Below are 115,343 nucleotides of genomic sequence, written 5' to 3' on the forward strand. Positions count from 1 at the left end.
TATACCTTATAATATCCACAATATCTTTTGACATACTACTTACATTTGCAGAAATCTTAGGAACAAGTACATGGCCAAGCATAATAAATTTTGCTTTCTTAGCAAAAAGAAATGGTACAAAATTATTCAACATCAAAAAATTTTTACTATACGGTAATAAAGCCAAATCTTTATGAGTATCTACTTTAGTACCTCCAAGTCCAGGAAAGTGTTTAACTACAGAAAAAACACCTTCCTTTTGTATCCCATCAATAAATGCCTCTACCATAAGACCAATATTATAAAATGAAGGTCCAAAAGTCCTGCTACCTAAGGGACTATCAATATCTAATTTAGCATCTGCTACAGGCGCCATATTTAAATTAATACCAAGGCGTCTAAGTTGCTTTCCAAGAATTTCGCCAATCTTATACGCAAGATGAACATCTCCAGTTTTACCAACAGACTCCATAGAAGGAAAATTATAAACTCCTAATTTCTTATTCTCGCTAACTCTAGTAACTACACCCCCTTCTTCATCAACAGCAATAAAAATATCAGATCCAAGATATTTCCTTAATCCTTCAATCAAATCTTTGGTTTGCTGAGAATCCTTAAAATTTTCTCTAAATAAAATAATCCCCACTGGATTTATCTTTTTTATTTTATCAAGCTCATCTATACTAAGTGTTTGTACAGCAATTGGATTAGCAACATTCCTAATGCCAATAAACAAACAACGTCCCTTTAAAATCTTCTTAAAGTCAACTATTCCCAAAAATTCATCAATATCTATAAGGTCAGATTTATCATTTTCAAAATAATCGTATTCTATTTCAGGAATAGACCTTAGTAAGGTTATACTAGAAAATAAAAGTCCCAATAACATAAATCTAAACATCCCTCCCATTTATCTTTCCCAAACACAAAATTATATTAATTTTTTTTATTATAAAGAAAATTATTGAAATACCTAAAAATAGCAAAAAAATATTATGTGAAAATCTGTCATGCATAGAATTACTAGTAACAAGCATATTAACAAATAATTTTGTACTCAAAAACATATCCCTCCATTAACCTCACAAATCAATGAATTATCGACCATCTTAAAACTTCCCAGATTATAACTGAATTATACTTGATCATATCTTTATCCTGTTCAATAATTCTTATAGGCATATATTCGACATTATTCACCAAATACTCTAAATTAAAAAGATCAATAAAACAATTAAACAAAATCTTATCTTCACTAAATCAGCCTTTATTACCAACACATACAAATATTTTCCCAGAATTCAATAATAATAATAATAATATAAACAATATCTCTTAATACCTTAAAAATTTGACCATAACCATCGATCAAAGCTAAAATAGGCTCCCCCCCTTTTTTCTCTTCTTATTGATATTTAAATACTCCTTACATTGACCATTACTAGGTTCTCATAACAATAAACCAAAAACAACTTGAATAGCCGTAAAAATATCTTCCTTATGCAAACCATAATAATTTAAGATTTCAATCAAATGATTTTCAAAAAGATTATCTAAAATAGAAATCAATGCATAAACCTTAAAACTCGTCATATGAAAATCTGAAAGCTTCACACTCTTACCCATAAACCCATAAAGATCAAAATATCTCTTAGAAAGCATTAAAACTATCGGATTTAATTCTAAAAATGAAAATCCATAACTACTCATTTCTATTAACATACGCTGGAATTAAACCTTTATATAAATAACCAAAATTTTTTAGCTTCAAGTATTTTACTTGCATATAAAAGATTTAATTATTTATTAACATCACTATTTTCCAGTATATCAAATAAATTAGTTACACCCCCCCCCCTCAAGACAAAATACCAAATGAAAGATAAGGATAAAGAGCTAAATCCGTAAACTGTCCAGCTCATCATCAGCAAAACATAAAAATTATCTTCTGATAAAAATAAAAATATTAAAATTTTAAGCTTATGCATACTAAACACATTAAGCATTTTTTTAGAAAAGATTTTAGATACTACTTCATACATAAAAAAAGAACCTCATCCTACACAAAGAAAATAATAATTAATACAGTATAATTAATTATAATACTACAATAAAGGCAAACATTAAATATATTAAATTGTAAAAAAATACAATCATAAAAATTGATTTAGTTATTGATATAATCTTATTTATTCATAGAATCTTAAATCACCTTATCAATAATTATTGAGCTTACTTATTCATATATAATTCTAATACAGTAAATAATCCACCAGGCTATTTGCATGTATCCATTCAATATGATACCAATGAAATTTAAAATTACATAAAATGTCATGGAAGTTAAAGAACTTAAATAGTATTAAAATTCTTCATAAGTAATTTATTAAAATTATTTAAAATGATGCTTAATACTTCAGTTAATATTAATAAAGATACATTAGAAACACATATTTACAGAAGCTAATGAAATTTTTCATTTTAAGGTAAGTCTTCCTCCTCTAAATTGTTCCTCATCATCACAAGGGAGGTCCTTATCCTTTACTAGTGATATTCATCATTTCTCAGCCTCACCCTTTATTATAAATTTAGCAATCATTTATTGATGCAAATCTTCTCTACCTTCTCTATCTGTACACCTTAAACCTTCTTTATTGTCTTCACATACGATAAAACCAGTTGATTCACTCTTCCTTCATTCACTAATAGCCACGCATGTTGACAAGGAGGAGTTGGGGATTGGTATTTTTTTGCCCCCGTATTGTTGATACTATCAAACACATTATTTAACACCTTTGTAAGACATTTTAGGAAATTACATACTTTTTCATATGTTATCCCATTGCATCATAATTACATATATAAACTTTATTATAACATAAACTAATTGAATATTGTAATTAGTACATTTAAATACTCAAAATTTAAATTGTAATGCTTGTTATCACCAAATAATCCAAATTTAAGTTCTTAAATCTACAAGCAAATAATAAGTAATATAGTATAATTACTACTACAAAATAAAGGCAGATATTAAACATATACTAATGAAGAGGAAAATATGCTAAAACACTATACACTAAACATAACAAATCTAAGGAAAGCTATTAATGAAATGATACTTTCTCCTTCAGGATTTAGAAAAATATTTGCAAAATCAAAAGATGAAAATTCAACTGATTTTGAAATAAATGATGATGATAAAATATTAGTTGCTCTGATAACCTTTACAATATCAAATTATTTTAAAGATCAACCAAAAAAATACATCAATATAGGACTAGATTCAAGAGCAACCGGAAATATAATTTTAGAAATAATAATTAAAACTCTAATCTTTAACAAAGATAGTGTAAATTTCTTTGGAATACTTCCGATACCAGAAATCTTAGCATATACAAAAAAAAGTCAAAATTCAAAAGGATTTATATACATCTCAGCTAGTCATAACCCCAAGGGATACAACGGAATTAAAACCGGCTTAGACGATGGAGGAGTGTTAAATTCAAATAAAATAAAGACAATAATCAATCAAATTAAATCTAACATTGAAAATAAAAATTTAATAAAAAACCTAATAAAAAATTTACAAAATTTCAATTCAAATTATATGAATTTAAAAAAATATGAAACAATTATCACATCACAGACTAAAAATAAAATACAATCTTACAATGCATATAAATCACTAATGCAACATATAATATATTCAGATAAACATAATAAAAAAAATATAGACATATTAAAAGAAAATATCAAAAAAGAGCCTATAGGGATAATAGGAGAAATGAATGGTAGCTCTAGAATTAACTCAATTGATAAAGACATGATTGAATCTTTGGGAATAAAGTTAGAACTTCATAATACTGAAATTGGTATCTTTAAGCATGGAATGACTCCTGAAGGTGAATCTTTAAATATGTGCAAAGAAATATTAGAACAAAAATTTAAAAATGACAATTCATTTCAATTAGGATATGTTCCTGACTGTGACGGAGACAGGGGAAATTTAGTTGTAATTCAAAAAAATGGACTAGCAAACATTATTGAATCACAAAAAATATTTGCACTCTCAGTACTTGCAGAGCTTAGCTACCAGTACTATACTGGCATTAAACATAATTTGGCAATTGTAGTTAATGATGCAACATCACTAAACATAGAAAAAATAGCAAATCTATTTAATACAGAAGTTTATAGAGTTGAAGTAGGAGAGGCCAATTTGACAGAAATGGCTGACCTATTACGAAATAAAGGATTAATAGTAAAAATCCTTGGAGAAGGATCAAATGGAGGAAACATTACATACCCCTCAAAAGTAAGAGACCCTCTAACAACCGTTTTTAGCATAATAAAATTACTTAAAATAAAACAACTCTACAAAATATGGTGTACACTGTCCCATAATGAATACAATGAACACTATACTCTTGATGATATATTAAACACAATCAATTTTTATAGCAATGTAGAAGTATCATCAGAAAAAGCCATGCTCAAAATAAATGTAAAAAATCAAGAAATACTAAAAACTAACTACGAAAAATTATTAGAAAAAGAGCTTAAATATAACAATATATTTTTACAACAATTATCAATACATAATTATGACATTATCAACTATGACGGTATCAAACAAAACAAAATTAGAACTGGAGATTCTTCAGGAGGTCTTAAAGTCTTACTTAAAAATAAGAAAAATGATACAATCGCAAGTTTATGGATGCGGGGATCAAAAACAGAACCAATATTTAGAGTACTAAGCGAAGTCATATCTGAACACAAAGACTTACTTCCTTTACTCTTAGATTTTAATAAATACTTAATACAAACTGCTAACTCTTTAATTGAATCTTGAAACTCTATGTAGTTATTTGTAGTACAATACAAATAACCACATATTGAAATTATTTCTTAAAACCCTTCTCTACATTCCTCCTTATTCCATACCAAGTCTTCGATATGCCCATCAAATTTTTAGCTTCTTTTATAACTTCTACTGCAATTTTTCTAGTTTTATTTGTACCTTCAAATATTATCTCATCAATATATCCCTTTTTAGCTTTAAAAAACTCTCTTCTCTCTCTAATTGGTATTAAAAATTGATTTAAAACTTCAAAAAGCCTCTTTTTAACTTCAACATCTCCAATTGTACCCTTTTTATATCTGGTCTTAAGTTCACAAAGCTCATCAATATCATTATTAAAAAAATTATGATAAATAAAAACAGGATTACCATCAACTTCTCCTGGTATATCTGCTCTAACTCTTTTGGGATCTGTAAACATAGACATAACCTTTTTATACAATAATTTCTCATCATCACTTAAGAATATAGCATTACCAAGGCTTTTACTCATCTTGGTCTTACCATAAATTCCCACAAGAACTTGAGAATCTGTGAAGATAGCTTCAGGAACTGGAAAGAAATTTTCTCCATAAAGATAATTAAACTTTCTAGCAAGTTCTCTTGTAAGCTCAATATGAGCCTCATTATCACGTCCAACTGGAACTAAGTTAGCCTTTGTCATCAAAATATCTGCGCTCATAAGAATAGGATAACCTAAAAGTCCATAAGGAACCTCAGTTAATCCAGCAGTAGTACTCATATCTCTTATACTAGGAATCCTCTGCAAACGATTAACCATAACAATCATTGACAGTATTAGGTTCAATTCTAAAAGCTCAGGTATAGCTGATTGCAAATAGATATTAACCTTCTCAGGATTAATTCCACAAGCTAAATAATCTAAAACCATTTCTCTAACATTAACAGATATTTCATTAACGCTTTTTAAATCTGACTTTGTAGTAAGAGTATGCAAATCCGCTATAATAATATAGGTTTCATATTCTTCCTGATACCTTAATCTATTAACAATAGAACCAACATAATGCCCCAAATGAAGGGATCCTGTAGGCCTGTCTCCTGTAAGCATAATTTTACTCTGCAAATCAACTCTCCTTATTGCTACTTATATCATCAACGCTTAATACCTTTGACCCACTTAAAAATACAGAGAAAGGTTTTAAACATGATATATTATCTACTATCACCTTTATAATAACAGTAAAAGGATAGGCTATCAAAAGTCCTACGACACCCCATAGCCATCCCCAGAAGAAAAGAAAACAAAGCAGTAAAAAAGGAGAAAGATCAAGTCTGTGTCCTTGCATTTTTGGCTCAAGAATATTTCCAATCAACATTTGAATAGAAGTATTATATATGAAAATATAAAGTACTAAATCTAAGTTAGGATAGAACTGTATTAAAGCAGCTATCATAATAAAAAAAACAGCCAAAATTGATCCTATACTTGGAATAAAATTAAACACAAATGTAAGTACTGACCATACAAGAGGAAAATCTTGTCCAAATAAAGCCAACCCTATAAATACCAAAAAACCCGTAAGACAACTAACAAAAACCTTTATGCCCAAATATTTACTAATTTGATTATTTATCGTATCTAAAGCTTCAATAAAAATAATAGCAATAGACTGCTTAAAAGCATTCTTAACCTTTATATCAAAAATATGTATTTCTGATAGCAAAAAATATAATAACAAAAATAATACTACTAAGCTACTTGCAAAACCAATAATTTCATTAGATATCCGCGTCAAAAAAGGATAAATATACTTAGAAAAATCTATATTGCTAATAATCGCACTATCTAAATTATATTTATTAAGAATATCTACCATAATAAAAATCAATTGCTTTTGATAATAAGGTAATTGCTTAATTAAAACAGTAACACTATAATAAACAAAATTAAAAACTAAATAAGAAAAAGAAAAAAGAAAAAAGAAAATTATAAAGACTATTAAAACTCTTGGAATTCTTAATTTTTTAAGAAAGGTATAAATAGGATATACCAAAAATCCAAGAACCACTGCAATAGCTAAAGGCTTAAATATAGCTTGTGCTATTTTTAAAATAGCAATTAGCATTACAATAAAAGCCATAACATAAAAAATAGACTGAAATTTAAAAAACTGTAACCTATCCGTTGGTTTTAGCTCCAAAGCCATCTCAAATTCCCCCTTAATATATTTGAGTTATTATGAAAAATACCTAGAGAAGCAGAGGTCAATACTCATTCAAGAAAATTTGTCAAAACTTAAAATCAATTCATATACTTAAATAAATTTTTTCCATTATCCAATTATACAAATTAGTTCCCTTTCTATAATTGGCTTCAGCTAAATCACCTACTCTTTTCTCTTCAACAAGTCTTTTAGCATTTTCATCATTCCCATAATAAACCGTTAATATATTTCTATAATGATTTAAATTGTTATTCAAAATTTCAAAAGCTGGAATATCACTAAAACCATCTGCAATATAAAACATATTCTCAAAAGAAATTTCTCTTCTACTCTTCGGAATCCTTTGATTAATTTTATCATAAGAGCCTTTATTTAACTCAAAAATTACCCGAGTTTTTATTGTATGATCTACAAAACAACAACACTACTTAAAAATTATTTTCTGAAAATTTATTATCCAAACCCTGATAAAAAGACATCAAGTATGTATCTATAAATTCACAAGCCCAAACCTTAGCAATATAAGGTGCAATACTACTTCCCAAAATCATCTGCCTAAAACCACTTAAAACAATATAAATATTTATTACAATATCTGATTCCTTTAAACTCTTATTAATTTCATTTATTTCTTTAAACAATTCAATCACACCTTCAAAAAATTTTAATTTTGAACCTAACTTAAACAATAGTTTATTATTTAAGCCCTTAAAAATACCTTTTTTGACATACGTTAAAAAAGGTGACAAGTATATCATCTCATTAATAATAATATTGCAATGATTCTTGTCATAAGTAACAGATAAATTTTCAACTTCATTCCAAAACAAGCAAGCATCAACATCATACTCATAAAAAAGTACTTGTTGCATGTTACCATGAATTAAAGTATCATCAAAATCAAATATAAAAACTATAATTTTTTCTTTTTTGTCCGTAAACAAAAAATCAATTCAAATTAAGATTAACTTATATTAAAATATATATGTAACTATGAATATATTCAATGTATTGTGTATAGTAAAGGAAATGTTATATAAAACAAATTAAGTAGAAGTGCTTATGATAAGCATAGATAGTATAAATCAAATAAAAGATATTTTTTCAAGAGTATTAGATATAAGTTTAACTAGTACTTTAGTTTATTATATCTATAAAAATGTGATTAATTCTTATTCTGTAAACTTACTTAAAGGAATGATCATCATTACATCTATTGGAATTTTATCCTACTATTTCAACTTATACACAATAAACTGGCTATTAAATTACATGGCAAGTATACTACCAATTGCAATGCTTATACTATTTCATCAAGAAATAAAAAAAATAATAATGCAAATCGGAAATTTTAATTTATCTTTTAAACTTGCAAACAGCAAAGAAGAAACTACTAAAACTATTGCTGAGCTAATAAAAGCAATTAAACATTTATCAGAAAATAAATCTGGTAGCTTAATCTGTATCGAAAAAAAAATACAATTAAACCAAATAATAAATAAAGGTATAAAATTAGATTCCATCATATCTAATGAAATTATAATATCAATCTTTGATTATGAAACACCCTTACATGATGGAGCAATCATAATTAGCAATAACAAAATAGCTTATGCCGGTTCTTTTTTACCACTATCTAATGTCGAATCTATTAGCAAAACCTTTGGGACAAGACACAGGGCGGGTCTTGGGATTTCTGAAAACTCAGACGCAATAACAATAATAACATCCGAAGAAACTGGTTCTATTTCACTAACACAAAATGGAAAATTAGAATATAATTTAGACTTGAATGAAATTAGGAAAAAATTAAATCTTGCATTAATAGAATGAATAATGGTTATAACTAAAAAATTCAAAAGTATAATAAAATTTTTATTTGAAGATTGGCAAAGTAAAGCTATTTCTATTTTAATAGCCATTATTATGTTTACGATATTTTACTTTAATAGTATAGAATCAATTACAATAGAAAAAAAAATCAATATTTTATTAGAAGATGAAGTTACGCTAGGAAAAGCCCTTGAATTTAACAAAATATTACTTACAGTCAAAATTAATAAAAAAGACTCAAAATATTTAGATCTTGACCGAATAACCTTATTAGTTGAAGCTAAAAATATAAAAGAAGCTGGAGAATATGAACTACCAATAAAGATCAAAAATTTCAATCCCATACCTATTGTTGAATACAAACTTTCAATAAACAAAATTGTACTAACTCTAGATAAAAAATTTTCAAAATTAGTCAAAGTTGAACCTAAATTAAAACTACTTGAAAAAGAAGCTAAAGAAGAATATTTTGTTGCTAAATATAATATAATACCAGAAAAATTAAAAATTCATGGCCCTGAAAAAATGATAAAAACAATTAATACAATAAAAACTAAAATAAAAGAATTTGATACCAATACCGTCTTTATTTCAGAACATCTTGAAGTAATTTCTCCAGATCCACTCATAACACTTGAGAAAAGCCATGTAATAGTGAACATAACTCTAAGCAAAAAATATATACAAGCAACAATAAAAAATCCTAACTTAATTTTCAATAACCTAAAAAATGGATTAGAAATAAAAATTAAGGAAAAAATTCCAGATTCAGAAAATGAGATGTTTATTAAAATAAGAAGCGGACTATCAGAAAAGACAACAAAAATGCATATAGCGAACAACAACATTAATTTCGGTCTCGATTTAAGTCCAATTGAAGCTCCGGGAATCTATAATATTAACACAGATATAATACTTAAAAATAATACTCATGGTATAGAAGTACATGAATACGAACCCAAAACAATAAGGATAGAGGCAATCTCAACTAAGCAATAAAATGACGAAATCAATAGGATGTGATATAATAAAGGTCAAAAGATTGAATAGTTTTTTACAAAATAGAAAAAAATTAGAAAGATTTTTCACACAAAGAGAAATTGAAAACTTAGAAATGAAAGGAAAAGGGAGTTTAGAAAGTTTAGCTGGTAAGTTTTCAGCAAAAGAATCATTAATAAAGGCTATAAGTCCACTAATAAATATCAAAATAAAATACTCACTCAAAGATATTGAGGTAATAAAATCATCAAAGGGTAACTCAGCATTTCACTTACACAATGATATTAAAGCCTTTATTAACCAAATGAACCTAAAATTATATTTGACAATTTCACATGAAAGGGAGTACTCTATTGCATTTGTAATAGTTGAAGATTAATTTATGAAAAAGATATCATATTTTACAAAATACGAAATTGAATGTCCTTTATGCAAACATAAATTCAAGAAAGAAGAACTATTAACAGGAAGTAGTAGATTAATAGCTGGAGAATTAAAAGTTGATCTAAAAAGAGACTACATAAAAAACGAAAAATATGGGAATATATACCCCAGAATATACTCAATAACAGTATGTCCTAATTGTTATTTAGCTGCTTTCCCGAATGAGTTTAACACAATAATATTTGTTAATAACAAAATAAAGAAACTCTTAATCAGTAGCATTAACAAGCGCAAAGAAATAAAATCAATTTTTGAAGACTACTTAAACTTTGACGTGCCAAGAAGACTTCAAGAAGGAGCTGCTAGTTATATACTTGCTATGATGTGCTACGAACACTTAGATAAGAATCATAATCCAACTCTCAATCAAGCAAAATGCGCAATAAGATCAGCATGGATATTTGAGGATCTAGACAAGGAAAACCCAAACCAAAACTATAACTACTTGCAAAAGATATTCTACTATAAAGCAGCATATCTGTATAAGCTAACAATTGAAAAAGAACAAGATAATTCAGAACCAATTAATGCTGAAACAATATTTGGTCCTGATACAGATAAAAATTATGGATATGACAGTGTTTTATACTTATCAAGTTTACTAGAATATTTTTACGGCAATAAAGAAGATAAACAATACAGATATAATCAACTGATTGAAATAAAAACTCTACTTTCTAAAATAGCTGGAATGGGCAAATCATCAAAAGAAAAACCCTCAATACTTTTAGATAAAATAAAAGAAGTCTATTTTAAAATTTCAAATGAAATAAAAACGTTAAAATAAATGAAAAAAATACTTGCAGAAATTGCATACGATGGTTCACTATATTATGGATTCCAAATCCAACCCAAAAAACCAACAATTCAAGGAGAAATTGAAAAGACTTTAGAGAAAATAAGCAAAACAAAGATTAAAATTTATTCAGCAGGCAGAACAGATAAAGGGGTACATGCAAGAGGACAAATAATATCTTTTTATATAGGAATCAACATTAAGCCCAAAAATCTAAAGATAGCAATAAATTCTCTTTTAAAGAATGACATTAAAATAATAAAATTAAAATATGTAGCAGATGAATTTCAACCTAGATTTAATGCCAAGAGAAGAAAATACAGTTACTACATACTAAATTATGAAAATCACTATCCTTGGGAAGAATATCAAGCTTACTATATAAAGAAAAAATTAAATATAAAAAGACTAAATGAAATGGCTGAAATGCTAATTGGAATACATGATTTTACAACATTTTCATGCACAAGAGACAAAACAAATTCAAAATTAAAAGAAATTTATTTTGCTAGATTTAAGAAAAAAAATAAGTTTATAATTTTTGAAATAATAGGCTCCTCATTTTTATGGAAAATGATAAGATCAATAATAGGAACAATCATCGATATAGAAATCAAAAATGAACCTACTGATATTTTTAAGAAAATTTTAAACTCAAAAAATAGAAAATTTACAAGAACAACAGCCCCTGCAAAAGCTTTATTTTTAGATAAGATTTTTTATGAATAAAAGCAAACTATTTCAAAAATTAATACTCCTAAAAATGCTTGAAAATAATATATCTGGAAATATTTATGGCAAACAAGAAGAAAAGATTGAAACAATCAAACATAAAATAATAAAGGCTAGAAACATAAAAATTCTAAAAAATACAAAACAAAAAGATATAAAAGGAAATAAAAGACTAATAGAATCAATAGAAAATAAAACAAACAAAAAAGATCTATTAATAATATATATAGACAAAAAATATTTAAATCAGAATGTAAATATAATAGTAAAAAAATGGTGCGATAGTATTAACATATTTAATTATAAAATAATAGACAACCCTAACACGCTAAACCTAGAGATTAACAATAAACAACCTAAAGCAATTCTTGCTTGTGAAGAAGTAGAACTGTTCTTAAATCAAAAATTAAGAATTCAAATTGTGAGAGGATTTGAATTAAATTTCAAAGGAATTCCAATAGTATTTACATATCTCCCTACAAGTCAAATAAAAAATCCAAAACTCAAAGAAGAAATATGGCAAGACCTAAAAATAATAAAAGGTATAATAAAATATGGATAACGGCTTGAAATGCAACTTTTACTACTATGAAATTGCCTTTAATATTCCTTTAAATAGGCTTTTTCTTTATAAATATAACTTAAAATTAAAAATAGGAATAAGAGTAATAACAAACTTTAATGGAAAAGATAAAATTGGAATTATAATCAAAAGATACACTAAGGAAGAGCTTAACGAAGACTTTAAGTTTGAAATAAAAAATATACTAAGAGTCATTGACGAAAACGAGATAATAATAGATCACAACATTAACCTTGCACACTGGATTAGCAAAAAAACATTTTCTGGATTTGGAGAAGCTCTATTTTGTGGTCTACCTAAAGCTCTAAGTTTAAACAAAAGAATAAACAATGATAATGAAAATGAAAATTTAGATTCTAAAATACCCATTCAATTAAATGAAGAACAAAATAAAATTTATAAAGAAATTATTGTATCAAATACACAAAACACATTTTACCTATTCGGGATTCCTGGTTCTGGAAAAACAGAAATATTTATCAAACTATGCGAAAACTATTTAGAACAAAAAAAACAAATAATTTTCCTAATTCCTGAAATTTCCTTGGGCTATCAAATAGTTAAAAGGATTAAAACAACCTTAGGTACAAATAAAGTCTATGAATATAACTCAAAAGTATCAAAATCAAAGAAAGTTTTAATATGGAATAAAGTCAAGAACGGAGAGAATTTAATTATAATCGGAATTAAAAGTGCATTAATGTTGCCATTTAAGAATTTAGGATTAATAGTAATGGATGAAGAACATGAATATACATATAAATCTGAAAATACTCCAAGATTTCACTCAAGACACATAGGATTTTTTCTACAAAGCACCTTCAATGCCAAGTTTGTAATGGGAAGTGCAACACCATCACTTGAAGCATATCTTGCTATGGAAAATAATCAAATAAAAAAAATAGTTTTAAAAAACAAATTTTTTAAAAGAACATTTAAAGAACTTAAAATAATCGATATGAAAAAAGAACGTCAAATAATATCCTCAGAATTGCTCTACAGCATACAAAAAAGTCTTATTGATAAAAGACAAGCATTAATATTTATCAATAAAAGAGGATATTCAAAAACAATTGAATGCAATACCTGTGAATATGTAATTTGCTGCCCAAATTGCTCTTTTAATTTAACTTATCATAAAAGTGAAAATAAACTTATTTGTCACTACTGCAACCATAAAACAAACATAATAAATAATTGTCCTGATTGTAACTCGCAAGACATAGCATATAAAGCATATGGAATTCAATTTATTGAAAAAGAGTTAAAAAAATTTCTGCCAAATGCAAGAATAGCAAGAACAGATTCTGACATTAATAACAAAGAAATTATCAACTCAATAAATGAATTTGAAAATGGACAATTAGATATCTTAATTGGAACACAAATTATTGCAAAAGGCTTTAATTTCAAACAGATAAAAACACTAGGTATTATTAATGCAGATATTGGAATGGGGCTTCCCGATTTTAGAAGCAGCGAAAGAATTTTCGCAATAATCTCACAAGTACTAGGAAGAGCTGCAAGATTCCAAAGCGATAATACAATTATTATCCAAACAAAAAATCCAGATTATTACGCTATCAAATACGCATATGAAGGCAAATATGAAGAATTTTATCAAGAAGAGATAAAAATTCGAAAAGAATTAAATTATCCTCCATTTAAAAAAATCATTAGAATAGTAGTTAGAAGTCACAAAGAAGAAGCCGCCAAATACAAATGCCTAGAATTTTTTGAAATATCTAAAAAATTATTAAATGAAGAAATTGAATACTTTGGCCCATCAAAAGCCCCCATGTCAAAGATATCGAAATACTATAGGTATAACATAATCTATTTATCAAAATCCTTCAACATACTTGAAAAGTTAATACAAAACACAAAAGAAAAAGTAAAATCAACAAGAGACACCTATATTGAAATAGATTACTATCCAATCTCACTGATTTAAAAAAAGTTTGAACCCTCCTGACCAAGAGTCCTTAAAAAAGATGAGAGAACATAAAGAGCTTTATCATTATGCCCTCCTTCAGGAATAATAAGATCGGCATATTCCTTAGTAGGCTCAATGAATCTATAATATCCAGCCCTAGTAGTACTTAAATATTGTTCAATAACGGACTTCAATGTACGCCCTCTCTTAGATATATCTCGTTCAAGTCGTCTAATAAACCTGATATCATTAGGAGTATCAATATATATCTTCAAATCTATCAGATTGCGCACTCTCTCTTCAACAAAAATCATAATACCCTCAACAATCACAACAGGAGTTGGTATTATCTCTAAGGTTTCATCTTTTCTTCTATGATTAATAAAATCATAAAGGGGCATATTAATTGGCTTATTTTCTCTTAGTTTTTTTAGCTGTCTATAAAATAAATTATTATCAAAAGCATCTGGATGATCAAAATTAACATTTAAAAACTTTTGCTCACAATCACCAACACTCTTATAATAATTATCTTGTGATATAAGAACAAATTCAGGAATAATTTCACTAATTTTATTAACAACTGTAGTCTTCCCACTTCCAGATCCACCAGCTATTCCAATAATTTTAACCATTAACCTCTTCTTTAGATTTAGGCAATTCAGGCATATTCTTTAACGTTCCTGCAACAAAGATATTTTTAAACCCTAATCCTTTTAAAATCTTCTCAGCTTCAAATGATTTGCTAAAACTTTTACCATAAATTACTATTTGAGTTTCATTATTACCTAATTTATCCTTTTTAGCAAATAAATTCTTAAAAGGAATATTAATGGCCCCTGCATAATGAGACTTATTATATTCTTTATGAGATCGAATATCCAATATTTTCGCGCCATTTTTAATTTTTTCCAATAAAGCAACATTAATTTTTTTCATCTTTAAAATAATAAAAAACCAAATATAAAAAAAGAGGAAAAATATTAAACATATAAACTTTATATAACTAAAAATCATATCTTTTATAAAAGATAATATCAAAAAAAAAGAAATAATTGCAATAAAATTGAATTGTTTTTTAGTAAAATTAATATAAAATTCAAATGATCAATAATCATATACTAAAGAATAAATAAACTAAAACATGAAGAAAAAAAGAAATAAACTAATTAGAATAAAACAAAAGATTAAATTTATCATACTAAAAATATTGCGGAAACAGCTAAAGAATATCTTCAAAGATCCAAAACTAATACTACTTAGCACATTGCAAATAACAACTGGTTCATTACTAATGGCAATATCTACAAATATTTTATATATACCACATGAACTTTTAAGTGGAGGAATTGCTGGAATTGCACTCATACTGCACTATCTTTTAAATTTTAACTTGGGACTTACAATGTTCATGTTAAATATTCCATTATTCATTATTGGCATCAAGTTCTTAAATATAACATTTGTAATTCAAAGCTGGATCGCAATGGCTTTATATTCCTTAATGGTCAACTATTCACAATTTTTGCAATACAAAATACAAATAAACGACATGATACTTGTATCAATTTTAGCAGGTATCATATCAGGACTTGGACTTGGGCTAATATTTAGAGCAAAAGGATCTTCAGGAGGTATAGATATCATCTCAATGATAATTAAAGAAAAATATTCAATTAGCATTGGAACTACAAATTTCCTCTTTAACCTTGCAGTATTACTAATTGCAGTAGCTTTTTTCAATATTGAAATTGCTCTTTATACTTTAATTGCTTCTTTTGTAACATCTATAATGACAGATAAGACAAGTACAGGATTTGGTAATCAAAAAGCAATACTTATTGTCTCAGATAAAGGAAAGGAAATATCTTATCTAATTACCAATAAATTAAAATTAGCAGCCACATTACTTGATGGAAAAGGTGCCTGGGCTGGAAACGATAAAACTATAGTTTTCATAGTCGTTCCAACAATACGCACCTCTAGAATTAAATATATTTCCCAAAAAATTGATCCTAATTGCTTCATTGCAGTACTCAACACAAACGAAATAACTGGTGGCAAAAAAATTATTGAATCAATTACAAATAAACAAGATATTGAAACTTAAAACCTCTCTAAAAACATAATAAAATTACTAATAAGTAAATTTAATTCTTCCTTACCATAAAAGATCGATAAGAAATCAATAAATCTTTGTGGAACCCCTGAAATAAACTTTTTTAAAGAACCTTCTTTAATATTAATTTCAAGTTTGAAAGCATGAAGCATCAAAGACATTTCTTTAAATCCCTTATCCAATTTACTGTAAACACTATCCCCTAATATTGGATGATTTAAATACTTCATATGCACTCTCAATTGATGTGTACGCCCAGTTTGAGGCCTTAAAGCCACCAAAGAATAATTTTTCATATTAACAAAGACCTTGTACTCAGTTAATGCCTTTTTACCCCTATTTTTATGCACACTAAACTTTTTTCTATCAGATCTATCTCTATCTATAAAAGTCTCAATAATACCAGAACCAATTTTAAAATTGCCTTTAACAACTGCAATATAAACTTTCTTGACAACTCTTTCCTTAAACTGTCTAGACAAAAAATTTAAAGTTATCAAATTTTTAGCACAAATCATTACACCAGATGTTTCCTTATCCAAACGATGTACAATTCCAGGTCTAATTTTATCTTCATGAAAACTATCTTTCAAGTCCGATATATGATACAAAAGAAAATTTACAACAGTATTTTCTAAATTAGATATACCAGGATGACTTAAAATACCTTGAGGTTTATCTACAACAATGAGATTTATATCTTCGTAAAGAATGCTAATAGGCAAATTTAAAGGTCTTACATACTCACTTAAATTAACTTCTTCATCAAATTCTATTAATATTTTATCGTCCACAAAAACGGGTTTTGACAACTTTATTGAAACAAAAACACCATTATTACTTTTAAAAGCTTTTACTTCTCTTTTCTTAATTTGGCTTCTAGTAAAGAAGCACAGATTTTCAGACAAATAAACATCTAATCTTTGAGAGTTTTCTTTTACAATAAACTCTTTCTTAAACCTTTTCATCTAATAATAAATCAAAGTATCAATTAAGGCAATTATTAAAGATATTGCCAATCCAATTGATGTAGAAATCACAAATCTATTAAAATTTTCATTTTTTGGAACCATAAAATTATTTGAGAAAGGAGAAAAAAAATCAAAGCAAAACAAACTTATAAAAAAAACTATAGGAAAAGTACCAACATTGATTGCCGAAAATCTAAATACTTTCCTACCCCAATTGGAACCAATAGTCTTTTCTATATTTAAATCCTCATTTTCCTGAATTCTTTTATAAAGAAAATCATCATCAAACTGAAACTTTATAAAAACTTTATTACCAAAATAAGCATAATTTTCGCTGAAAGAAACTTTATCTCGCAAAGAAAATTTTTGACCTAAATTCAAATGTTTAAAATCAAATCCAGAATAATACAAATAATGTGAATAAAGAATAAAAACGTTAAAAAACAAGAGCAAAAATCTAATTACCATTAATACTTTAGCTTTCCAATTCTAATTTCAACGTCAAAGTTATCTCATCAACAAGCTCAGAAATACCAAAATACTGAATAGGTCCTGGAGAAACATATAAATTATTTAATGCCCATTCTTCACGGTTTTTCACAAACTCATTAAAAGGTGCTCCATTTAAATTAACAAGAGCCTTCTTAATAACAGGCTTGGAAACACCATATCTCTCTTCTATATTCATCATCATTGTCAAAGGCACTCCACCTGCAAGCCACTCAGTAACATTTTTATTTAAGTTCTTAATACTAGACATATAACCTGTTAAGCCATTTAAAACAAGCATTGCAGCATTATATCCCAAGCTATAACAATAATCACTATCAAAATTTGAAGGAGCAACACTTCTACCCTCATAACCAAAAAAATGATCAATAGGAACAAATTTACCTCTATACTCACCAAGTTTTCTTAACTTTTCTAATCTAACATTAACCATTTCCATAAATAGCTTCTCAGTAGGCACCCTTGACACATTAAAATTACCATGAGGATCTCTTTCTAATACAGAATTTACAAGCTCAATTTGAATAAACAAAGGCAAAGACCCATAAACTTCTCTCATATATCCATTAAGTTTAGAGATAAAAATTTTTCTTATATCCTCAACTTCTAATCCCTTAAATTTACCTTCATTATTATCAAATATAGTACACAACTCAATCATCAAAGATTTAACTTCGGGAATAAATTCAATAACACCCTCAGGAACTATAATAATACCAAAATCATATCCTTTCAAAGAACGCTTCACCACAACAGAAGTTATGTCGCTAACAAGTTCTGATAAAGTTTTATTTTTTTCTAAAACTTCCTCAGATATAATGCAAACATTAGGATGTGTTTTTAAAGCACACTCAAGAGCAACATGAGATGCACTTCTTCCCATAAGCTTAACAAAATGCCAATATTTTCTAGTTGACATAGCATCACGACATAAATTACCTATCAATTCAGAATAAGTTTTAGTAGCAGAATCAAATCCAAATGAAATCTGAATATGCTCATTTCTCAAATCAGCATCAATTGTCTTTGGAACACCAATAACTTGAATATCATAATGCTTTTTCTTAAAAAACTCTGCCAATAAAGCTGCATTAGTATTTGAATCATCTCCACCAATAACAATAATAGCATTAAGATTATTTTTAAGCGCAACTGACAAGGCTTGCTCATACTGAGCATCAGTCTCCATTTTAGTTCGACCAGAAGATACAATGTCAAAACCACCAGTATTCCTGTATAAATTTATTAAATCTTGCGTAATTTCAATTTTTTTATCCTCTAATAATCCTGAAGGCCCGCCTTTAAATCCAAAAATTTTTGAATTTGAATTAGACTTTTTTATCGCATCAAAAATACCAGCAACAACATTATGTCCTCCAGGAGCAGGTCCACCTGAGAGAATTATTCCAACATTCAAAACCTTTGTAAAATCCACATTTGAAGAACCTTGAATAAAATTCACAACTGGAATTCCATAAGTATTTTTAAAAATTTCTCTTAAAGCATCTCTGTCCTTAAGAGCTTCCGTTTTTTCACCAAAAACAACACTAATATTTTGAAAATCACATTCCAAAATTCTAGGCAATTTTGGAATATATTTATATCTCTCTTTTTGAAAAACTGAAGTCATATACCTTCTCCTTTCAAGATTTATCTAAATTATTATTACTAACTAAATATTAAAATAATTAATCACCAATATCTATATATGATTCAAAAATAAAGTAGCATCACCATAAGAAAAAAACTTATAATCCATTTTTATAGCTTCTTTGTAAGCATTAAATACAAAATCCTTGCCACCAAATGAAGAAACTAACATCAACAGAGTTGATTCTGGAGTATGAAAATTTGTAAAAAGCATATCAACAAACTTAAATTCATATCCCTTCCCTGGATAAATAAAAAGATTGGTTTTTTGATCACCTCGAACAAACCCTTTTTGCTTGTCATAAGAAGATTCTAATGCTCTAAGAGTAGTTGTTCCAACAGCTAAAATTTTCTTACCTAAAGCCTTTGCCTCCTCAAGTTTAACAGCTACAGAATCTTTTATTGAAAAAGTCTCAAAATGCATTTTATGTTCCTCTATAGTTTTTGTTCTTACAGGAAGAAAGGTACCAAGTCCAACATGAAGTGTAATAAAACAGTATTCAATATTATTTTCATACAACTTAAAAAACAACTCCTCACTAAAATGTAAGCCTGCTGTAGCTGATGCTGATGAACCAACACATTTCGAATAAATCGTCTGATAACGCTCCTCATCTTCTCTATCATAACTTCTCTTAATATAAGGTGGCAAAGGCATAAGTCCATACCGTTCAAAATAAGACTCATCCACACACCTATTAAACTTAAGTATAAATTCATTATCTGATCTTGAAATTATTTGGCCTAATAAATCTGTAGGAAACTTATACACTTTACCAATATTCTGTCTCTTAGCCTTAGCAATTAAAGATGTAAATGTATCTTTTGTTAACCTGTCTAAAATCAAAAACTCAACACTACCCCCATGATCTGTACTGGCATATATTCTTGATTTTCTAACCCTTGAATCATTAAATACCAAAAAAACATTGCTATCAATATATTTAAAAATATCGCTTATTGAAGCATTATGATAAATCTTTCGATTACCAGAATCTAACACCATTAATCTTGATAAACCCCTCTTTTCACTAGGATACTGTGCTATTAAGTTATATGGTAGATCAAAATAAAACTCTTTGGTATCCATGTTGCTCACCATTTAAACTATCATTTTTCTTCAAATTTAGATGAAAATATGCAAAATCAGTAGCTTTACGCCCTCTACTAGTCCTCTCAATTAGACCCTTTAAAATAAGATAAGGTTCATAAAAATCCTCAAGTGAATCTGCTGTTTCACCAACAGAAATTGCTAAAGTTTCAACACCAACAGGTCCACCCTTAAACTTCAGTATTAAACTCCTTAAAATATTTCTATCTTGTTCATCAAGACCTTCGTGATCAATTTTCAACATCTTAAGTCCAAAACTTACAGTGCCCTCTGTTATAAAATTGTAACCACCAACTTGAGCAAAATCCCTCATCCGTCTCAAAAGCCTATTTGCAATACGAGGAGTGCCTCTTGAACTTTTTGCAAGAAGCCTGGCAGCTTTATCTTCTAAATTAACATTTAAAATAACAGAATTTCTTTTGATTATTCCCACAAGTTCATCTTCATTATAAAGCTCAAATCTAGATACAATCCCAAATCTCGCATAAAGTGGTGTAGCAACTTTCCCAGGTTTTGTAGTAGCACCAATTAAAGTAAACTGAGGAATTGGCATTCTTACAGTCCTTGCAGCAGGACCTTGCCCAATTATCCAATCTATCTTATAATCTTCCATCGCAATATAAAGCATCTCTTCTACAACAGGTTTAAGCCTATGTATTTCATCAACAAACAGAATACTTTTATCATCAAGAGTTGTTAGAATACCAACAATATCCTTTGGTTTATCAAGAGCTGGAGCTGAAGTTACCTTAATTGTAGCATTCATTTCAAAAGCAATAATACTAGCAAGAGTAGTTTTTCCAAGCCCTGGAGGCCCACTTAAAAAAATATGATCAAGTGCTTCATTTCTTTCCCTAGATGCCCTTATAAAAACATTTAAGTTTTCCTTAATATGAGATTGTCCTACAAACTCTCCAAGAGATTTTGGTCTAAGTTCATTTTCATTACTATCATACAGGAAGTCTTTATCAGAACTTAAAAACTTAGTTCTCTCTCCAAAATCCATTTAATCTCCCTATTATTACTAAACATTAGATTAAATATCTAAAATTTAACCTGAAAGTCTTCTTAAAATTTCTCTGAATAAAAATTGTTCTTGGTCAACTTCACTCAACATCAAAAATTCATTAGCAGCTAAAATCTCTTTAATCTTAGCTATAACTAGCTTTCTATCAAAACCCATATTAACAATTGACTGCTCAAGATCTTTAAATTTCAAAACATCCTCACTCAACTCTTCAGATTTAACAAGTTTTCCTCTAAGTTTTAAAAATATTTTGCCCGCCATTTTATTTCCAATGCCTTTGACCTTAGAAATAAGCTTAACATCTTCCCTCTCAACAGCACTTATAAATTCACTGTATTTTATTTCAGACAATATCCTTAAAGCCGCCCTTGGACCTATTCCATCAACACTAATAAGTTTCTTAAAAACTTCTCTCTCTGATAAATTCAAAAAACCAAAAAGTTTAATTTCATCCTCTCGCAAATAAAGATAAGTTAACATTTCAACATTTTCTAGCAACTCTAATTTTGCCATATAAAAAGAACTAACTAAAACCTCAAATTCAAAGGAAAGTATTACAACAACAACACTAAATTCTTTTTTCGCTACAATTTTACCATAAATTTTATTGATCATAAAATTAAATTATAATACATAAAAACTTTAAGTTTATTCTATTTTTACCAATAGCATAAATTATTAAGATATTTTTAGCAGACATCACTACTTAATGAATCTGTTTAATCTTATTTTCCTACCATGATGACTTTGGAAACAAAACCTACACATACACTATTCTCGATGATTGCCATGACAAATTGCAAGCGCTAGTGCATCACTACTATGATCACTATTAAAAATAAAATTAGGGTTCATTCCAAGTAAAATACGCATAACATATTTCACTTGTACCTTTTTAAGCCTACCAAATCCAGAAATTGAATTCTTGACTTGTATTGGAGTATATTCATAAAAATCTACATTTTGCAAAGCAAGAGTTAAAATAATAGCTCCTCGAGCTTCAGCTACCCTTATTGCGGTCTTTTTATTTTTAGCAAAATAAATATCTTCAATACTTGCAACATTGGGCTTAAATTTATCAATAATAAGAACTAGATCATCAAAAATTAACTTTAACCTATCTTTCAAAGATATACAAGAATCAGTTACAATAGTTCCATCTTGAACATACATATATCGGCTACCCTTTTTGTCTAAAATTCCCCATCCAACATTTGCAAGACCAGGATCAATACCCAATATTCTCATCATGATCAAATTTCAGAAAAAATCTAATAGCAAAACTAATAGACCTAATCAATAATTTCTAAATTATGCACAATTTCTTGAATATCATCAAAATCTTCCAATTTTTCAATAAGAGCAAGAATTTTATCCATCTGTTCTTTATTTAAAGAAATCTTATTTTCAGGAATAAGAGCAATCTCTGCAATATCTTCTTCAAATTTAGTTTTTAAAACGGATAAAATAGATTCAAAACTTTCAACACTTGTTATTACCTCTACCTGAGAACCTTCACTACAAACATCCTCTGCACCCGCCTCTAATGCAAGCTCCATTATTATATCTTCGGAATATCTATCTAAACTATAAAGAATTAATCCCTTTTTGTGAAACATATAAGACACAGAACCGGGAGCTCCAAGAGAACCACCACCCTTTGCAAGAACGCTTCTTATATCGCTTGCTGTTCTATTTTTATTATCAGTTAAACAGTTAATTATTAAAGCCACCCCATGAGGAGCATAAGCCTCATAAGTAAGCTCAAAATATTCAGAGCCTGTATTATCTCCAATACCCTTTTTTATTGCTTTCTCAATATTATCTTTGGGCATATTAGAAACTCTCGCTTTGTTAACCGCAAGGCGCAATCTAGCATTAGAGTCAATATCACCCCCGCCCATCTTGGCAGCAACACTTATCTCACGAATTAACTTAGTAAAAATCTTATTTTTCCTAGCATCAAGAGCACCTTTCTTCCTCTTTATAGTTGACCATTTACTATGACCAGACATGCTAAACCTCCACCAATTTTTCTAATTTTTCTAAAACATCAAATTTATGATGCCTAATTAAATGTGCTTTAATTGTATTAAACATCAACATAAGAACTGTCACAGGACCAATGCCACCTATTACAGGGGTAATAAACTTAACATTGTCTTTAATTGATTCAAAATCAACATCTCCTACAAGAACAGTCTCACCATTAATTTCTACCCTAGAAATACCAATATCAATAACATATTGATGCCCAGATATCATATTAGCACGTATCAAGTTAGGCTTCCCAACAGCAGAAATAATAATATCTGCTTGCCTAACATAGGCACCTAAATTAACACTTTTACTATGACAAGTAATCACAGTTGCATTATAAGGCTTACAAGAAAGCAAGATAGAAATAGGTCTCCCAACAAGAGAACTTCTTCCAACCAAAACAACAGTTTTACCAGAGACTTCTATTTGCCTGTCAAATAAAACTTTCAAAACAGCAAGGGCTGTACAAGGAATAAATCCTCTCTTATCACCTAAAATCAACTTACCCAAATTAATAGCAGAAAGTCCATCTACATCTTTTGTATTTAATATGCTATTTAAAACCACATTTACATTCATTTCAGCAGCAATAGGCAACTGAACAATAATGCCATCAGTAAATTCATTCACATTTTCAGCTTCAATCAATTTTAAAATATCATCTTGTCCTAAATTTTCAGCTAACCTAATAACATTAAAATGAATACCAATTTCTTTCGATACCCTTTCCTTAACAGAAACATAAAGTTTACTTGCAGGACTATTATTAGCCAAAATCACCTTTAAAGAAATTTTACCGACTAAATCATGACAGATTAAAAAATTTTTTAACAATAAATAGTACTGATTTGCAAAAAATTTACCATCAAAAACATTACTCAACTAAAAATTCCCTCACTCCAAACTCAGCTCAAATATCATACATTATACTATACTTATACTGTAAGCATAAAGAAGATAAATTAACATAAAATTAATTGTAATAAAACTTGTTTTCAAATATAATAACTTTTAAACAAAGAGTTTTTGAAATATGGAGAATGATGAAAAAAAATCTTTTAGTCGGATTTGCTTTACTGCTATTTTTATGCATCAATGTAAAAAGAACTGAAGCATATTCAATTGATAAAAAAGGAAATTCTATTATGGGCGCAGATTTAAGTTTAGGAATTCCCCTTTTTTACAATGGTCTATCAAAAATCTTTTCTTCAAATCTATATCCTGGAGGAATTGGATCACTTAAATACCAATATCATATCTTAAGCAGTTTAGCTATAGGTCTTGAGCTCAGATACTTATTTAATTTTGATATCAATCATTCATTTAGCTTGTTAAATCCTGACTCTAGCATAGGTAAAACACTCAGTACAGTGCCTATCACATTCTTAATAAGCTATATCTTCAATATAGGCGAGCTCTTTCAGATACCCATATTTTCAAATATAGGATTTTCTTTAAGTTCTTATGGAGATAAAAGTGATAGTATCTCAAATTTAAGAACTTTTGATGCAATGCCTGTAATATCTATTGGTTCCGGAATCCTATGGAATTTTAATCATAAATGGGCTTTAGGAATGACATCTACATGGTGGACAATGTTTGAATTTGGAAATTCAGCTAAAATGGGACATTTTTTAATAATATCACTCTCAATAATAGTGAATATAAGCAAATTGTAGGTTATGATGAACAAAAAAGATTTTAAAAAATTCATGGTAATAATATTAACACTTTTCATTCTATCATGTTCAAGTGAATCTATCTTTTCCCAACTGAGCAAGTTGCAAAAAATAAACAACAACAATAATATCCTAGACAGTGCAAGCCCAAGTGGCATCTCATTAGTCAATAATATTCTTTATATTGCAGCAATGCATTTATTTAAAAAAGAAAATGGAAACGTTGAAAAAGTAAATTTTAGTAATTCTTATGAGTTTGTAATTGACCTAGTCAATATATCAGGGGAAACATATTTACTAGTTCAAAACAAAAATGGACAACTAGAACTATATACTCTCAAGAACAATAATTGGACAATTAAATTCAAAAAAAATCTCATTGCAATTAAATTTTTAAAATCTATAACCACAAGTGGCATTACTTCAGCCTATATCTTAGCATTAGAAGAAAATGGAAAACAAATCATTCTAGATTTAAATGGAAATAATCAAACCCCTAGAGGTATAACTAATGATGATAAATTCTATCAAATCTCAAATGAGAATAAATTAATTACAGGTAGATCTTCAAAAATTTGGCAACTAAATGGGGGAGGAATTATAAAGGTTAACTCAACAAATGAAATAATGGCAATAATAGAAACAAGTATACGTGGCTCTAAAGAAACTCTAGTAATCACTGGAAGAGAGTATGATGCATCAGACAATCAATTTAAAATATACTCAAGCACAAATAATTATCAAACTCCAATATTCAATTACGAAGGAATAGGAGAATTTATTGCATATTTCGCAAGAGAAGTTGATGGCATAATACTTATCGGAAGTAATAGTGGATTTGTAGAGCTCATTAAAAATAAAAATACCTTTATTTTGCAACCACCTTCACAATCTGTATTTTCAGGCTCTTATAATGGTTCACAATTAAGTACAACAAAACTTAATGATATTATACCTATATCAAATAAAGTAATTTACATACTAACTCAAGGAAAAGGATTATGGAAAATTGAAAACAAAAAACTAACTAAAGAATAGACGATGAAAATTAATTGCAAAATTTGAATATCGAACTTTATTAGATCTTGCACTAAAACATTTTCTAACCTTAATACCTAAACTAATATTTAGTTTAGATCTAAAGTATAAGTAGTTTATGTTATTTATATCAAAAATCTGACCCTCATCATTCATAACTCTAATTTGCAAATCTAATAATTCCTTAACAAGTAATATATCCCTGGTAACCACCATACTATTTCTATCAACGAATTCCAAAATAAAAGAATCAACATTGTCTACAACCTTAACAATAGTACTTTTTGTCATATCTAAATTTAGATATCGATTCGCAACCAAAATAAGATCCACTCCTCTAAGTAATACAAAATTTTGTAAAAATTTTATTACCCGAAAATTACAAGAATCAGCATCAACAAAAATCTTATTTAACAATTTTATTGTCCATTATCTTTAACATTAATAAAGATAAAATATGAGATTTTTTAATAGGCCCAAATACTCTAGAATCATTTAAAATTTTTAAATTATCATTTAATAGAAAAAATTCATTTTTCTTTAAGGCAAAACACTTAATTACTTCATTAAAGCTAAAAAAATCATTTAATTTATAATCACCCATAAGATTACCATTCAAATAATAACAATTATTATCTCTTCGATAAACCAAAACATCAAAACCCTTAACATAAACTAAATCTCCCTGGATAGCCACTATCTTTGAAATTTTATAACTTTTCGTATTAAAAATTTTGTTTAAAAAAAATAAATCTCTGAAAAAATCTGAAACAAGATTTCTCCTTAAATTTAAATCTTCATAAAGTACAATATCATTCATTTTTAAAGGCACAACAAAAGATCTTATATGTTTTGAAACAAAAATTAAACTATTATTTTTTGTTATTAAAGGCAACATTTCATCACCCTGACAAGTAAAAATCTGTAAAACAAATTTTGTAAAAAAATAATTTAACACTAAAAACAATAGAATAAAATTAAAAAAACTTTGCCTCCTCTTCTTTTTTAAAAGTCTTTGCTCAAAAGTTAAATATGCTGCCATATTTAAATCAAACCTATTCTAGAAATAGGAAAATACATGAAAAGAGCTTTACCAAGAATTTTATTTTTATCTATGACTCCAAAAAATCTACCATCATAAGAATTATCTCTATTATCTCCAATAGGTAATACATATCCATAAGGCACATACATCCCATAATCTCTCATTATGGCCCTCTCCATGTAATAATCAACATATGGCATAAAAGTTACCAAATAACGATACTCTAATCTTTCAACTTCAAACCTATCAACTTCTCTAACATTAAAAAATGAAAAATCAGACATATTTTCTAGATTAACGCTTAATTGATTTAGTGCAATAAACATAGCAAGATTATCATAAACCTTATAATCTGCATCTTGTATATATTTCTTAATACTAAAATTATATCCTAATGAAGCTTTATAAGAATCTTCTTCTATAAAATCTTCTTCTCCTTCTTTCTTAACAAATACTTTACCATTCCGAAATCTTACAATCTTACCATCTGAAAATAACGCTCTTTTGACAAGAAATCTAACACTAGGATTCCCATTTTCATCTCTATCAAGATCAATAAAACTAAAAGTTAACATGTAAAGTAATCTATGTAAAATATCAAAAAAAAGTCCTTTTGACTTATATTCAACATTTTCAAAAATAACAATATCTGTTTCATCCGCATCTTTTAATCCTTTTATTTTCAACACTCCCGGCAAAAGCTCAGGCCCATAAGAAAACTTATCCACAAATAACAAATCTCCAATCTGAAGAGTATTCTCCATTGACCCCGATGGAATTCTATATGCTTGTAAAAAATATTGATTTATTCCAAAAACAAAAATCGCAGCACCCAAAAGCTCAAATAGAAAGTTCATCATAAAGCCTCGACTTTTGGTTTTCAATTTATAAAAATACTTCTTTCTTTTTCTATAAGTTAAATATTTCTCAATAATCTTCACTAAAAAGTCAGCAAACTTATCTAATTTTTCTAAATACATAAACTTATCCTCAAAATCAAATTATATCTAAAATCAAAAATTATTAACATCCTTATAATCACAAAGCCTTATTAAAAAGAACAAAATCCTAAAACAAAGATATACAAATTACACAAACTAATCTTTTACCATTATAAAAAACTCAACACAATTTCATTTGCATTTTTAATTAATAAAAACACAAACATATTCAATATTGAATTTCTTCTAATACTTTTTTATAATCACTATATATGCTTAAAGAGAATGGCATTCCTAATATTAAGGAAGAAGCACTTAAAGTAAAGTTAAAACCAATCTTAGGAATAACCCCAAAAGTTTATGTTTTTTTTATAATAATTATTCTACCATTAATATTACTGTTCAGTTTAATCATAAACAACAAGTTAAAAAATCCTGGGGCATATTTAAAAATAAACACTAACATAAATAATGCACATGTTTATCTAGACGAAAAATACATTGGAAGAACACCATTAAACAAATATACAAGTGCTACTAAAGGCACCTTAAAGATTCAAAGACTCGGATTTGAGACTTATGAAAAAAAAATTGAAATACAAAATAGCTTATTCACAAGCTATAAGTTTAATATTGATTTAGAACTAAAAGATCCCAATAAAATCATTACACAAAGACAAAAAGAACTCTCAGTTATGACAAAAATTAAAAATACTAATGAAAACATAAAATTAATTCCTGTATTCTCACTACTTTTAAATGATTTTAAAAATCATCCAGAAGAAATAAAAAAATTCTTTAAATCATCTATTCCATATTTAAATTCGAATGAAATATTTAAAGACTTTCTGAAAGTATACACAAACATCTACTTAATAAAAAATAATAACAATAAAGAAATATGGGAATCTTTACAACAAAACTTTAATCTAGAAAGCAGATCAATAATTTGGTTTTTTGAAAACTTGGATAAAGAACAACAAAAACAAATATCTAAAGAAACATGGTTTAAAGCATTAATAGAAAAATTAAAAAATGAGAATAAAACTTTAAAAGTTGAAAATAAAAGCATAAATTTGTATCTAAATAATTTCAAAAAGATACCGTCACAAAATATTGAAAGTGTTAAAAATTACAAGTTATACTCACAAAACCTTACACTCAAAACCACATATAATTTAAAAGAATTTTTAATCCAAAATAGAAATGTGACTAAAGCTGAATATCAAGATTTCTTAAATGAAAATCCAAAGTGGACACTAAACAATAAAGATAATCTAATAAAAGAAGAACTTGTAGATGAAAGTTATCTTAAAACCTTTAAACAAATGTCCTCAAATGAAGACATTACAAACATATCTTATCATGCAGCAATGGAATATGCTAAATGGTATTCTTCAAGTCTACCAAAAGGATTTAAAGCAAGACTTCCTATATCTCAAGAATGGGAACTATATCAAAGAGAAGTACCAAGGGCTATAAATAGTCTAAATGTCAATGAAATATCTAAGAAAGTTGGATTTTGGAATTTAATGCAAAACTCAAGTTTCAATGAAACTCTATTATTTCAAAGTGAAAATGACATATATTCTGCAAACTCAAACTTCAATTCGCTAATCACTGAAATTAGAACATATAACTATCATAACAATGCAATACTTAAACCTTCAATGAAAGCTTCATTTTTTAAGAATTGGAGTTATTCTCCAAATATTGGATTTAGACTTGTTATTGAGAAGGAATAGATGTGAGCATATTATTGCTTGAAAACAAAAAAGCAAGATTTAATTATTTTATTGAAGATAAAATAAACTGCGGAATTGTCTTAAAAGGAACTGAAGTTAAATCTATTAAATTAAAAAAATTTTCATTTAATGATAGTTTTGCCAGTATTAAAAGAGACGAAATGTGGCTTGAAAACTTACATATAGCAAAGTATAAAGAAGGTAATATCTTCAACCATGAAGAAACAAGACTCAGAAAACTTCTTATAACAAAAAAAGAAATACACAAGCTCAAAAGGTTTAAACAAAAGGAAGGATACACATTAGTTCCTATTTCAATTTATCTGAAAAATTCATTAATAAAAGTAGAACTTGGAATATGTAAAGGAAAAAAATTATTTGATAAACGAGAGGTGTTAAAACAAAAAAGCATAAAAAAAGATTTAGGCCGAGTAATTAAACAATATAGATAAATTCAATATAAAACATAAACTTTTAAAACAAGATAATAATTTCAAATAAAGCACCTAATGTAATTCGTTTAAACTATATCAGTATCATAAATATATTATTCTTAAAATAAATCATCACTAAAATTAATACTAAAAAAGTAGTTATAATAAACATTATAACTACTCAATTCTTACTTTTTTATAATCAAATAATCAATACTTCTTAACAAAAGCAAGCTCAAGTCCCAACAACCCACCAGTACTACCTTCATTGAAGTTTAAATCAAATGTAGGTTTAAATCCTCCTAACTCAATTCCTAAATCTTTTTGAAGCCTTTTATTAAAATTATACGCATATGTAAAAGGAAGTATAATGCCCACAATACGTGTTAAACCCATAGTAGCAGCCCCTATTGCTATTAAAGATACAGAAATCGTTCCCTTCTTTTGTCCTGGATCTGTTTTTTGTTGAGCTTCAGTCAGTGTATTAAACTGATGTCTAGAAAATAGACCATAAGTTAACAAACTTACACCCAAAGCATCAGTACCCATAAGCAATAGTCCACCAAGAACATCTCCTTGAGTAAAAGTTCCTATTCCAAATCCTATAGTAACATTTAATAAAGCAGGAATTAATGCAGTTTTTTTATTAGACTCATAAAATAAAAAGTTATCTATCCCAACACTACCACCACTCTCTGAAATCATATCACCATTACTTTGAGCAAAACTAACGAAAAAACAAAGAAGAAATAACATTAATATTAACATTCTTTTCATAAAATACCCCCATCATATAATTAAATATTAACTAAATTATTTAATATTTAATTTATATATAAATTAACTAAATTATTTAATAATTAAATTATATATAATTTAACTAAATTATTCAATTATATATAATTTAATTATTAAATAATTTAGTTATAACTTTACTTAAACTTAATTTTTTTAATACTACTGCTTGAAATTCTTCTGCCCACAGAAATTCGCGATTTAACCATAAAATCATTAATATTAATCACTTTAACAATATTTTTACTAGTAGAAAATTCTACAAATTCCGGATTTAAAGCAAAATCTACAAATTCATCCTCATCATTTAAAAATTTATAAACCTTATCCGTAACAAACTTATCTATCTTAAATCTCTTAAGATAATAAAAATTATCAACTTTATTAAGATAAATTACAGAAAATACTTGTTCTTTAGAATTATTTATATCATACACTAAAGCATCCAAATTATTCTTATCAATAAAGGTTTTATCTTCAATATTTTTTAACACATAAGAATTTTTTCTAAATATCAATAATTTATCATAGTGACTAGCATTACCAATAAACTCACCATCAATAATAAGACTGGTTCCAACAAAACCTGTATTTAAGTTCAAATAAACCTTCATATTCTTAGTAGCTATTTCTCTAACATTTTTTGACTTAATTAAAGATATTTCCGTTTTTCTAAGATAAATTTTAGAATATTTTGCAAGAAGCTTATCAATAAAATTTATTGCATAACCCTTAATTGAATTAATATTACTCTCTACATTTTTTAATTCTTTATTTAAAGTTCGAATGTCTTTATTATTTTTATCAATATCAAACATACTTATCTTCCTAATAGGAATTTTAAGTAAATTCTCAATATCACTCAAAACAATCTCTCTAGACAAATTATTCCTATACTTGAAAATTTCATTCAGTACAATATTAACAACATCAGACTCTTTAGAAATAGTCTCAAGGATTTTATAAATTTTCTTTTCAATAAATATTTGTTCCAAACTCTTATAAAATATCTTCTCAATAATTTTACTTCTCTCTAATTCAAGCTCCATCTTTAAAACTTTTTGCAAATGTTCAGCATGAAATTTGATGATGTCTGTAATAGTATAAATAACAGGATATCTATCACTTAGTAAAAGCAAATTAACAGAAATAGATACTTGACAATTTGTATAATGATATAATTTTTCAATCACTTCACTCGCATAAACCCCTCTTGGAAGAGTTAATTCAATCTCAACATTCTCAGTAGTAAAATCGTTAATGCTTGAAACTTTAATATAATTTTTACGAATAGCTTTCTCAATTGAAGCTATCAAACTCTCAGTAGTCTCTCCAAATGGTAATTCTTTTATTAAAATAGCCTTATTATCATCTGTAGACTCAATTTTCGCACGAACCAACACTTTTCCATTTCCATCAGCATATTCATTAACATCCACTATACCACCTGTTGGAAAATCAGGGTAAAGCTCATAAGGCTCGCCAAGCAACTCACTCTTAACAGCATTTAAAATTTCATTAAAGTTATGAGGAAGAATTTTAGCAGCCATTCCAACAGCAATTCCTTCACTTCCCTGAATAAGTATCACAGGAATTTTAGCAGGAAAAATTAAAGGTTCATCATTTCTACCATCATAAGAAGGTTCATAAGAGGTTATTTCTTTGCTATAAAGAACTTCAAATGCTAGCGGAGTTAATCGACATTCAATGTAACGTGAAGCAGAAGCAGGGTCACCTGTCAAAAGATTACCAAAATTTCCTTGCTTCTCAATAAATAAATCTTTATTTGCTATATTAACAAGCGCTTCATAAATTGAAGTATCCCCATGAGGATGATATTTCATTGTATTGCCAACAACATTTGCAACTTTATGAAAGTTACCATCATTCATCTCAAAAAGTGAATGTATAATTCGTCTCTGTACAGGCTTAAATCCATCAATAACACTGGCAATCGCACGATCTTTAATAACATAAGATGAATACTGTAAAAAATTATCCTTAAGTAATGTTTTAATATCCATTAAATCAAATTCTCCATAATAAAGTTTCGCCTATCAGGAGTATTAGGCCCCATATAAAACCCTAATTTTTCTTTTATTTCCTTGATATTAATAAGATCTACTTTTGTAAGCTTAATGCTAGAAACATCAATAAAACTCCTAAATTCACTTGGAGAAATTTCCCCAAGTCCTTTAAATCTTGTAACTTCAGGATTCTTAAGTTCAAGAATAGCTTTCTGTTTCTCTTCTTCAGTATAACAATAAATAGTAGAAATTTTATTTCTAACCCTAAAAAGTGGTGTTTCTAAAATATAGATATGTCCATTCAAAACCAAATCTTCAAAATAAGTCAAAAAAAACGTTAAAAGCAAATTTCTAATATGAAAACCATCAAAATCTGCATCTGTTGCAATTATAATCTTATTATATCTCAAATTTTCGATTGACTCCTCAATGCCAAGAGCCACCATCATATTGTAAAGTTCTTCATTTTTATATATCTCAGACTTATTCTTTTCAAACATGTTTTGAGGCTTACCACGAAGAGAAAATATAGCCTGTGTATATACATCTCTGCAAGATACCATTGAACCTGTTGCAGAATCTCCTTCTGTTAAGAAAATCATAGTCGAATTAGATTGCATACTCTTTTCATTAAAGTGAAACTTACAATCCTTAAGCTTAGGAATTTTAAAAGATATTTTCCTTGCTCTCTCTTTCGCCTCTTTTCGCACACTACTTAATTCTTTTCTAAGACGTTCATTCTCAACAACTTTGTTTTCAATTATCTTTGCAAGTGCCTTATCCTTATAAAGAATCTCTAAAATTATTCTTTGCACTTCTTTAGCAATATCACTTCTAATTTCAATATTACCAAGCTTATTCTTCGTCTGACTTTCAAACATTGGGTCTTTTATTTTCACTGAAAGAGTAGCAACAAGCCCTTCCCTAACATCAGTAGATGAGTATGTTTTTTTTAAAAAATCATTGATGGCCCTAGCAAAACCTTCTCTAAACCCTGTCTGATGGGTACCTCCATCACTAGTATACTGTCCATTCACAAATGAAAAATATGTCTCACCATAATTGTTTGTATGAGAAAAGGCAAATTCCAAAGTCCTACTAGAATAATAAACAAAATCATAAAGTAAATCCTCACACTTAATCTCAGCATTCATAAAATCTAGAAGCCCATTATTAGACTGAAAAATTTCATCATTATACTTGATTTTTAAACCTTTATTCAAACAAGCATAATGAAAAAATCTTCTCCTCAAAAAATCTTCACTGTATTTATATTTGCCAAAAATCTCCGTATCAGCTAAAAATTCAATATAAGTACCATCCTGCTCATCAGATTTACCCTCTGCCGTCTCAATTAAATTTCCTTTTGAAAAAATCGCCTCAAAAAACTTACCTCCTCTCATCGACCGTACTAAAAATTTTGAGCTTAAAGCATTAACAGCTTTAGTTCCAACTCCATTAAGTCCTACAGAAAACTGAAAAACATTATCATTATACTTAGCACCAGTATTAATAACAGAAACACTCTCCACAACTTTGCCAAGAGGAATCCCACGACCATAATCTCTTACACCAATGACATTATCTTCTTTTTTTATCAAGATCTCTTTACCATAACCCATAATAAATTCATCAATTGAATTATCGATAATCTCTTTTACTAAAATGTAAATACCATCATCAATATTAGAACCATCTCCCAATCTCCCAATATACATTCCAGATCGCAATCTAATATGTTCAAGAGAAGATAAGGTAATAATTTTACTCTCATCATAATTATTTGTTTTCATTCAAATTCCTATCAACATTATATTGAACTTTCATCTCTTCCAATTTTTTAACTATCCTATCTCTAACAATAACATGAAGATTCTCCTTTTCTTCATTTGTCAAACTAAAAATATCTATTGGAGAATGAATATGCACATATATGGATAATCCTGAATTCAATATCAAATTTTTAATAAAAAACTTATGTGTATTAAGCAAAGTAACAGGAATAATTGGAGAATTTGTCCTTAAAGCTAGATTAACAGAACCTCTTTTAAAATCTCTTGTTTTACCACCTCGATTTCTAGTCCCTTCAGGAAAAATTCCAATAGCCCACCCTTTCTTAATAACCTTAATTGCTCTCTTTTGAGCAATAGCAGAAGATTTTATACTATTCCTATTTACAAAAATAACTCCCATAGAAATTAACAGAAAATTAACTAAAGGAATTCTTAAAAGTGATGATTTAACAACTATTATAAAGGGTTTCATAAAAACACATATTAAAAAAAGCAGATCCATTGAAGCAATATGATTTGCCATAATGACTACACTACCCTCATAAAAAGAAAAATCATCATCCTTTGTAACAATAACTTTAATTCCAACAAACCACAAACCTATCCTAATAGCAAATCTAATTAATATAAAAACAAATTTTATAAAATAATTCTCAAATTTGAAAATCTTAAAAATTAAAAATACCGGAAATAAAATAGTCAAAGTAAAAATTACTAACAAAAAAATAATATAAGTAAAAATGCTTCTCAATATTTTCATAAAATTTATCCTAATTTTTCTATCCTTTCAAGTTTCAATTTTTGCCCCTTCACCAAACTTACCTCATCTTTTAAAATTTTAATAGGATTAAGTATAATGGTAGAAAACTTTTGCTTTTGAAGTATTCTCTCGCTATGCTCAATAATAAATACTTTGCTTATCGTATTTTCATCCATACTTATTTCATATTCAAGAATTAAATTATTATTTAAATTAAAGACGTTAAAAATCCCATAATAAATATTATCTTCAACAATATAAGTAAGATTAGGATAAGAAAAATCATAAATAATATCTTTATATACATAATTACCATTTGGAATAAAAAAAGATCTCTTCTCATCCTTAACTAAAATAGAGTCATCAAATCTTTTAAAAATACCTGAAAATCCATGCTTATCATAAGCATCTGTTCCAGTATCAACTTTTATCTCAATATTATCAATATCAATGATTTTAATCCAAAAATTATATACTATTAAATCTGAAAAAATAGACTTGGTACTAATATTAAGAGTATTATAGGCAGGCTTTGAGATATAATCAATATGTGCAATTTCCTGAGAATTGCTCTTAAAAATACTAATCTCATTAAGAGCCCTATTAAATGATAAAAATAAAACATTCTCAAAATTTAATCTTCCTAAACTTCGCTGGACATCACTATCATACCAAATACCATATAAAAATTTATAAACTTCATCTTTGGGCAAATTCTTTAAAGTTTTATATATATTATTATCTATCCGACCGACCTTTTCACTAGCAGATAAAGGATAATACTTCCCTTGGGATTGAGAGTACTCATACTTTTCTATCTTACTCACTATCACATCCTCACCTTGCCTCTCATATCTCTCTAAAGAAATAGAGTAACTCTCCCTTGACTTCTTATCATCATAAGCTGAAGACCTATCATACTTATTTATAATAATACTTCCATTCACTTTATCAAAAAAAATAGGCCTATAAGATGCAACATCATTTGCAACTGATCTTTGAAAGACATATAAAACAGAATCTTCATTCAAAAAGCCTTGAACTACTATATCCAAGTAATAATCACCAGTAATATCTTCAAGATACATATTGTAAGAATTTTTAGAATCAATATCTACCTGTGTTTTAAAAAGAACAACTGCCTCATGGCTTTTTGGATCAAATCCAATAATAAACAAATAAGTCTTAAAATCTGAAAAATTCTGTGCTAAAACCACTTGCTCAAAATAAACATCTAAATTTAAATTTTCCTGATGAACTGAAAGAATCTTATAGCCCTTAAGATCAATAAGAGATCCAAAAACATCTTCTCCACTATTTTCACTTATATCTACATCAGAATAACTCACTTCGCTAAGTTTTTTCATCTCTTTGTTAAAAACAATAAAATCCTTATTTTCTTTGACACAAGAAAACAAAATAAAAAAAAGAAATAAAATCAATTTTGTAAAACACATACTAAATGATTTTCATTTATTATTTATCTCAACCCAATAATAGTATAAGTGACCTGAACATACTAATTACTCATTTTTCAAGCTAAAATCCCGTAAAGAAAAGAATGCTTCATAAAAATTATCCTTAAAATCATTTTTATTCAAAACATAATCTAATACCAACTTATTATTTGCCTGATAAAGATTATCAAAAACACGATCTTCTTTAATTAAATTATCAGAATTAGTAGAATAATTTTCAGCTGAACGCAAAGAAAACAAATAAACTCTGCGATCTGCCAAAAAGGGATTAGACCACTGACCTTCTTGCAAATTAAAAATGATATCATAAAAATCCTTACTATTGCTAAAAACTGACAGCTCTTTTAAAGTACTAGGATAAATATTCATATTATATGCAAGATTAACAATATCCTCTTTTAATGCCAACTTATAATTTTTAAGAACTTGTTGCAGTTCCCCAGAATTAATTTCAGAACGAATAATATTAAGCTTACTCTCAAGAAAAGTCTCAATAAGACTTGGTTCATAAGTTTCTATATAATTTCTAACAGAACTAATATCATGCTCTGAATCTTTATTAAAATCATAAACATCGCTTAATGCTTTGTATATCTCATATTCACTTCTATTCTTAGATTTAATAGGATTAGTAAATTCATTCATCTTCAAAGAGAAGATTGCACCAAGATCCTCCTTTTTCTCAAGCATAAGATCCAAATCAAAATAATATTTCTTAAAAGAAGCAATACCTTTAAAATTAGTCATGTCTTCAGAATAAAATTTAGCAACCTCTTCAAAAGGCATGCCCTTAGACAATTTTTCATAAGCATCACCAGCATCTTTTAAATTTTTAAAACGAACAGATGCAATATCTATGCTCTTAAATAAAGTTGGATTTTTATCAACATAAGAGATTATCTCATCTCTTGGAAAATCCTGATATGAGAGCACAATATATACAACATTCTTTCTAACTTCACTCATAGTCTTAATAGCATTAAGAAGAGAATTTGACAATATAAAGCTACTGCTTAGCAAAACCTGAATGTTAGAAGATAGTAATTTTTCTACTGCTTCACTATGAGTTTTAAACCTCTGATAATCAGAAACTTTTTTATATCTCTTGGGACTAAAACTACCATTAGAATCTAAGTACACAGGAGAATTAATTAAATTTTTATTCAAGATGCTTTTTGAAATGTAAAAACCATTATCCTTTGCTAAATCAAGAAAGGCAATATCTTCAATATATTTCTTAAAAGCCAAGTTCCAAATAAAATATTCCATATCAACAAAATTGTTATCTTTTTTTAAATTAGAATAAACATTTGAGTAATAATTAACATATTGAGCAAACATATTGTCTTTTTCATAATAAATTGGTTGTCCCTTATAAGATCCAAACTTTAACTTAGATGAATTAGTAGTATCAAATAAACCTGGCATTAAGGGCGCAATAATAAATCCAAATACAATCAATATAAGTGCTAAAAGTCCCCACTTGCCAACCCTTCTATCATTAAAATCAATTTTAGATAAAACTTCTTTTGTGCGCTTTACTCTCTTATGCATAAAAACAACCTTCAATAACTTAAGTAATATAACATTTTAGATATTAAAATAACATAATTAAAATATTATTTCAATTAAAGCATTTATATCAAAAAGCATTTTTGATATTATAAATGAATATGTATAAAATATTTTTGGGTTAAGCCCCTTATTAACGTAGAAGATAATGCATATGAATAATGAGTTTAATATCAAAATAAATCAAGAAGAGCTTAATAGGTTAATCAGAATAATCTATAATAATTTCGGCATTAACCTTAACGAGAAAAAAAAATTGTTAATCGAAAGTCGATTATCATCAATAATCAAAGCAAAAAATTTTAGCAACTTTACAGAATATATCCATTACTTAGAAAATCATAAAAATCAAATGTCTTTAATAGAATTAGTTGACAAAATTTCAACAAATCATACTTATTTTTTTAGAGAACCTAATCATTTTGAATTTCTTGAAAAAGAAATATTACCAAAAATACTTAATCAAATATCTCAATCAGGAGAAGAAGAAATTCGAATATGGTCATCTGGATGTTCAAGCGGAGAAGAACCATATACAATCGCAATGATATTAAATGAATACATAAGCAACAACAAAATTCAATGTAAAGCAAAAATCTTAGCAACAGATATTTCAGTTACTGTTCTTAATGAAGCTAATCAAGGAATTTATCCACAAGATCGTGTAAAAACACTTCCAAAGTATTTAAAAACCAAATATTTAAACAAATTTACAAATGACAAATTTGAAGTCAAAGACATACTAAAAAAAATGATCCAATTTAAAAAATTAAATCTAATGAATGAAGTTTTCCCATTTAAGAAAAAATTTGATTTAATCTTCTGCAGAAATGTAATGATTTATTTTGACGAAAAAACTAGAAATAAACTTGCTGAAAAATTCAGTCAACATTTAAAAGATGGTTCTTATTTGTTGATCGGTCATTCAGAAACAATTAGAAGTAATAAAAATTTAGAGTATATTATGCCAGCAACATATAAAAAATCAATCAGATAAAGCAATTTATAGTTATTGATTTTAAAATACCTTTTTTAAAATCAATAAAATTTTTTTATATAAACAACAACATTACAACTTCTAATAATTACTCTTTACTTAAGTTATAACTCAATAAATTTCTCTTTAAGTCAGATTTACTTTCTCACCTACTTTAACAAAATAAAGTAACTCACCTATCGTTGCAACATGGTCTCCGACTCTTTCTAAAAAACTATTTAAAAATAGGATATTTAAAAGATAATCTAAATTCTCTGGGTTATCTTTCATAGCATTAATTACAACCGTTTTTTGCTTTGAAAACAATTTATCAATAACATTATCATACTTTACTATTTTAAGTATTTTAATAAAATCTCCATCAAAGTAAGCATCAAAAATATTTGAAAGCATATCTTTTGCTGTATCTGCCATCTCCCTTAAAGGTTTCTGATAAATGTCAACCGAAGAAAAATCTCCTACATTAGACTCTAAAAGAAGCACAACTTTGACAATTTTAGTAGAATGATCAGCAATACGTTCAAGAGAGCTAATTATTTTAATAATAGCCAAAATTTCTCTAAGTTCAGTAGCAACAGGATGTTCAGTAGCAATTATTCTCCCACATAAATCTTCAATATCATATTGATAATCATCTATCATCTTTTCATCCTCATTAATAATCTTTTTAGCCAAATTTTTATCTCTAGATTCTAAAGCTATTAACGAGTTTTCTATTATTTTAAGCACACACTCTTTCATATCCCAAAGATAATCTTTGATTACTTCAAGTTGTTTAGTAAGTCTACGCCTAATCATACCAAATTCTCCTAAAAAAACCGTTTTAAAAATAAATATCTCAATTTAGAGAGCTCATAATAATTGCTAAAAGGATAGCCATCAACAACTCTCTTATAATAACTAAGAGACTCTACAAAATTCTTATACTTGCTCTCAGTTTCATACAGCTTGCCTAATAAATAATTATACCTATCTGGAAACTTTGAATTCATATACTTTGGGTAGTATAGCAAACTTAAATTCAAAAAAAAATCATACTCACCATTCATTAACAAAAACTCAAGAATATCAAGATAAATATCTTCACTAAAATCAATATTATTTTCTACCAAAAACCTAACATCTCTTAATACATTTTCTACTTTATTTAATTTAATTCCAAGCTCAATAAGATTTAAAAAAATTTCATTAAAGCATCTATCTCTCAAACTCAAGTAACTCAAATAAGAATTTAAATAATCCTTATCCTTATAATAAAGCTTGGCTTTTAATAAAGTATAATCATTATCATCAAAATCATAACTATTAAGTAACTCAATTGCTCCCTTGTGGTCATTAATATAAGATAAATTTAAAGCCCTTCTCATAATATCTTTTGAACTTAAACTACCATTATTAAGATTAATACTCTTGTTTAAATCCAAATTATCTCCAGGATTCATTTTATCTAACTTAGATACTTCTTCTTGCTTAGTAATCTTCAACACTACATTTTTAGTAAATTCCCTAGCATCTTTTACATTTTGATATTTAAAAGTCAACACAATATTTCCAGCATTCCTTGAAGTTTGAAAAGTAAACATAGCTCTCCCATCTTGATAAGATTCTGATAAAAGTCTAATAAATGAATTGTTCTTAGCGTTTTCAACATAAATCCAAGCTTCATCTTTAAAAAAAAAATTAAATTTTGAATCAGTATTTAACGAAAACTCGTGCTTATCACTGCTAAAATCAAGTTCATAAGTACTGTATTGATTTTTAAAAGATAAAGAAAATAATGCATTAACAATAAAAAGTAAAAAACTAAAATAAATAAAAAATTTTTTACTCACTTATAATTTTCCAAAATTTTATCAATTAATGACTCATTTTCCTTTTCTAAATTAATATTAAACAAATTTTCTGACTTTATCCAAAGCCCCTTAAGAAGTCCTTCATTAACTGACTGATAATGCATCAAACTATTTCCTAATTTACCATCAGTAAGATTAGGCTTGGGGAAAAAAAAATCATCCATATTTAGACTAGAATTCAAATCGAAATAAAAATCTTCTATATTAAGTAATTTCAATTTTTGATTTAAATCTTCTGTTGTAGTGCTACGAGTCTCTTCAAGCATTCTATATGAATAAAAATAGGTCAAAAAGGAAATAATAATCAATAAAAATACTGAAATTAAAAAATAGCTTTGCAAATAAAATTTTTTCTCTCCCATAATAGCTTCCTTAATATGCCTAACAAATTATATATCAAATACCACACTTTCGCCACTCTCACTAGTAATACCGATTAAATTCTTACTCCCTTGAGCAACATACATATTATGAGTTATTACCAACAATTGAACTCTCTGCCCAAGTTCGTTCAAAAGTGCAGAAAGCCTATTGCTATTTTCAAAATCAAGAGAAGCATCTATCTCATCAAGTACACAAAATGAAGCAGGAGAATAATAATACAAAGCAAACAAAAATGCTATACTAATCAAAGAATGTTCTCCTCCGGAAAGCATTTTATTCCCCTTAGTTAACTTATCCTTAAAATCTATCTTGATCTCTACCTCTCCTGAATTTTTACTGTAAAAAAGACTCCCATTACCTTTAAACATTCGATTAAAAAAATAAATAAAATGATTATTAATCGCAACAAATGCATCATTAAATCTTTTATCAATTTCTCCTTTTATTTTTTTCCTCAATTTATTTAAAGATTCTTTGGTTAAATTTAAATCATCTATCTGCAAATCTATTCTTTCGACCTTTTCTTTTATCTCATTGTATTCTTTCTCAATATTAAAGAAAATATAATTATTATGTTCAATCATATTAATTTCCTTTTGTAAAGAATCTATTTTTGCAATATCCTCTACAAGTTCAAACTTTACCAAATGTTTATTATCAAGATCAAAATTTTTCATATCACCTTCAATATCTAAGCTAGCATTAAATAAAATATCATATTCCGCCTGTTTTTTCATATATTCATAATAAGACGAATTCCTAAAGGCATCTAGTAAATTTAAAGAATGAATCTCACTATTAACAACCAATTCACTACCCTTAGCTTCACTTAAAAATTTATCTAAATTAATATTAATATCACTTCTCTCCATACTCAACTCGTCTAGTTTTAAGCCCAAACTATTAAGTCTTTCCTTAAGCTCATCTCTAGTCTCAAATAAAAATTTCAAATTACTATCTATCAGATTAATTTCATCTTCATTCTTAAGTCTAGAAAGCTCAGTATATTCAATTTCGCCTAATATCTCGTTTAGTTTTACCGTTTTATCAGATACTAAACTCTCAATAGTAGTTATTTCCTTTGCAAGGATAGTTTTAGAACTATTCTTTTCAAGCAAAAATTTCCTTAAGTCAACATTTTGCTCAAAAATAGGTTCAAGTTTTTCCTTTAATAAATTTAAAAGCTTATCTTCCTTAACTATATATTTAAGTAAATTTTCCCTAATCTCTTTAATATACTTTATACTTAAGGTATCTTCAAAAAACTTTAAAGAATTCAAAATGTTTTTCTTCAATAATTCAAATTCTTCTATGTTGCTATCCTTAGAAATGGATAAAATCAAATCAATAAGCTCAAAAAAACTTCTAGTGTATCTATTTATCTCATCAGTAAGATAAAAAAAATCTTTCTTCTTAACTTGAAGAGCATTATTCAAGTTCATCAACTCTTCATTTACACTGACTTTTACTGATTCAATTTGTGATTTATTGCCCATAAGTATATTTGCTAAATTCACTTTTCCTTTTCTATCATGTTCTAATTTCTGAATTTTAATTTCTACTCCAAGCAATTTAGTCTTTAAAGCTTCAATTTCTCTTTTAATTATCTCAATATTCTTAACAACATTTTTTTCTCTAAAAGAATAAAATTCCAATTTCTCTTTAATACTTTCAATAGAAAAGCTATTTAGAGATAAAATCCTATCTATATCTTTAATATCCAACTTGCTCTTAAGTTCATTCAACTCAAAATTAAGATTAAAAAGTTTTTTTAATCTTAATTTTTTTTCCAATTCTTCTAAATCTTTCTTTAATTTTTGATACTTACCCTTAAGCAAAAAATCACTTTTAATCTTCTCATATTTTTCATTCAACTCGCCTCTTAAAGTCCACAAAGAATTTAAATTTTCTCTGGACTTTTCCAATCTCTTATATGACTGTTCTTCTTCAACTTTAAGCAGATCTATTCCACTAGCCTCTTCTATCAAAGATTTCAAATTCATATTCTCATTTGAAGAAATTTTTTCAATCTTACCTTGATTAATAAACATATAAGGTGAATTCTTAAATCTCAGATTACTCATAAGAACCTTATAGCTTTTAATATCTAAAGCATCATTATTGAAAAAATATTCACTTGTGCCATCCTTATAAAGCCTTCTTCTGATGTAAAATTTATCCCTAAAATCACTGATAGATAAACCTTCATTGTTAAAAAAAAGAGTTACTTCAGCAAAATGAGACTCCCCAGATTTCGATGCAGAAATCAAATCTGTAATATTCTTAACTCTTAAAATACTCACATTATCCTCTCCTATACAAAAACGAATTGCATCTAATAAATTACTCTTCCCACAACCATTGGGCCCAACAATAAAATTCAAACTACCACTTAATTTTACTTCCTGCATTTTAATAAAAGACTTAAAACCTAAAAGACTTATTTTCTCTAAAAACAAAGTTATTCTCCAATTAAATTACAAACAAGATTAATCTATCAAGGATGACTTTATATTATAATCAATAGTTATGATTTGTGGAATTGATGAAGTTGGACGAGGTTGCATATTTGGACCTGTTCTAAGTGCAGCTGTCATTTTCAAAGGGAAACCAAATTTCTTAAATGAACTAGATGACTCAAAAAAGCTTAAGAAAGCAAAAAGAGAATACCTATCATCATTAATACTTGAAAACTCATATTACGCATTTGCAGAAGTTTCTAACGAAATCATTGATAAAATTAACATTCATCATGCCTCACTTCTTGCAATGCAAACTGCATATGAAAAGTTAAGCATAGAATGTAATTTAATACTTGTAGACGGAAAATTTATTCCAAAAATAAAAGCTAAAAAAATCCAAGCAATAATTAAAGGAGATTCCATAATTAATGAGATAAAAGCAGCATCAATTATTGCAAAAGTCAAAAGAGATAAATTGATGGATGAATACGATAAACTTTATCCCCTATATGCACTTAAAAAAAACAAAGGATATCCAACAAAAGAACATAAAGATGCTATAAAAAAATATGGAATCTTAAGCCTTCATAGAAAGAGTTTTCAACTCATTTAAATATAATTTTAATTATCTCTATCTCTAGGTTTTCCTGATAAAAGATCATTCCTGTCAAAATTAAGATTGTCGCCTTTAACATTTTCATTATGACGATCAAAATCATTATGATATTCTTTTCTTGAAACTGAATTTTGAGAAATTTTTTTCTTAATAACAGAAATTGCCCTTAATAAATTTGATTCAAACTCCTCAATATTTTCTTCATAAACAAAAACTGAATGTCTTTCAAAATCTCCATTCATATTCCTCTTACTCTCTACAATATTTAAAAAATAATCCCCTTTCCTATTTTCTTTAACATTAAAAAAATAAGTTCTATCAGAATTTGTAAATAATTTATCAGAATACACTTCCCCTCTTTCGCCCATTAAGTCCTCCACACAAAAAGCCTATGTTATATTATATCAACTCACACAAAAGAAAACATAATTATACTTGCTAAGTAAAAAATACTATCTAAAATTAATAATAAAATCAATTGACATAATAGTGTATTTTTTATAAAATCAACTTTGTCATTTACGCGTCCTTCGTATAATGGCTTATTACCTTAGCCTTCCAAGCTAATGATGTCGGTTCGATTCCGATAGGACGCTTTCTAGGTAATGTTTTTTTTAATAATTAAAATAATAATGGAGATGGCGGGAATTGAACCCGCGTCCTAAAAACAATATCACAAGCGTCTACAAGCTTAGCTAGTATTTATTTTAAGTAACAAGGCCTGGAAAAGCTAGCAAACCACCTAATTACTCTCAAGTTTAAAAGTCCCTGAAAGTTAACTTGAAATACTTTCAAGCAAGCTTTGATATTTTGAAAGAGTATAAACTGAACCTCAAAGCAAAATTCAACAAAACTCTCTGCTAACTTAAGCAGCCATTACAAGATTTGAACTTGTAAAGTTATTATTTTTTGCATTTATTAAAGAAGTTTTAAGAGATTCACTCTGCCTGCAACTTATGCTACTCAATTTTTAGTCAAATCCAAAACATCCCCCTCTAAATTATCATACTTTAATAAAAAAGTATAACACAAATATATCTAAAAAGGCAAAATAATCCAATTTGCAAAACAAAATTTAAAAGCTTATAATAATCATCATAATATAATAAATTACAAATGAAATAAGGAAGTTTTTTGAGCAACGAAATTTTATGGTGCACTTTGTTAATCTGTATCTATTCAATTTTAATCATAATATACAAGCTTTTTGGGCGAAAAGGATTATTCGCATGGGTAACATCATCTGTAATTATTGCAAACATTCAAGTTTTAAAGCAAATAACAATATTTGGATTTAATGCCACTCTTGGCAATATTATTTACGCATCATCATATGTTGCAACAGATATTTTATCAGAACTTTACGGTCGAGAAATCTCAAAAAAAGCAATATATATTGGATTCATTAGCTTCATATCTTTTGCATTCATTACCAATATTCAACTTTATTTTTCAACAAATAATTCGGATATATATCTAAAAAGCTTAGAGAGCATTTTCTCTTCAATTCCAATTTTATTGCTTGCATCAATTATCGCATACATAATGTCTCAACTAAATGATATATACTTATACGATCTTATTAAAAATAAATTCCCAAAATTCCTATTCATAAGAAGTAATGGTTCAACACTTGTAAGTGAGCTAATGGATACAATAATTTTTGTAAATATTGCAACATATTTCAATGTATTTCCACAAGAAGCTTATTTAGATATAGTAATTTCTACATACATCATTAAAGGACTTGCTGGAATTCTAGGAACTCCATTCATCTACATTGCAAAATATATATCCCAAAACAAAAAAATTTAGCATAACAAAAATATCTGCTTAACTATTATTTAGTAATCTATTATAATCAGAATATGATAGACATGGTTTTATGGATAACCCTAGTGATATTTGTATATTTACAATTAATATTATTATATTATCTATTTGAAAGGTCAGGACTTTTTTGTTTTAACATCATGATGACAATAATTTCAAACCTTATTATTTTAAAGAGAATATTAATATTTGAACAAAGAATTAGCCTATCAGGAACAACATTTCTCTCAATTCTTTGTTCATTAAACCTGCTTACAGAGAAATACAATGATAAATTAGCCATAAAATCTGCAACATTAAACATGCTCATGCATATAACTTTTGTAATAATGATGCACTTTACATTATATTTTCAACAAAATGAATTTGACACTTCTAACATACACCTAAAAGTATTGTTTTACAATGCTTCTTATATTTCAATAATTTTTACTGGAACATACATTATATTTTTATGTAGTTATGTTAATATCAAAATATATTCTATACTAAAAAAGAACAACATAGGAAATAAATTGATCAATCACAATCTGTCAAGGTTATTTGCTTCATGTATAGCTTATATATTAGCTAACATCTCAATGTATGCAATCTCACAATTATACCCTGACAATAACATTAATATGATAGAAAGCTCATGGATTTTTACCATTATAATAATGACAATTGATACCCTAATCTATTATTTCCTAAATACTATGAAAACCAAAGAAATTAGGAAAGCTTAAATTTTTCAATACTCAGAGCTCTATTTACAGCTTTCCTATAATAATCAAGTTTTAATCCCAATTTCTCATCTTCATTTAACAAATATCTAATGGAACCCTTTCTTAAACGACTAATCAACGAATAAAAGACTATAGCAACAGATACAGAGATATTATAGCTTTGAGTAAAGCCATACATTGGTATTTTTAAATGCAAATCAGCATTTTCTAAAACCTCATGACTAAGTCCTGTTAATTCCGTTCCAAAAAATATTGCCATTTTATTATCAATTGGAAAATCTTCAAGAGATACAGACTGATTATTTAAAGATGTAGCTACTATTCTATACCCATTATCTCTTAGATTATCAAATGCAGCTCGAACACATGTATATTTAACTATATCTATCCATTTTGAAGCCCCAAGAACAACATCTGGATTTAAAATATATTTATTATTGGTCTCAATAATATGAATATTACTAAGCCCTAAAATTTCAATTGTACGAATTGCAGCACTTGCATTTTGAGGTTGAAAAATATCTTCAAGCACAAGTGTCAAATAATTAGTACGATTACTTAACACTTCATCTATCCTATCCCTCCTTTGCTTCGTAATAAACTCAGACAAAATTTCTATTCTCTTCAATATATCACTATTCATAAAATACAAGTTTAGATAAAAAAAAATAAAATCAAATTAAAATGTTCAAAAATAAATCATTTCCTATATAATTTAAGGATGGAAGTAAAAATAGAAGAATCTTGGAAAAAAATTTTAAAAGGCGAATTTTGTAAAGGATATTTTAAAAGACTTGTGAGTTTCATAAAAAATGAATATAAAACAAAAAAGGGAAGAATATTTCCACCTCCAAAACTAATATTCAATGCATTTGATTCTTTGCAATTCAAAGATATAAAAGTGGTAATACTTGGACAAGATCCATATCACGGAAAAAGACAAGCTAATGGGCTAGCTTTTTCTGTCAATCCAGACATCAAAATACCTCCATCACTACAAAATATTTTCAAGGAAATAGAAAGAAGCTTAAAAATAAAAACTATACCAAATGGGGACTTAACAAGATGGGCAATACAAGGAGTATTTTTATTAAATTCAATATTAACAGTAGAAGAAGGTCATCCCTCGTCTCACAAAGACATCGGTTGGGAAATTTTTACAAATGAAGTAATAAAAACTATTTCAAAAAACCTAAATAATATTGTGTTTATGCTATGGGGCAATTTTGCAAAAGGAAAAAAAGCATTAATAGACGCATCAAAACATTTAATTCTTGAAACAAGCCATCCATCTCCTTATTCTGCAAATAATGGCTTCTTGGGAGCAAATCACTTTAGTCAAACTTTAAAATATCTAAAAGAACATAATAAAATTCCAATAGACTTCCAATAAAATAACCTGGCTAATATTAAATAATACAAGTATAGGTAACTTAAATGATTAACTATTTTTCTTCATCTAAAGTCTTTTCATTAACAGTATCTTTATCTTGTTCTACATCATCCCAAAACGTTGAAGTTTTCTCATTTGCCTTTACATCCTTTAACAAATTGTCATCAACTCTCTTGGTATTAATAAAAGACAATACAATAACAAAAATAAAAAAAAGTGTAATGAAGAATGCCGTAATTCCTACGGCAATACTTGAAGATTTTGAACCAAAAATAGAAGAACTTCCACCTCCAAACACTCCTCCAATACTATCACTTTGTTCATCTTGAAATAATAATAATAAAATAATCACAAACGAAGTAATAATAAAAAACACAAACGTTAAAAATCTAAACAATTCCAAAATAAACCTCTCTATTTGGCTACCTTATTAATTATATTCAAAAATGAATCAACCTTTAAAGATGCACCACCAATCAATGCTCCATCAATGTCATTTTCTCCCACAAGGCCTTTCACATTATCAATATTTACAGAACCACCATACTGAATAATAATATTATCTGCTGCTGACTTTGAATATAATGATTTAATCTCAAGCCTAATTGCTTTATGAACTTCCTGTGCCTCTTCTTTTGTTGCTGTTTTCCCAGTTCCAATTGCCCACACAGGCTCGTAAGCCAAAATTATTCTATTAAGATCAGATTCAGGCACAGAAATCAATCCCCTTCTAACCTGATTTAAAACAACATCCAATGTTTTATTATGTTCTCTCTCTTCAAGACTTTCCCCAACACAAAGAATCAAATATTTAAATGGATGTCTAAGACCTGCCAGAATTTTTTTATTTATCACCTCATCAGTATCTCCAAGATAAGCCCTACATTCAGAGTGACCAAGTATTACATAATCAACCCCAAATTCCAAAAGCATAGAAGGTGAAATTTCACCTGTTCTTGCCCCACTATTCTCATAAGACATATTTTGAGCGCCAATAAAAACATTACTTCCTTTAGTGACTTTACAAACTTTACAAAGAGATGTAAATGCAGGAGTTATCATAATTACAATATCATCCTTAATATTTCGCACTCCGCTTACAACTTGTTTAGCAACACTTGCAGCTTCTACACTTGTATAGTGCATCTTCCAGTTTCCCGCTAAAAATATCTTTCTCATTTCACTTCTCCAACACTTTTATACCCGGTAAAATTTTCCCCTCAAGATATTCAAGAGAAGCACCACCCCCTGTTGAAACATGGGTTATCTTTTCAGATAAATTAAACTTATTAACAGCAGCTACTGAATCTCCTCCACCAACGACTGTAATACCAGAACAACTTGCCACATATTCTGCAACCTTTGCTGTACCCTTAGAAAAAGAATCAAACTCAAAAACTCCAAGAGGACCATTCCAAATCACAGTTTTTGCACGAACAAGAGATTCCTCAATTTTTCTTAAAGTTTTTTCACCAATATCCATTCCAATCTTATAATTGGGAATGTCAACAGAACCAATATACTCAGGAATAGAATCTTCCTTAAACTCACTTGCAACAACATGATCAATAGGCAAAATAATTTCTACATCTAATTCCTTTGCCTTCTTCAAAAAAGAAGCAGCGACATCAATATATCCATTTTCTAAAAGAGATTTCCCAATAAAATGCCCCTCTACTTTTAAAAAGGTATATGCCATTCCTCCACCAATTACCATTACATCTGATTTTGACAAAAGAGACTCCAATACTGCAATTTTTGAAGAAACTTTTGAACCACCAATTATTGAAACAAACGGCTTTTCAGGATTCTTTAAAATTCTACCCAAAAACTCATTTTCCTTTTCCATTAAAAATCCACCAACAGCTGGCAAATAAGCTGCAATCCCAACTGTAGAAGCATGTGCCCTGTGAGCAGTTCCAAAAGCATCATTTATAAAAACATCACCATTTTGTGATAATTCTTTTGCAAAAACATCACAATTTTCCTCTTCTGACTTATAAAATCTTATGTTTTCAAGTAAAACAACCTCTCCATTCTTCATACAAGAAACAACAGAAGATACTTCATCACCTATGCAATCAGGAAGCATCTTAACATCCTGCTCTAATAGTTCTGATAGTCTTTTAGCAACAGGCATAAGAGAATATTTAAGATTTTTCTCTCCTTTTGGCCTACCCAAATGACTCATAAGAACAACCCTGGCTCCTTGAGACTTAAGATACTCTATTGTGGGTAACGCAGCCCTAATTCTAGTATCATCAGTAATATTCCCATCTTTTAAGGGAACATTAAAATCACATCTTACTAAAGCACGCTTGCCTAAAAAGTCAAAATCTTTCATCGTTTTTATTGACATTTATGATTACCTCAAGATTATTCTTATACCTTATTTAATTAATTTCTGTGCAAGATCGACTACTCTTGTAGAATATCCAAATTCATTATCATACCATGAAAGCACTTTTGCAAAACCGTTTAATAACACCATTGTCTCAAGACTATCAACTATTGAAGAATGAGAATTTCCCTTAATATCTGAAGATACTATTGGATCCTCTGTATATCCTAAAATACCACTAAGTTCTCTAGACTCTGATGCCTTCTTAAGCGCAGAATTGATCTCCTCTTTTGTAACATCTTTTTTCTTAAGTTGTACTGTAAGATCAACAATAGAACCTGTTGGTACAGGAACTCTCATAGAAGTACCATTAAGCTTACCCTTAAGTTCAGGTAAAACAAGCCCAACAGCTTTAGCAGCACCTGTGGAAGTAGGAATAATTGAAAGAGCCCCAGCTCTTGCTCGTCTAAGATCAACATGTGGAAGATCAAGTATTCTTTGATCATTTGTATAAGCATGAACAGTAGTCATAAGTCCTTGTTCAATACCAAAAGTTTCATGCAACACTTTTGCAAGAGGTGCAAGACAATTTGTTGTGCATGAAGCATTAGAAACAGCTTTCAAATCAGAAGTAATCTCATGCTCATTCACACCAAGTACGATTGTCTTAATATCATCCTTAGCAGGAACTGTTAAAATTACTTTCTTAGCACCGGCATGATCAACATGATCAAGATACCCACCTCTATCACTTGTTGCTAATGAAAAAACACCTGTTGATTCAATTACAACATCAACTCCAAATTTTCCCCAAGGAAGATTTTTTGGATCTCGTTCAGCAATAATCTTTATCTCTTTACCATCCACTATAATTGCTCCATCTCTTGATTCAACTTTTTTATTGTATATCCCAAAAGTTGAATCATACTTTAAAAGATGAGCAAGTGTCTTAGGATTTGTTAAGTCATTTATTGCAACAACTTCAATTCCTCTCTCAAAAGCAATTTTAAAAACATTTCTACCTATACGCCCAAAGCCATTAATAGCTAGCTTCATACAAATCCTCCGTCTATTTTTTATTAGATACTAGAATTATTAAATAATAAATTAATTCATTACAAGTGTCAAACTATTTTTTTATAAAAACGGTATACCCTTCTTGAATATAATCTCTTAAAAGAGCAGGCGATCTTAAAATCCCCCTGGAAATGTAATCGCCAACCTCTTCAACAAAAATTTCACCAAGAATATCTGACTTACTATAGCTAATAAAACTAGAACTATCACTATTATACTTTAAAGCCCCCTCTTTAAGAACTAAAAAGATGTCACCTCTCTTTACATCATTTAAATGACCAAGGTTCATCAGAACATCATCTTTATTAATCTTAAGTATTTGTCCCCTTTTAGGTAAATAATCATTAAAATCCTTATAAAAAGAAGTTAAAATATCGCTTAAATATAGAACTCCTGCAGAATTATAGTTAAAAGTTTGAACCTTAACTCCCGTTTTACCTGAAAAAACATCTACCTTTAAACTAGCTGAATTTTTAAAAACATCTACATCAAGATCGAACATTAAAAATAAATCAAGATTATTATTTCTTGCATAAGAGAATTCTTCAGAAAAACTACTTACCAAATAATCCTTATTTTTATCATAATCAAACCTATAATTAACTACTTCCATATTTAGATCTCGATCGAGTATCCGCTCAGCATATCTTAAAATCAGATCATTTGCACCAAAAACTTTGTTCTCATTTTGAGTAAAAATACCTATCTTATAAACTGTTTGATTATCATAAAGCTTGTTTAAATCACTAATGGTCTTATAACCATATCTAAAAAACAAAGAACTTCGAATATCAAATGCAACTATATCATAAAAATCCAAAATCTTAGTATCTGTGCTCTTCCTCTGCTCTACTAAATAATAAAGTTCCTCATAAGCCATCATATCCAACTTCATAAACTTATAGATTTTCGCAAGTAAAAACCTAGCACTATCATTATCAGGATAAATATCAATAGCATTCTTTACATTAAATATTGCCCTATCTAAACTCAAATTCTTAAAAGCCTTAACTCCCTCATTTTCATATCTCTTAGAAATCTCGATGTTAGTACCAATACTTTTTTGAAGAGAACTCCTAAAATTAGAAACAAAAAAGCTTTCCTCAAGAGCTATATTATAAAACTCTAAGTCCTTTTTCATATCCTTGGCCCTTTCCAAGTTTAAAACAGCTTTACTAACTTCCCCAAGCTTCAAATAAGAATAACCAAGCAAATAATAAAGCTCAGCAGAATCTTGATCAACAAATAGTGCCTTTTGAAGAGCAGCAGAAGCATCTTCATATTTAGACTGATACAAATAAACAAGAGCAAGTAAACGGTAAGCATCAACAAGTCCAAGGTCTTTATAAGTAGTTTTCACTAACATTAAGTAATTTTGAGCATATTTCTCAGCAACCCCTAAACTATTAGTCTTAATAGAAAATTCTGTTACCTTTTTATGAAAACTTGGAAAAGAAATAAAATTGCTTCTAACTTTGTTTATTAAATACTGAGCCTTATTATTCATATTTAATTTCTCATAAATATTCATAAGATGCTCAAATGCATTATAATTCGATTGATCATACTCAAGAATAGATAGATAATAATTAGCAGCTGCGACAAGTAAACCTTCTTCCTCAAAGATTGTAGCAAGTCCCACCAAAGCATCAATATTATTTTTTTGAGTAGAAAGAACTTCCGAATAAAATTTTTTAGCCTGTTCTATCCCATTATTCTTAAGCAAGATATTTGCATAAAGAATCTTATATTCGGTATCACCATTTGACATTTTATAGGCTTTCTCTATGAAAAATTGAGCCTGATTATATATCTTCAATAAATAATAAATTTTTGCAATAAATTTATATGCTTCATAATAATTAGGATTAATCTTCACAGCTTCAAGAAGCTCATCGATAGCATCATAATACTTTTGCATAAGATAATATGTTTGTGCTTTTTGATAATATTCGATTGCAGTTGTAGTAGCACCTATTAAACTACCAAAATTTAAATTGAAAACCAACAATATTGCTAAAAATCTCCTTAAATTCATAAACCTTCCTTCTGGGAAATTTTTATTACTTTAATGTTTCTCTGATGCATATTCTTAATAGTAAACGTTAAATTATTATATTCTATCTTTTCATTTTTTAAAGGAATTCTTCCAAATAAATCGTAAACAAACCCCCCAAGAGTATCAAAGTCCCCATCTGGAAGACTTAATCCAAGCGCCTCATTTAAATCTTCAATCAAAACTCTAGCAGTACAAAGATAACTTCCATCATCAAGAGGCACTATTTCATCTAGCTCATTATCAAATTCGTCCTGAATATCCCCCACAATTTCTTCAAGAATATCTTCAAGTGTAACAAGTCCTGAAACCCCGCCATATTCATCAACCACAATAGCAATATGAATATGACTCTCTTGAAACTCTTTTAAAAGTGAATCAATCTTTTTACTCTCAGGAACGAACATAACTTTTCGCATAATATCTTTTAGATCTATGTCATAAAAATCTCTTTTACACATATGGAAAAGTATGTCTTTTGTATGAATTATTCCAATAATATCATCTATTGTTTCCCTATAAACGGGAAATCTTGAATGATTACTAGATGTTACAACCCTTAAAATCTCATCCTTGCTTCCAGAATAATCAACAAAAACTACACTTATTCTTGGAATCATAATTTCTTTCACAATTGTTTCCTTAAGAGAATTAAAATTTTTCAGCAAAGAAGTCTCAAATCTTGACTTGCCCTCAATATCTTTACACTCACCAACTTTTATTTTTTTATTTTTAAAATTCAAAAACTTGAACATCAAAATACCTTTCCGATTTCTCTTAAAACTTTTTCTTGAATAATTAACATCTCTTCACTTTGAAAGTCGTTTGTTTCATGAGTATATCCTATTAAATGCAAAATACCATGGATAGTAGTTCTTTGAAGCTCATCGTAGATTTCAACATTAAATTCTAAAGAATTAAACTCTAAGTATTCAAGAGATATTATAAGATCACCTTGTATTTTATGACTTATCCGCCCACTTTCCTCAAGATAACTAAAAGAAAGAACATCAGTAGGTTCAAATTTTTTTCTAAATTTACTATTTAACTTTTGAATGTACGTATTGTTACAAAGGACAACAGCAATCTCATATTCTTTAATGCAAAGAAAACCCAGAACAGATAAAATAAAATTATAATAAGCATCCAAATGCTTAAATTTAACACCCTCTGTCCATAAGTTTAAATCTTGTTTTGCCAATTCACTATATCCTAGAATAATTATAACTTAAAAAGAATATTATATAAACAGACAAGATTTTAATCTTTTTATTAAAATCTCTTAAAAATACTAAATTTTAAACAAATCTTTCATTGTCTCTTCAAAAGAATCTTTTTGAATAAAACCAACAGAAACTTTTGGCTTTTCTCCAATAGGAATAAAAAGAATAGTAGGCAGACTTTGAACACCAAGTGCCATAGAAATTTCATGCTCCTTATCAGTATTTACTTTGTAAAAATCAATTTTATCTCCATATTCTTTTGAAAGCTCATCATAAATCGGAACAAGCATTTTACATGGACCACACCAATCAGCATAAAAATCAATCACTGCAGGTTTACCTCCCTTAAAGCTCCATTCTTTATTGTTTTGATAATCAAAAACCCTATCAATAAATTCCTGCTTAGTTAAACTAACTACCATATTTTCTCCTGAACTAGTCGATTTTTAATTATAACATAAATAAAATATAATTAATAAGGAATTAGAGAGATATAGAAATGAACTTGATATTAATCAACCCAGATGAATTCAAAAATGGCATAATGCTTAATGACTTAAGAGTAAAACACATTACTGAGATATTAAAACTTAAAAATAACAAAACATTTAAATTTGGCATTATTGGAGAAGAACATATTTATTCATGCATATACCAAAAAGATATCAAACTTTTTTTTAAAAAAAATCATAAAATAGCAAAATCAAATAAGCTAAAAAAGTTAAAAGTAATAGTTGGTTTAGTAAGACCAATTGCAGCAAAAAGAATAATCACACACCTTGGAAGTATTGGAATATCTGAACTTATTTTTTTTAATGCTCTACTTAGCGAAAAATCATATTCATGCTCCAAACTTTTTAAAGAAAAAGAATATGAAAAATATCTAATAGAAGGTGCTATGCAAGGTGGCATTACCTACATACCAAAAGTCAAAATTCTTAACAATATAACAGAAGTTCTAGAAAGAATAAAAGATGAAGGATCTGAGGCAAAAAGAATATTACTTGAAAGAGAAAGCAAGAACAAATTAGTTGACCTCAATGTAAAAACAAAGAATTCTATTGTTGTCATTATCGGACCAGAGAGAGGACTTATAACAAAAGAAATAAATTTAATCAAAGAACATAATTTTAATGCTTACAACATTTCATCAAATATTTTAAGAACAGAAACAGCTACAATAGTAGCATCTACTATCATCACATCAAAAATGAATAACCAATAATATTTGTTAAAATCATCTATAACTTCCTTCAATAAGATATATTTCAATTTAATACCATCATGTTCTACATTTGTAAGCATAAAAACAAATTAACATCAACAAGCACTATTGTTTACATAATTTGACACTTAGTTTACTACTGTTTGATTTACAAGTTTATTATAAATATAAAGTTCAATTATAGAACCTTTTAATGCATCATAAGGCAATTTAATAAGTCCTCCCTTAGATCTAAAAGAATAAAGCAAAGAACTATTTCCACCGGAATCCTTTACCTTAACCATTATATCTACACTGGATGGATAAATATCCAATTTATAAGTCAAAATTCCAAAAACACCTAAATCATTATTTTTTGGTTCATTAATAGTAATTATCAAATTATCTATATTTTCAAACTTACTTCCTGGAGTCAAAGACTGGGAAACAACAATTCCAAAATCACTTCCGGTTGACGACAAATTCACATCAAAATTAATTTCATCATTTAAAAGAGAAATAATAGCATCTTTATAATAAAGCCCAACATAATTTTTCAAATATTTAATCTTATTGTCTACCAAACCCTTGCTTACCAAAAATTGAAGATCAACTAAGCCTGCAATCTTAGTATCTGGAGAAGGTTCCTGCTGAATTATTATCCCCTTTGGAAGGGTACTTTCAACTTCAATGGGCCTTAATAAATGATAAAGCATCCTATTATTGCTACTTAAATTAGCCTTTAAATTAATAAGCACATCATCAATATTTTTCCCAATAAAATTATCAATCTTATTGACTACAGCTCCTTTACTAACAAAGATCTTAACCTTACTATCAAGTCTTAAAACAGTACCTGCTTTAGGATTTTGATCTATTACCTTTCCTTTATCAAAAGAAGTTGACGAAAATTTAAGCTCAACATAAGGAACAAGTTCTTTATTTTGAAGCTCAGCAATCGCATCTTCAAGATAAAATTCACTAAGATTTGGAACAACAACAAGATCACTGCCCTTTAAAAATATAAAAAATATTGAAAACGAAATAATCAAAGAACCAAAAATAGTAAGTATTAAACCCTTAGCTATATACTTGGGCAAAGTAAAGATTACTCTATCAAAATTTGCATTACCTTCGTATAAATTATTACTATTACTTAAATTTTGACCATCTAAAGATAATTTACCACCTGGCCTGTTATCACCCAATACCATATCATCTCCTTATATTTAAGCTTTTAAGAAAAAATTCTACCTATTAAGTTACTACTTCCATTATAAAAGGATTTACAATCCAAAACGTTTCTCCCAGCTCTTTGAAGCTCTAATAACAATAAAATTCCATCTCCCGTCTTTACCAAAAAACCTCTATTAGGATCAAAGGAAATAATTGCTCCTATTGCTTGCTCACTATGATCATTAGTACTTAAAAAATCAGCCCTATGAAAAATAATTTCATCTTTACCAAGCTTAGCTCTTGCAAGCGGCCAAGGATTACAAGCATTAATCCTACTCTTAATCTCAAAAGCACTCAAATTAAAATCAAGGGCTCTATAATGCTTATTAAAAAAAGAACAATATGTTGCGTGCCTTGAATCTTGAACTATTCCAATACTTCCTTTCTCTATTTTACCTAAAGCTTCCACAACAAGATTAAAGCTATTCAAAGAAACATATCTAAAAATATCAGCACTTGTATTAAAGCTTTTTATTTCAAACTGACTCTGTGACAAAATATTCCCACTATCCATCTCCAAAACCATTTTTTGAACACTAATACCACCAATATTATCACCATTTAAAATAGCAGTTTGGATAGGAGAAGGACCCCTATATTTTGGCAAAAGAGAGGGATGAACATTAATACAACCCATTGGAAAAATATCCAGAAATTCTTGTCTAAATATTTTTCCATAAGAAAAAACCAACATAAGATCAGGTTGTAATTTCTTAACCTCTTCTATAACATTAATACTAAGCACCAAAGGATCTAAAACCGTAATATCCCTTTTAACAGCTTCAATCTTGATCTCATTAACTCTTAAAGAAAGACCACGACCACTAGGCTTATCAGGTACAGTTAACACACCAACTACATTATACTGATCTGAAACTTTCCTTAAAAGTTCTAAAGCAATACCGTCAGAACTTGCAAAAACAATTCTCAAGCCTTAACAATCCTCCTTATTTTCTATAAGACTTCAACAGCTTGTTTTTAAGCTTATCCTCATAATAGTCAATAAAAAGCACTCCTTTTAAATGATCCATCTCATGTTGAATAATCCTAGCTAACAAGTTTGAATCTTCAATCTTAAAGAACTTACCATTCTCATCATAAGCCTCAACTACAATAGATTTTGGTCTCAATAGATCATAATAAACTCCAGGAATACTCAAACAACCTTCCTTATAAACAGTAAGTTCAAAAGAAGTCTCTGTTATTAAAGGATTAATAAAAATTAAAGGTTTTGACATCACATTTTCTCTAACCACAAAAATAGATAAATCTAGACCTACTTGAGGTGCCGCTAGTCCAACACCATTATTAACATCCATAAAATTTAACATTTTAAAAGCAATATTCCTAAGTTTATCATCAATATTTAAAACTGACTTTGTAGTTATCCTAAGTAAATCATCAGGATAATAAACCATTTTCATAAAATTTCCTCAAAACAATTTAACCTCAAATTAAGACTTTATTTGCCCAAAAAGCTTCCATTCTTCATTATCTGCCTCTGAAAAATAAATACTACCCTTAAGAGATTTAGGAAAAGCATAAAAATTCTTTTCATTTTCATCCTTAAATACTAAAAATTCCTTAAGTTTTATTTTTGAAGGAAGAAGTTTTTTGTCTTGACCATTCATTTTTAATCTCCAATGACCACCCAATGTTTTATAAAAAAAAACCTTGTCATGAAAAGTGTTAACTTCATAATTATTGCTTTCATTATTTTTATGAATAATATTATCTAATTTAGAAACTCCTAAAGCATAATTTAAAAACTCTTGATTATACTGAACAGTATCCTTAATGGAACCAATATATGCAGCCTTAACTTGTTCACTCTTTGAATCAACAAAAAACAAAACAGGACTCCTTTTTAAATTAATTTCACCAAAAATTTCATTATTCACATCAATAATCAAAAAAACATTTTTTTTAGAAATAGCCTTCAAAAGGCTATCATCCTCAAATGAATTTAAAAAATCCTTTATCAAATTATCTTTAACATCTCTTCCAACCAATATTAAAACATTTTTATGTAACTTTTGGGCTTCATGCATAGCATGCTTATAAGAATCCTGGAAAATAATATTCGATGAAAGCGAAAATAAATACACAAAACCGAATGCAATAAATATTATAAATAAGCTTACAAATCTCATATTTTACTAGTTAATGTCTCTAAAAACTTCAACTCATCACCACTAAGATATTCTTTCAAACTAAAATAAACAAATTCATGATAACTATTAACATATTGCAATTCATCTTTTGAAAGCATTTCAGCAACTATTAACTCTTTTTCAAAAGGCACAAGAGTTAAATTTTCAAACTCTAAAAAAGTTCCAAATTCATTTGAATAACTTTGCTTTACACAAACTAAATTCTCAATTCTAATTCCATATTTAGAATTTCGATAAATTCCAGGCTCAATTGAAACAATTTCAGAACCCTTAAAAGAATAAGTAGAAAAAGGACTAATAGAAACAGGAAGTTCATGCACATTAAGAAAAAATCCCACACCATGGCCCGTCCCATGGGCAAAATTCAATCCTTGCTTTAGCAAAGGAAATCGGGCAATACCATCAAGAGAAGCACCTGAAGTCCCAAATGGAAATTTCAAAGATACAAGAGCAATAAAAGACTTAAGAACCAAAGTATAATCTTCCTTCTCTTCATAAGATGCCTCTCCAATTAAAATAGTTCTTGTGATATCTGTTGTACCAAGCTCAAAATAAGAACCTCCAGAATCTATTAAAAGCAATCCATTATCATCAAATCTTTTAGCTCCTCCTTTTTTAGGACTATAATGAGGCAATGCTGCATTTTCTTTAAACCCAACTATCGAACCAAAACTGGAACTAAAAAACTCTTCTCTTGCCAATCTAAAATCCAAAAGCATATTAGCAACATCAACTTCATCTAACTCAGACAACGCATCCCTACTAAGACTCTTAAATCTATATAAAAATTTGATCAAACTCACAGCATCAATAACATGAGCTTCTTTCATACTACTAATCTCATAATCAGACTTTATCGCCTTCAATTCATTAACAATACTTCTACCAAGTATTGTATTTGACGCTCCAATAGATTCCAATATCTTAACATTACTATCAACTGATATAAAAAATTTCCCTTCATGCTTAATCTCTGCTAAAAACGAATAAAAATTACTATAATCTTCGATCTCAAAACTTTCAATTTCAAGCCTTGCTTTTAAATTAGAATCAAGTTTATCAACACTAACAAAGAGAATATTTTTATGCCTTTCACTTCTAGCAATAAACAAAAAAGCATAAAACAAAGCCGATGACTCAATATCCAAACCCCTTAAATTTAAAAGCCAAGCTATTTCATCCAAAGAGCTTATGATACAAAAATCGACCCTCTTTTCTTTTAATATTTCATGAACTTTATTAATCTTATCTATTCTTTTATCATTTTTCTCAATCCTACTTAGTTCAAATATTTTTCGACCTTTTAAACTAGGCCTATCCTTCCAAATCTTAGAAATCAAATCTTCATGCAAGATCTCAATATCTGTATTTCTACAATTTTTAACCAAATCATTATAAAAATTTACACTAATATCTTCAGCATAAATACCAAGCCTTAATCCCTTAAGATTTGCATTTATATAACCAAAAATATCTGGATAACCCTTAACCCCAAGCTTCATTAATTTAAATTCAGTTCCTTCAAGCTCTCTTGATGCCTGTAAAAAATACCTACCATCGGTGAAAAGTACTGCCTCTGTTTCTGTAACAATTACTGTTCCAGTACTTCCTGTAAACCCTGTAATAAATTCACGAACATTAAATCTAGCATGAGAATATTCACTCATATGTGGATCATAACTTGTTACCAAATATGCGTATACCCCGCTTTCCATCATCAAATTTCTCAAATATGATATTTTTGTACCGATCTGCATATAAGCAAGCTCCTTAAACTGAAAAAAGCAATTTTCACCTAATTATAACAAATAATTCAATTTTAAAAAATTTCTTTATTTAAAAATTTTTTTATTTGCTATAATTAAGGTTAAGAGTAAAATCAAAGGACAAAAATATGAAAAATATCAAAGCCGTTATTTCTGATCTCGATGGAACACTTTTGCTTTCAAAAAGTCAGATAGGGGCTTTTAGTGAGCTTGTAATAAAAAACCTGACAAAAGAAAACAAAAAATTTATTATCGCAACAGGAAGAAGTAAAAATGAAATAATATCTCTCATAAAAGACTTAAACTCACATGTTTCATTCTTTATAACATTAAACGGAGCAAGAGTATATAATAATAAATGGCAATTGATAAGCAGCTATGATCTACATCCTAAAATTGTGGATGAGATTTTAGACCTCAGAGAAAACAAATATAAAAACATACCACATTTTTTACAGAAATCCGAAGATTCAGATGAAAGACTTTATGCTGATGACATAACTAAGAGTGCCATTAACGATATATTTAAAAAACATGAATTATTCAAAAAACATAAATATATAGCAAATGAGTTAAAAGACGTCAGTATAACTTACCATGAAGTCAGTAACTTTAGAAAAATTAAAAATTTTAACAATATAGCAAAAATACTATTGTTACATGATGAAGAATCGCAGCTAATCAAGTACGAAGCAATCATTTTAGAAAAATATAGAAAAGAAATAAATGTTTATTTATCAACACCAAACTCACTTGAAATTGTTAGCAACAAAGTTTCAAAAGGAAGTGCATTAAAAGATGTGCTTAAAAGCATCAATATTGGTCTAGATGAATCAATTGCATTCGGAGATGGTTTTAATGATGTTGACATGCTAGAAAATGTAAAAAAAGGATTATTAATGGGAAATGCAAATTATAGACTAAAGAAAATGTTATCGTATTTAGAAGTAATAGGCACTAATGATAATGAGGCTGTTGCACACTACATTAATGATAATATTCTAGAAGTTCCTACATAGGATAATACATAATATGGAAAAAGACTTAATAAAATATGCAGAGCTCATCATATTAAAAGGAATTAATTTACAAAAAAATCAATGCGTACTTATTACAGGAGCAATTGAAAATTATGAATTTTTAAGAATTCTGGCAAAAAAAGCTTATGAACATGGAGCAAAATATGTAGAATTGAATATCGAAGACATTGATATTTTAAAAACAAGATTAGAATCATCACAAGAGGATTTCTTAGAATTTATTCCAAATTTCAAGCATAAATTTTTTGAAGAAATGGTAAATGAAAAATGGGCAAAAATACGCATTGATAACACAGAAAATTTAGACTTACTCAAAAATAATGACAGTAAAAAAATATCAAAATACTTTAAAGCACTAAATCTAGCATCAAAAAAAGTTTCAAGTGCAGTAATGAATAATGAATTATCATGGTGTATAATTTGTGCTCCAGGACCAAAATGGGCTGCAAAAGTTTTAAATAAACCTGAGAGTCAAAAAACATTGGAAGAATTTTTTGAAATTCAAAAAAAAATTATGTTACTCAACTCAGAAAATCCAATAAAGGCTTGGGAAGACCATGAAAAAAAGCTTCATCAAAGATGCAAAAGTCTAAATAAACTTAAGTTAAAAAAATTAATCTTTAAAAACCAAAAAACAAATCTGGAAATATACCTTTTAGAAAGTTCTATCTGGACAGGAGGAAGTGAAAAGATAAAAGGAACAGATATTGAATTTAATGCAAATATGCCTACCCAAGAAGTTTTTACAACTCCAAACTATAAAAAAACAAATGGCATCATGTATGCCACTCGCCCAGTAATATTAATGGGAAATTTAATAAACGGAATATGGATAGAATTCAGAGAAGGAAAGGTAATTAACTTTGGATGCGATAATGAACACTCAAGAAATATACTAAAAAGACATATAGAAACTGATATACAGGCACAATATATAGGAGAAGTTGCACTAGTAGACAGCAACTCTCCAATATATCAAAGTGGTCTCACATTTTACAGCATACTATACGATGAAAACGCAAGTTGCCACATTGCATTAGGTAACGCATATCCCTCTTGTCTAAGCAATGAGAAACAACTAAATACCGATGCTAAAAAATTAGAATATGGATGTAATGTATCCTTAATCCATACAGACTTCATGATTGGCAGCAAAGACATAACCGTTATTGGCATTGACAAATCAGGAAAAGAACATACAATAATACAAAATGAACAGTTCGTAATATAAACGGAGTAATCAAATCATGATAAAAGAGTTATTTACAAACGATCTTTTCTTGTCTTGTCTAGTTTCAGGCATTGTTGCACAAATAATTAAATATGCTATTCAAGTAATGAAAACAAGAAAACTTAAACTAAGTCCAAAACATCTGTTAAAAAGCATCTTTCTAGAAACAGGCGGAATGCCCAGTAGTCATTCTTCAACAGTAACAGCTCTTACAACATCAATATTAATAACAGAAGGAATAAACACTAACTTTGTTATTGCTCTTGCTGTCGCATTAATAACAATAAGAGATTCTTTTGGTGTTAGATACATGGCAGGAGTTCAAGCAGAATATCTAAATGATCTGTCAGAAAAATTAAAATTGAAAATTAAAATTGAACCTTTAAAAATCAAAGTAGTTAAAGGACACAAAAAAAAGGAAGTATTTACAGGAATGATTATTGGAATAATTTCTGCATGGGGAATATGCAGTCGAATTATATAAACAAAAAATTATAAAGGGAAAAATGAATCTAATAAAGTTTTTACATATATTGCTAGTACCATTGTTAATTTCTTGCAATGCAGCAAAATTTGGAGATTATAAACCAATATACTTCAAAGGAGAAAAAGATTTAAAAACCGCAAATGATTATATAAATTCATTAGGATATAAGACAATATCTGAATATACAACAAAAGTAAATATACTAGACTTCCCCAATTTTAAAGAGATAACAATAGATCAGTTAACCCACTTTAACGATGATGATCTAAGAAAAGACTTATTTCTAAAAAAATTGCCTAACCTCTTCAATTTAGAAAATAAAAAAATACTTTATGTAGATTCAACATTCACCAGTAAAGATCTTAGGAAACTAAAGAAAGATAAAAATATTGAAGCAGAAATGCATTCTTTTAATTACAAAATTAAAATTAAATACCTTTCAAGTATAACATTCATAATAATCATAACACTTCTATTAATGTTAAATATAAAATACGCACCCTTTATAATACTTTTTCTAATAAGTTCATGTATAATATTCATATTCAGCGACGAAATATTATATTTTTATCCTTTAACTATATTAGCCTACCTATTGTTCACACTAATCGATAACTTCAACAAAAATTACAATAAAATATACTTGAGAGATATCAGCTTTACAATATTAATTAAGAAAATAAAAATACCAATATTTCTATTTTTATTCATAGTATTGTACTTTAGTGTGATCATCAACTTTCTAACCACCAATCTTGAAGCAATTCTTATAATTTTTGTCTCAATATCAACACTTTGTATTTTTTTAATATTTACTTGGATCAAAACTGAGAGCAATTTCAAAAATACATTTTTATCCTTAATTGAAATAAAAGAACAAAAACGAGAAACAAAAATTCTAAAATGCAAGATCTTAATACACATAATGTTATTTATAGCTTCAGTGATACCATTTTTTTACTCACAAAACATACTCAATTCTTACACAAATCTTAATTATCTTTATAGCAAAAAATTACACTATTTTGACTATTTAAACCCCAATAACATCTATTTAATGGTAGGACATAATGAAGAAATTCCAAATATCGTTGGTTATATGTACCATACATTTTATCAAAATGAGCTCAAATATAAAATCACATCTCAGTATGGAAAAGTAAATACAAACGTAAAAGAGGATTACTTCGAAATAAAAAATAACAAAATAATTATTCATCCAAAAACTGTATATAAAGTAGATAAAGAATTTATATCAAAAAACCTTAATAAAGAACTCCCAAGATTATTCCTGGACAATGGAAATCCAATATTAATATACAAAGAAGCACCTAATAATATTAAAATCAATAAAGATAATTTTAAAATTTTATTCATTCTTTCATTGCCATTTTTCTTATTGCTATTCCTATTTAAAGCAATAAGATTTACAATTCTTTTAAATATGAGTGAAAAAAACTATAGAAAATATATCAAAGGAAACATCTGATGCCTAGAACAGAAACACTAAACTTAAAGAATAGATATAAAATAAACATAAATGAGATTCAAATGCCTGAATGCGTTCTAATTCCATTAGAAACAGAAAATTCAAAGTCCACAATATATGTTATTGAAAATCAAAGAATTGAAGAAGGACAAATATTGTCAAAAAATAAAAATGCAGAATTATACACATATGCCCCAATATCTGGAACAATAGAAAAAATATATACCGCAAACTTTCCAAACGGAAATCAAGTAAAATCAGCACTAATAAGATTTCATGGAAAAATCAAAAATGAAAAGGAACTGCCAATTGAAGAAGAATCAAGAGAAAAAACACTAGAAAAGTTAATTCGATTAGGAATCCCCTGGTTTAATGAAGACTCATTATTCCAATATGTAAGCAAATGCAAAAAAATAGATAAGATGCTTTTATTAGCAAATAGTAAAGACTCATTTACTAATATCTCAGAAATATTAATAAAAGAAAAATTAGATAATATCATCTATGGACTTGAAACAATTGATAAGATATTTAAATTTAAAGAAATTTTAATAGTGCTCAACAATTATAGCTTAAAAAAAGAGCTTGAGAATTTAAATACCTTCAAAGACAAACGATTAAAAATCAAATTAATTCCCAATACTCCATATCCATATTCCAATCATGAAGTGATAATGCACTTCTTATATAATGAAGAGAGCACAAAAAATAATATAAACCCAAATAAAAATATACTTTTAGCCAATGTTGAAGATCTTTACAATGTGTACAGTACGATCAAAACAAATTCGCCATATAAAGAAAAATTTATAACCATAAACGACAATCAAAAAATACAAAGTAAAATAATTAAAGCCAAAATTGGAACATCTATCTATCAAATAATAAATAGAGATATTCATACAAACAAATATGACGTATTCCTAAACAATCCACTAAATAAGATAAAAATAAACAATCTAAATGTACCTATAACAAGAGATATATATAGCATCACAATATTAAGAAAAGAATCAATGTTTAGTAAGATAAAACTCTTTAAAATACCTAGTTTTTCACCACTTTATATGGAAGAGATCATTTTATCAAGAATTAAAAACAAAAATAATCTTGAAAAAAAACGATTACAATGTCTAAAATATAATGAAACTGAAATCGAAGAAGAAATAAACAAAGTTAAAAAAGAAATAAAGGAAAAAATATTAAATCTGGGCTTAAATAATGAATTAACATACACTGAAAATAATTTAAACGATATCTATTTAACTATTATATTAGCCTTAATTCCTAACTTAATATTCTCTTTTATAAATAATATAAAATTTTTAATTGATACCTTAATATTAATAATCATAAGCTTATGCTCATACATTCCAATAACACTAAAGTCCAAACATAGATATCTGTCCTTCTTTATATATACGGCTTTAATTATTAATATAATATTACCTTTAAATTTTTCTATCACATTAAAAATAATGGCATTACTTTTTACATTTTTAGTATTTTTTTATTTCTCAAAGCTTTCCAAATTCCTTGTAAATCCCATATTAATTTCTTTTATGTTTTTATTACTAAATTTCCCATTAAGCTTCAAACAAACATATGCTAAAGAACTTTCAAACCAAGAAGATATGATTCCTACATGGGATAAAGTAATTAATCAAAATCCAAATATTCAAAGTTTAGAAAGCTTAAAAAAATTTAAAAGACACGAAAACAAAAATATTGACATGATTGAAAAATTTGTGAATAATAAAATATTATCTCACCTAAACATCACCTTACCAAGATTGCACATTGAAAACTTGCTCGGGCTACAAAACGAAAAATATTTGTCACCTATTCTAATTTATATTGGTTTTTCACTTATTCTTGAAAAATTTATTATAAATAAATTAATACCACTATCTTTTTATATAAGTTTATTGATAATTTCTTACATACTAAAAAATCTTGGTCTTTACAGTTATATAAGCTTTGATATATTAACCCTAGTAATATCACCAATTCCAATGATCTTAATATTTACAATGGGCACAGAGCCACAAATAGCACCACCTTTTAAATTTGAACAAATGCTTTATGGAATTATATTGTCTATAGCATATTTTATAACATTAATCTACATTCCACTTGAAACAGTGTCAGCTATAATAGCCATTTTCATATTACAAATCAGTTCAACATTAATGAAAAGATATAGTATCACATTTCAAGTTAAAAAAATATTGCATCATTTAAGTATAAACAAAGCAAAAATAATAGAACATAAAATCAAAAATGGAAAAGAAATTATAAAATTATGAAAAATAGTATAATAATGTATTTAATAGTAAACAATTTATTATTAATACACTTTATAGGAATTGAAGACATAAAAATAAAAGACCATAAGACATTATTAAAAAAGTATTTAATTATCACACTTACTTCTCTGTTCATTTACTCAAGTCTTTTTTACATTTACAAATTATTTCTAGAATATAACTTATTGTTTATAACACCAATCATATATATAACATTGATTTATGTGTTAACGATAATGCTAAAAACGCTAAACAATATCCTAATTATTTACAATAATAAATCGAAATATTCAAATGATTTTTTGCTATCCAATAGTAGCTTAATTGCAATAACATTTTTTGCTCTAGATAAAAGTCATAGCTTTTTAGAAGGGATCAAAATACTCCTTTTATCTTCACTTAGTGTATTAATCGCCCTCGTATTAATAACACTCACAAAGAAAAATTTTGAAAAAAGATTAACATCCAAAATATTAACTAATGAAACAGTATACTTTTTTATAATGTTCATTTTATCTATAATTCCAAATATAATTATGTTAATAAACAATAAAGAGGGTTTACAATGAAAGAAAAAATAAACGAACTTTTGGAACAAATCAAAAATGTCTGGAGGAAACTTTGACAGCTACGGGAGCAAAGCACAGCTTAAAGAATATGAAATACAAATAAACAATGAAAATTTTTGGAATGACAATAAGAAAGCACAAGAAATTCTTAAAAAACAAAATATTTTAAAATCTAAAGTTGAACCTTGGGAAGATTTAATATATAAATTCCAAGACCTAAAAGACCTCTGCGAAATTGCAGAAAGCGAAGAAGACATAATGCTATTAGAAAAAGAGATTAACAAACTAAGGGAGCAATATAAACGTCTCCTAACAATATCCTATTTCAAAGAAGATATGGATATAAATAATGCGTTCTTAACAATACACTCAGGAGCAGGAGGTACAGAAGCCTGTGATTGGGTTAGCATGTTATATCGAGTATACTTAAGATATGCTGAGAGACGTGGATACAAAACGGAGCTTATAGACTTACTTGAAGCTGAAGGAGGCATAAAATCTGTTACAATTGAAATAAAAGGAGAATATGCTTACGGGTTTTTAAAAAGTGAAATAGGAATACATCGTCTTGTAAGAATATCTCCTTTTGATGCTGCAAAAAAAAGACACACCTCTTTTGCCTCTGTTTTTATTGACCCTGTAATTGATGACAAAATTGAAATAATAATTAAGCCGGAAGATATTAGGATCGACACATATAGAGCTTCAGGAGCAGGGGGACAACATGTAAATAAAACATCATCAGCAGTAAGAATTACCCATCTTCAAACAGGAATAGTAACTCAATCTCAAACCGACAGAAGTCAACATAGAAATAAAGAGCTAGCAATGAAAGTATTAAAATCAAAACTTTATGAATATTATAAAATACTAGAACAACAAAAAAGTAAATCTAAACAAGAGGAAAAAAAAGATATATCTTGGGGTAATCAAATAAGGTCTTACATCTTCCAACCTTATACGCTAGTCAAAGATCACAGAACAAAATTTGAAAATCCAAATATTATCTCTGTTATGGATGGAAACATTGATAACTTTATAGAAGAATATCTAAAATGGAAAAATCTAAGCTAACCATAATATTATTATTTTTAATCTTAACAATAAACTTAGCACATCCTCAAAGTAAAATTGAGTATGGTTTTTCTTATATCATAAACACATCAGAAGAAAATAAAAATCTTAAAGAAGGCATTGAAAAAACGCTAGATAAAATTTACAAGACAATAAATGAACATATTGTAAATAATAATGACAAAGATTTCATAAAACGCATTTATATACACCAAAATATAATAAGCAAAGAACTTGAAATTAGCAAATTAAGAGAAGATATGGATAAAAAAAGACTTCAAAATACAATAAGTTCAAGAGAAAAAAATAAAACAGAAATCAAAATTAATGAAATTAAAAAAGATATTGAAAACATTAAAATTAAACAAAAAGAACTTGAAGAGTACCTTACAAATTTAAAAAAGATAAAAGCAAAATATAAAAAAAACGAAGAAAAAATAAATCTAGCAAATTTGAGCATAGAATTTTTGATAAGCCAAGAACTATTCTTCATCAATTATGTACATATCAAAAAAGTAGATAAACATTACCTGGTTGAAATTAACAATATCACTCCTAAAGGAATTCAAGTAAAAAAAGAAATTTTTAAATTATCATCATCCACTGATGATATTGCAAATAAAATAGCAAATCTTAGTTTTAAAGAAATACTGGGAAGAGAATTTATTAAAATTAAAATCAATGTCATCAATAATCTAGAGGCCAAAATATATATAAACGAACAATTTGTGTCAAAAGGAATATACAACAATGATATATGGGATATTTCTGACCTTCCAAAGAAAGAAATTAGCATTAACATTACAAGCATAACTTATAAACCATATGCAGTAAAGCAAAAGATAAAAAGTGGAGACACAATTAATTTAACTATTAACTTGCAAAAAGAAAACTCTAGGACAATACCAATTAAAAGTAATGTAACATCTAAAGTATTTAAAAAAGGAATATTCATAGGAGAAACACCAATTGAAATTGAAGAGCCTGAAGGCATAGAATCTATTCTATTGCAAGCTAAAGGATACAAAAATATGTTCAAAATGATAAGCAAAGAAGACAAAGAAATTAACATAGAGATGTTAAAAACCAATAAAAGTGAACTTACTATCAAAAGAGATCTATTCTATATTAATCTTGGAATCTTTACATTAAGCCTAATAGGTACTGCTTTTGCCATAACAAAATCCAATGAAGCATCAGAACTGTACAATATAGCTTTAAATAAAGCTATTAAACATAAAATAACACCTAAAGATCTATACAATGCAAAATCAGAACAAATAATTACAACATTTTTGCTTGGTACAGGAATCACACTTTCTGTTGGCAGCTTTATACCATTAATAATTCATTTAGTACAATATATTCAGGAAGCAAGTAGAGGGGAATAAATTATTGTAAAATTATTTAGTAAACAACAAAAAATGGGAGAATGAAACTTTTGAGTATTTTTGCAAAAATAAAGAATTTATTTACAAATAAGGAAAAAATACAAATATTTGAAAATATAGAAGATATTCTCTTAGAATCAGATATTAAGAATAATATAGTAATCGAGATAATAGAATATATAAAAAAAATTAAGGTCAAAGACAAAGAAAAAATACTCTTAAAACTAAAAGACTTTCTAAAAAACTACATAAATCAACAATCACTAAATTTAGATAGTAAAAGATTAAACATCTTATTAATAATTGGGGTAAATGGAGTTGGCAAAACTTCAAGCATCATCAAGCTTGCAAATAAACTTAAAAATGAAGGTAAAAATGTGTTAATAGCTGCAGCAGATACATTCAGAGCAGCAGCAATTGAACAAATTAAAATACAAAGTGATAAAATCGGAATTAAAGTCATATCTCAAAATCAAGGAAGCGACGCATCAGCAGTAATATTTGATAGCATTTCAAGTGCAAAAGCCAAAAGATATGACATATTAATAATTGACACAGCAGGAAGACTTCAAAACAAAGAAAACTTAATCAAAGAACTCCAAAAAATGGACAATGTAATTAAAAAACAAATAGTAAAAACAGATGTTAACTATAAAAAAATACTAGTAATAGACTCCATTTCTGGAAAAAACGTAAACAATCAAGCAGAAATATTCAACAAAGCAATAGAAATTGATGGAATAATAGCCACAAAATTTGACTCATCTTCTAGAGCAGGTGGAATAATAAATATATCAAAATTATTCAAAAAACCAATATATTTTTTTACATTTGGAGAACAAGTAGAACATATCAAAGAATTTAACGTTGATGATTACTTGAATAAACTGCTATGATAAAAAAAATATTAGTCTTATTTCTAACGTTTACAACATCAACTGCATATGGACAAAGCTATTTCATGGCTGATGTATTTTTCAATAAATATCAAGAAATACATGAAATTCCACAAACAGGATTTTACATCGAATATGAAAAAATAAATGAAATTGAAAAATTTAGTCTCTTTAAAGATTTACAGCTGATAAAATATAAAACACAAAAAACAATAGAAGATAAAAAAAAATTAACATTTTATAATGAAAAAGACATTAAAACAAAAGAAGAAACTTATGACAAGTTGAACAACAAAATACAAGAAATACAATACAGTCCCAAGGGAATAATCCTTGAATCTGTAGCTTATTTTTATAAAAACAACGATTTAATTTATAAAGAAATCAAAATTTTAAACCAAAAACCAAAAACAATACACTACACGAAAGACACTAACGGTAAACTTTTAAAAATAACAGGTTCAAACCTTCAAGTTTGGAATTACGGAATTGACGGAGAAATAAAATCAATATATTTTGACATAAAAAAATCCAAAACAACAAAAGTACTCCATTATGATGAAAAAAAAAGACATTTAAAAAGCATAAAACTAGACAATAACAAAATAACATCTAAAGAAACAAACAACTATCTAAATGACAATGAAGTAATAAGTATCATCGAAGAGGATAATATAAAAACTATATCAAAATACAAAGAACATAACTTAATTAGAAAAGAAGTATATAAAAACAATGAAATAACAAATATAGATAATTTTAAATATAATGAATCTGGAAATAATACAATTGAAGAGAATATAATTATAAAAGAAAATAAAAAAAAATATAATACCAAAACAAAATATGAATATAATTCTGATAATAAATTAAAGTCAAAAACAATTTATGAAAATGATTTAATTTTATTAAAAACTGATTACTTTGGTGACAATGAATATGAACAAGAAATATACCATAATGGAAATCTTATCTTTAAAGTAAGATATAAAAATGATGAGATTATTGAAGAAATAAATAAAGATATTATCAGAGATAAAAATGAGACTAAATAATTTCTTACTAAAAAGATTAATACTAGATGAACAAAATAGCTTATCACTTACAGTTGTAATAATCTTAAGCATAGTACTTGGACAAATCATCATTATTGTCACAATATCTATAATGAATGGTTTTCAAAATGATTTTTTTATAAGCATATCTACACTAGAGAGTGGAAATTTAAAAATTGAAAGCAAATTAAACGATCAAGAGCTTAATGCTCTTAAAGAGATAAAAGAAATAATTCAAATAAACAAAATCTATGAAACACAAGGAATTGGAATTGAAAACTATTACTATCCAAGCATCTTGAATATTATTGCATTTGACACAAAAGATATCATAGAAGACAAAAATTTTATTCTCCTAACAGGTCTTACAGAATCATCACTCCAACTTAATAATGATGAAATTATAATAGGAGATGTATTGTCACATAATTTAGGACTATTTGAAGGAGATACAATAGGATTAATATTAAGTGATGAAATAAAAAATTTACAAACATTAAAAAACAATATAAAAAACTTAAAAATAAAAGCCATATTTAAGAGCAAGTATGCCAAAATAAATGAATCCACAGTATTTATGAATATCAATTATTTTTACAGAAAAAAAATTATAAAAGATACAGATATTAACTATCAAATAAAAACACAAAACTTATATCCTAGTAAAAGACTAACCAATAAAATAAAAAATATTAATCCAAACATTCAATTCAAATCCTGGAACGAATATAATAAAGAATTTTATAAAACACTAAAAATAGAGAGAAACACAATGTTAATCATCTTAACAAGCATATTTCTAGTCATTGCTGTTAACACATACTACTTACAAAAAAGAATAATAATCAACAAAAATAAATCAATTGCAATCATCCTATTCTTAGGTCTCAAATCAAAAAAAATCAGGCAAATTTTCTTAATGCACTCAGTAATAATTTGTATACTCGGAGGAATGATTGGATTAATTGCAGGTATTATAATATCTTTAAATATTAATGAAATTCTAAATGTATTTGACATACTAATAAACAGCTTGATCAATTCTATAAATTATCTATTAAAATTAAAACTAGAAAATATCGAAATAAAAATAGTAAAAAATATAATTACACCTAAAATATTCCCAAGTGATTTAATATTAACACTATTTTTTATTTGTTTATTTACAATATGCTCAAGCCTAAAGGTAACAAAAAAGATCAAATATACTGACAAAATAAATGGAGCAACATAAATGACAAATATACTATGTATAAAAGAAGTTCACAAAACATATACTAAAAATAACACAAAAATAAAAGTAATAGAAAATCTGAATTTAAATGTAAAAAATGGAGATTTTATTTCAATCCAAGGCAAAAGCGGATGTGGAAAATCAACACTTTTTAACATAATATCAGGAATTGATAAAATGGATTCAGGTGATATAATCTCATGCGGAATATCTTTAAAGGATGCAAGCGAGAAAACATTAAGTTTATATAAAAACAAAAAAATAGGACTTGTCTTTCAAAATCACAATTTAATTGACGAATTTAGTGTACTTGAAAACATTATCCTACCTAAAATAATTGAAGGTCAAGATGACTTAAAAACAATAAATAGAAAAGCTTTAAGCTTAATGAAAATATTAGAAATAGACAAAAGAGCAGATCACTACCCTTCAGAACTCTCAGGGGGAGAATCACAAAGAGCAGCCATTGCAAGAGCTTTAATAAATGAACCAAATATAATCTTATGCGACGAACCTACTGGTAATCTAGATGTTAAGACTGCAAAAACAGTAGAATCTCTATTAATAGACACAGCCAAAAAATTTGGCAAAACATTAATTTTAGTTAGTCATAATCAAGAATTTTCCAACAAAGCAGATATAAAATATGAACTTAAAGAAAAGAGACTAAATAAAATATGAGTCGACCAAATATTAAAGAACTTACAAAAATAGCATATATAATATTTATAAACTCAAAAAATAAAAAGGCCCTAATTGGTTCTGGAATATCCTTAAGTTTAGTCATGATTCCTTTAATTATTGTTTACTACATGTCAAGCAATATTATGAATTCCACAATAGAAAAATACATTGAAAATGAAGGATTCTCAGTACAAATCGAATACAACGAACCACAAAAATATGAACAACTTAGATCTAAACTAGAAAAATTCAAAAAAGAATACCAAAATGATGAACTAAGATATTTTTTTGAAAGAAGAACCTATGGAATAATTGGAAATAAAAAAAAACAAGGTGTATTAATAAGAGCAGTAGAGAACAAATTTATTGATAATAATAAGCATATAAAATTAATATATGGCAATAAAAACCTTCAAAAAGATGAAATATTAATATCAAAACAAATAAAAGATAGACTTAATTTAAACATTAATGAATCTATTTATATAGTAGTACCAAATAATAAGTATCAAAAGGTATTCCCCAAAGCAAAACGATTTAATATATCTGGAATCATTGAAACGGGATTAAGAGAAGTTGATAAAAACTTAGTTCTCATTTCACTCCAAGATTCAAATATAATGTCAAAAAATTTTTCCAAAAGCATAATTGGAATTTCCACTAAATCCAATACTAAAGAAAAAACCAATAATCTAAAGAAAGATATTGAAAAAGAATTCAAAGAATACAAAGTCAAAACATTTTATGAGCTCTATTTAAATAAATATATAAACCTAGATATCAGCAAAAAACTTTTAATATTTATTATGGCATTTATTGTAATATTCGCAAGTATTAATATATCCTCATCCCTTTGTATGTTAATACTTGAAAATAAAAAGAAAATTGCAATATTTAAGTCAATTGGAATGAACAATTCAAGTCTCAAACTAATATTCATATTAATAGCACTTGTTTTAAGTTCAACATTTTGCACGATAGGCATAATCATTGGCAATTACACAACCATTAATATAGAATATTTAATTAATATAATAGATATTATTATAAATACAATTTTAAAAACATTTGGAGCTGACAATACAGAAATTTTAAACTCTGACTATTATATCTCTGAATTTAACATTAAAATAAGCTTAAAATTTAGTTTAATAATTCTTTTATCTTACACACTAATTAGCATTACAACAGCACTCATCCCTCTAAATATCATTTCAAAACTTAAAGAAAAAGAAATTTTAAAATAAATTAATCTTTTTCATCATCAATGATACTATCTTGTAAACACATTCAAGATCTTAATAAAAGATAACTCTTCTTTAATATTTGGATAAATCTCTTTTGGAAAGATGGTCTTTAATGAAAAACTCTGCCTAGAATAAGGCTTAAGAAAAGAATTAGGCTCAGCAATCAACTTTCGTCTCAAAGATCTAATAATTTGACCATCCTTAGCAATATAAGCAAACTCAACTTCCAAATCTTTAATAACATCCTTTAAATTATTGTAAACTTCTATTAAAGAATTAGCCTCATAAATTCCAAAATCTTCATTAAAATAACTTCCAAGATATTTAAAATTCACAATTGAAGAACTTGTTTCTAAATTAACATTATAAAAATTATCACCCTCTTCAAAAAATTCAATTAAAATTATATTAAGAACCATTTTTTTAGGATGTCCCTTAATCTCTTTAGAAATATTGTATGTAAAATCAATTGGAACATATACACCCTTACTCCACTGATTAGAAAAATTACTTGTCTTTTCAAAAACCTTATTTAAAATAGATTTTCCTAAATCATCATAAACAGTAACACCATAAGAAATTTTTTTAATAGGATTTTTAGCTGAAACAACTCCCGCTTTTAGTTGATAAGTATGTGCATACTCAAAAACTAATACCTTCGCATCTTCAACTTCAACACTATATAATTCATAAGGTTTTGCAACAAAATTAGCAAATTCAACTATTAAATCAGATATCCTTGTAACTGAAGGCAAGCCCTGAACTATGGTCTCTTGAATATTTCTCACTCCACTGAGATCTTCAGAATGTCCAATAATAAAGGTTAACACCACTGTATATGTAATTAATGAAACAATAGCTATTAATATAAAATTTAACAATAATATTAAGACTCTATGTTTTAACTTTCCAGCCTCATCATAATCTCTTAAATTAACTCCACTTATTATTCCAAATTCTCTAGCCTGTAAACTTACATGGAGCAACTTTCTCTCTATCCCTTTACTATATATTCTTTTTACAAGCTTATTATAAAGACTAAAAAATGAAGCAAAAATTGACTTACTATGAAGAGAATACAAATACACAGTTTCAAGCTCTTTTAAAGAATCACTCAATTTTCCTATTCTCTCTAATTGTTGAGCTCTATCATACACCTTAGAAAAATGCATTTCAATATTTTTAATATCAGAATCAGAAATATCTGATCGTTCAATAACGTCCTTTATATATTTTTCTTTTAAAACCTTATTCTTATACTTAGAAAGCTTAGATAAATAAATTTTGATTCTTTGCTCAGAAGTTTTACTCATTATCCTCTAGTTCATCAACTTTCTTCAAGAGCCAATAAGCAATATTTTTAGCAGTATCTTTTGTAATAGAAATTCCAATAAAAGAATTTATTAAAATTATCTTTTCTTTAGAACCCTTAAGATCTCTAGAAATCTCCTCTAAAACACCTTCTTTAGTTTTAGTATAAACAATTTCTTCAGGAATTTCTGTGGATTCGAAAACAAGATCACAAAAAATTTCGCCAGTATTAGTCACACTACCATAAATATTATTAACAGGCACTAATTTATAATCTTCTGCTTTCTCAAATCTATAAGTTATTTCTTTCATAAGACGAATTATAGCATAAACATATCCTTAAAATATAAACACTTAAAATTATAATAATTGTAAAACATAAACTTAAGAACACAAATTAACTTTAAAAATATCAAAAATGAAGAAAGCTCCATACATAAAAATAAAAAAATAATGGTATAATTCTTACAATAAAAATTCTTGCACAAGAAAAGAGTACTAAAAAATGAATCTTAATCATTTCAAAGATAAAAATGAAAAAGTAAACTCCCTCAGAAGGGATTTCCCCATTTTAAACAAAACTATTCATAATAAAAAACTAATTTATTTTGATAATGCCTCAACTTCTCAAAAACCACAAATTGTGATTTCATCTGTAGCTAAATACTACGCAAACTATAATGCAAATGTTCACAGAAGCGGACATGAACTTACAATACAATCCAGCTTAAAAGTAGAAGAAACAAGAAAAATTGTAAAAAGATTTATTAACGCAGAGTCTTGCAAAAACATAATCTTTAATTCTGGAACAACAGATGGAACAAATACAGTAACAAATTCATTGCTCTTCTCAAAACTTTTAAAAGAAAATGATGAAATCATCGTAACAACGCTAGAACACAATAGCAATTTGCTTCCTTGGATAAATATTGCCAAATTTTTAAACTTAAAAATCAAACTTGCAAAATTTAACGAAATGGGCATTGTTCAACCAAAACAAATAAAAAACTTAATTACAGATAAAACAAAAATTATTGCTATATCTGGCATAAGCAATATACTAGGAACTACACAAGATTTAGAAGCAATTGGAAAAATTGCTAAAGATAACAAAATTATTCTATCTGTAGACGCAGCTCAAATGGCACCACATATGAACATAGATGTAAATAAAATAAACTGTGATTTTTTAGTATTCTCAGGGCATAAAATGCTTGCTCCAACAGGAATTGGGGTCTTATATATATCAGATAAAATCATAGATAAGCTTAATAGCTCCAAACTAGGAGGGAATGCCATAGAAGATATTTTTATAAAAAATGGAGAGCTGAATTTTAAACCCCTTGAATCTCCAAATAAATTTGAATCGGGAACACCAAATATTGCAGGCATCATTGGTCTTGGCAAAGCAATAGAATACATTAATAATATCTCAATGGAATTTATTAAAGAACATGATAAAGAATTGATCGAATATTGCGTTGAAAGATTACAAGAAATCGATGAAGTTGAATTTGTTCTAAATAAAGACATAAAAAGAAAATCAATAATATCATTTACAATAAAAAATATACACTCACATGACATTGAGACACATCTTGATACAATGGGAATTGCAATTAGATCTGGAAAAACTTGTGCCTACATTGCATTTCTATCAGAAAATATTAAAAAAGATCATTTATTAAGAATAAGCTTTTATTTATATAATACAAAAGAAGAAATTGATACTTTTATATCCTGCTTAAAAAGAACTATAAAATCCTTTTATTAAAAATCTACTACCTTTGAAATTCTACTACCAACAATATCAAGTAATATCCAAGAATAATGAGCATAAATTTACTCATAACATAAAACTTAAAATTAAATTAACAATAATCTTATATTGATTTAATCAAGCAAACCTCTTAAAATTGAAGCATGTTCTCAGAAAAAATAAAAAAAGAACTAATCAGACTTAGTAAACTAAATCAGTATTATTTCAAAACAGATAAAAATCAAAACCCAACATATCATCAATCCAAATGTGGTGACAAAATAGTCTTTCAAATAAAAGAAGATAACGAAAAAATTAGATTAAAATACAATGCTCACGGATGCATAATTCTTCTATCAAGTGCATATATCTTAACCGAATTATGCGATAATAAACCTAGAAAAGCAATACTAGAATTTACAATAAAAACAATCAATAAAAAATTTGAAAAACTAGAAGAAATTGATAAAAAACTTAAAAATTTTGAAAACTTCTTACATACAAATAGAAAAGATTGCTTCATGTTACCATACAAAGCTCTAAATGAAATCTTAAATAACACCAAGTAACGTCTTAATCTAAGGAGAATTAAATGAAAATATACTCTCATTCATCAATAGGATATGAAGGGGAACTAATAGAAGTTGAAGTAGATATTAAAAAAGGAATAGCAGGAATTGATATTGTTGGATTAGCTGGAAGTGAAATTAAAGAATCAAGAGAAAGAATAAAAGCAGCTATTAAAAATTCAGAATTCACTTTTCCAAAAGACAGAATATTAATAAATCTTGCACCAGCTGGGATCAAAAAAATTGGAACAGCAATTGATCTCTCAATTGCAACAAGCATTATCACTTCAAAAGAAAATCAGAATAATAACTTAGAAATTTTAATATTAGGAGAATTACAATTAGACGGACAAATAAGAGCAATTAAAGGAGTCTTGCCTGCCATCTCACTTGCAAAGGAAAGAAAAATTAAATACATAATAATACCCTTTGACAATCTAGAAGAAGCTCTTCTAATAGAAAATCTAAATATTTGGGGAATAAAAACCCTAAAGGAAGCTCTGGAAATAGTAGAACATCTTAATAATAATATATTTCCATCAAAACCCATAATTAAAACCAAAACAGAAGACAATGAAGAAAAATTTGAATATGATTTTAAAAATATAAAAGGACAACATAGAATCAAAAGAGCACTTGAAATAGCAGTTGCAGGAGGGCATAATATTATGATATTCGGACCTCCTGGAAGTGGAAAAACTCTTAGCATCAAATGTGTACAGTCAATCTTACCTCCACTTACAAATAAAGAATTAATTGAAACAAACAGAATTTGGTCAGTAGCAGGTAAACTAATAGATACAAAAATAATAAGACGAAGACCATTTAGACAACCTCATCAAACTGCAAGCAAAGAAGGAATCATTGGTGGTGGTTCTAATGCACTGCCTGGAGAAGTATCACTTGCACACAATGGAGTTTTATTCTTAGATGAAGCCTTAGAATTCCAAAAATCAATCTTGCAATCACTAAGAGAACCAATAGAAGACAAAATGATCTCAATAGTAAGAGCAAGTTCAAAATCATTCAAGTATCCTGCAAATTTTCAATTGATGATTGCTACAAATCCTTGTCCCTGCGGAAACCTTGGAAAAAATGATACGAAATGCTTTTGTTCGCAACAAGAAGTTTCAAACTACTGGAAAAAACTTGGAGCAGCAATGCTTGATAGAATTGACATTAGAGTGCCAACTAAACCAGTAAACAATGAAAAATTGTTTCAAGAAGATAGTGAAAGCTCAAGTGAAATAAGAAAAAAAATAATAAAAGCAAGAAACATGCAAAGTAAAAGATATGAAAATATCGAAAATATCCATAAAAACTCTGATCTTAAACCAGAACATATTGCAATATTTTGCGAATTAGATAAAATACTAAAAAATGAAATGATTCATATATTAAATAAACTCAACATATCATCAAGAGCAACTCATTCAATCCTAAAATTAGCAAGAACAATTGCAGATTTAAAAGAAGAAAACCATATTTCAAGAGAATCATTATTAGAATCAATTGAGCACAGAAAAAATGGCGAAAGACTACTAGAAGAATAAAAAAGCCCCTAATGGGGGCAAAATCAAAACTCTATTTTATCAATATAACTCTTAAGCTGATTAGCAGAAGCTTTAAATTTTTCAATTTCTCTATCACTTATTTTAAAATCAAGAACCTCTTTTACGCCATCTTTGTAAACTATAGAAGGCGCACCAATATAAACATCCTTAATAGAATTGCTATATTGCCCATTAATATATGAAGATATAGGCAAAATAAGATTTTGATCACTAATGATTGCATTAACAATTCTTTTAATTCCAAGCCCAATAGCATAATAAGTAGCACCTTTTAGTTTAATTACTTCATAAGCAGCATTAACAACGTTTTTATAAATTTCATCAAGTTCTTCTTCTCTTATTTTCCCTTCAGCAATGTATTCAGATAAAGGCTTCATAGCTATCTTAGTCTCATCCCAAGTAGCAAAAGAACTGTCTCCATGCTCACCCATAATGTATGAATGTACATTCTGAGTATTAACATCAAGACGCTCAGCCAAAAAATACCTAAGTCTTGAAGTATCAAGTGTTGTCCCTGTACCAATAACTTTATGAGTTGGAAAATTGGAATATTTCATTGTCACATAAGTCATAATATCAACAGGATTACTTGCAATTACAAAAATACCACTAAATCCACTTGAAATAACACTTGTTACAATCTCTTTAAAGATTTTAGTATTCTTACCCACCAAGTCAAGCCTTGTCTCACCTGGCTTCTGATTAAGACCTGCAGTAATTACAACAATATCAGCATCTGAACAATCATTATAACTCCCAAATCTTATTTTAATATTTTTCTCTAAGAACATTTGACCATGGTTTAAATCCATAACTTCGCCTTTAGCCTTATTTTGAGCTACATCAATAATTACAAGTTCATGAACAAGTGAATTATCTATAGTCAAGGCATAAGCAAAGCTTGAACCAACACCACCAGCTCCAACAAGAACAACCTTATTAAGTTTAAGCATAAACTATCTCCATATACTATTTTTATAAGTATGAAATAATTCTATAACACTTCAAAACAATTTTACAATATTTCACTAAAATTAAATATTTGATAATTTGTTTACTAAAATCATTAGAATATCATGTTAATTGTCATCTGATTTAAGAACAGCAAGAAATGCACTTTGTGGTATTTCAACATTCCCTATTATTTTTAATCGCTTCTTTCCTTCCTTTTGCTTTTCTAAAAGCTTTCTCTTACGAGTAATATCACCTCCATAACATTTAGCAGTAACATCTTTTCTAACTGGTGAGATTGTTTCACGAGCAATAATATTCGAACCAATAGCTCCTTGAATCGCTATTTTAAACTGCTGTCTTGCAATTTCATCCTTTAATCTTTTACAAATACTAATAGCTTTTGATCTAGCACTATCCCTAAAGACTAACTGAGATAGTGCATCTACTCTATCTCCATTGACTAAAATATCCAACTTAACCAAATCCGTTTCCTCATATCCTAATAGCATATAGTCAAAAGAAGCATATCCACGACTTACAGATTTAATCTTATCGTAAAAGTCAAAAAGTATCTCAGCAAGTGGCATCTTATAAATAACTTCAACACGTTTTGTATCAAGATAAATCAAATTCTCTTGTATACCTCTTTTAACAAGACAAACACTCATAATATTTCCCAAAAATTCAGTGGGAACAATAATATTAGCTCTAATATAAGGTTCAAGAAAAACTTCAATATTTTCATTTTCAGGAAACTGCTCAGGATTTTCAATAAAATAAGGATTACCCTTTTTAGGAAAAATTTTATAACGAACTGACGGCGACGTCAATATCACATTAAGATCAAATTCACGCTCAATTCTCTCCTGAATCACCTCTAAATGTAAAAGTCCCAAAAATCCACATTTAAATCCATGTCCAAGAGCAACTGAAGCATCTTTTTCAAAAGTAAGTGATGCATCATTAAGTTTAAGTCTATCCATTGCCTTTAAAAGATCGTCATACTGATTAGCATCAACTGGATAAACAGAAGAGAAAACCACAGGCTTAACTTCTTTAAAACCTTCAAGAGGCACACTTGCTGGATTATCAACAAGAGTTATAGTATCTCCAATCTTAACATCTGATATATTCTTTATTCCCGCAATAAAATAACCAACATCACCAGCTTCCAAAATATCTTTTCTTTCAAGAATTATTCTAAAAATTCCAATCTCCTCTAATAAATATTCCCCACCTGCATACATCAATTTAATCCTGTCACCAATTTTAATTTGACCTTCAAAAATTCTAAAATGTACAATCACACCACGATAAGAATCATAATGCGAATCAAAAATTAAAGCCTTTAAGGGACTATTAACACTTCCTTTCGGAGAAGGAACATATTTACAAATAGCCTCAAGTAATTCATCAATTCCTATTCCATTTTTAGCAGATATGGAAACAGCAATACTTGAATCTAATCCTAAATCATGCTCTATTTGCTCTTTTACAAAATTAACATTCGCACTTGGTAAATCTATTTTATTAATAACAGGAATAATTTCAAGATTATGTTCAAATGCCATATAAAAGTTTGAAACAGTCTGAGCCTCTATTCCTTGGCTTGCATCAATAAGTAGAAGTGCTCCCTCACAAGATGAAATTGCTCTTGAAACTTCATAAGAAAAATCAACATGACCTGGAGTATCTACAAAATTAAGTTCATAAATATTACCATCACTACACTTATAATCAATAGTAACTGCCTGACTCTTAATTGTAATGCCTCTCTCCCTTTCAATATCCATACTATCAAGAATTTGACTTTTAAACTCTCTATCTGAGATTATTTGAGCCTTTTGTATAAATCTATCTGCTAAAGTTGATTTACCATGATCAATATGTGCAATAATGCAAAAATTTTTTTTATAAGAACTAATCTTTCAACCTCCCCTAAATAAAATAAATAAAACATAAATATTTAGTATATTATACTAATATACACTTTTATTAAGTAAAATATTTTTGATATGAATCTTCGATTTTAAAACATAAGGAGAAAATTTAGGAGCAAGATCAATAACTAATTTCCAAGTATCTATAGCCTTTAATTTGTTTTTATGATCATCATAACTATAAGTAGCACAAGCAATATTATATAATGTCTCCCAAAAATCTGTAGATTCAAAACTAGCTTTAACATCAGTGTATTCATTTATTTTTTTAACAAAAGATCTTAAATTTTTAAATTTATAAAGAGGTTCATAATAATTAACATATTCATATATTCTAGTTAAAATACCAACTGCAGCTACAAGTCCATGAGTAATTGCAAGTTCATAAGCACCAATTTTTGAATATGTTTTTGATAATAACTGATGAATATCAATAACATTATAATTATTAAATCTATAAAGATTAAAAGTAAAATCTAGACCAGACGTTCCTCTCACTTGCTTTAAATAAGAATGTAAATAAAATGACATATCAAATTTTTCACCTGAAGTATCCCCATACTTTTTAACAACATAGTGATAATTATAATAATCATCACTATTTGAAAATTTATTTAAAATTTCATTTAAATAATCAATCATATCAACATAATTACTTTCAAGCTCAGAAATCTTAGCCAAAGAAAAAAGTATATTTTTCTCAAAAGACTTATCCAGTAAATAATCTTTATATTCTAAAGCCTTATGAAGATGTAATTTCTCTAATACAACATTTCCAGTCATCCTATAAGCAATAGATAAATAATAATTAGCCTCAGGATATATTCCTTTTCTAAGCAAAGCTTCCTGCAAACAATTTATTGCACTAGTAAGATTAGATTTAATAAATCCTTCCTTAGAATAAATAAGTTGGCGTCCCTTTTCAAGCAAAATCCAATATGGAAATTCCTTAACAAGCAAAGAATTTAAATTAAAGACAAAATTAAAAATAAAAAAGCACAAAAAAAGTCTTAACATATTCATAATATGTATTAAATTTTCTCACAAATTGCGAGAAAATTTAATACCTGAATCCTTCAAAATTTAAACAAATTTAAATATCATCAAGAATACCATTACAAAAAGAGCAACAGACTCTATGAGACCTAAAATTAAAAGATTTGTTGCAAATCCCTTCCCAGTCTCAGCAAAAGCATCACAAGCCCCTGCAGCAGTTCTACCTTGAGCAAAAGCAGAAATAGAAATTGCAAGACCACCACCAAAACCAGCCCCAAATAATAACCAAGGATCTGCCTGTGTCATTATGCCTGATAAAGTATTCATCAATATATAACCATATATTATTTGTGTCAATGGTGCTGAAACAAAAACAATTAATAAGAAAGGAGCTGGCTTACCTTGCATATAACATCTCTTCCATGCACCAATAGCAGCACTTCCTGCAGCCCCCATACCCAAGGCTGAACCTATTGCAGATATCGTTAAAGCCGAATTAACTCCTATTAAACCTATATTCATAATTCTCTCCTTATCTACTCCTTAATTTTTCTAAAAGGTCTATAAAAATATCCATTCCATTCTTGACCCAAATGGTTTGAAAATTCAAGCATATTGAGTCTTACTCCATGGACAACAACAGATAATAAAGACAAAGTTATATTCAGAATATGCCCAAACAGTACCACAAAAATACCACCTATTATAAGACCAACATTAGATGATTTTAATAAAGATGCTGACATACTATTAAAACTATCAGAAATTGCAAGCCCTGCAAGCCCAACAGCAAAAAGCCTAATATAAGATATTATGTCTGCAAATCCTGAAACAGTAGCTAAAAATTGTTCTATTATCCCTCCAAAGCTCTTTAATATGCACATAAAAAAGTTTGATCCATCCTGTTTTTCAAAAATAAAGACAAGTACAACTCCAACATATATCGTATTAATAACAAAACTGCATATAGGAAACCTATCTCCACCAAGTATTAAATTGAGAACAAGATAATAAAGCCCAGAAATCACAATAAGCCAACCAATTTGAGCAATAGAATGTACATATGGTTTTTCCTTCACTTTTCGAATAAAATTCCACACGTGAGCTAGTAATATTTGCAAAAGACCTATTGTAAAACATACAAACATAATGTTCTGCATGCTATTCTTTCCCGTCAAATACTCAAGCCTAAAAAGCTTTAAAATAGGAAATAAATCAAGAAAAAAAGGAGTACTTCCAAACCAAGTGCCAGTCATCGAACCATATATTATTGCTGACGTACTCAGATAAAATATTAAAGCATGAATAGATGTCAAAGGCTTCTTTTTTAGTAAATTATTTAAACTAAAAAGAATACCTATTATTAAGAATATTATTCCATAAGCAGCATCACCAATTATCATTCCAAAAAATATAAAGAAAAATAACATAAAAATACAACTCACATCCTTCTCTTTATATCCAGGAATTGTGTCTAAAACATCAAAAATAGGCTTGGCAAGCTTAGCAATTCCTCTTCTCTTTACATAAGTAGGAACAACATCGCAATTATCTGGCTCTGCAAACTGTACCGAAAATTTACCTTCAAGAGCTGCACTTTTAAGATCTTCTTGATTATCTTCCGGCAAAAATCCTGTAATGTACACAAAATTTTCATCCTCTACATCCATGTCAGTCATAACTTGCTCAAACTCAACAATTTGATCATACTCTCTTATTTCTTTTTTTAAAACATCTCTATATTTATTTAAAACCGACAATTGGGTTAATTTTTGATCCAAAATTTCACTAACAACTCTTAATTTATTTTCAATAAAATCAAGATCAAAATCAAACTCATATTCCTCAACCGTATCTATTTTTTGCCTAGAATCATTAATAGCTACAAAATAAGCCGTGCCTTTAAAATTCCTAATAATAGCAACCTTAATTTCAGAAGATACCAACAATCTTTTATATTCATCAATTCCAGATTTAAAAAATTGTACATAAATGTTATTTTCGCTTAATTTATTAACCAAATCAAGCGAAAAATGTCCCCAACAAGATATAATATCTCTCTTATTAAGCAATGATTGTTGCATGTTATTCAAATCTTTAATCTCAGAACTTAGATTAACTATACTTTTTGCAACATCCAAAAAATTTTCATTTGAAGAACTTAAAATTTTTACCTCACTATCATCTCCAAGCAAAGATAAAGCCTGAACTAAAATTGCCCTTGTTTCAACAACTTTTTCTAAAGACTCTGAAACTCTATTGCAAAAATTAATATGAACAACTCCTAATTCCCTTAAAATCTCAATAGACTCTCTTTTATATTTTAATAAAGTCAAAATCAAAACTTTCTTCATTTTTACAATCATAAACACAATCCCCCTATCTACCCTTAATCAAGCTAGCTTTAGCCATTTTACCCCTTACAACGGCTGCTGTTTGTTGATCACCAAGATAAACATTAATCTTCTTTATATTCATTCTAGCAGTAGGTATCATAATTTTCTCAAATAAATTTACTCTCTGAGAAGTAGTATTAAGTTCTGCCTCCAATAATCTAGTCTGTTCATTTAAAACTTCAATCTCTACATTTATCTTAATCATATTCTTAATAGAATCTATTCCTCCATCTACCCAATAAGGAGTTAATAAAAGATCATGATTAATATCCTCATATTCAACAGAATTAAATACAGGAATCGTAATACCTGCAATATTTACAAAGACTATTATCACTCTTCTAATCTGAATCCAATCTCTAAAAGGAAACCTCTCACCAAATAAAGCAATCCAAGATCCAATATTTCTCTTAAGCTTATCTTGCTCAATTTTACGCTCTCTTTTAAGAACTTCAACTTTCCTAATTTCCAAATAAAGTTGCTGTTTCTTAAGTTGCAAAGTAGGCAAATATCTACTAAACATCTTAAGGTTATCTTTTTGTTTTTTAAGCTCATTCTTTGTTAACTTAAGTTTGGACATTTCTAATCCTTTTTCCCAGGCCAATACTTCTCTATAAGTTCCGTCTTAATTCCAGTCTCTTTAGGTTCAAAACAATTAGATAGAATCTCCCAACCCAAATCCAAGGCCTCCTCCAAAGGAATATTAACAGACAAGTCCATCAACTTGCTTTCAAACATATTACTGTATTTAAGAAGCTTATCATCCCACTCTGTCATATTAAACCCCATGGCTTTTTTCTCCACAGCTTCCCTTGAAGATGCATAAAGCTTAATCATTGAGTCCATAATCGTTCTATGATCGTCTCTTGTCCTACCGTTAACCATTTGCTTAAGCCTTGAAAGAGAACCAAAAGGTTCAATCTTTCCTCCCTTTAAATAGTATTGACCTTCAGTAATATAACCTGTATTGTCAGGAACGGGATGAGTAACATCATCCCCAGGCATTGTAGTAACAGCAAGTATAGTGATTGACCCCGCTCCTTCAAAGTCGATAGCTTTCTCATATCGAGATGCAAGCTGAGAATACAAATCACCAGGATAACCTCTATTAGAAGGAACTTGTTCCATAGTAATAGCAATTTCTTTCATAGCATCTGCAAAATTAGTCATATCAGTCAAAAGTACCAAAACCTTTTTCCCTTGCAAAGCAAATTTCTCAGCAACAGCAAGAGAAATATCAGGAACTATTAAAGACTCAACAACAGGATCATTGGCTGTATTTACAAAAAAGATTGTCCTACTTAAAGCCCCATCCTTCTCAAGGGAATCTCTAAATGTCAAATAATCATCATTCTTAAGTCCCATTCCTCCAAGAATAATCAAATCAACTTCTGCCTGAAGAGCTATTCGTACAAGAAGATCATTATAAGGTTCTCCAGATACAGAAAAAATTGGTAATTTTTGCGATTCAACAAGAGTATTGAAAACATCTATCATTGGAATTCCTGTTCTTATCATGTTCCTTGGAACAATACGCTTTGCAGGATTAGCTGATGGACCTCCTATTTCAATTAAATCATCCTCAAGACGCGGACCCCCATCTTTTGGGTTTCCAGCTCCATCAAAGATTCTACCAAGCAAATTTTCAGAAAATGTAATTTGCATCGGATGACCTAAAAACTTAACCTCATCTGAAGTTGAAATACCCATCGTTCCGTTATAAACCTGAAGAGAAACTTTATCCTTATCCAACTTAATAACTTCAGCTAAAGAACTTGTATCTTTTGACTTCACAATAGCAAGTTCTCCATATTTAACACCTTGCGCCACAACAGTTATTACATTTCCAATAATAGATTCTATCTTACTATATACTCTCTTCATTTATGCACCTCTAAAATCCAACTTCTTAGAACGTACTAAATTCTTTAAAGTAATTTCTAATTTACTAAACTTTTCTTCCTTAAAGGGACTAAGATTCATATCCAAAATATTTTGCCTTAATTCATTCATAAAACTTCTTGCTTCCAATTTGTTCTCAAATTTAAAATCTGACTGCAAAATATCATAAAGTATATCAAACATATAATTTTGACGCTCAAGACTTACAGCTGCATCAATACTATCAAATGAATTTTGTTGCAAATAACATGCATCCAAAAGCTCGGCTTTTAAATAAACTAAAAAGTCACCATTACTTATCCCTTCCTCTCCAACAACCTTCATCATCTGATTCACCTCACTCCCCTTTACTAAAAATGATCTTGCATATTCTGTTTTCTCAAAATCAATAACCCCTCTATATTTACTCCAAGATTCAAGTGGATTAATGGCTGGAAATTTTCTAGCATCTGATCTCTCCCTTGTAAGCCCATGAAATGCTCCTACAACCTTTAAAGTTGCTTGAGTTACTGGTTCTTCAAAATTACCTCCAGCAGGACTCACAGACCCACCCACAGTCACAGAACCAATATTACCATTATTTAAAACGACTATGCCAGCCCTTTCATAAAACGATGCAATAACAGACTCAAGATAAGCAGGAAATGCCTCCTCACCCGGTATTTCCTCAAGGCGACCAGACATTTCTCTCATAGCTTGAGCCCATCTTGAAGTCGAATCGGCTAGTAAAAGTATATCAAGACCCATTTGTCTATAATATTCAGCAATAGTAATGGCTGTATAAACGGAAGCTTCACGGGCAGCAACTGGCATAGAAGATGTATTGCAAATAATACATGTCCTTTCTATTAATGACTTACCTGTCTTTGGATCTATAAGTTCAGGAAATTCTTTAAGAGTTTCTACCACTTCACCTGCACGCTCACCACAAGCAGCAATAATTACAATATCAACATTAGCATTACGACTTGTAACTTGCTGAAGCACTGTTTTCCCAGCACCAAAAGGCCCAGGAATACAAAATGTACCACCCTTCGCAACTGGAAAAAACGTATCTATGATTCTTGTTTGAGTTACCATAGGCTCATTAGGAATAAGTCTATCTTTATAATTAGTAATTGGAATTTTAACAGGCCAATGAAAAGACATAGTAATAATATGTCTTTTCCCAGAATCATTCTCAATCACAGCAATTTTATCATCTACAGTATAACTACCATCACTAACGATTTCCAAAATCTTGTAAGAATCTTTTCTATAAAATGGAATCATAATCTGATGATTAATCGTACCCTCAACAACAAACCCAAGATAATCTCCTGCAATCAGGATATCTCCAACTTTAGCAGTTGCAATAAAATTCCATTTTTTAGTTCTGTCAAGCGCACTTAAATACACTCCTCTATCCAAAAAAAAACCACATTGAGCAGCAAGTGCTGGCAACGGATTTTGAAGACCATCGTACACCTGGCTTAAAAGACCAGGACCAAGTTCAACTGTTAAAAGTCTACCTGTAAACTCAATATCATCTCCAACAGCAATTCCTCTAGTCATTTCAAAAACTTGAGCATCAACTTCCCCATCTCTAATACGAATTATTTCAGCTTTTAAACTATGACCATCGGTTTTAATAAAAACAATCTCATTCATGTAAACTGTACCAACTACTTCAATAGTAACCAAATTTCCAATAACCCCTACTACTTTTCCTCTAGTTTCCATTCAAATTTCCTTCAAAAGTTTTATTTATTTCCATGCTTAATTCTTGACAAACGTCATCAAAATTCTTCTCGCCTATCTCCTTTATAAATAGACTTCTTCTTGAAACCAATACCAATTTCAAAAAATAAATTACTAACTGTTCAAAATTAAACTCATTTCCCACTTCAAGATATGTTAAAAATTGCCATTTCAACATATCAAGTCCTAATTCTACCTCAAAAGGATTTTTATTAAGACAAAGGGACTTCAAAATTCCTAAATAATAACTAGAAAAATAAGCTGACTCTAAATAAACATCTCTTGAGCGCCCTAACTTATCAGCTCTAATATATGCAAGCGTATACTTTATTATTTCTTCAAATTCAAGAAACTGATCAATTACCTTTGAATTCCCTCTAGTAAATCTAGATTCTGATAAATTTTTTAAAAAAAGGAAATCTTCCTTTTTTAAAGCAAGCTCAACTCTATCAAAAAAATTTTCTACACTTAACACCTTGCCTATTTTGAAATCAAGATAAGGTAATGATGACATAACATAATAATAAGGACTCAACATACTATATCTCCTGATCCAACTTTATAATTTCTTTAAATCTTGGATTTAAATATTCAAAAAGAATATCAGCAATAGTTTCTGACGTAAAATCATAATATAAATTACCATCTCTTTGCTGAATTTTAAATCCTTTACCTATTGTCTCAAAAGGTTTAATCTCAACTGCACTACCAAGTTTATCTCCTATTCTTGCTCTTAGAATAGACAACAAACTAGAAAAAGCAGATTCATTAATCATTATATCTATAATATTATCGTTCTTGCTCCAAACATCTACAACTCTAATAATAAGTTCTGCCAAAAAATTATCATCATAAACATTAGAAATAGACTCCTTTAAAGCAGTTTTGAACAGAGATTTAATATTCATCTCAGTAGCAATAATCAAATCCCTAACTGCTTGACGAGACGCCTTAAGAGAATGTCTTTTATATTCACTAGCTTCCTTTTCCGCCTGAATTTTTAATTTTTCAGCCTCACTTTGAGCCTTCAAAATAATAGCCTCAGCATCTTTCCTTGCATTAAAAAGAATTTCATTTGCCAACTTTTCAGCTTCCTCAAGCCCATCTTTCTTAATTTTATTTATCAGATCTTTAACTTCAAACTGCACAAGAACTCCTCAATACACAAAAAAATAACTTAAATATTCAATAAAAAGAACATTTAATTAAAAGTATATCAATAAATTTTAAATTATTAAAAATCAAAATATTTAAAATCATATATTGCTAAAAAAATCTCCTATAATCTTATAAACATTAATATCATGAACTATAGAAAGTTTTTTATCTGGAAATTTTTCTTTCAACTTGTCACCAAAAATTTTAATACCTCTTTCCATAACCCTGCTACTAAATTCTTTATCAACTATGTTAAGCGTTATTATTTCAATAATTATCAAATATCCTCTTCCAAACTTAGAACCATACCCAAGAGTAAAAGAAGTAGTAACACGAAAAAGTCCATCCAAAATTCCGTTGGCTGATCGACCTCTAGAAGGCCTGTTTGGATGAATTTCATAAGAACTACCAAATTCATCTTCAAGAACATAATCAACATCAAGACAAATATTAAACAATGCATTCTCAAATTTTTCAAATATTGATATACCCATCTAAATTTCTACTATTGTCTTTCCCACTCCACCATCACTTGGACGAGCAAAATAATATTTTTTAACAAATTTTATATCTTTCAGAAATGCATGTACTCTTTCCATAAGAAACCCCTCTCCTTTACCATGAATGATCTCAAACCTACAAATATTTCTTAGTAACATATTATCTATCTTCTTGTTCAAAAAGTCTATAGCTTCAACTACTCTCATCCCCCTAATATCAATAATTAAGTCTAATACATCATCTTGATTTTCAAAAGAAAAGTCAAAATTTTGCTTAAAATTTTTCTTAGATTGCTTATTATCTAATATTTTCTCTAAATTGAAAGACCCAACTGTAATATTAAAAGCACCGGTATTGACAATAAATCCTTTCCTAGTAACACCTATTATTTCGCCTGAAGAACTTGAACCAAACACTCTAACCTTGTCACCTACTTTAAATTCAACCTTAGTAACAATATCTTGATTAAGCAATCTAATTTTAGTAGCCTTAGCAGTTATATTATCTGAAATATTAGATACAAATTTCTTATTCTTAATAGTACAAACACTGCCCTCTTTTATCTCTCTAACCAAATTTTCCAAAGTTTTCCTTGAGCTTTTTAAAAATTCTTTTTGCTCATTTACAAGCTTTTCCTCTAAATCTCTTTCTCTTAAAATAATAGCTTCCCGAATATTACTAATATCAATTTCCTTCATTTCAATAAGTTTAAGCTTATCCTTTAATTCCTCTTCAAGTAAATATATTTCTCTCTCCTTCCTTGCAAGCCTTTCCAAGATCTCATTAACTTCAGTTTTATTAGATGAATAAATTTCCTTTGCTCTAAATAATATACTAGCATTAATGGAAGACTTGCTTGCAACACTAAAAGCAAAGCTTTCACCTGGAACCAAAAATATTAAGTTATAATTAGGTTCCATTTTTTCTAAATCCATCTGCATAGAAGCATTAATAACGAACTCATGAGTGTATGCAAAATATTTAAGAGCACTGTAATGAGTGGAAATAATAACATAAGACTCAATATCAATTAAATGCTCAAGAATAGCTACAGCTAATGCTTGTCCTTGTTCAATATCAGTGCCTGAACAAAATTCATCAAATACTAAAAGACTATTCCTTGTTGCGCAATTTAAAATATAAGAAATATTATTCATATGACTTGAAAAAGTTGAAAGTGAATTTGCAATTGATTGATCATCTCCAATATTAACTAAAATATTATCAAAAATTTTAAAAGTACTAGATTCATCAACTGGAACAGGAATTCCAAATTGAAACATAGCACTCAAGAGAGCAACTGTTTTTAAAGTTGCAGTTTTACCACCAGCATTAGGCCCTGTAATAATTACAACCCTATTATTTAAAGGGCAAAAATTTATAGATTTTGCATGCTGTATTAACGGATGACGAGCATTGACAATATTAAGACTACCATCAAATCTAGGAAATACTCCTTGGGTTTTTATTCCATAAATTGCCCTAACCTTTAGAGAATCATAATATAAAAAATTGTCATAAAGAGAGCTTAAAAGACTAATGTGCCCATGAATCTTATCTGAAAGCCCTTGCAAAATTCTTAAAACTATACGCTCTTTTTCAAGGTTTAAGAAAGCCAATCTATTACTATCACTGACTATCTCATTTGGCTCAACATAAAATGTCTCACCAGATGAGGAAATAGATATAATATTCCCCTTTATTTTATTCTTAAAGCTAGATTTAAGTGCAATAGTATACTTACTGAATTTATAACAAACAAACACAGAAGTTAAATATTTTGAATTTAAGCCTATAATTTGCTTGAGCTGCCTATTAATTCTTTTATCTAAATTTTTAATTTCAAAATCTATTTCATCATAATCCTTAACAACACCGCGTTTTATTTTGAGAGCATCAACATCAATGTAATTACACAAAATCTCCAATAAATCCTTAAGACTTGGCTCTACAAATAATAATTTTTTCAAAACCCCAACTTCATGTCTAAAATTAAACTCACTTTTATCCAAAAAAATCATTATTTTTAAAACTTCTCTTAGAAAAAAAATAATATTCTTAATTTCCTCAACAGAAATTATTGAATTTTGCTTAAGAAGCAAAGCAATAGAATTACCTATACTCTGTAGACAAGAATTTGGATAGTCATCATAAACTTCGATAAGATCCCTAATCAATTTAACCAAAAAACATATTTGGCTAACTTCTTCCTCAGTCTTTAATATGTGTTGTTTACCTAAAAGAACAACCGTATCTGAAATAGATACATAAGAAGAAATTGAAAACAAAATTCGATGAAAATCAATTTTTTCCAAGTATTTCTCTTGCATAACTTTTATATCTCTTAAGTTCACTTAAAATCTTTAGATAACTGTTGTACCTAAGTTCTGAAACTTTAAATCCAATCTGATTTACAACAAAACAACTTGGTTCATTTGTATGCAAACAAGAATTAAATCGACATAAATCATTTAAAGTTATAAATTCTTTAAAACAATATCTAAGATTTAGATGATCTAAGCTTTCAATTCCAAATTCCTTTACCCCAGGAGTATCAATTATTATCCCATTATTAGAATGAAAAGCCATAGCATAAACCGTAGTATGCTTACCTCGTGCATATTTATAAGATATTTCATTTATAGCTTGAGCTGCATTTAAATCTAATAAATTTATAAGTGAAGATTTTCCAACCCCAGACTGCCCTACAAAAGAAGTTCTTGAATTTTGAATAACTTTCTTTATTTCTTCAATGCCCTGAAAAGTAATAGCAGAAGTCTTAACAACTCTGTAACCTATATCTTCATAAACTTTAATCAAAGTATCAACTCTATCGCTTATACCTTTATCAACCTTATTTATCAAAATAATAGGAGTGATCCCTTGCTCCTCAGCAACTATTAATATTCTATCAATAAATGAATTTTTAATCTCAGGAAGATTAGCGGAACTAACAATTAAAATATTGTCAACATTTGAAACAATAACTTGCCTAAGGTCGGCCTTTTTATTATAACGCCAAAGAATATTTTTACGTCCTAATCTTCCTTTAATATATACCTTGCATTCATCATAAACATCTCCAAAAATAAAATCTCCAGGTACCAAAGGACTATACTCTTTATCTTGAATATTTAAAATTTTGCCTTTAATAACACCTTCATAAATTAAATTAGTATTGACTTCAACAATAGAATAAATGTTATTAACACCCCAGAGAACCTCAAATTTCAGATCTTTCAATCGATTATTCCTTTAAAATACAAACCATATCTTGCACAAAAATTCTTATAAAAAAACAAATTATTGCTCCGCGTTAAATAAAAATAACGTCTAAACTCATAATCACTACTTTCAATAGTCTTTATTGACTTAGCAAGTTCATTAGTCACAAAGTCACGATTATCATAAACAGGTACTCCTAAAAAGCTTTCAATCATATCCTTAATATGTAAATAATGTGTACATCCTAAAAAAACCACATCTCGCCTACTAGCCTCAACCTCCAATTTTAAGGATCTCAATAATCTAAGTGCATCTTCTTTAAATTTATCTCCATGTTCCACAAACTTTACAAGTTCACCTGCTGATTTTAAGATTAAATCCCAATGACAATTCTTTTCCCTTTGAACAAACTCACTACTAATGGTAGCATTCGTTGCAATTAAAATGACCTTCTTATATGCAAGCTCTTCCACCAAACCAATTGAAGGTAAAGTATATATTATAGGAAAATTAAAACTTAATTTGTTATATACACTAATAGAAGCTGTATTGCAAGCAATAACAATTGAAGCAATATTATACATTTGTTCTAATCTTAAAATTAGTTCTAAAATCTCTTTTAAAAGAAATTCTGGCGTTTTTTCTCCATAAGGAAAATTTTTGTTATCTGCAATATAGACATAGTTTCTTCTAACAAATCTTCTGGTTATATACTCAAAATAAGAAAGCCCTCCAATACCCGAATCAAAAATAACTATAACATCCTCTAAATCATTCATGAGTTTTACTTAACTTAAATATAGAAACTAATTTGTTTTCTTTCAATAAAAATAATACCACTTACGGCTTAAAATTTTAAAACTACTATACATTAAGCTATAATTATTAATAATATCAATAGATAGAGGAAATATGTATAAAAGCATCAAAGAAATTTTAAGCAACCCTAAAATAGACAGTAAAATTACAATTAAAGGATGGATTAGAACAAAACGAAGCAATGGTAAAATCTCATTTGTAGAAATTAATGACGGTTCAAATATCAAAGGAATTCAAGCCATAATCGATAAAGAAGAGATCCAGTTTGAAGCAAAAAAATTGAAGAAGCTTACAACAGGCACCAGCATATCTTTAACTGGAATTTTAATCTTAAGCCCATCAAAAGGACAAACATATGAAATCAAAACAACAAACTTTACTATAATTGGAGAAACAGATCAAGAAACATATCCTTTACAAAAAAAAAGGCATACCTTTGAATTTTTAAGAGAAATCCCTCATTTAAGAATTCGCACTAATACATTTGGAGCCGTAGCCAGAATCAGAAACCAAATTTCTTATAAAATTCATGAATATTTCCAAAAAAATGGATTTTTATACATCCATACGCCAATTATTACATCAAATGACGGAGAAGGAGCCGGTGAAATATTTCGTGTCTCCACTCTAAACTTCAACAACATTGCAAAAGAAAAAGAAGTAAACTTTAAAGATGATTTCTTTGGAAAACAAGCATTCCTAACAGTAACTGGACAACTGCATGGTGAAGCTTATGCAATGGCTTTATCAAAAATATATACATTTGGCCCAACATTTAGGGCAGAAAATTCCAACACAACACGCCATGCATCAGAATTTTGGATGATTGAACCTGAGATGGCATTCTTTAAACTTGAAGATAATATCAATTTAGCAGAAAATTTCCTTAAGTATATTTTAAGAGAAACTTTAAATAATTGCAGTCAAGATATGGAATTCTTTGACAATTTCATTGAAAAAGGCCTAATAAAAAAAATTGAAAATGTAATAAACTCCGAGTTTGAAATCATTACCTATACCCAAGCCATTAAAAAACTTGAAAGTGCAACAAGAACATTTGAAATAAAGCCTTACTGGGGAATGGATTTACAAACAGAACATGAAAGGTATTTAACAGAAGAAATCATCAAAAAACCCACTACAATTATTGACTATCCAAAAGAATTTAAAGCATTTTACATGAAAATAAATGAAGATAATAAAACTGTTAAAGGAATGGATATTTTGGTTCCTCGCATTGGAGAAATAATTGGAGGCAGTGAGAGAGAAGATAATTTAGACAAGTTGAATAAAAGAATAAAAGAACTAAATTTAGAATCAGAAACTCTTAATTGGTACTTAGACTTAAGGAGATTTGGGTCAACTCCTCATTCTGGATTTGGACTTGGACTTGAAAGATTGATACAATACACAACAGGAATGGCTAATATTAGAGATGTTATTCCATTTCCAAGAACTCCTAAAACTCTTTATTTCTAATAAAGAGTTTTAGGAGAAAACAAGTGCAAGTAAAAATCTTATGTAAAATATTATTAATGACATCAACATTAATGTTATTCTCAAATGAACAATTAGGTAATAATTTAAAACCAGTTTCAAATGTAAAAGAAGCAATCATAGGTAAAAAATCAAGCCATCAATGTTGTAGTAAAGAAAAAACTAAGATTAATAAATCTCATATAACAAAATATCCACAAAAAAAAGAAATTCATAGTCGCAATATTATAAAGAAAAAACATAAAAATCCACAAACGAATAAAAAACAAAACATCAAAATACCTATAAATAATATCGTACAAATAAGGAAATCGGGTAAAATAAATTACCCCCACAATAAAATCAATACACAATCATCAAAAAATTCAAAAAAAAATATACGGTACAATATTAAAGTTTACCCAACCCATGAAAAAGAGAAATTCACAAAACTAAAAGAGATAAATAAAATAAATAAAAAAATAAAAAAAGATTTTGCTTTAATTGGGCCAATTCTAGAAGATCAACTAGATAAAATAACAAAAGTATTATACATCAAAGGGTATAATGAACTGGAATACATAAGAATCGACTAAAATTAAAGCTTTTTTGACAAAAATTTTAGAATATCATTTAACTCATCATCTAAATTAATAAAACTCAGTTTATACTCATTTTCTGATAAACCTATTAACTCATGATTACTGTAATGGATCCAAGTATTTATATCATCTTCACTTGAATATTTATTAACATAATAATCCGGCTTATAGTTCACACATCTACGCTCTTTATAATCATAAACAGCAATCTTAACATTTTTACTATCTATGCCTCTTTTCAACACCTCGTCTCGCAAATAAATAATTGTACGCCCAGTATCAAAAATATCATCAACAAATAACACATTATCTCCTACCCTTAAATATTTTGGATCATAAGTCCATCCATCTATCATTATTTCTTTTTGATGATTTGAAATATCATACGATCTTGCAACAACAGCAGCATAAAGAAGAGGCTTTTCCAGCTTAATAAATTTAAAAAATTCACTAATAATATTACCAAGATAAGCACCGCCTCTTAAAGAAACATACATAATATCAGGAATGAATCCATCTTTATAAATTTTATAAGCAAGCTTAAGACCATTTATTCTTATATCTTCATAAGAAACGAATTTTTTCATCAATATAACACCCCAAAATATATAAAAATCAATATTTAATTAAAACGCATTACTCATTTTAATTAAAACTAACATACTCAATATTCCTAAAAACATTTAAAGTTTTAGCTAAAAATTACCTCTATCTAAAACTTTAGCTAAATTAAATTAAACATATATTATTTATATTATTAAAAATATTAAGAACCCTCAAAACATAACACAAAACTATTAAACTAAAAATCTCTCAACAGGCTTAAAGATATGCATATCTTTAAGCCTTATTACTGATAAAGTCCATTCTTAAAAAAATACTATAACAGTTTAAAAAGATACTTTAACAGTTTTACCCTTTCTTAAAATACTATAAACATTCTTCTTAAGCTCAACAGCGTCATAAAAATCTCTTAAGCTTTGAATGCTCTTTGAATTAACAGCCGTAATGACATCCCCTGTAAAAATTTGAGATTTCTCAACTAAACTTGAGTCAATACTGTCCACAACAACACCATTAATCCAATTTCTCAAACCAAGTTGACCCCTAACTTCATTAATTAAAGGATAAACAGTAAACCCTGGTATCAACTTTAAATTTGGCATAATTTCTTTTTCATTGCTTACCTTGGGTTTAGCACTAAGTTCAATTTCAATATCCTTTTTTTCTTTTCCTCTTAAAACTTCAACTTTAATTTTCTCCTGTGCATAAAAATCGTTAATATATTGCCTAACATCATAGGCAAAGTTCATTGGAACACCATTTATCTTGCTAATTATATCACCTGGTCTAAGCCCTGCTTTAAAAGCGGATGTACCCTCATAAATACCTGAAATAATTGCTAATGAGATAGAATCATCCTCCTTATAACCTAAGCTTTTAAGAATTTCTGGGTCCTTACTTTTGATAGAATTAAAAGAAACTCCAATCCAAGCTGACTCAGACTTCTTGCCGCTCATTAAAACATCAATAACACTTTTTGCATTATTAATAGGTATAGCAAAACCAAGTCCAATACTGCCCCCCGCAGAACCAGCAGGAGAATATATCCAAGCATTTATCCCAATAACTTCTCCTCTAATATTTACAAGAGGACCACCAGAATTACCACGATTAATAGCAGCATCTGTTTGAATAAACGAATTTCTTGCCTTCAAATTAGGATTTGCTGAACGATGAAGACCACTTATAATACCCGCAGTAACTGAAAAACTATAGTTATGAGGATGCCCAACAGCTATAACCCAATCCCCTACCTCAAGTTTGTCACTATCACCAAGTTCAGCTACTACAATATCTGCACCATTAGCCTCAAAACTAATGAGCGCAACATCTTTCTTATCATCCATACCTACTAGCTTTGCTCTATAAGTATTATTAGCATAAGTTACAATATCAAATTCAGTAGCATCATCCACAATATGACTATTTGTAAGCGCATAAAATAAATTTGATTTCTTAGAATCTTTCCCAATAACTACTCCAGAACCAACTCGATATGTCTTTCTCTCAATATTAAGTCCCGGCACATCAAATAATAAGAAAAAAGGATCCCGAACTCTAGATACCCCAGCATTAGCATAAACTTCCACAGTTGACGGTAAAATTTTCTTAGATACACTTTTAAAGGAGTCTTGAAGAGACTGCACAGTATCGTTGCTTTTTTCCTGTGCAAAAACAATAGTATTTTTATCAGACCCTAAATAATGTATTCCAACAAAAAATCCAGTAGCTAAAGCTAATAAGCTAGCAAAAAACACAGAAACAAAATTTTTCTTCATTTTATACACCTCCATAATATAAACCAAATCTTTTAAATAACATTTAACTAATACCTACTAAATTTTGCTTAAAATCAAAGGCCCCCCATCAACAACAGCAACAGTATGTTCAAAATGAGCAGAACAGCTAAAATCAGATGCAAATACTGTCCAACCATCATTTTTAAGAGAAACTTTATGTCCCTTTAAATTAACCATCGGCTCAATGGCTAAAACCATACCTTCCTGAATTCTAATATTTTTAAAAAAAGGCTCATAATAATTTGGAATGCTTGGTTCTTCATGCAAAGCAAAACCAACACCATGTCCTGTATATTCACGAACAATTCCAAAGCCAAATGGTTTGATATAATTTTCTATAGCTCTTGAGATATCTAAAATTCGATTACCAACTTTCATTTCAGCAATTCCTTTATAAAGAGAGACTTCCCCCACTTTCAATAATTTATCAACCTCAGAACTTACTTTACCCACCTTAAAAGTCTTAGCCATATCACTATAAAACCCATCTAAAACAACTCCACAATCAATACTAACAACATCACCCTCTTTAAGTTTTCTTGCTCCAGGAATTCCATGAATAACTTCTTCATTCACAGAAGCACAAATAGCTCCCTTAAATCCATTATATGCTTTAAAAGCAGCTTTACCCCCATTCTTAGTAATAAAATCACTAGCAATCTTATCAAGCATCCTAGTGCTAACTCCAGGAACAATATTTTTTTCAATTTCTAAAAGAGTCTGCGCCAAAAGTACTGCTGATGCTCTAATTTTTTCAATCTCTTCCCTAGATTTTAATCTTAACTTCAAAAATTCAATTCCTTTCTTTAAGCATCTCTATCATATTAATATAAAGCTTACCTTCATTAATCTCGTAAAAAGAATAAGAAGTCAAAATGGATTCCCGTCCATTTTCAAATTTACCTAAATAAAGATAATTAATTCCACGCTTTAAATACATTTTCGCTATATCCTCACGTTCTTCCAAAGTCATTTTACTTTTATCATCAAGGTTAAAAGGTATAAAAGAAACTGTTTTATCAAAATATTCTTCAGCAGCTTTATAATCTTTTTGATAAAATTTTAAAACGCCAAGATTATAATACACTCCATATAAATACTTTCCCACTTGATTATCAAAAATTACTTTCTCTGCAACATGTAAATCTTGTTTAAGAAAAAAATAATAAAACCTATAAAAATAATACCAATCTTGAACTTCATTAACAGGATTATAAATCTTAAAAAATAAATCTAAATCTCTTATATCAGAATAAAGAAGCAAATTCCAAGCTAAAAGCTGCGCAATATCACTACTACAATTTGACCTGTAAAATAAACGCCACAAAAAAGACTTTTTAGCTTCATAATTAAAATTCGAATAATTCAATACAAAATAAAGTTTAAAAAACAAAGGATTATCCTTATACTTTCTTACAATTTCATTTGCATTAAAATAATCACTAGCTTCAAAATAAGTATTGGCCAAATAATAACTCATCATTTCATCATCTTTAAACCTTTCATTAGCCTTATTTAAATAGGCAATAGCTCGCTTAAAGTCATTTTCCTTTTTAGCAATAAATGCCAGTCCAAGATATACCATCATGCTATAATCAGGAAAATCAGTATAAAGTCTTAAATATTCAATCTTAGCATTATTAATATCACCCTTCTTTAAATAAGCATCTGCCAGTAAAAACATCAAACTTGGCTCACTATTATTATTAATAAGCTTAAGATTGTAAATAGTCAAATCCAAATTATTAAGACCATAAGAAATATGGGCAAGCTCCCTAGCAAAATCTTTATCTTCCTTTATTTTTGAAAGTATTCTTTTGGCAGAATCGAAATCCTTTCTCTCTATATATAAAAGCATTGCATTAATTAAAAATGCATTATTCTGAAGACTTAACCCTATAGTCTCAAAAGCAAGAGCATCTCTTTCTTGCTCTATTCTGATTAAAAAATTTTTAATATCTTCTCCCTTATAACTTAAAGTCAAACTTTTAATAAAAGCCTCATCGTACAAATGCTTATATTCCTCGTATCCCAGAAGGTACTGTTTCGCAATATCATAAGCCTCCAAAACATCGCCTACTTTAAGTTTCGAATATACCTCAAGTGCCCTAAGCTTTAAATTCCCTGGCAAATTTTTAACGCCCAGAGCTAAAATATCTCTCATCAACAAATAATTCTTAACTCTGACAGAATAAAGCCTTGCCCTTTTGATAAGAGAAAGCCAATTGTATTCGGTATCAGCATAATAAGAGCAAAATATTATTGCCTTCTCAGCACTATCTAAATTTCCCTTTAACAAATAATCATCAACTTCTGCAATAAGTTCATTAAAATCCCGCTTACCCTTTAAAAAATATAAAACATATGGATTAAAACTTAAGTAAACAAAAACTGAAATAAAAAAGATCAAAAATAAAACAAGAAATAAAAATACTTTATTTACTTTCAAACGAGCTCTCCATATTTTTTAACAAAGCATCAAGTATACCATTAATAAATTTATAAGAATTTTTACTACCATACTTTTTGGCAATTAAAATAGCTTCATCTATTATAACCCTCTTGGAAACTTCCAAATTCTGGAACTTAAGTGAATATACACTCATCCTCAATATGGCAAGATCAACCTTATCCATGCGATCTAAACGCCAATTAAAAGAAATATCACTAATTAATTTATCAATAGATTCTAAATTATCATAAGTACCATTAACCAAAAAAGAATAAAATAATTTCAATTCTTCTTCTAAATCCACTACATGATCTTCAAGACTAAGAATATCATAAATATCATCCCTTGCCTTACAATTAATATCAATACTGTAAATCTTTTGAAAAGCTAAAACTCTAGCCTTATGTCTTAAATCCATAGCTAATATTATAAATGCTCTTTTTTACTTTAAACTAGAATCCAAAATTTGTATACTAGCAGATTTATTTAGTTTATCATAAATCTCTTGTTGTACCTTAGCAACAATCTTTTGCTGATTAACATTAATCATATTATTCTTTATGGCATCTTTCACAGTCATATCTACATTAGGCGATATTTTATCTTTAAGATCCAAAAATCTCTGAGAATATGCTTCAGTAATTTTGACTATATGAAAACCCTCTTTTGACGATATTGGTTGAGAAATATCTCCCTTACTAAGCTTAAAAACTTCTTTAATAAAATCTAATCCAAGCACATTTTGTGCACTCTGATCACCTCTTGCCAAAAATCCAAGATCACCATTTTTAGCCTTAGAACCCTCATCACTTGAATATTTCCTTACAGCCTCCTCAAAGGTAATCTTTTTCGATTTTATCTGATTTGCAATATCCTTTGCCTTTGAAAGAAGCTCTGACCTCTTTTTATCTTTTGAAGAAAAGAAAATATGACTAATTCTTGCTATATCAGGATTAACAAATTTAGTTTTATTAGCCTCATAATACTCAATTATTTCTTTTTCGCTTGGCACTTTTATTTCTGAAAATTTAGGCTGAGCTATCTTCAAAATCAATTTTTGTGCAGAAAGTGACCTCTTCATTGAAGATAAAAGCTCATTCCAATTAGTACCCTGACTTTCTACCATTTGTTTAATCTGATCATCTGCAAGACTTGCAAGTCCAAATTGAGCTTTAATTGTCTGAATAACTTCCTCATCTGCAATTTTAATTCCTTGCTTTAAAGCCTCTTGAGAAAAAAGAACATCAGCTATTAAGATCTGCAAAACTTGCTTTTTCTCAACATTACTTAAATCTCTACCTTGTGTCTTTTTTAATGTATCTAATTTAGCATCAAATTCTGTTTTAGTAATAATTTCGTTATTATGTAAATTGATAATTACAATAGGACTATTTTGAGCAAAAGAAGTTATTCCTACAACAAAAAATAACAGAAAACATAAAAAATTACTCATAAAAATCACCTTCATATCGATAATCGCTCTAAATCACTTCATCAAATTTTAACAAAACATTTAATTTAAATCTAGTTTAAAAATAAATACTCTTTACCTATACAAGAAAGCAGCTATACCCTGACCACCTCCAATACAAAGAGATGCAATGCCTTTTGATTTATGATTCACCCTTATAAGACGTGCAAGAGTTAATAAAATTCTTGCACCACTAACTGAAAACGGATGGCCTAATGCAATAGCTCCACCATTAACATTGACAATACTATTATTTATGCCAAATTTTTGATGTAAAGCTTTCAAAACACTTAAAGATTGTGCTGCAAAAGCCTCATTTGTTTCAATAAAATCAATTTCACTTGGAGTTAAGCTAAATTTCTTTATAATCTCTTCAATAGCAAGGTAAGCTCCAAATCCCATATAAAGAGGGTTTAATCCTACACTTTTAAAACCACCAATATAAGCTAAAGGTTTTACTCCCATCTTTTTAACAAAATCCTCACTTGCCAATATTAAGAAACAAGCCCCATCATTTAAACTAGAAGAATTACCGGCAGTCACAGTCCCTTTTTCTTTAAAAACAGGTTTTAAAGAAGAAAGTTTTTCCAAACTTAAATTATCTCGTATCTCTTCATCACTGCGTATAACATTTTTAAGTTTTGTCTTTTTATCAAAAACTGACAGTGGATATATTTCATCGTCAAAATATCCGCTATCTCTTGCTGAAATGGCTTTCATATGAGAATTATATGCAAACTGATCCTGCATTTCTCTTGTAATTTCATACATTTCTGCCAAATTCTCTGCCGTAAGTCCCATCACAGTACTACTTGGAGTATCAACTAAGGCATCTTTATATATTGAGTCTTCTATTTTAAAGTCCCCAAATTTTAAACCATCAAATCTGATAGCCCTTGGCATAAGATAAGGCGCATTACTCAAATCCTCTACACCACCAGCTAAAACAATCTCACTATTCCCAAGAGCAATAGAGTTAAAAGCAAGTTCCAAAGATTTAAGTCCGGAACCACAAACTTTATTTACGGTGAAAGCAGGAATAAGTTCATCTAAATCCGCCTTCAAAGCAATTTGTCTAGCAATATTTTGACCAAGTCCTGCTGAAATTACATTCCCAATAATAACTTCATCCACTTTATCAATATTATTTTTCTCAAGCAAAGCTTTCATAATATCTGCGGATATATCAACAATATTAATTCCCTTTAACGCCCCACCAAACTTAGTAATCGGAGCTCTAAGTCCATCAATAATTGCTATTTTTTTCATGCAAAACCTCAAACAAAAATAATTTAAACCATATAATGCAAAAATATAGTTAGAAAAAAAACAAAATATAAAATATTATAAATGATTTGATAAAAATTATCACTAATAACATTAATTATTGAACGTATATCAAATAAAATGATATATTGATGAGGATAAGATACAACTTATTAATATAAGTTCATCAAATGTGTTTAGCAAAATTTAATCTCAAGATAATAATTATGATGATTGTAATAAACTCTTATGCCTACAATTATTTAATAAAATATCAAAATGATGGAATTAACAAATACTACTTTAATAACTTAAATGATTGTCTTGGGTTTACATTCTGTGACTTTTTCGATGATCTCAGAAGTGGCTCCTTAATATTTACCTACGAATCAAAATATAACTTTATAATAAATGCAGAATCACATATGTTAACGTTTAGAGGATACAAAGATACTCCTGAAGAATTAAGAAAAAGAATCGATCTTTTCGAAATTGACTTTATGTATTATTTTTCATACTTAATAAGATCAGAAACACAATATTTTGGAAACATTGATATAGGCATTGGTATGAAAAACTTACTTTACGGAAACTGGGGTGGAACCCTAGCACAAAAAGCAGTGCATTTTGTTCTAAAACAATTGCGACCAATGCCTAAAAATTATGAAAATTATAATTACAGAGGTTTTTTAAGTGCAGCAATAAACTATTCACATATGAAATTTTTAAACATCGAAAATTACATAGACCTATCTTATTTTGCAGACTATTTTTTCAAGACAAGCATTGCAATGAATTTTAGAAATAAATCTATTGGACTTGAAGCACAAATCTTCTATCAAACTCAAAGTAAGATAAACAATATAGAAACATATTCAAAAATACAAGAAGCAGAAACTGGTATTGGAATTCAATATAGACTTCATTCTAAAAACTTTTTCACAATAAATAATCTTATTATAAAAAATTTTTCAAATAAGGAACAATTTTTCAGTGTGGGGGGATTTGGCATAATTTTCACTGAAGAATATGAAAGTATGTCGGAACATAGCTTATATACTCTAAACCAAAACTTTTCCCTTGGATATGACATCATGAGCCCATTACAAACTAGAAATTCAATATATTATAAAATCATAAATCAATTAAAATATTACTTTTCAATAGCAACAAATTATGATACCAATTTAGATCAAATAAACAATCGTACAAATAGATTTTCATCCGGCCTTATATACAAACTATTTAAAAAAGATCTATTAGTATTATACATATCTTTTGGAATAACCTTATCTCATAATAGAGATAATAAAGATATAAAAGCCATTTACAGACCAATAAAAATAAAAGACACAATACAAACAGGATTTGAAATTGAAACTGGAATATCAATAAAAACAATCCGATATAATCAAATAATGTACGACATAAAAATATTTACAAAAACGATTTATTCTCCAATTGTTTACAACATAGGAAATAATACTTTAGAAGCACATAGATTAATTCCTAACTACTTTGGAATAGGCATAGAAATCACACCATAACACTTTATTATAAATTCAAGCAATTCTATTCTAAAAACACCAAGCTATAAAGTTAATAATCACGCTCATGTTCTTTATTAACAAACTTAACAACATGTGGCAGAAATAATACATCAGCTCTGCCCGTTGGCCCATTTCTATGTTTAGCAACAATAACCTTGGTATCAATAGCACTTACCACTAACTCATCATCAGAACCACTTTTTAAGTCCTTATCTCTATGAAGTAAAATAACAACATCCGCATCTTGCTCTAATGCTCCAGATTCTCTTAAACTAGCAAGATTGGGTTCACGCCCCTCAGTATCTCTTGTAAGCTGTGAAAGGGCAATAATTGGAATCTTAAGCTCTCTTGCAAGTTCTTTGAGTGCTTTACTAATTGAGGCTACCTGTTCATGCCTTGGAATATTTTTAGTTTCAAGAGAAATGAGACTAATGTAATCAACAAATATTATATCTATGCCGGAGAATCTCTTAAGCTTTCTAGCCTGCGTTGCAAGTGTTAATAAGCTAATATTAGCAGTATCTTCAATATAAAGCTCAGCATTACTAATATCATTCACAACATCATTTAGTGCCTTAATCTCATGACCAGATAAAATACCATTCTGAATTTTAAAGCTATCAATATTAGCTTGAGCTGCTATTATTCTTTTAATCAAAGCATCCGAAGTCATTTCAAGAGAAAAAAAACCTACTTTCCATTTTTTATCATTCCTTAGTGCAATACTTGATGCAATATTAAGTGCAAATGCAGTTTTGCCAATGCTAGGACGAGCACCAATAATAATAAAATCACTATCCCTAAAACCTCCAATAAGACTATCAACCTTTTTAAAACCACTTGGAATGCCAAAATTAGCTTCTCGTCTTTTCATGCTTCTCTCATATATTTCAGCATGTACTCTCTCAGCAATAACTTTTGCATGATTAAGATTCTTACTAGAATAATCTAATTCAATTGAAAGAATCTGCCTTTGAGCTTCTTCCACAAATTGATCAACTTTTTTTGTAGAATCATTCGCTAAATCATTGAGTTCTCTAGAAATTTTAGAAATATCTCTCCTAATTCGATGTTCTTTAACGATTTTTGCATAAACATTGATGGTTTTATCAGTTGGAAGATATCCTGATAGAAAACTCAAATAATCCTGTAATCCCGTTAAAGCTTTAAAATTATTTAAAAGCTGTGATTTAGGCGTCAAAGAAGATACTTCTTCAAATACAGTTATTGGATCAATATTTTCCCGCTTCTCATAAAGAGAAATCATAGCCTTAAAAATCATTTCATGATTCTGATTATAAAAATCATCTGGCTTTAGATATAAAGATGCTTCTTCCGCTTTCCCTGGATTATAGAATATACTTGAAATAACTGCCTTTTCTGCACCTTCGTTAAAAAGAAGGGTAGAGGCTGTGCCTACTGAAGTAAAAGCCACAAGCTATACCTCTTTCCTTAAACTTTCTTTTCAATACTCTTAGACTTTTTAAGATAACTTTTCTTAGCTTCCCTTTTTATCTCAACTTTAATTACAGAATTAATTCCTTCATAAAGCTTAATAGTAACATCATAAATCCCAAAAGACTTTAATGTACCATGATGTATATCTATTTTTTTTCTCTCAATCTCAAATCCAAGCTTTAAAAGCTCATCGGCAATATTTAAGCTATTAATACTATGAAACAACTTGTCACTATCATTAGACTGCATTACAAACTCTAACTTAACCTCATCAAGCTTTTCTTTAAGCTCAAGAGCCATTTTTTTTCTTACTTCTTGTCTTTTAAGTATTGCTCTCTTTTTTTGATTAAAAATATCAACATTATGTTTACTTGAAAAAACAGCAAAACCTTTTTGCAATAAATAATTTCTTGCAAAACCATCTTTTACGTCAACAACATCACCTTCTTTTCCTAGATTAATAAAATCTTCTTTTAGGATTACTTTCATAATATCTCCTTAATTATTTCTTCACAAAAGGGAGCAAAGCCATATATCTAGCTTTTTTAATTTCTAATGCAAGAGATCTCTGATGCTTAGCAGAAGTTCCTGTAATTCTCCTAGGTAATATTTTCCCTTGATCTGTAATAAACTTTTTAAGGAAATCAAACTCTTTATAATCAGGGACTCTGCACATATCACAAAATTTGCATGTCTTTTTTTTAAAAAATCTAAAATTAGGATTTTTTTTAAAACCATCCTGATGCCCATCAGTTCTTGGTTCTCTCTGATTAGAATCTACATCTTTATACATAAATTAAAACTCCTAAAAAGGTATATCCTCATTAAAATCGTTATCACAACCAATCTCTTTAAACGAATCTGGCTTCTTATCATTTTCAAAACCAATATTATTAGTAGTACCTTGAGTAGCAAGAGATGAGCCAAACATCTGAATATTGTCCACTAAAACACTGCACTTGCTTCTCTTATCACCAGTACTTTTATCCTGCCAACTCTCATATCTTAAAGAACCACTAACTACAACTTGCTTGCCTTTTTTAAGGAAAATACTAAGGCTCTCAGCTCTTCTTGAAAAAATTACACAATCAAAAAATTGTGCATAATCTACCCATTCATCATTTTTTTTCATTTTTTTATTATTAGCTAAACCAAATTTGAGAATGGCCATACCCATCTCAGTATAAGTAAGCTCAGAATCTCTAGTAAGTCTACCTGACAATACTAAGGAATTAATATCAGCCATCTAAAACCTCCTCAATTTGTTTTAGTATCAACATTACCAATAGATTCTGATGATTCTCTTTCTTTAAGATCCCTACTATCTCTAATTTCCCTAAAATTTCTTCTCTTGACCTTTTTGACATTAACTTTTTTATTAATTTTAATTAAGATCATGTATCTTAATAAATTTTTAATCAGTTTCAATTGAACTTCAAGATCTTTTAAATTGTCACTATCCATCTTAAATTCTATTATCTCATACCTACCACGTACTTGCTTCTTAATAGAATATTCTAATGCCCTCTCTCCAAGAGAATTTTCAACGACATCACTAGCATTAAAAGCTACTAACTGTTGCTTTACCTCTTCTAAAGCAACCTTGTATTCAATCTCCTCACTCTTAAATAAAAAACAACCCTCATATTTTCTTATCATTTTAACTCCTTTTGGTCTTAATCGCACCATAGATTTTTAAAAACTATGACAAAGGCTTTCAATACTACTATATCAAGTTATTATTTAAGTAATAGTATATAAAGTATATAAAAATCCCTATTTTTTTTCAATATTGAGAAAAATCTTTTTAAAAACTCCTCCAGAAGAATTGAAAATTCTAACCTACTATCCGTAAAAATTATCCTATGACAAGATATCCTTAAAGAAGGATACTTTTAACATTGAGATATAAAATACATTTCCCTTACTAATAAAACTAGAACAAACTATCCCTGCTAAAAATTTTAACTCCCTTAAAAGTATATTTAAAATAAATAAAAAAACAATTTATCTAAGATAAACCCATAACTTAAAACACACACCCTTAAATTCCCCAAATAAATCCCTTAATCATCATCCTTATTAAGCTTATAAAGCTTCCCTGTCTCTCCTTGCTTTTCAAGCTTATCATCTTCTTTCATTTCAATATATGCCTTAATTCCTTGTCTCACATTATCAGATGCAACAACAACACTAGCCTTAAAAAGCTTCTTAGGAGAATAATTTTCAATAGCTTGTTTCATATAATAAACATTCGTTCCATAATCAATCCTAATTTTATTATCAATAATAACAATATTTAAAGCACCGGTTTTTTTAAGGATATCCTCAGATATAATTTCAGAACTGAAAACTACAAAGCTTAAGTCTGTTGATATAACGTCAAACTCCTGAATATTATCAAGACCTCCAAGACCTTTAGATAAAAGATGTGCAATCCCCATTCCTTCAACCTCACCTTCACTACCCTCAAAAAATGGCTCACCAACACCAAAAATCTGAAAATCAAAATAATTATAAACCCATTTAAAAGTAAAATAATACAAAATAAAAAATGCAAATCCTAATGGCAATAAATAGATCCAACTTGTCTTCGCATGTCCTTGTAATACCCCAAACATAAAAAAATCAAAAAATCCAGAAGAAAAAGTAACTCCAACTGAAATATCAAATATATTAGCAATCAATAATGCAAACCCCGTATAAATCGCATGAACAAAATAAAGTAAAGGTGCTGTAAAAACAAATAAAAATTCTAAGGGTTCTGTGATTCCTGTTAAAAAAGCTGCAAGAGCACCTGAAAATAACAAAGATGATATTTTACTCTTGTCATCATGAATAATTCCTCTATAAACCCCGAATGCTGCACCAGGAAGCCCAAACATAATAGATAGATAAAATCCACTATTAAATCTAGAAATACCTGAATAAAACCTGGTAAGATGTGGATCTGATAGTTGAGCATAAAATATGTTTTGAATACCACCAACAACCTGACCATTAATAACTTCAGTTCCCCCCAATGGAGTAAAATTAAAAGGAAATGTAAGAATAGAATGAAGACCCAAAGGAATGAGCATCCTATTTAAAAATCCATAAAGAAAACTATCAAAATAGTTAAACTTAGCAATAAAAAATCCAAAATAAGTAATTAATGCATTAAGATATGGCCAAACCAAAACAAATGCTACTCCCAACAAAATACAAAAAGGAAAAATTACTATGGGAACAAACCGAAAACCAGAAAAAAAGCTAAAAGGCCCTGGAAACTTAACAAAACAAAATTTATTGTGTAAATATCCAACTAAAAGTCCAACTGCTAAAGCACCCAAAATGCCTGTATTTAAAGTTTGGATTCCCAGAATATTTGTTTGACCAACAGAAGACATTAAACTAGGCTCAACAAGTACTGAAAACACATCAAGAAAATAATTCTCAGTAACATTGAAAATTAAATACCCAATAAGACCTGATAGTGCAGCAAGACCCTTTTGTATTCTTGAAATCCCAACAGCAATTCCTACAACAAAAAGTAATGGAATATTTAAAATAATAATATTACTTGTAGCCTTTATAAGCCCTAAAATAACCTTAAACACAAAATTATCAATGTAAAACAAATTAGAAGGATTTGACATTGCAGAACCGATTCCAAGCATTAAACAAAAAATTGTCAAAATAGAAATTGGCAATCTTACTGCATTAGAAAACTTCTGTAAATTTGCAAATCTAAGAATCCCGCAAAAATTCATCACGCTGAGCCTCTCCATTCAAAAACTTAAAACAATAATATTATATCGTCTTTTTTAAAAAAAAGTTAGGTTTTCATAAAAAATTTAAGAAGAAAAATAAAATAACATTCATTTGACTTTTCTCTTTAAATTAAAACATTTTAACCACTTGATTTATGTCTCCTTTTGTATTAACATACCTAAAGTGAGAATAAGCATACGTCGTATGCTCAAAACATAAAGTAAAAGTATATAGGATAAGTTTATGTATAAAAAAGACAAAGAGTACAACTCATATGAATATGTAATACCTAAAAATGAATTGTTTAGCTCAATATCTCACTTATTTGGTATTATTTTATCAATAATAGGAACAACGATTCTCATTACTATATCAACTACTTCAAAAAAATATTTCCATGCAGTATTATTCCTTATCTATGGCTCATCAATGATATTGCTATATACAATGAGTACTCTTTATCATATTTTTCCGAAAAAAAGTAAAATAAAAGAACTCTTCAGAAAATTTGATCATATCTCAATATTTACGTTAATAGCAGGGACATACACACCACCTTCTTTAATTCTTTTGCCTAACTTTTATGGAAAAATCATTCTTAGCACTGTTTGGGCACTTGCTATTTTCGGGATTATTTTCAAATCAATATATGTAAACAGTCCTGGATGGATTAATGGATGCACATTCATACTTATGGGATGGATTATTATATTTGGTATTAAATTCATTTACAATTCTATTCCTATACAAGGATTTTTATGGCTAACCATTGGAGGCATTCTTTACACACTAGGAGCTATAGTATACTCAATAAGTAAAAAATTTAGCCCAATAGCAAATATGAGAATGCACGATTTCTTTCATATTTTAATCTTAATCGCATCTTTCTCTCACTTTTGGTTCATGTTAAAATATATACTTCCCATTGATTAAATATCAAGTATTCTTTATTTAAAAACAACATCA

General features: G+C 28.2%; 114 protein-coding genes, 1 tRNA gene, 1 other RNA gene and 1 pseudogene. 40 read left to right on the forward strand and 77 right to left on the reverse strand.

The window, feature by feature from the left end; translation table 11 throughout:
- From K5Q05_RS00005 to K5Q05_RS04235, 4 genes are all read right to left on the reverse strand, one after another.
- On the reverse strand, nt 1-868 hold an 868-nt coding region (locus K5Q05_RS00005; RefSeq protein WP_259655170.1), incomplete at its 3' end, for a glycoside hydrolase family 3 N-terminal domain-containing protein.
- Nucleotides 869-872: 4 nt separating this feature from the next.
- Nucleotides 873-1,040, reverse strand: a complete 168-nt coding sequence (locus tag K5Q05_RS04225; protein ID WP_156768794.1) for a hypothetical protein — start codon at nt 1,038-1,040, stop codon at nt 873-875.
- A 388-nt stretch (nt 1,041-1,428) separates the two neighbouring features.
- Nucleotides 1,429-1,701, reverse strand: a complete 273-nt coding sequence (locus tag K5Q05_RS04230; protein ID WP_025444097.1) for a hypothetical protein — start codon at nt 1,699-1,701, stop codon at nt 1,429-1,431.
- Between the two features lie 77 nt (nt 1,702-1,778).
- Complete coding sequence (locus K5Q05_RS04235) at nt 1,779-2,021, reverse strand: hypothetical protein (protein WP_232515458.1); 243 nt, start codon at nt 2,019-2,021, stop codon at nt 1,779-1,781.
- Nucleotides 2,022-3,040: 1,019 nt separating this feature from the next.
- Between K5Q05_RS04235 and K5Q05_RS00015 the strand changes: the two genes are divergently transcribed.
- Complete coding sequence (locus K5Q05_RS00015; protein WP_025444095.1) at nt 3,041-4,837, forward strand: phosphoglucomutase; 1,797 nt, start codon at nt 3,041-3,043, stop codon at nt 4,835-4,837.
- Between the two features lie 49 nt (nt 4,838-4,886).
- Here K5Q05_RS00015 and trpS read toward each other — a convergent pair whose 3' ends face one another.
- The 3 genes and pseudogenes from trpS to K5Q05_RS00030 all read right to left on the reverse strand — a co-directional run bounded on the left by trpS (nt 4,887) and on the right by K5Q05_RS00030 (nt 7,979).
- Nucleotides 4,887-5,933, reverse strand: a complete 1,047-nt coding sequence (trpS, locus tag K5Q05_RS00020) for a tryptophan--tRNA ligase (RefSeq protein ID WP_025444094.1) — start codon at nt 5,931-5,933, stop codon at nt 4,887-4,889.
- A 1-nt stretch (nt 5,934) separates the two neighbouring features.
- On the reverse strand, nt 5,935-7,017 hold the full coding sequence (locus K5Q05_RS00025) for an AI-2E family transporter (RefSeq protein WP_025444093.1): 1,083 nt from the start codon (nt 7,015-7,017) through the stop codon (nt 5,935-5,937).
- A 100-nt stretch (nt 7,018-7,117) separates the two neighbouring features.
- Nucleotides 7,118-7,979 (reverse strand): annotated as a pseudogene (locus K5Q05_RS00030) (hypothetical protein).
- Nucleotides 7,980-8,097: 118 nt separating this feature from the next.
- Here K5Q05_RS00030 and cdaA point away from each other — a divergent pair.
- The 7 genes from cdaA to priA are packed head-to-tail and all read left to right on the forward strand — an operon-like array spanning nt 8,098 to nt 14,376.
- Nucleotides 8,098-8,868, forward strand: a complete 771-nt coding sequence (gene cdaA, locus K5Q05_RS00035; protein WP_025444092.1) for a diadenylate cyclase CdaA — start codon at nt 8,098-8,100, stop codon at nt 8,866-8,868.
- Nucleotides 8,869-8,871: 3 nt separating this feature from the next.
- On the forward strand, nt 8,872-9,867 hold the full coding sequence (locus K5Q05_RS00040) for a YbbR-like domain-containing protein (RefSeq protein WP_099497124.1): 996 nt from the start codon (nt 8,872-8,874) through the stop codon (nt 9,865-9,867).
- 1 nt (nt 9,868) lies between these two features.
- On the forward strand, nt 9,869-10,246 hold the full coding sequence (acpS, locus tag K5Q05_RS00045; RefSeq protein ID WP_025444091.1) for a holo-ACP synthase: 378 nt from the start codon (nt 9,869-9,871) through the stop codon (nt 10,244-10,246).
- 3 nt (nt 10,247-10,249) lie between these two features.
- Complete coding sequence (locus tag K5Q05_RS00050; RefSeq protein ID WP_025444090.1) at nt 10,250-11,098, forward strand: DUF2225 domain-containing protein; 849 nt, start codon at nt 10,250-10,252, stop codon at nt 11,096-11,098.
- Nucleotides 11,099-11,836, forward strand: coding sequence for a tRNA pseudouridine(38-40) synthase TruA (gene truA, locus K5Q05_RS00055; RefSeq protein WP_025444089.1), 738 nt, complete (start codon nt 11,099-11,101; stop codon nt 11,834-11,836).
- Nucleotides 11,829-12,401 carry a uracil-DNA glycosylase family protein gene (locus tag K5Q05_RS00060; RefSeq protein ID WP_025444088.1) on the forward strand — a complete coding sequence of 191 codons (573 nt, stop codon included), beginning with the start codon at nt 11,829-11,831 and terminating at the stop codon, nt 12,399-12,401. The genes truA and K5Q05_RS00060 overlap by 8 nt, the downstream gene beginning before the upstream one ends.
- Complete coding sequence (priA, locus tag K5Q05_RS00065; RefSeq protein WP_025444087.1) at nt 12,394-14,376, forward strand: replication restart helicase PriA; 1,983 nt, start codon at nt 12,394-12,396, stop codon at nt 14,374-14,376. The genes K5Q05_RS00060 and priA overlap by 8 nt, the downstream gene beginning before the upstream one ends.
- Here the strand turns inward: priA and udk are convergent.
- Together udk and K5Q05_RS00075 are read right to left on the reverse strand one after the other, a co-directional pair.
- Nucleotides 14,373-14,993 carry a uridine kinase gene (gene udk / locus K5Q05_RS00070; RefSeq protein WP_025444086.1) on the reverse strand — a complete coding sequence of 207 codons (621 nt, stop codon included), beginning with the start codon at nt 14,991-14,993 and terminating at the stop codon, nt 14,373-14,375. The two genes, priA and udk, sit on opposite strands and share 4 nt — an antisense overlap.
- Nucleotides 14,986-15,375 (reverse strand): rhodanese-like domain-containing protein, encoded by a 390-nt coding sequence (locus K5Q05_RS00075; RefSeq protein WP_025444085.1) that lies wholly within the window; start codon nt 15,373-15,375, stop codon nt 14,986-14,988. The genes udk and K5Q05_RS00075 overlap by 8 nt, the downstream gene beginning before the upstream one ends.
- 127 nt (nt 15,376-15,502) lie before the next feature.
- Between K5Q05_RS00075 and K5Q05_RS00080 the strand changes: the two genes are divergently transcribed.
- Nucleotides 15,503-16,468, forward strand: coding sequence for a YitT family protein (locus K5Q05_RS00080; RefSeq protein ID WP_025444084.1), 966 nt, complete (start codon nt 15,503-15,505; stop codon nt 16,466-16,468).
- On the opposite strand, the gene K5Q05_RS00085 is transcribed toward K5Q05_RS00080, so the two are convergent.
- The 9 genes from K5Q05_RS00085 to K5Q05_RS00125 form a co-directional block, all read right to left on the reverse strand.
- Nucleotides 16,465-17,445, reverse strand: a complete 981-nt coding sequence (locus tag K5Q05_RS00085; protein WP_025444083.1) for an RluA family pseudouridine synthase — start codon at nt 17,443-17,445, stop codon at nt 16,465-16,467. The two genes, K5Q05_RS00080 and K5Q05_RS00085, sit on opposite strands and share 4 nt — an antisense overlap.
- Nucleotides 17,446-17,916 (reverse strand): hypothetical protein, encoded by a 471-nt coding sequence (locus K5Q05_RS00090; protein WP_025444082.1) that lies wholly within the window; start codon nt 17,914-17,916, stop codon nt 17,446-17,448.
- Between the two features lie 7 nt (nt 17,917-17,923).
- Nucleotides 17,924-19,588 (reverse strand): diphosphate--fructose-6-phosphate 1-phosphotransferase, encoded by a 1,665-nt coding sequence (locus tag K5Q05_RS00095; protein ID WP_025444081.1) that lies wholly within the window; start codon nt 19,586-19,588, stop codon nt 17,924-17,926.
- 72 nt (nt 19,589-19,660) lie between these two features.
- Entirely contained in the window at nt 19,661-20,698 is a 1,038-nt protein-coding gene (gene queA / locus K5Q05_RS00100) for a tRNA preQ1(34) S-adenosylmethionine ribosyltransferase-isomerase QueA (RefSeq protein WP_025444080.1), read from the reverse strand.
- Nucleotides 20,673-21,725: a Holliday junction branch migration DNA helicase RuvB gene (ruvB, locus tag K5Q05_RS00105; protein WP_025444079.1), complete on the reverse strand. Its 1,053-nt coding sequence runs from the start codon at nt 21,723-21,725 to the stop codon at nt 20,673-20,675. Before ruvB ends, queA begins: the two co-directional genes overlap by 26 nt.
- A 45-nt stretch (nt 21,726-21,770) precedes the next feature.
- On the reverse strand, nt 21,771-22,361 hold the full coding sequence (gene ruvA / locus K5Q05_RS00110; protein ID WP_025444078.1) for a Holliday junction branch migration protein RuvA: 591 nt from the start codon (nt 22,359-22,361) through the stop codon (nt 21,771-21,773).
- A 156-nt stretch (nt 22,362-22,517) separates the two neighbouring features.
- On the reverse strand, nt 22,518-22,997 hold the full coding sequence (gene ruvC / locus K5Q05_RS00115; protein WP_084821503.1) for a crossover junction endodeoxyribonuclease RuvC: 480 nt from the start codon (nt 22,995-22,997) through the stop codon (nt 22,518-22,520).
- Nucleotides 22,998-23,038: 41 nt separating this feature from the next.
- Entirely contained in the window at nt 23,039-23,761 is a 723-nt protein-coding gene (locus K5Q05_RS00120; RefSeq protein ID WP_044003479.1) for a YebC/PmpR family DNA-binding transcriptional regulator, read from the reverse strand.
- 1 nt (nt 23,762) lies between these two features.
- Nucleotides 23,763-24,668: a bifunctional 5,10-methylenetetrahydrofolate dehydrogenase/5,10-methenyltetrahydrofolate cyclohydrolase gene (locus K5Q05_RS00125; RefSeq protein ID WP_025444076.1), complete on the reverse strand. Its 906-nt coding sequence runs from the start codon at nt 24,666-24,668 to the stop codon at nt 23,763-23,765.
- A gap of 161 nt (nt 24,669-24,829) precedes the next feature.
- Here K5Q05_RS00125 and K5Q05_RS00130 point away from each other — a divergent pair, with 161 nt between their 5' ends.
- Together K5Q05_RS00130 and bamB are read left to right on the forward strand one after the other, a co-directional pair.
- Entirely contained in the window at nt 24,830-25,465 is a 636-nt protein-coding gene (locus K5Q05_RS00130; RefSeq protein WP_025444075.1) for a BB0027 family outer member beta-barrel protein, read from the forward strand.
- A 6-nt stretch (nt 25,466-25,471) separates the two neighbouring features.
- Nucleotides 25,472-26,503, forward strand: a complete 1,032-nt coding sequence (bamB, locus tag K5Q05_RS00135) for an outer membrane protein assembly factor BamB (RefSeq protein WP_084821504.1) — start codon at nt 25,472-25,474, stop codon at nt 26,501-26,503.
- On the opposite strand, the gene K5Q05_RS00140 is transcribed toward bamB, so the two are convergent.
- Genes K5Q05_RS00140 through lepB (K5Q05_RS00150) form a run of 3 tightly spaced genes read right to left on the reverse strand, consistent with a single transcriptional unit; the run spans nt 26,489 to nt 28,528 of the window.
- Nucleotides 26,489-26,920, reverse strand: a complete 432-nt coding sequence (locus K5Q05_RS00140; protein ID WP_025444073.1) for a DUF188 domain-containing protein — start codon at nt 26,918-26,920, stop codon at nt 26,489-26,491. The genes bamB and K5Q05_RS00140 overlap by 15 nt on opposite strands.
- Nucleotides 26,910-27,545: a signal peptidase I gene (gene lepB, locus K5Q05_RS00145; RefSeq protein ID WP_025444072.1), complete on the reverse strand. Its 636-nt coding sequence runs from the start codon at nt 27,543-27,545 to the stop codon at nt 26,910-26,912. Before lepB (K5Q05_RS00145) ends, K5Q05_RS00140 begins: the two co-directional genes overlap by 11 nt.
- Nucleotides 27,546-27,547: 2 nt before the next feature.
- Nucleotides 27,548-28,528 carry a signal peptidase I gene (lepB, locus tag K5Q05_RS00150; RefSeq protein ID WP_025444071.1) on the reverse strand — a complete coding sequence of 327 codons (981 nt, stop codon included), beginning with the start codon at nt 28,526-28,528 and terminating at the stop codon, nt 27,548-27,550.
- A gap of 233 nt (nt 28,529-28,761) precedes the next feature.
- Here lepB (K5Q05_RS00150) and K5Q05_RS00155 point away from each other — a divergent pair, with 233 nt between their 5' ends.
- A complete protein-coding gene (locus K5Q05_RS00155) occupies nt 28,762-30,234 on the forward strand; it encodes an SUMF1/EgtB/PvdO family nonheme iron enzyme (protein ID WP_099497123.1) in 1,473 nt (490 codons plus the stop codon).
- A 2-nt stretch (nt 30,235-30,236) separates the two neighbouring features.
- Nucleotides 30,237-30,686, forward strand: coding sequence for an SsrA-binding protein SmpB (smpB, locus tag K5Q05_RS00160; protein ID WP_420043026.1), 450 nt, complete (start codon nt 30,237-30,239; stop codon nt 30,684-30,686).
- 192 nt (nt 30,687-30,878) lie between these two features.
- Here the strand turns inward: smpB and K5Q05_RS00165 are convergent, their stop codons facing one another.
- The 6 genes from K5Q05_RS00165 to K5Q05_RS00190 form a co-directional block, all read right to left on the reverse strand.
- Entirely contained in the window at nt 30,879-31,445 is a 567-nt protein-coding gene (locus K5Q05_RS00165) for a P13 family porin (protein ID WP_025444069.1), read from the reverse strand.
- A gap of 155 nt (nt 31,446-31,600) precedes the next feature.
- Entirely contained in the window at nt 31,601-33,487 is a 1,887-nt protein-coding gene (locus K5Q05_RS00170) for a DNA topoisomerase IV subunit A (protein WP_099497122.1), read from the reverse strand.
- Complete coding sequence (locus tag K5Q05_RS00175; RefSeq protein ID WP_025444067.1) at nt 33,487-35,283, reverse strand: DNA topoisomerase IV subunit B; 1,797 nt, start codon at nt 35,281-35,283, stop codon at nt 33,487-33,489. The genes K5Q05_RS00170 and K5Q05_RS00175 overlap by 1 nt, the downstream gene beginning before the upstream one ends.
- On the reverse strand, nt 35,270-36,043 hold the full coding sequence (locus K5Q05_RS00180) for a lysophospholipid acyltransferase family protein (RefSeq protein WP_025444066.1): 774 nt from the start codon (nt 36,041-36,043) through the stop codon (nt 35,270-35,272). Before K5Q05_RS00180 ends, K5Q05_RS00175 begins: the two co-directional genes overlap by 14 nt.
- Nucleotides 36,044-36,048: 5 nt before the next feature.
- Entirely contained in the window at nt 36,049-37,500 is a 1,452-nt protein-coding gene (locus K5Q05_RS00185; protein WP_025444065.1) for a pallilysin-related adhesin, read from the reverse strand.
- Nucleotides 37,501-37,566: 66 nt separating this feature from the next.
- The gene (locus tag K5Q05_RS00190; protein ID WP_025444064.1) at nt 37,567-39,075 is read right to left on the reverse strand and encodes a peptidylprolyl isomerase; all 1,509 of its coding nucleotides are present in this window, start codon (nt 39,073-39,075) and stop codon (nt 37,567-37,569) included.
- A 166-nt stretch (nt 39,076-39,241) separates the two neighbouring features.
- Between K5Q05_RS00190 and K5Q05_RS00195 the strand changes: the two genes are divergently transcribed.
- Entirely contained in the window at nt 39,242-40,090 is an 849-nt protein-coding gene (locus tag K5Q05_RS00195) for a CheR family methyltransferase (RefSeq protein ID WP_099497121.1), read from the forward strand.
- A 126-nt stretch (nt 40,091-40,216) separates the two neighbouring features.
- Here K5Q05_RS00195 and phoU read toward each other — a convergent pair whose 3' ends face one another.
- Genes phoU through K5Q05_RS00215 form a run of 4 tightly spaced genes read right to left on the reverse strand, consistent with a single transcriptional unit; the run spans nt 40,217 to nt 44,786 of the window.
- Entirely contained in the window at nt 40,217-40,888 is a 672-nt protein-coding gene (gene phoU, locus K5Q05_RS00200) for a phosphate signaling complex protein PhoU (RefSeq protein WP_025444063.1), read from the reverse strand.
- An 11-nt stretch (nt 40,889-40,899) separates the two neighbouring features.
- Entirely contained in the window at nt 40,900-41,922 is a 1,023-nt protein-coding gene (locus tag K5Q05_RS00205) for a hypothetical protein (RefSeq protein WP_025444062.1), read from the reverse strand.
- Nucleotides 41,919-42,305 (reverse strand): hypothetical protein, encoded by a 387-nt coding sequence (locus K5Q05_RS00210; RefSeq protein ID WP_025444061.1) that lies wholly within the window; start codon nt 42,303-42,305, stop codon nt 41,919-41,921. Before K5Q05_RS00210 ends, K5Q05_RS00205 begins: the two co-directional genes overlap by 4 nt.
- A 27-nt stretch (nt 42,306-42,332) precedes the next feature.
- Nucleotides 42,333-44,786, reverse strand: a complete 2,454-nt coding sequence (locus tag K5Q05_RS00215; protein ID WP_025444060.1) for an AAA family ATPase — start codon at nt 44,784-44,786, stop codon at nt 42,333-42,335.
- 70 nt (nt 44,787-44,856) lie between these two features.
- On the opposite strand from K5Q05_RS00215, the gene K5Q05_RS00220 reads away from it, so the two are divergent.
- A complete protein-coding gene (locus tag K5Q05_RS00220; RefSeq protein ID WP_025444059.1) occupies nt 44,857-45,402 on the forward strand; it encodes a ribonuclease HII in 546 nt (181 codons plus the stop codon).
- Nucleotides 45,403-45,410: 8 nt separating this feature from the next.
- Here K5Q05_RS00220 and K5Q05_RS00225 read toward each other — a convergent pair whose 3' ends face one another.
- Nucleotides 45,411-45,773 (reverse strand): DUF3276 family protein, encoded by a 363-nt coding sequence (locus tag K5Q05_RS00225; protein ID WP_025444058.1) that lies wholly within the window; start codon nt 45,771-45,773, stop codon nt 45,411-45,413.
- Between the two features lie 155 nt (nt 45,774-45,928).
- Between K5Q05_RS00225 and K5Q05_RS00230 the strand changes: the two genes are divergently transcribed.
- Nucleotides 45,929-46,001 (forward strand) — tRNA-Gly (locus K5Q05_RS00230).
- Between the two features lie 34 nt (nt 46,002-46,035).
- Here K5Q05_RS00230 and ssrA read toward each other — a convergent pair.
- Nucleotides 46,036-46,398: a transfer-messenger RNA gene (ssrA, locus tag K5Q05_RS00235) on the reverse strand.
- Between the two features lie 141 nt (nt 46,399-46,539).
- On the opposite strand from ssrA, the gene K5Q05_RS00240 reads away from it, so the two are divergent.
- Nucleotides 46,540-47,220: a queuosine precursor transporter gene (locus K5Q05_RS00240; RefSeq protein WP_025444057.1), complete on the forward strand. Its 681-nt coding sequence runs from the start codon at nt 46,540-46,542 to the stop codon at nt 47,218-47,220.
- Between the two features lie 118 nt (nt 47,221-47,338).
- On the opposite strand, the gene K5Q05_RS04240 is transcribed toward K5Q05_RS00240, so the two are convergent.
- Nucleotides 47,339-47,542, reverse strand: a complete 204-nt coding sequence (locus K5Q05_RS04240) for a hypothetical protein (protein ID WP_051480309.1) — start codon at nt 47,540-47,542, stop codon at nt 47,339-47,341.
- On the opposite strand from K5Q05_RS04240, the gene K5Q05_RS00245 reads away from it, so the two are divergent.
- Nucleotides 47,487-47,966 carry a VUT family protein gene (locus tag K5Q05_RS00245; protein ID WP_255315130.1) on the forward strand — a complete coding sequence of 160 codons (480 nt, stop codon included), beginning with the start codon at nt 47,487-47,489 and terminating at the stop codon, nt 47,964-47,966. The genes K5Q05_RS04240 and K5Q05_RS00245 overlap by 56 nt on opposite strands.
- Here the strand turns inward: K5Q05_RS00245 and K5Q05_RS00250 are convergent.
- Entirely contained in the window at nt 47,953-48,609 is a 657-nt protein-coding gene (locus tag K5Q05_RS00250; protein ID WP_025444055.1) for a TrmH family RNA methyltransferase, read from the reverse strand. The two genes, K5Q05_RS00245 and K5Q05_RS00250, sit on opposite strands and share 14 nt — an antisense overlap.
- A 78-nt stretch (nt 48,610-48,687) precedes the next feature.
- On the opposite strand from K5Q05_RS00250, the gene ung reads away from it, so the two are divergent.
- A complete protein-coding gene (ung, locus tag K5Q05_RS00255) occupies nt 48,688-49,359 on the forward strand; it encodes a uracil-DNA glycosylase (RefSeq protein WP_025444054.1) in 672 nt (223 codons plus the stop codon).
- Between the two features lie 52 nt (nt 49,360-49,411).
- Here the strand turns inward: ung and secG are convergent, their stop codons facing one another.
- The 8 genes from secG to trxA form a co-directional block, all read right to left on the reverse strand.
- The gene (gene secG, locus K5Q05_RS00260; RefSeq protein ID WP_025444053.1) at nt 49,412-49,762 is read right to left on the reverse strand and encodes a preprotein translocase subunit SecG; all 351 of its coding nucleotides are present in this window, start codon (nt 49,760-49,762) and stop codon (nt 49,412-49,414) included.
- A gap of 11 nt (nt 49,763-49,773) precedes the next feature.
- Nucleotides 49,774-50,538, reverse strand: coding sequence for a triose-phosphate isomerase (tpiA, locus tag K5Q05_RS00265; protein ID WP_025444052.1), 765 nt, complete (start codon nt 50,536-50,538; stop codon nt 49,774-49,776).
- 1 nt (nt 50,539) lies between these two features.
- The gene (locus tag K5Q05_RS00270) at nt 50,540-51,718 is read right to left on the reverse strand and encodes a phosphoglycerate kinase (protein WP_025444051.1); all 1,179 of its coding nucleotides are present in this window, start codon (nt 51,716-51,718) and stop codon (nt 50,540-50,542) included.
- A 30-nt stretch (nt 51,719-51,748) separates the two neighbouring features.
- Complete coding sequence (gene gap / locus K5Q05_RS00275) at nt 51,749-52,756, reverse strand: type I glyceraldehyde-3-phosphate dehydrogenase (RefSeq protein WP_025444050.1); 1,008 nt, start codon at nt 52,754-52,756, stop codon at nt 51,749-51,751.
- Between the two features lie 73 nt (nt 52,757-52,829).
- The gene (locus K5Q05_RS00280; protein ID WP_025444049.1) at nt 52,830-54,815 is read right to left on the reverse strand and encodes a tetratricopeptide repeat protein; all 1,986 of its coding nucleotides are present in this window, start codon (nt 54,813-54,815) and stop codon (nt 52,830-52,832) included.
- On the reverse strand, nt 54,812-55,588 hold the full coding sequence (locus tag K5Q05_RS00285) for a hemolysin family protein (protein WP_025444048.1): 777 nt from the start codon (nt 55,586-55,588) through the stop codon (nt 54,812-54,814). The genes K5Q05_RS00280 and K5Q05_RS00285 overlap by 4 nt, the downstream gene beginning before the upstream one ends.
- Complete coding sequence (ybeY, locus tag K5Q05_RS00290) at nt 55,588-56,034, reverse strand: rRNA maturation RNase YbeY (protein WP_025444047.1); 447 nt, start codon at nt 56,032-56,034, stop codon at nt 55,588-55,590. Before ybeY ends, K5Q05_RS00285 begins: the two co-directional genes overlap by 1 nt.
- Nucleotides 56,035-56,124: 90 nt before the next feature.
- Nucleotides 56,125-56,478 (reverse strand): thioredoxin, encoded by a 354-nt coding sequence (trxA, locus tag K5Q05_RS00295; RefSeq protein ID WP_025444046.1) that lies wholly within the window; start codon nt 56,476-56,478, stop codon nt 56,125-56,127.
- A 77-nt stretch (nt 56,479-56,555) separates the two neighbouring features.
- On the opposite strand from trxA, the gene K5Q05_RS00300 reads away from it, so the two are divergent.
- Nucleotides 56,556-57,281, forward strand: a complete 726-nt coding sequence (locus K5Q05_RS00300) for a 16S rRNA (uracil(1498)-N(3))-methyltransferase (protein WP_025444045.1) — start codon at nt 56,556-56,558, stop codon at nt 57,279-57,281.
- 128 nt (nt 57,282-57,409) lie between these two features.
- Here the strand turns inward: K5Q05_RS00300 and K5Q05_RS00305 are convergent, their stop codons facing one another.
- Genes K5Q05_RS00305 through K5Q05_RS00325 form a run of 5 tightly spaced genes read right to left on the reverse strand, consistent with a single transcriptional unit; the run spans nt 57,410 to nt 62,427 of the window.
- The gene (locus K5Q05_RS00305; RefSeq protein ID WP_051480308.1) at nt 57,410-58,474 is read right to left on the reverse strand and encodes a PASTA domain-containing protein; all 1,065 of its coding nucleotides are present in this window, start codon (nt 58,472-58,474) and stop codon (nt 57,410-57,412) included.
- Between the two features lie 23 nt (nt 58,475-58,497).
- Nucleotides 58,498-59,427, reverse strand: a complete 930-nt coding sequence (fmt, locus tag K5Q05_RS00310) for a methionyl-tRNA formyltransferase (protein WP_025444043.1) — start codon at nt 59,425-59,427, stop codon at nt 58,498-58,500.
- A gap of 16 nt (nt 59,428-59,443) precedes the next feature.
- Nucleotides 59,444-59,920 (reverse strand): peptide deformylase, encoded by a 477-nt coding sequence (gene def / locus K5Q05_RS00315; RefSeq protein WP_025444042.1) that lies wholly within the window; start codon nt 59,918-59,920, stop codon nt 59,444-59,446.
- 30 nt (nt 59,921-59,950) lie between these two features.
- Complete coding sequence (locus tag K5Q05_RS00320; protein ID WP_025444041.1) at nt 59,951-60,649, reverse strand: hypothetical protein; 699 nt, start codon at nt 60,647-60,649, stop codon at nt 59,951-59,953.
- Nucleotides 60,646-62,427, reverse strand: a complete 1,782-nt coding sequence (locus K5Q05_RS00325) for an aminopeptidase P family protein (RefSeq protein WP_025444040.1) — start codon at nt 62,425-62,427, stop codon at nt 60,646-60,648. The genes K5Q05_RS00320 and K5Q05_RS00325 overlap by 4 nt, the downstream gene beginning before the upstream one ends.
- Before the next feature lie 137 nt (nt 62,428-62,564).
- On the opposite strand from K5Q05_RS00325, the gene K5Q05_RS00330 reads away from it, so the two are divergent.
- From K5Q05_RS00330 to K5Q05_RS00385, 13 genes are all read left to right on the forward strand, one after another.
- A complete protein-coding gene (locus tag K5Q05_RS00330) occupies nt 62,565-63,455 on the forward strand; it encodes a Cof-type HAD-IIB family hydrolase (RefSeq protein ID WP_025444039.1) in 891 nt (296 codons plus the stop codon).
- Nucleotides 63,456-63,468: 13 nt separating this feature from the next.
- Nucleotides 63,469-64,707 (forward strand): aminopeptidase, encoded by a 1,239-nt coding sequence (locus K5Q05_RS00335; protein ID WP_025444038.1) that lies wholly within the window; start codon nt 63,469-63,471, stop codon nt 64,705-64,707.
- A 16-nt stretch (nt 64,708-64,723) separates the two neighbouring features.
- Nucleotides 64,724-65,191 carry a divergent PAP2 family protein gene (locus K5Q05_RS00340; RefSeq protein ID WP_025444037.1) on the forward strand — a complete coding sequence of 156 codons (468 nt, stop codon included), beginning with the start codon at nt 64,724-64,726 and terminating at the stop codon, nt 65,189-65,191.
- 22 nt (nt 65,192-65,213) lie between these two features.
- The gene (locus tag K5Q05_RS00345) at nt 65,214-66,683 is read left to right on the forward strand and encodes a hypothetical protein (protein WP_025444036.1); all 1,470 of its coding nucleotides are present in this window, start codon (nt 65,214-65,216) and stop codon (nt 66,681-66,683) included.
- Nucleotides 66,683-68,992: an RnfABCDGE type electron transport complex subunit D gene (locus K5Q05_RS00350; RefSeq protein ID WP_044003474.1), complete on the forward strand. Its 2,310-nt coding sequence runs from the start codon at nt 66,683-66,685 to the stop codon at nt 68,990-68,992. Before K5Q05_RS00345 ends, K5Q05_RS00350 begins: the two co-directional genes overlap by 1 nt.
- A complete protein-coding gene (locus tag K5Q05_RS04245) occupies nt 68,989-69,561 on the forward strand; it encodes a hypothetical protein (RefSeq protein ID WP_025444034.1) in 573 nt (190 codons plus the stop codon). The genes K5Q05_RS00350 and K5Q05_RS04245 overlap by 4 nt, the downstream gene beginning before the upstream one ends.
- Nucleotides 69,558-70,635, forward strand: a protein-coding gene (prfB, locus tag K5Q05_RS00355; protein WP_172799047.1) for a peptide chain release factor 2 whose coding sequence is annotated in 2 segments (ribosomal slippage) — nt 69,558-69,613 and nt 69,612-70,635 — 1,080 coding nt in all. Because the reading frame shifts where the segments join, the coding sequence is not laid out codon by codon here. The genes K5Q05_RS04245 and prfB overlap by 4 nt, the downstream gene beginning before the upstream one ends.
- On the forward strand, nt 70,617-72,026 hold the full coding sequence (locus K5Q05_RS00360; protein ID WP_025444032.1) for a hypothetical protein: 1,410 nt from the start codon (nt 70,617-70,619) through the stop codon (nt 72,024-72,026). The genes prfB and K5Q05_RS00360 overlap by 19 nt, the downstream gene beginning before the upstream one ends.
- A gap of 50 nt (nt 72,027-72,076) precedes the next feature.
- Nucleotides 72,077-72,922, forward strand: a complete 846-nt coding sequence (ftsY, locus tag K5Q05_RS00365; protein WP_025444031.1) for a signal recognition particle-docking protein FtsY — start codon at nt 72,077-72,079, stop codon at nt 72,920-72,922.
- Nucleotides 72,922-73,977, forward strand: coding sequence for a hypothetical protein (locus K5Q05_RS00370; RefSeq protein WP_420043032.1), 1,056 nt, complete (start codon nt 72,922-72,924; stop codon nt 73,975-73,977). The genes ftsY and K5Q05_RS00370 overlap by 1 nt, the downstream gene beginning before the upstream one ends.
- The gene (locus tag K5Q05_RS00375; protein ID WP_099497119.1) at nt 73,964-75,211 is read left to right on the forward strand and encodes an ABC transporter permease; all 1,248 of its coding nucleotides are present in this window, start codon (nt 73,964-73,966) and stop codon (nt 75,209-75,211) included. Before K5Q05_RS00370 ends, K5Q05_RS00375 begins: the two co-directional genes overlap by 14 nt.
- On the forward strand, nt 75,212-75,892 hold the full coding sequence (locus K5Q05_RS00380; protein WP_025444029.1) for an ABC transporter ATP-binding protein: 681 nt from the start codon (nt 75,212-75,214) through the stop codon (nt 75,890-75,892).
- Nucleotides 75,889-77,142 carry an ABC transporter permease gene (locus tag K5Q05_RS00385; RefSeq protein ID WP_025444028.1) on the forward strand — a complete coding sequence of 418 codons (1,254 nt, stop codon included), beginning with the start codon at nt 75,889-75,891 and terminating at the stop codon, nt 77,140-77,142. The genes K5Q05_RS00380 and K5Q05_RS00385 overlap by 4 nt, the downstream gene beginning before the upstream one ends.
- 26 nt (nt 77,143-77,168) lie before the next feature.
- Here the strand turns inward: K5Q05_RS00385 and K5Q05_RS00390 are convergent, their stop codons facing one another.
- On the reverse strand, nt 77,169-78,455 hold the full coding sequence (locus K5Q05_RS00390) for a hypothetical protein (protein ID WP_044003470.1): 1,287 nt from the start codon (nt 78,453-78,455) through the stop codon (nt 77,169-77,171).
- Complete coding sequence (locus K5Q05_RS00395; RefSeq protein WP_020954477.1) at nt 78,448-78,765, reverse strand: hypothetical protein; 318 nt, start codon at nt 78,763-78,765, stop codon at nt 78,448-78,450. The genes K5Q05_RS00390 and K5Q05_RS00395 overlap by 8 nt, the downstream gene beginning before the upstream one ends.
- Nucleotides 78,766-78,958: 193 nt before the next feature.
- On the opposite strand from K5Q05_RS00395, the gene K5Q05_RS00400 reads away from it, so the two are divergent.
- From K5Q05_RS00400 to K5Q05_RS00410, 3 genes are all read left to right on the forward strand, one after another.
- Nucleotides 78,959-80,227, forward strand: coding sequence for a cysteine desulfurase (locus K5Q05_RS00400; RefSeq protein ID WP_025444026.1), 1,269 nt, complete (start codon nt 78,959-78,961; stop codon nt 80,225-80,227).
- A gap of 149 nt (nt 80,228-80,376) precedes the next feature.
- Nucleotides 80,377-80,781 carry an iron-sulfur cluster assembly scaffold protein gene (locus K5Q05_RS00405; protein ID WP_025444025.1) on the forward strand — a complete coding sequence of 135 codons (405 nt, stop codon included), beginning with the start codon at nt 80,377-80,379 and terminating at the stop codon, nt 80,779-80,781.
- 23 nt (nt 80,782-80,804) lie between these two features.
- Nucleotides 80,805-82,334 carry a YifB family Mg chelatase-like AAA ATPase gene (locus K5Q05_RS00410; protein ID WP_025444024.1) on the forward strand — a complete coding sequence of 510 codons (1,530 nt, stop codon included), beginning with the start codon at nt 80,805-80,807 and terminating at the stop codon, nt 82,332-82,334.
- Nucleotides 82,335-82,357: 23 nt separating this feature from the next.
- Here K5Q05_RS00410 and K5Q05_RS00415 read toward each other — a convergent pair whose 3' ends face one another.
- The 14 genes from K5Q05_RS00415 to murI form a co-directional block, all read right to left on the reverse strand.
- A complete protein-coding gene (locus K5Q05_RS00415; protein WP_025444023.1) occupies nt 82,358-83,308 on the reverse strand; it encodes an L-lactate dehydrogenase in 951 nt (316 codons plus the stop codon).
- Nucleotides 83,309-83,434: 126 nt separating this feature from the next.
- Nucleotides 83,435-85,234, reverse strand: a complete 1,800-nt coding sequence (gene lepA / locus K5Q05_RS00420; RefSeq protein ID WP_084821506.1) for a translation elongation factor 4 — start codon at nt 85,232-85,234, stop codon at nt 83,435-83,437.
- A 54-nt stretch (nt 85,235-85,288) separates the two neighbouring features.
- Nucleotides 85,289-86,266, reverse strand: a complete 978-nt coding sequence (locus K5Q05_RS00425; protein WP_025444021.1) for a tetratricopeptide repeat protein — start codon at nt 86,264-86,266, stop codon at nt 85,289-85,291.
- 66 nt (nt 86,267-86,332) lie between these two features.
- Nucleotides 86,333-86,767 (reverse strand): ATP synthase subunit K, encoded by a 435-nt coding sequence (locus K5Q05_RS00430; RefSeq protein WP_025444020.1) that lies wholly within the window; start codon nt 86,765-86,767, stop codon nt 86,333-86,335.
- A 14-nt stretch (nt 86,768-86,781) separates the two neighbouring features.
- Entirely contained in the window at nt 86,782-88,611 is a 1,830-nt protein-coding gene (locus tag K5Q05_RS00435; protein WP_025444019.1) for a V-type ATP synthase subunit I, read from the reverse strand.
- Between the two features lie 13 nt (nt 88,612-88,624).
- Nucleotides 88,625-89,221, reverse strand: a complete 597-nt coding sequence (locus tag K5Q05_RS00440) for a V-type ATP synthase subunit D (RefSeq protein WP_025444018.1) — start codon at nt 89,219-89,221, stop codon at nt 88,625-88,627.
- A gap of 2 nt (nt 89,222-89,223) precedes the next feature.
- A complete protein-coding gene (locus K5Q05_RS00445; RefSeq protein ID WP_025444017.1) occupies nt 89,224-90,525 on the reverse strand; it encodes a V-type ATP synthase subunit B in 1,302 nt (433 codons plus the stop codon).
- A complete protein-coding gene (locus K5Q05_RS00450) occupies nt 90,526-92,265 on the reverse strand; it encodes a V-type ATP synthase subunit A (protein WP_025444016.1) in 1,740 nt (579 codons plus the stop codon).
- Nucleotides 92,255-92,821 carry a DUF2764 family protein gene (locus K5Q05_RS00455; RefSeq protein ID WP_025444015.1) on the reverse strand — a complete coding sequence of 189 codons (567 nt, stop codon included), beginning with the start codon at nt 92,819-92,821 and terminating at the stop codon, nt 92,255-92,257. Before K5Q05_RS00455 ends, K5Q05_RS00450 begins: the two co-directional genes overlap by 11 nt.
- Nucleotide 92,822: 1 nt before the next feature.
- A complete protein-coding gene (locus K5Q05_RS00460) occupies nt 92,823-93,431 on the reverse strand; it encodes a V-type ATP synthase subunit E (protein ID WP_025444014.1) in 609 nt (202 codons plus the stop codon).
- A gap of 108 nt (nt 93,432-93,539) precedes the next feature.
- Nucleotides 93,540-93,935 carry a hypothetical protein gene (locus tag K5Q05_RS00465; RefSeq protein WP_025444013.1) on the reverse strand — a complete coding sequence of 132 codons (396 nt, stop codon included), beginning with the start codon at nt 93,933-93,935 and terminating at the stop codon, nt 93,540-93,542.
- Complete coding sequence (locus K5Q05_RS00470) at nt 93,936-96,272, reverse strand: endonuclease MutS2 (RefSeq protein ID WP_044003543.1); 2,337 nt, start codon at nt 96,270-96,272, stop codon at nt 93,936-93,938.
- Complete coding sequence (gene rsgA, locus K5Q05_RS00475; RefSeq protein ID WP_025444011.1) at nt 96,244-97,185, reverse strand: ribosome small subunit-dependent GTPase A; 942 nt, start codon at nt 97,183-97,185, stop codon at nt 96,244-96,246. Before rsgA ends, K5Q05_RS00470 begins: the two co-directional genes overlap by 29 nt.
- Nucleotides 97,182-97,946, reverse strand: a complete 765-nt coding sequence (gene murI, locus K5Q05_RS00480) for a glutamate racemase (RefSeq protein WP_025444010.1) — start codon at nt 97,944-97,946, stop codon at nt 97,182-97,184. The genes rsgA and murI overlap by 4 nt, the downstream gene beginning before the upstream one ends.
- 133 nt (nt 97,947-98,079) lie before the next feature.
- Here murI and asnS point away from each other — a divergent pair, with 133 nt between their 5' ends.
- A complete protein-coding gene (gene asnS, locus K5Q05_RS00485; protein WP_025444009.1) occupies nt 98,080-99,465 on the forward strand; it encodes an asparagine--tRNA ligase in 1,386 nt (461 codons plus the stop codon).
- A gap of 23 nt (nt 99,466-99,488) precedes the next feature.
- Nucleotides 99,489-100,058, forward strand: a complete 570-nt coding sequence (locus K5Q05_RS00490) for a hypothetical protein (protein WP_025444008.1) — start codon at nt 99,489-99,491, stop codon at nt 100,056-100,058.
- A 2-nt stretch (nt 100,059-100,060) separates the two neighbouring features.
- Here the strand turns inward: K5Q05_RS00490 and K5Q05_RS00495 are convergent, their stop codons facing one another.
- From K5Q05_RS00495 to K5Q05_RS00525, 7 genes are all read right to left on the reverse strand, one after another.
- The gene (locus K5Q05_RS00495) at nt 100,061-100,651 is read right to left on the reverse strand and encodes a phosphoribosyltransferase (RefSeq protein WP_025444007.1); all 591 of its coding nucleotides are present in this window, start codon (nt 100,649-100,651) and stop codon (nt 100,061-100,063) included.
- A gap of 303 nt (nt 100,652-100,954) precedes the next feature.
- Nucleotides 100,955-102,406 (reverse strand): trypsin-like peptidase domain-containing protein, encoded by a 1,452-nt coding sequence (locus K5Q05_RS00500; RefSeq protein ID WP_025444006.1) that lies wholly within the window; start codon nt 102,404-102,406, stop codon nt 100,955-100,957.
- Between the two features lie 57 nt (nt 102,407-102,463).
- Nucleotides 102,464-103,216 carry a type I methionyl aminopeptidase gene (map, locus tag K5Q05_RS00505; protein WP_025444005.1) on the reverse strand — a complete coding sequence of 251 codons (753 nt, stop codon included), beginning with the start codon at nt 103,214-103,216 and terminating at the stop codon, nt 102,464-102,466.
- 4 nt (nt 103,217-103,220) lie between these two features.
- On the reverse strand, nt 103,221-104,876 hold the full coding sequence (locus tag K5Q05_RS00510) for a tetratricopeptide repeat protein (RefSeq protein ID WP_025444004.1): 1,656 nt from the start codon (nt 104,874-104,876) through the stop codon (nt 103,221-103,223).
- Nucleotides 104,863-105,297: a transcription antitermination factor NusB gene (nusB, locus tag K5Q05_RS00515; RefSeq protein ID WP_025444003.1), complete on the reverse strand. Its 435-nt coding sequence runs from the start codon at nt 105,295-105,297 to the stop codon at nt 104,863-104,865. The genes K5Q05_RS00510 and nusB overlap by 14 nt, the downstream gene beginning before the upstream one ends.
- 24 nt (nt 105,298-105,321) lie before the next feature.
- Nucleotides 105,322-106,332, reverse strand: coding sequence for a peptidylprolyl isomerase (locus K5Q05_RS00520; RefSeq protein WP_025444002.1), 1,011 nt, complete (start codon nt 106,330-106,332; stop codon nt 105,322-105,324).
- Nucleotides 106,333-106,425: 93 nt separating this feature from the next.
- Nucleotides 106,426-107,619, reverse strand: coding sequence for a thiolase family protein (locus tag K5Q05_RS00525; RefSeq protein ID WP_025444001.1), 1,194 nt, complete (start codon nt 107,617-107,619; stop codon nt 106,426-106,428).
- 188 nt (nt 107,620-107,807) lie between these two features.
- On the opposite strand from K5Q05_RS00525, the gene K5Q05_RS00530 reads away from it, so the two are divergent.
- A complete protein-coding gene (locus K5Q05_RS00530) occupies nt 107,808-109,163 on the forward strand; it encodes a hypothetical protein (protein WP_025444000.1) in 1,356 nt (451 codons plus the stop codon).
- A 52-nt stretch (nt 109,164-109,215) separates the two neighbouring features.
- On the opposite strand, the gene dnaB is transcribed toward K5Q05_RS00530, so the two are convergent.
- The 6 genes from dnaB to K5Q05_RS00560 all read right to left on the reverse strand — a co-directional run bounded on the left by dnaB (nt 109,216) and on the right by K5Q05_RS00560 (nt 114,379).
- The gene (gene dnaB, locus K5Q05_RS00535) at nt 109,216-110,601 is read right to left on the reverse strand and encodes a replicative DNA helicase (protein WP_025443999.1); all 1,386 of its coding nucleotides are present in this window, start codon (nt 110,599-110,601) and stop codon (nt 109,216-109,218) included.
- A 17-nt stretch (nt 110,602-110,618) separates the two neighbouring features.
- Nucleotides 110,619-111,113 carry a 50S ribosomal protein L9 gene (gene rplI / locus K5Q05_RS00540; RefSeq protein WP_025443998.1) on the reverse strand — a complete coding sequence of 165 codons (495 nt, stop codon included), beginning with the start codon at nt 111,111-111,113 and terminating at the stop codon, nt 110,619-110,621.
- A gap of 13 nt (nt 111,114-111,126) precedes the next feature.
- On the reverse strand, nt 111,127-111,417 hold the full coding sequence (gene rpsR, locus K5Q05_RS00545; protein ID WP_025443997.1) for a 30S ribosomal protein S18: 291 nt from the start codon (nt 111,415-111,417) through the stop codon (nt 111,127-111,129).
- Between the two features lie 12 nt (nt 111,418-111,429).
- Nucleotides 111,430-111,870: a single-stranded DNA-binding protein gene (locus K5Q05_RS00550; RefSeq protein ID WP_025443996.1), complete on the reverse strand. Its 441-nt coding sequence runs from the start codon at nt 111,868-111,870 to the stop codon at nt 111,430-111,432.
- 11 nt (nt 111,871-111,881) lie between these two features.
- Nucleotides 111,882-112,283, reverse strand: a complete 402-nt coding sequence (rpsF, locus tag K5Q05_RS00555) for a 30S ribosomal protein S6 (RefSeq protein ID WP_025443995.1) — start codon at nt 112,281-112,283, stop codon at nt 111,882-111,884.
- 407 nt (nt 112,284-112,690) lie between these two features.
- Complete coding sequence (locus K5Q05_RS00560; protein WP_025443994.1) at nt 112,691-114,379, reverse strand: PTS transporter subunit EIIC; 1,689 nt, start codon at nt 114,377-114,379, stop codon at nt 112,691-112,693.
- Between the two features lie 241 nt (nt 114,380-114,620).
- Here K5Q05_RS00560 and trhA point away from each other — a divergent pair, with 241 nt between their 5' ends.
- The gene (gene trhA / locus K5Q05_RS00565) at nt 114,621-115,310 is read left to right on the forward strand and encodes a PAQR family membrane homeostasis protein TrhA (RefSeq protein WP_025443993.1); all 690 of its coding nucleotides are present in this window, start codon (nt 114,621-114,623) and stop codon (nt 115,308-115,310) included.
- The last annotated feature ends 33 nt before the right edge of the window (nt 115,311-115,343 follow it).

This window comes from Borrelia miyamotoi (assembly GCF_019668505.1).
GTDB classification, from domain to species: domain Bacteria; phylum Spirochaetota; class Spirochaetia; order Borreliales; family Borreliaceae; genus Borrelia; species Borrelia miyamotoi.

What these genes read in the sequence shown, in the direction of transcription:
- K5Q05_RS04230 (WP_025444097.1), bottom strand. Translation starts at nt 1,701, where the DNA reads ATGTTAATAGAAATGAGTAGTTATGGATTTTCATTTTTAGAATTAAAT.
- K5Q05_RS04235 (WP_232515458.1), bottom strand. Translation starts at nt 2,021, where the DNA reads ATGTATGAAGTAGTATCTAAAATCTTTTCTAAAAAAATGCTTAATGTG.
- K5Q05_RS00015 (WP_025444095.1), top strand. Translation starts at nt 3,041, where the DNA reads ATGCTAAAACACTATACACTAAACATAACAAATCTAAGGAAAGCTATT.
- K5Q05_RS00025 (WP_025444093.1), bottom strand. Translation starts at nt 7,017, where the DNA reads ATGGCTTTGGAGCTAAAACCAACGGATAGGTTACAGTTTTTTAAATTT.
- cdaA (WP_025444092.1), top strand. Translation starts at nt 8,098, where the DNA reads ATGATAAGCATAGATAGTATAAATCAAATAAAAGATATTTTTTCAAGA.
- K5Q05_RS00040 (WP_099497124.1), top strand. Translation starts at nt 8,872, where the DNA reads ATGGTTATAACTAAAAAATTCAAAAGTATAATAAAATTTTTATTTGAA.
- acpS (WP_025444091.1), top strand. Translation starts at nt 9,869, where the DNA reads ATGACGAAATCAATAGGATGTGATATAATAAAGGTCAAAAGATTGAAT.
- K5Q05_RS00050 (WP_025444090.1), top strand. Translation starts at nt 10,250, where the DNA reads ATGAAAAAGATATCATATTTTACAAAATACGAAATTGAATGTCCTTTA.
- truA (WP_025444089.1), top strand. Translation starts at nt 11,099, where the DNA reads ATGAAAAAAATACTTGCAGAAATTGCATACGATGGTTCACTATATTAT.
- K5Q05_RS00060 (WP_025444088.1), top strand. Translation starts at nt 11,829, where the DNA reads ATGAATAAAAGCAAACTATTTCAAAAATTAATACTCCTAAAAATGCTT.
- priA (WP_025444087.1), top strand. Translation starts at nt 12,394, where the DNA reads ATGGATAACGGCTTGAAATGCAACTTTTACTACTATGAAATTGCCTTT.
- udk (WP_025444086.1), bottom strand. Translation starts at nt 14,993, where the DNA reads ATGGTTAAAATTATTGGAATAGCTGGTGGATCTGGAAGTGGGAAGACT.
- K5Q05_RS00075 (WP_025444085.1), bottom strand. Translation starts at nt 15,375, where the DNA reads ATGATTTTTAGTTATATAAAGTTTATATGTTTAATATTTTTCCTCTTT.
- K5Q05_RS00080 (WP_025444084.1), top strand. Translation starts at nt 15,503, where the DNA reads ATGAAGAAAAAAAGAAATAAACTAATTAGAATAAAACAAAAGATTAAA.
- K5Q05_RS00085 (WP_025444083.1), bottom strand. Translation starts at nt 17,445, where the DNA reads ATGAAAAGGTTTAAGAAAGAGTTTATTGTAAAAGAAAACTCTCAAAGA.
- K5Q05_RS00090 (WP_025444082.1), bottom strand. Translation starts at nt 17,916, where the DNA reads ATGGTAATTAGATTTTTGCTCTTGTTTTTTAACGTTTTTATTCTTTAT.
- K5Q05_RS00095 (WP_025444081.1), bottom strand. Translation starts at nt 19,588, where the DNA reads ATGACTTCAGTTTTTCAAAAAGAGAGATATAAATATATTCCAAAATTG.
- queA (WP_025444080.1), bottom strand. Translation starts at nt 20,698, where the DNA reads ATGGATACCAAAGAGTTTTATTTTGATCTACCATATAACTTAATAGCA.
- ruvB (WP_025444079.1), bottom strand. Translation starts at nt 21,725, where the DNA reads ATGGATTTTGGAGAGAGAACTAAGTTTTTAAGTTCTGATAAAGACTTC.
- ruvA (WP_025444078.1), bottom strand. Translation starts at nt 22,361, where the DNA reads ATGATCAATAAAATTTATGGTAAAATTGTAGCGAAAAAAGAATTTAGT.
- ruvC (WP_084821503.1), bottom strand. Translation starts at nt 22,997, where the DNA reads ATGATGAGAATATTGGGTATTGATCCTGGTCTTGCAAATGTTGGATGG.
- K5Q05_RS00120 (WP_044003479.1), bottom strand. Translation starts at nt 23,761, where the DNA reads ATGTCTGGTCATAGTAAATGGTCAACTATAAAGAGGAAGAAAGGTGCT.
- K5Q05_RS00130 (WP_025444075.1), top strand. Translation starts at nt 24,830, where the DNA reads ATGAAAAAAAATCTTTTAGTCGGATTTGCTTTACTGCTATTTTTATGC.
- bamB (WP_084821504.1), top strand. Translation starts at nt 25,472, where the DNA reads ATGAACAAAAAAGATTTTAAAAAATTCATGGTAATAATATTAACACTT.
- lepB (WP_025444072.1), bottom strand. Translation starts at nt 27,545, where the DNA reads ATGGCAGCATATTTAACTTTTGAGCAAAGACTTTTAAAAAAGAAGAGG.
- lepB (WP_025444071.1), bottom strand. Translation starts at nt 28,528, where the DNA reads ATGTATTTAGAAAAATTAGATAAGTTTGCTGACTTTTTAGTGAAGATT.
- K5Q05_RS00155 (WP_099497123.1), top strand. Translation starts at nt 28,762, where the DNA reads ATGCTTAAAGAGAATGGCATTCCTAATATTAAGGAAGAAGCACTTAAA.
- K5Q05_RS00165 (WP_025444069.1), bottom strand. Translation starts at nt 31,445, where the DNA reads ATGAAAAGAATGTTAATATTAATGTTATTTCTTCTTTGTTTTTTCGTT.
- K5Q05_RS00170 (WP_099497122.1), bottom strand. Translation starts at nt 33,487, where the DNA reads ATGGATATTAAAACATTACTTAAGGATAATTTTTTACAGTATTCATCT.
- K5Q05_RS00175 (WP_025444067.1), bottom strand. Translation starts at nt 35,283, where the DNA reads ATGAAAACAAATAATTATGATGAGAGTAAAATTATTACCTTATCTTCT.
- K5Q05_RS00180 (WP_025444066.1), bottom strand. Translation starts at nt 36,043, where the DNA reads ATGAAAATATTGAGAAGCATTTTTACTTATATTATTTTTTTGTTAGTA.
- K5Q05_RS00185 (WP_025444065.1), bottom strand. Translation starts at nt 37,500, where the DNA reads ATGTGTTTTACAAAATTGATTTTATTTCTTTTTTTTATTTTGTTTTCT.
- K5Q05_RS00190 (WP_025444064.1), bottom strand. Translation starts at nt 39,075, where the DNA reads ATGCATAAGAGAGTAAAGCGCACAAAAGAAGTTTTATCTAAAATTGAT.
- K5Q05_RS00195 (WP_099497121.1), top strand. Translation starts at nt 39,242, where the DNA reads ATGCATATGAATAATGAGTTTAATATCAAAATAAATCAAGAAGAGCTT.
- phoU (WP_025444063.1), bottom strand. Translation starts at nt 40,888, where the DNA reads ATGATTAGGCGTAGACTTACTAAACAACTTGAAGTAATCAAAGATTAT.
- K5Q05_RS00210 (WP_025444061.1), bottom strand. Translation starts at nt 42,305, where the DNA reads ATGGGAGAGAAAAAATTTTATTTGCAAAGCTATTTTTTAATTTCAGTA.
- K5Q05_RS00220 (WP_025444059.1), top strand. Translation starts at nt 44,857, where the DNA reads ATGATTTGTGGAATTGATGAAGTTGGACGAGGTTGCATATTTGGACCT.
- K5Q05_RS00225 (WP_025444058.1), bottom strand. Translation starts at nt 45,773, where the DNA reads ATGGGCGAAAGAGGGGAAGTGTATTCTGATAAATTATTTACAAATTCT.
- K5Q05_RS04240 (WP_051480309.1), bottom strand. Translation starts at nt 47,542, where the DNA reads ATGTTTAATGTTGCAGATTTTATGGCTAATTTATCATTGTATTTCTCT.
- K5Q05_RS00250 (WP_025444055.1), bottom strand. Translation starts at nt 48,609, where the DNA reads ATGAATAGTGATATATTGAAGAGAATAGAAATTTTGTCTGAGTTTATT.
- ung (WP_025444054.1), top strand. Translation starts at nt 48,688, where the DNA reads ATGGAAGTAAAAATAGAAGAATCTTGGAAAAAAATTTTAAAAGGCGAA.
- tpiA (WP_025444052.1), bottom strand. Translation starts at nt 50,538, where the DNA reads ATGAGAAAGATATTTTTAGCGGGAAACTGGAAGATGCACTATACAAGT.
- K5Q05_RS00270 (WP_025444051.1), bottom strand. Translation starts at nt 51,718, where the DNA reads ATGTCAATAAAAACGATGAAAGATTTTGACTTTTTAGGCAAGCGTGCT.
- gap (WP_025444050.1), bottom strand. Translation starts at nt 52,756, where the DNA reads ATGAAGCTAGCTATTAATGGCTTTGGGCGTATAGGTAGAAATGTTTTT.
- K5Q05_RS00280 (WP_025444049.1), bottom strand. Translation starts at nt 54,815, where the DNA reads ATGAATTTAAGGAGATTTTTAGCAATATTGTTGGTTTTCAATTTAAAT.
- K5Q05_RS00285 (WP_025444048.1), bottom strand. Translation starts at nt 55,588, where the DNA reads ATGTTCAAGTTTTTGAATTTTAAAAATAAAAAAATAAAAGTTGGTGAG.
- trxA (WP_025444046.1), bottom strand. Translation starts at nt 56,478, where the DNA reads ATGGTAGTTAGTTTAACTAAGCAGGAATTTATTGATAGGGTTTTTGAT.
- K5Q05_RS00300 (WP_025444045.1), top strand. Translation starts at nt 56,556, where the DNA reads ATGAACTTGATATTAATCAACCCAGATGAATTCAAAAATGGCATAATG.
- K5Q05_RS00305 (WP_051480308.1), bottom strand. Translation starts at nt 58,474, where the DNA reads ATGGTATTGGGTGATAACAGGCCAGGTGGTAAATTATCTTTAGATGGT.
- def (WP_025444042.1), bottom strand. Translation starts at nt 59,920, where the DNA reads ATGAAAATGGTTTATTATCCTGATGATTTACTTAGGATAACTACAAAG.
- K5Q05_RS00320 (WP_025444041.1), bottom strand. Translation starts at nt 60,649, where the DNA reads ATGAGATTTGTAAGCTTATTTATAATATTTATTGCATTCGGTTTTGTG.
- K5Q05_RS00325 (WP_025444040.1), bottom strand. Translation starts at nt 62,427, where the DNA reads ATGCAGATCGGTACAAAAATATCATATTTGAGAAATTTGATGATGGAA.
- K5Q05_RS00330 (WP_025444039.1), top strand. Translation starts at nt 62,565, where the DNA reads ATGAAAAATATCAAAGCCGTTATTTCTGATCTCGATGGAACACTTTTG.
- K5Q05_RS00335 (WP_025444038.1), top strand. Translation starts at nt 63,469, where the DNA reads ATGGAAAAAGACTTAATAAAATATGCAGAGCTCATCATATTAAAAGGA.
- K5Q05_RS00340 (WP_025444037.1), top strand. Translation starts at nt 64,724, where the DNA reads ATGATAAAAGAGTTATTTACAAACGATCTTTTCTTGTCTTGTCTAGTT.
- K5Q05_RS00345 (WP_025444036.1), top strand. Translation starts at nt 65,214, where the DNA reads ATGAATCTAATAAAGTTTTTACATATATTGCTAGTACCATTGTTAATT.
- K5Q05_RS00350 (WP_044003474.1), top strand. Translation starts at nt 66,683, where the DNA reads ATGCCTAGAACAGAAACACTAAACTTAAAGAATAGATATAAAATAAAC.
- K5Q05_RS04245 (WP_025444034.1), top strand. Translation starts at nt 68,989, where the DNA reads ATGAAAAATAGTATAATAATGTATTTAATAGTAAACAATTTATTATTA.
- K5Q05_RS00360 (WP_025444032.1), top strand. Translation starts at nt 70,617, where the DNA reads ATGGAAAAATCTAAGCTAACCATAATATTATTATTTTTAATCTTAACA.
- K5Q05_RS00375 (WP_099497119.1), top strand. Translation starts at nt 73,964, where the DNA reads ATGAGACTAAATAATTTCTTACTAAAAAGATTAATACTAGATGAACAA.
- K5Q05_RS00380 (WP_025444029.1), top strand. Translation starts at nt 75,212, where the DNA reads ATGACAAATATACTATGTATAAAAGAAGTTCACAAAACATATACTAAA.
- K5Q05_RS00385 (WP_025444028.1), top strand. Translation starts at nt 75,889, where the DNA reads ATGAGTCGACCAAATATTAAAGAACTTACAAAAATAGCATATATAATA.
- K5Q05_RS00390 (WP_044003470.1), bottom strand. Translation starts at nt 78,455, where the DNA reads ATGAGTAAAACTTCTGAGCAAAGAATCAAAATTTATTTATCTAAGCTT.
- K5Q05_RS00395 (WP_020954477.1), bottom strand. Translation starts at nt 78,765, where the DNA reads ATGAAAGAAATAACTTATAGATTTGAGAAAGCAGAAGATTATAAATTA.
- K5Q05_RS00400 (WP_025444026.1), top strand. Translation starts at nt 78,959, where the DNA reads ATGAATCTTAATCATTTCAAAGATAAAAATGAAAAAGTAAACTCCCTC.
- K5Q05_RS00405 (WP_025444025.1), top strand. Translation starts at nt 80,377, where the DNA reads ATGTTCTCAGAAAAAATAAAAAAAGAACTAATCAGACTTAGTAAACTA.
- K5Q05_RS00410 (WP_025444024.1), top strand. Translation starts at nt 80,805, where the DNA reads ATGAAAATATACTCTCATTCATCAATAGGATATGAAGGGGAACTAATA.
- K5Q05_RS00415 (WP_025444023.1), bottom strand. Translation starts at nt 83,308, where the DNA reads ATGCTTAAACTTAATAAGGTTGTTCTTGTTGGAGCTGGTGGTGTTGGT.
- K5Q05_RS00425 (WP_025444021.1), bottom strand. Translation starts at nt 86,266, where the DNA reads ATGTTAAGACTTTTTTTGTGCTTTTTTATTTTTAATTTTGTCTTTAAT.
- K5Q05_RS00430 (WP_025444020.1), bottom strand. Translation starts at nt 86,767, where the DNA reads ATGAATATAGGTTTAATAGGAGTTAATTCGGCTTTAACGATATCTGCA.
- K5Q05_RS00435 (WP_025444019.1), bottom strand. Translation starts at nt 88,611, where the DNA reads ATGATTGTAAAAATGAAGAAAGTTTTGATTTTGACTTTATTAAAATAT.
- K5Q05_RS00440 (WP_025444018.1), bottom strand. Translation starts at nt 89,221, where the DNA reads ATGTCCAAACTTAAGTTAACAAAGAATGAGCTTAAAAAACAAAAAGAT.
- K5Q05_RS00445 (WP_025444017.1), bottom strand. Translation starts at nt 90,525, where the DNA reads ATGAAGAGAGTATATAGTAAGATAGAATCTATTATTGGAAATGTAATA.
- K5Q05_RS00450 (WP_025444016.1), bottom strand. Translation starts at nt 92,265, where the DNA reads ATGGAAACTAGAGGAAAAGTAGTAGGGGTTATTGGAAATTTGGTTACT.
- K5Q05_RS00455 (WP_025444015.1), bottom strand. Translation starts at nt 92,821, where the DNA reads ATGTTGAGTCCTTATTATTATGTTATGTCATCATTACCTTATCTTGAT.
- K5Q05_RS00465 (WP_025444013.1), bottom strand. Translation starts at nt 93,935, where the DNA reads ATGGGTATATCAATATTTGAAAAATTTGAGAATGCATTGTTTAATATT.
- K5Q05_RS00470 (WP_044003543.1), bottom strand. Translation starts at nt 96,272, where the DNA reads ATGCAAGAGAAATACTTGGAAAAAATTGATTTTCATCGAATTTTGTTT.
- murI (WP_025444010.1), bottom strand. Translation starts at nt 97,946, where the DNA reads ATGAATGATTTAGAGGATGTTATAGTTATTTTTGATTCGGGTATTGGA.
- asnS (WP_025444009.1), top strand. Translation starts at nt 98,080, where the DNA reads ATGTATAAAAGCATCAAAGAAATTTTAAGCAACCCTAAAATAGACAGT.
- K5Q05_RS00495 (WP_025444007.1), bottom strand. Translation starts at nt 100,651, where the DNA reads ATGAAAAAATTCGTTTCTTATGAAGATATAAGAATAAATGGTCTTAAG.
- K5Q05_RS00500 (WP_025444006.1), bottom strand. Translation starts at nt 102,406, where the DNA reads ATGAAGAAAAATTTTGTTTCTGTGTTTTTTGCTAGCTTATTAGCTTTA.
- nusB (WP_025444003.1), bottom strand. Translation starts at nt 105,297, where the DNA reads ATGGATTTAAGACATAAGGCTAGAGTTTTAGCTTTTCAAAAGATTTAC.
- K5Q05_RS00520 (WP_025444002.1), bottom strand. Translation starts at nt 106,332, where the DNA reads ATGAGTAATTTTTTATGTTTTCTGTTATTTTTTGTTGTAGGAATAACT.
- K5Q05_RS00525 (WP_025444001.1), bottom strand. Translation starts at nt 107,619, where the DNA reads ATGAAAAAAATAGCAATTATTGATGGACTTAGAGCTCCGATTACTAAG.
- K5Q05_RS00530 (WP_025444000.1), top strand. Translation starts at nt 107,808, where the DNA reads ATGTGTTTAGCAAAATTTAATCTCAAGATAATAATTATGATGATTGTA.
- rplI (WP_025443998.1), bottom strand. Translation starts at nt 111,113, where the DNA reads ATGAAAGTAATCCTAAAAGAAGATTTTATTAATCTAGGAAAAGAAGGT.
- rpsR (WP_025443997.1), bottom strand. Translation starts at nt 111,417, where the DNA reads ATGTATAAAGATGTAGATTCTAATCAGAGAGAACCAAGAACTGATGGG.
- K5Q05_RS00550 (WP_025443996.1), bottom strand. Translation starts at nt 111,870, where the DNA reads ATGGCTGATATTAATTCCTTAGTATTGTCAGGTAGACTTACTAGAGAT.
- rpsF (WP_025443995.1), bottom strand. Translation starts at nt 112,283, where the DNA reads ATGATAAGAAAATATGAGGGTTGTTTTTTATTTAAGAGTGAGGAGATT.
- trhA (WP_025443993.1), top strand. Translation starts at nt 114,621, where the DNA reads ATGTATAAAAAAGACAAAGAGTACAACTCATATGAATATGTAATACCT.